This is a genomic window from Bradyrhizobium sp. USDA 336, from assembly GCF_044908355.1.
GTDB classification, from domain to species: domain Bacteria; phylum Pseudomonadota; class Alphaproteobacteria; order Rhizobiales; family Xanthobacteraceae; genus Bradyrhizobium; species Bradyrhizobium yuanmingense.
Genome location: NZ_JBIYDC010000002.1, coordinates 7,307,525 through 7,422,867, shown reverse-complemented (window position 1 = coordinate 7,422,867; position 115,343 = coordinate 7,307,525). Strand labels below are relative to the sequence as shown.

Here is a 115,343-nt window from a genome sequence, read left to right as displayed (position 1 = left end):
GACCTCCGAAGTTGCGGAGAGCGAGAATGCGCTCACCCGTCTCGGGATGACTCCTAACCACCGGATGGTCGACCTCAGGGTTCGTTTGAACGAACCCTTCATGAGGAGACTTCGTGTTTGCCTCGGCAGCTCCTGAGCCCGCCGCTTCCGCGGCCTCCTCACCATGAACAGCCCATAGGTCGTCTACGAGCTTACGCAGCGGCAGCGGAAGGTCGAGATATGCAGCTCGCATGTTCGACCAGACCGTCTCGCGGCGACCGGGCGCGATCGCCGCGGACCGTAAAACAGATAGTCCTGGATCGACATGGTGGGTGATGTTCGCGGGCCAATTGTCATCTGGATAGATGGCCCGCGAGCCCACATTGCGGAACATTTTTATCAGGCGCTCGTGCTCGGCGTGGTCAAGGTGCTGCTGCTAGCGGAAGAAGATCACTTTATGCTCACGCACCAGCTGGCGGATGGCGCAGAGAACGTCCTGCGACATTTCGGCCGTAAGCCTGACATTCGCAATCTCGGCACCCAGCCGAGGGGCGCGCTTAAGAATGTTTGCCCGCGGAATGAACGCGTCACCGATTTTAGCATTATGCATCGTTCTATCCTCATCCTGGTGATCCAGTCGACAAAACCTCCATCGCCGGTCGCTTGAGCGATCGTCGAGTTGGCGTTTCCTGGTCCAATCGATAAGTTTCTTTTCGAGCAGCGCCGCCGAACTATACTGCGGCATAACGACTTCGCTCTGACGTTGAAAATGTAAGTGTGATCTTCCTTCAGTCAATGAAATGTACTCGTTTTTCTTTCTGCTAAAGCGCAATCTTTCCTTCGCAAACATAGTCGTTGATGCAATTTCTTTTTGGATGCGTAACGCCGATTGACGCGATATCAGGGGAACGGCCCACGATGCTCACGTCTTATGGTTCTAACCGCCTGAAGCACGATCTTCGCCTCCGAGCTGAGCTAACGATTGACTGATACAAATTCATGACGAAAGCTTAGGCTGCCTGTCGATGATCAATGCGATCGCGACGTCCGCTTCTAGCAAGAGATGTCGCCGTCGCGCCTTGAATCGGTCGCTGTGAGTTGAAATGCGCAGGATTTCTGCGGGACCCGACTTTTGATTGCGCACCGTGACTCACACTAAAGTCATCGCCTAACTCGTGGGCGGCACCGCAAAGCCTGGCTGTCGGAGGCAGCAAGCAATCGCGCTTTCATTGCGCCTTACTGGCGAGCATCACCTAAGGAAGAACCTGCCAACGGCATGGCCGGCATCGCCGATCAAAACTGGGCCGCGCCCGCGCGGGCAAGATCCCACCGCTAAATGGTTCGCTTCCATTCCCACAGATAAGATGGCTTTATCGTGTTGTGCGGAGAGCCCAATGATTGAGAACGGACGGGCGGCAGCATACGCAGAATGCCTCACACCTTCAAAGCGCCAGAGCAGCGACCGCTTGGAACATACCTTGCTGAGGCGAGATGATGTTGTCCTGGTGCGCACGGCTAGGCCGCTCAAATCCCGCTGAGGACGTGATCGAGCTGAGTTAGCCGAGAGCTATCGTCAGACAATTGCTCAGCTGATTTGAGCACCTGCACCGACGCTGCTCCCGTTTCGCTTGCCAGGTTCGGCCCGCGCTTGAGGCCACCTGGACAGTCGCGGCAGCTTCCTGCAAGTTGAGCGCGACACTCTGCCCGGTCGCCTTCCGATTCTCAATTGAGGCGACGGCAGCCATGGCGATCTCGCAGCTGCGAGAGATGATGACGCTGACCTACTATTCTCCCGGCTTCGCTCGTTGCTGCCTGGAAGGCGCCAATCTTATCGCCAATCTCGACAGTTGCTTGGGCGGTTTGCGAGGCAAGGCACTTGACTTCCTGGGCTACAATGGCGAAGTTCGCCCAAATCACCCGCGCGCGCTGCTTCAATTGTCGCGTTCAACGCTAGCAGATTGGTCTGCCGCGCGATTATGGCAATCAATTGGACCACACTCCTAATCCGCTCCTCCGCGGCTGCGAGCCTAGCCATCCGCCGTTCACTGAGTTCCGCGTTTCGGACGGCTTGGTGTGCCATGCTGGATGCCCTTCCAATCCGCGAGCCGACTTCCGCAATCGTCGCCGTCATTTTGCCTGTCGCGAACCGCGACACGTTGAACATTCGCGGAGGCCTCTTCCAAAGCGGCGGCCACCTCGACGAAGAGCTTCTGGCTTTGATCTGCCGAACAGGTGAGAGTTCGCGCGGACGCTTCGAGCTGCGGGGCGGCGGAAAAGATCGTTTCAATCACCGGCCCAACGGCCTCCTTGAATTCGGCTATAAGGCGAAAACTGTCGGCCCGGCGCTGATCGGCAGCCGCTCGATCCTGTTCGGTTATTGCAGGAGATCGGCCCGCGCCTCCTCACTCGCTCGCAGCTTGAACTTCTCGATCGCTTCAGCCATGTCCCCAAGCTGCGCATCTCGACGATGCCGAAGCTGATCACATTCGGCGGAAGTCCATCTGGCAACCATCATCATGGGGCTGCTCGCCTTACTATCTGGTCAGCGCATTGCCAAGACCGTCGCGTCCGCCAGGAACTCCGCTTTGTAGGCGCGGATGAGCATCAAGATTGACGAGGTTACCTCGGGAGGAAGGTTGGCTTGCCCGACGTCCGTCTCAAGTTCCGCCTCACAGTCCACGAGCTGGTCGCCATCTTTGTCCTCGCCGCGCGCGGGTCTGCTCGTGTAAATCAGTCACGAACTCCTCGACAGGACTTAGTCCGCGGAGCTGGCGTTCATTGTTCTCCGCATGCGCTTTTACAAACGCTTCACTGGGCTCGCGCTCGAATTCGCGGGCAATTTGTCCGGACTCCAGGAACGTTTGTGACAGCGCTGTGACGTGACGCTAGTTACTCCCATTCAACTCTCGTTGCGCCCCGCTAGCGTAGAGCATGGCAACAGCGCAGATTGCGCCTGTGACAAATAACCCCTGAAACGCCCAGCAGCTCCAGCTGCTCGATACGGCAGCTGCGAAGCGGTGAAGGTATCCAACGATCCGATCGAGACTTTGCGCATTTTGCCCTCAAGTCAGTTTGTTTTGCTACGCACCTGCCAAAACGCGCACAGCGATCCTGCTGAATCGAGAGCCGTATGTTTCCCTGCCGCTCGTGACGAGGCGCTGACTAATTGGATTGACTTCCAAAACCTGAAGCCAGCTCGATCAAACGGACGCGCGAATACACAGATCATGTTCAGGGTACCGCCGATGAGCAGCCCGCGAACTCGAATATTCTTGTGAAGACGGCTTCAAGATCGAAGTTGCTGCAAGCTGACCGCCATTTGCGCACAAAAACTGCAAGTTATCCGAGCCAACGCCGCCAATCCTCTCAACCAAACGAGTATGCGATGTCTCCTTGCACGATTTGACGACGTTTCGTGCAAGGTGGGGGTTGCCAGCGAGTTCATCCACTCACTGCGCTTCTTTCAGTGCCCTTCGGGGCGTTTCCTCCCTGACTCGGCCGCGCGGTATCTCGCGCGGCCCTTTTTCGCTATCGATAGTAGTACCGGATCGCTCGGATCCGACAGCCCAAGGAGTAACGCGATGACCTCGACCGCCGCCGCAAGAGCCGAGCCAGCCTCGTCGAGTCTTCGCGAGCGTCTCAAGGACCCGGCGCTTCTGCGGGAGGCCTGCTACATCGATGGCGCATGGGTCGGCACGCCGTCACGAGCGGTGACAAATCCCGTGAATGGCATCGAGCTGGCAAAAGTCCCCGTCATGAGCACGGCTGAGACGACGCAGGCGGCCGAAGCCGCCAGACGGGCGTTTCCGGCTTGGGCCAAGCTGACGGCCAAGCAGCGCTCCAACATCTTGCGCAAATGGTTTGAGCTGATCGCCGCCAGCCGAGAGGACCTGGCGCTGATCCTCACCTCCGAGCAGGGCAAGCCCCTCACCGAGGCGCTCGGCGAGGTCGATATCGGCGGTGCCTATGTCGAGTTTTTCGCTGAGGAAGCTCGCCGCGTCTATGGCGAGACGATCCCGACCCAGCGGCCCGACGCGCGCCTGCTCGCGATCAAGCAGCCGATCGGCGTCTGCGGCGCCATCACGCCATGGAATTTCCCGTGCTCCATGATCACCCGCAAAGTGTCGCCCGCGCTCGCCGCGGGTTGCACCGTGGTGCTCAAGCCCGCAAATGAAACGCCGCTCTCGGCCTTGGCGCTAGCGGCACTGGCTGAAAAGGCCGGCGTGCCGAAAGGCGTCTTCAACATCCTCACCGGCAACTCGTCAGCGATCGGCAAGGTGCTGTGCGAGCATCCGGCGGTGCGCTTCGTCGGCTTCACCGGATCGACCGAGGTGGGCAAGATCCTGTATCAGCAGGCCGCCGTCGGCGTGAAGAAGCTCGGGCTCGAACTCGGCGGCAACGCACCTTTCGTGGTGTTCGACGACGCCGATGTCGATGCGGCAGTCGAGGGCGCGATCATCTCGAAATATCGCAATATGGGTCAGACCTGCGTCTGCACCAACCGCCTCTATGCGCAAGATAAGATCTACGACGAATTCGTCGAGAAACTGGCGAAGAAGGTGGCGGCGATGAAGATCGGTGACGGCACCGAAGCTGGGGTCGTGCAGGGGCCGCTGATCAACATGGAAGCGATCGAGAAGGTCGAGAAGCATATCACGAACGCGGTCGAGGGCGGCGCGACGATCGTCACCGGCGGCAAGCGTCACGCGCTCGGCGGCAGCTTCTTCGAGCCGACCGTGCTCGCCAATGTCAGGTCCGATGCGCTCGTCGCGTACGAAGAGACCTTTGGCCCGCTTGCGCCGGTCTTCCGCTTCAAGGACGAGGCGGATGTGATCGCCATGTGCAACGACTCGTCGTTCGGCCTCGCCTTCCTATTTCTATTCCCGCGACATCGGTCGCGTGTGGCGTGTGGCAGAGGCCCTGGAATCCGGCATGGTTGGCGTCAACACCGGTCTGATCACGACCGAGGTCGCGCCGTTCGGCGGTATCAAGGAAAGCGGGCTGGGCCGCGAAGGCTCCCGTCACGGCATGGAAGAATATGTCGAGATCAAATACGTGATGATGGCGGGGCTTTGACGCCAGGTATTTAGCCGCGCTCGAGCCCGATCTCGCGATGTCCACGTTTGGGTTTCCGCCACACCATCGTGTCATGGCTCATATCGGCCTCCTACGGATCTAATACCCGGAAGCTAAGGCTACGTCGTTTTGGTAGGCGCCGCTTTGTCGACCATGCCATGCCAGCCATGGTCCGGGCGTGCCTTCTCAGGACATTTCTCTCCCTCTCTTGGTGGCATAAACTTCGTTGGACTAAATCATCTTGAACGAGTGCGGATGTCATGCCGGCAGCAGCAATATTGTATTTGCATCAGCCGAGTTGACATAGGCTGCCACGCAAAAGATCGCCCTACTCCTCAAAGGTCTTTCAGGAGGCTTGAAGTCGGCCCAATCGAGCAGGTCGAGGTACGCTAGCTGATCCACGGCAGCCAAATGTTGTTTTGCGATCGCTAGCAGCCGAGCTAAGTCTTGCCGGCGCGCGCGCCAATCCTGCTTGAAACTGGTCCGCCGCAGCGAACAGACCGCGGCTGATGGCGAGCGCCCGCTGACGTTCTTGCTGCCCGAGATGGCGATCGCGGGGACTCAGTGCTAGGCGATCGGCCCGCCCCCCACGGTTACGGTGATGATCTCTATCGAAAGATCAAGATCAGCCGTCATACGACGCAGGACCACGCATTGCTGGAAGTCCTTGTTCCGAAAGAATGCGACATCAAGGCTGCATTATATTTGAATAGTTTGCATCCAACGGTTGCAACAGCTCGAAAGTATCTCGGGCTGAAAGCCTCCGCAGAGCGACTTTGCGAGTTTGCCAGGCTCAACAAAGGTTTCAAATCCAGCCGGATAGATGTCCTTAAGATCGGCGTAAAGGGGATCGCTATCCCGGCACCTCGGCATAACTTTTGGTCGCGCAGGAAGCCGCCGGGAAGTGCCGAGATCGTCGTTTGTAGCGACTTGAGTGGGGGTGTACGAAAATGCTCACGAGGCCGACATCACACTGCGCCCTGCCCGCTTCGGTCAGAGCCGGGCCCGTACAGACGGCCTATTGTGTGAACGAAAGCGGCCCGCTTGTCCGGCTTACGAATGTGACGGATTGCCTGCCGAAGTTCGGCGACTGTCCTGATGGTGATCCTCTGAAGCGCTCACTTCGCTCTCGAGGGTATCCACTGCGCGGTAGCCTCGTCGCAGTCATGAGAACAACCGGTAGGGTTCGTCTGCGTCTGGGATGGTGAGCGCGCGCTCCGAAGAGGGGAGAGACATGGCCCTCGCCCATCGTGAGCATCCAACCTGCGGCATGCAGTTTTGTCCCGGTCCGTACTGCCCCAGAACACCAGCTGCTACTGGCGAACTTTCTGCGACTCGGCCACATCTAGAATCAGGATCTGTCGCCGGCAACTTGGGGAGTTTGTCCCTCCAGCGCTTCGCACTCAAGCCGCCCAATCCGAGCGTTGAGGACAAATATCGTGTTCCTCGGGAGCATCTTCAGTTTCTTCCAGCTGCGACTAACTTGCGCCATGTACCTACGCATGTTGGCCAGCCGAAGACCACGGCCAGCGCCTCGGTTGATGCACTCCGGCTAGTCCGACGCGAAGCCGGTTCTAACGGCCTTCACCGACGCGACAATGAACCGATGAACTTCCTGCACCCGACGCGTTTCGTGAGTATCAGGATGAGAAGTGAGCCAGTAGCTTCGTACGAAGCGCACGTCAGGAAGCAAACGCTTCAGCTCTGGATAACGACAGGCGGCATAGTCGTGCAAAATGCCAACACCGTGGCCGCTTCGCACGGCTTCCATTTGGGCGACTACGCTGCCGCACTCATATCGGCGCGACATCAGTCTCCCAAGTGCCGAGGCGTAATCGAGGGCCTGGCTGTATGCGAAGTCCTCAACATGGGTGACGAACAGCCGACCTGTCAAGTCAGACTGCTTCTCGATCCGGCCTTCGCGCACCAGATAGCTTTCGGCCGCATAAACGCTGAGCGTGTAATCGGTCAGCTTCGACAAGATTAATCGTCCCTGCTTTGGCCTGTCGAGAGTAATCGCGATGTCGGCCTCTCGCCGCGACAAGGAAAAGGTGCGTGGAAGGGGCACGAGTTGGATAACTAACCCCCGATGTTTGGCGGCGAGTGCACCCAGTCGATCCGCCAGAAAATAATTACCCAAACCGTCGGGTGCACCGACACGCACAGTACCAGTGATTGCTTCATCGGCAGCGGCGATGCTGCCGCCCACCTTTAGAAATTCGCTTTCGGCGCGTTCGGCTGCTGCCACAAGGGATTCGCCTGCCGCCGTCAATGCGCAGCCTGAAGTATGGCGCTCAAGGAGCTTGACGTTGAGACTCTTCTCCAAGGCCGTGACTTGACGCGCAACGGTCGCATGGTTCAGCCGCAGATGCTTTGCTGCTTTTAACAATTGACCAGCACGTGCGACTTCCAGGAAGATCCGTACCCTCTCCCAATCCATGGACGACACTTTCTGCACAACGGAGCCGCGAATTCAGCCGTTGATGCGCAAACTCATGCACTTAATAACAGGTGTGATCAAGCGTTTTGCAGAGGAGCATCGGCGTGTCCGCAACCATTTTGAACTTTATCAATGGTGAACTGGTGCAAAGCGGGAGCGGCAGGACATCTCCGGTGTTCAATCCCGCAACTGGTCAACAATCCGGTACGCTGGGTCTTGCTTCAGCGGACGAGGTGAGAGCTGCGGTTGCTGCAGCGCGGGGCGCCTTTCCTGGTTGGGCCAACACGCCTCCATTGCGGCGAGCGCGCATTCTCAACCGCTTTTTGCGCATTCTTGAAGAGAGGCTCGACGAACTTGCAAGTGCCATCACAGACGAGCACGGCAAGGTGCTCTCGGATGCCAAGGGTGAGGTCCAGCGCGGAATGGAAGTGGTGGAGTTCGCCACCGGCGCACCGCAGCTCTTGAAGGGGGAGATCACGGAGAACGTCGGCACGCGGGTTGATAGCCATTCATTGCGGCAGCCGCTGGGTGTTGTCGCCGGTATCACGCCATTCAACTTTCCGGCGATGGTCCCGATGTGGATGTTCCCCGTTGCGCTCGCCTGCGGCAACACCTTCATTCTCAAGCCATCCGAGCGCGATCCCTCCGCTTCCCTTATTCTGGCGAAATGGCTGGAGGAAGCAGGTCTGCCCCGAGGGGTCTTCAACGTCGTGCAGGGCGATAAGGAAGCAGTTGACGCGCTCCTCACCCACCCCGATGTTGCGGCCGTGAGCTTCGTCGGCTCGACCCCAATTGCACGCTACATCTACGAAAGCGCTACCGGGCATGGCAAGCGTTGCCAGGCACTCGGCGGCGCCAAAAACCATATGATCGTCATGCCGGATGCCGACATGGATCAGGCCGTGGATGCCCTCATGGGCGCGGCTTACGGCTCAGCCGGCGAGCGCTGCATGGCGATTTCGGTTGCTGTGCCGATCGGCGAGACCACTGCCGAACGCCTGATCCAAAAGCTGGCGCCCAAGGTGCGCGCGCTGAATATCGGTCCTGGCACCGATCCTGAAGCCGAGATGGGGCCCTTAGTGACCAAGCAGCATCTGGACAAAGTGCGCGCCTATATCGATGCAGGTGTGGCGGAAGGGGCTGAGCTCGTGGTCGATGGGCGCGACTTCAAGCGTCAAGGTTATGAAAAAGGTTATTTCATCGGGGGCACACTGTTCGACGGTGTTACAACGGACATGAAGATTTATCGGGAAGAGATCTTTGGCCCGGTTCTAGCGGTCGCTCGCGCGAAGTCCTACGATGACGCAGCCGAAATGATCAACCGACACGAATTTGGCAACGGCACAGCGATATTTACCAGGGATGGCGACGCGGCCAGGGAGTTCGCGCATCAAATCCAAGTTGGCATGGTCGGCATCAATGTACCAATTCCGGTGCCGATGGCATTCCACTCATTCGGTGGCTGGAAGTCATCTCTGTTCGGCGACCACCACATGCATGGTCCGGAAGGCATTCGCTTCTATACCAAATTGAAGACAATCACGACCAGGTGGCCGACCGGTATTCGGGCCGGAGCCGAATTTGTAATGCCGACGATGGGATGACTTTTCGGGCGACCAACCGTTTGCTCCGGACGCGCCCGAGCGCGCTCGATACGACCCGCTCGGTGCTGTGATGTTCGTCACACGCTGTTCAATCGTGTCGGAGAGTGGCTCGAACGGAGCCGTCAGTTTGCGTCGACTGTCGAAAGCGACTTTCGCTTGTTATTCTTGTCTTCTGCTGGCTGGTTCAGCCTGATAACGGCCTTCTCGAGGTATGTGCTGGCCCAGAGTATGTCGTTAGCGAGAGCAAGGCGGGCGCCCGCACCATCTTTTGCCGCCAGGCTCGCAAGGATGGATCGGTGTGGATGATCCTTCGCCGTTGTGGATGCACTGAAATCATTAAGCGTAAGAAGCGGACCGATCTGAACCCACAGGTTTTCAATCAGTCCGCAGACCACAGGCAAGTCTGACGATCGATAGATCCTGAAGTGAAATTCTTCGTTGATCGCGAGGACGGCCTGCACGTCCCGCTGCCGTCTTGCGAACATCAGTTGGTCCTGCATCTTTTCGAGCACAACGATGTCGCTCGGTGAGATATTGTTCGCAGCAGCTTCCGTGGCACGACCTTCCAACTCAATTCGAATGTCACGAATTTCCCTGAAGCGGGCCACGTTCAGGACTGGAACCATCATCGTGCGGGATTGATGGGGAACAAGGCCGCGCTCGGAAGCCAGCCGCAAAAGTGCCTCTCTCACAGGAGTGACACTGACGCCAAGCTCCTCGGCCAAGGGTTTCAGAAGAAGCCGCTGGCCAGGCCGAAACCGGCCAGCCATAAGAGCTTTGCGAAGCATCAGATATGCTCGCGCATGTAAGTTGTCGCGTCCAACGGGGAGCCAATCAAGTCCGCTGGGCATGGGAAGCGTGGGTGAGGAAACAGAGGACTCTGCGTCTCGAGATCCTGTTTTTCTCATTTTTTGTTCGTTCCCGTCTCAACTGCCGCGACGGCCTGCTCCTAATATGGCCAAGTCCGTGTATCACAGCGGTGGCCCGCGTGGGCCCCTTTTAAGATATGTCTGGGCGAGGGGAGTACCCTGCTAGCTTCCGGAGGGCGGGCTCCACGGCAAGGGAGCGAGCGCCTCAAAGTCCGTCACCACATCGATCACTGCAGGCTTACCGGACCGGCGCGCAACATCGAATGCCTTCGGCAAGTCACCGGGCTTATCGACCCGCACTCCGAAGCAGTCGAAATCGCGCGCGATCTGCGCGAAATCCGTGTCACGATAAGCGAAGATCTCCTCTTTATTGCCCTTCCTTCCTTCGTAGGCAATGTCGATGTTTCTCCGGCCCTGTCCCAGGCAATGATTGTTGTTCACGATCGTGATCACGTTCAGGCCATACCGCCTCGCCGTCTCCAGCTCGGGAAGATGATACATAAATCCTCCATCGCCGGTTAGGCAGACGACCGGACGATCTGGCATCGCACACTGAACGCCGAGTGAAGCAGGAAAGGCCCAGCCCAAGGAACCCGCGGCACGCAGGTAGCCCTGAGCCGGATCAGTGAGATAGACGAGCGTCCCGCTCCAGTGCGAAGCGTAGCCGGTGTCGGCCACTAGCATCGCATTTTTCGGAAGCCAGTCCGAGATCTCCCGGCACAGACGTTCAGGCCTGATCGGCGTCGCCTCAGAGGACCGCGCGATCTCCGCTTTCAGCCGCCATTCGGCGACGTAATCTGCGACCTTTTGCAGCCACCCTGCCCGCGCACGAGACGGTAGTTCCGAGCCGAGGCGCTCAAGAGCCGCCTTCGGATCAGCGTGGACGCCAATTGCCTCTGGGAAGTTGCGACCAAGCTCCGCCGGATCGATGTCGATCTGTACAATCTGGGCCTCGGGTCGGGGCAGCTTCCAGTGGTTGGTGATCATGTCGCCCGTATCGCTGCCGACATACATGACAAGGTCCGCCTCGTGCAGAATCCTATTTGCACAGGATCGCGAGTAGGTCCCAGCCACGCCGCCATTCTGAGGATGAAACTCCGGAAGAGCGTGTTTCGCATCAAGCGACATCACGACGGGAATTCCCTGCTGCTCGACAAACGCCTTCAAGGCCCCTTCGCCGCCCGACATCATCAAGCCGGCGCCCGCGAGGATCACGGGGCGCTCCGAGGCTGCGATCGCGGCCGCAGCACGGCTCATCGATTCAGCATCCGGAGAGGGACGGAAAGCCGGCACCTTCGCGAAAGTCTCTTCAGGAAAGATGCTGGCTGTGAATTCGGCGGCGCCAACGATGTCCCCTGTATAGCCGGTGATATCGAGATGGACCGGGCGGGAAGCACCCGTGGTTGCCTCTCTGAATGCTTGACGCAAGAGATGAGGCAACTGTGCGACCTCATCCACGCGACCTCTGAACTTCGTAACGGAGGCGTAAAGCGGCTCGTGTGGAAGCTCCTGATAGGCGTTGCGGTACTGGTAGTTGGCCGCGTGGCGACCCGTCAGCGCGACGACAGGCGCGTAGGCAAACCATGACTCTTGGAGAGCCGCGGCAAGATTGGCTGCTCCGACCGACTGCGCCATGCAGACGGCCGGGCGACGCAATGCGCGCGCATAGCCGTCCGCCATGTATGCGATTCCCTTCTCGGAGTGCCCGAGAATTCGCTTGATGCCAAGGTCTTCCATCTCGGTGAGCGCGCGTCGCAGAACGGCGTCCATGAAGAAGACGTGCGAGATACCCTTCGCCTTGATGGTCTCGGCAATGAAGCGACCTCCGGTCATGCGGCGGGCCGGCTCAGCCTTCGACAACTTAAACTTGCTCATCTTATCCTGTCTCTCTATCGGTTTAGCGCTGAAACATAGGCTCAGGCCGGCATTTAGCCTTTCCTGAAAACCAGCCGTCGCGCATCATCTCGCGTTGCGCGAGCTTTTTATATGATATAAAAAGTCTGTCAATTCGCGGTCGGCGCCCGTGCGGGCGCTGAGCTGCGCCCGTGCGGCTCGCTTATGAGAGAAACCAAAGGAGAGACCATGATCCGCTACGACCTGTCGGGAAAAAGAGCGCTCGTCACCGGTGCCGCCTCAGGCATCGGCTTGGCGACTTTGAAGCGGCTGGCAGTGTCGGGGTGCAGTGTTGCGCTGAACCACCTTCCCGATGATCCAAGGGGGCCTGAAGAAGTAAAAAAGCTTCGGGCGGACGGTTACGATGTCTTCGGCGTACCGGGCGCGATCGGTAATGGAAAGGAAGCAGAGCTGGTAAACGCCGCCGTCAACAAAATGGGCGGGCTCGACCTCCTCGTTAACAATGCTGGCACGCCGGGAGCACGAAAATCCATTTCGTCTTCTGATCTCGACCTCATTACTGACGAGCTGTGGTCGACGGTGTTGGACACAAACCTCATCGGGCTTTTCCGATGCACGCGCGCGGCTGCACCATCGTTGCGACATTCCAGAGGTGCTATCGTAAGCTTGGCGTCAGTGTCAGCATTGACCTCGAGAGGATCCAGTTTGGCCTATGCGGCAAGCAAGGCCGGTATCATTGCGATCACGCGTCATCTTGCGCAGGGTCTCGCTCCAGAGATCCGGATCAACGCGGTGGCGCCGGGCGCGGTTGACAGCACCTGGCAGATCGAATGGACCGAAGCGCAACGGCAAAGTTCTATTGAGCGAACTCCCCTGCGGCGCAGATGCATTCCCGAGGATATTGCCGAAACCATCGTCTATTTGGGCTTTGCAGCGCCCATGATCACAGGACAGACCATCGTCATAGATGGCGGTCTAACACTGTAGCTACGGCCCGATTCAAGTCTGAAGCTTACGACATCATTGAACATCATTCTGCTTTGGATTGGATCGAATGGCAATAGCCGACCCTGAAATAGCTGCACGAAGTCGGATCACCGCACCCAACATCCGACCCAGCCGCGCAAGATAGCTGGTCACTGACAGCAAAGTCGCGTGAACCGGGCTTTGCCGTCGGGAGACTTGGTGTACGGAGAAACCCTGTCTAACGCGTTTCCGCCACGCAGCTACCGATGTTCGGCAGATGAATTGAGCGGCCGAGGGCCTGCTCGACGAGGTCAAACGTGTCGATGAGCGCACGCATATTGATGAGCCCGGGCGGCCTCGAACTGGCCGAACTGGGCAAGGTGCAACGCAATTGGCTTTTTGGAAGCACGCGTTAGTAGCGAACATCGCAAAATGGAGGCCGCAGAATCCAACCCGAGTATAGTCGTCTCGCGGGCGAAACGCCGCAACTGGATATTCCCGGCGACATGACGGATGACTTCCAGCACGGCATGCTTGCCGTGCCGGCTGCCCAGAAACGGAAACATATCAACGGGCCCGTAGAGCGCCCAGTCGACGTTTTCGTGAAGCAGACCCTCTATTTCCGCGAAAGATTGATCGTTGATCGCGCGATGCAGGGCGCGCGAGAAACGCCAATAACAATGTTCTGTCATGCGGGTTCTTCCTGCAGATCCGACTTGAGAAGAGAAGCGGCTGCGTTGGCGTTATCGGAGGAACTCAAATGTCAACTGATTTCATTTATTCGGGGCGCGTGAATTGTGCATGTAGCAAAGCGGGCTCGGATAAGCCGATCGAGAATTGAATTTTCCGCGCGTTATGATGGATCGGTTATCGGAATCGAGCTCAGACGTGAAACACTTACCAGCGGATCCCCGCACGCGGTAATCCGGAAAAACGCCGTGGTGGGTGGCCGGCGTGAGTTCTGCGTTTCGCTCGATGCCCCCCGCGCGGAACTCTTCGGCCGAGATGTAGGCAGTCTGGCCGCTGACCATTTCCGTCTGGACCTAGCCGGGATTTAGCAAAGAGGCCAAGATGCCGTCTAGGGTCCGCCGCGCGACAGCGCATGCAGCCGCTCCTCACAACTTATTTTGTCTGCTCGCGCGCGGAGAATATAGACAGGCGTGAGGCCGAATAGCTGCGAAAAATAAAACCAAGGTGCGGAAATTATGCGGGTGGTACGCCGGAATTTCCGAGAGACGGTCCGGGGCACACGGTCCACGGTAGCCAGCAGCGGTTGAGCGACATTCGGGGCTACAATGGCTCGCAAGAGCAGCGAATTTCTTTCTGCTCGCGCCAAGGCTTGCCGCATCGAATCGTGTACGCACGCTCTGTCGGTTTACGGGTAAACCGGATGGTCCATCATCCTCAGACCGAGTGGACCGCTCTTCATAGCTGTAACCAAACAAAAGTTCGACGGCCTGCTTCTGACGAGAAAGGCCTCCGGCGGGCATGCCGGAGGCCTTCTTGGAGGTTAACTCAAGAGCCTGTTGTTTGCTCCTTTCCTATACAGCGACGATTTAGAAATTACGTTGAGCGCGGAGCAGCAGCACAAGGCTGTTCTGATCCTTCAGCTCATAAACAGTAGCCGGCTTTGCGATACCCGACTGCAACGGAAGGGTCACGGTGCTTCCTCCCGCGTATTTCTGGTCGAGCATGAGGTACGCGAGTTCGCCGGTGAAGGCCAGATTTTTGATCGGAGTCCAGGACGTCTTCGTACCAACGACCGCATAGTTAAAGTCGGGGTTGCAGCCGGCAGCACCGGTCGACAATGCAAGGCTTGTGACGAACGCACCGCAGATGTACCCCTTGGCCGTGTTGTTGTACCTGACAGCAGCCCACGCGCCGAAGATAGAGGTGTTCCAGTATGGATCCCAATTGTGGGTGTAGCCACCGTTGAAGCCATAGGTCGTGGTCAACTCTTGGCCCGCTCCGGTGACGAACACGGAGTCAGCCACGCCCGCAAGTCCTAGACTCTGGTAAGCGCCCGCCGCGCCCGTGCCGCCATACATCGCGAAACTGGTCGACAAATAGTCCTGGAAGACGTAACGGCTGGCACCGTTTGCATACACGCCGGTCAAGTTGATCGTGTCACCTGCGCCAGTCGGGATATTCTTAATCGACAATGCCAGCTGACCAGCCCAGCCCCATTTGTCGCCTGGATGGCCGGTCGGTTCAGCAGCACCGTAGTAGGCAGCATGATTGTCGTGCGCAGCGACCGAGGCCTGGAAAAGACCCCAGGCCTGATCGACGCGAACCATCGCGACGAGGTCTGGAGCTCGCGAGCCTCCAATGTCGTTCGCACCGTACACACCGGCAGCCAGGCCCGCGGCTGTCGCCCCACTCACGTTCCAGATATTGGTTGTGTAATTTTGGACCTGATCCTGGGCCGAGAATGAGGCTGTAATTCCTTGACCGAAATCAGCGGTATAGGTGAACTGGTTAACCGGATCCCAACCACTTCCCGGCAGCTCTAGGTTGTTCGCGGGGTATTGGGCCCAAGGAGTCCTGAACTGAGACTCAGCCTTACCGACCGTGAAGCCAGCGAACTGAATAAAAGCGTAGTAGACGCCAAGCGAACCACCAGCGATCTGGGCAGCAGGTGACGTGGTATAGGTTGTTGCGCCATTCACACCAGTCGTGCCTGCACCAGAATAGCTGCCGGTTCTCCAGGTGAACACACCCTCATAGTAGGTCCGGACCACGCCCCACTCGGTCGCAGTGCGCGTATCGATTCTCAGACCCTGGCGCGCCAACGTCGAGTAGTAGTTACTCAGGCGGTTCCGAGCGCCCGGCACGCCGCTACTGGGAAAGTCGAAGTGAGAGCTGCCTCCCAAGACCGCATCGGCACGCAGATAACCACCGAGCTTGATGCACGTGTCGGTACCCGGGATGTAGAAGAATCCCGCGCCATACAGCGAGCAGATCTTCACGTACTCGACTGCCTTAGCCTTGACCGGCAGATCGGCCGCCTGCGCGCTCGCGCTCGCGAGCATGGCCGCAGAACCGAGCATGAGACTCTTCGTCAGTTTCATTGATGAACCTCCAAGTTGGAAACCGCGTTTCCGTCCTTCAAAGATCCGCTAACAGCTCCACTCCAGGCGGACCGCTTGACGGAACGACTTCGAGGACCCCCTCGCTGTCCTGACGAGAGATACTTTCCATCATCAATTGCAGCAATCAATTAATTTTGCCAATCACGTCTTTGCGTCGTACCGTTGCCGATCGGCAACACGCACGCCATTACGCCCGGGATTAACCCAAAAACAAAGCCCTCGGGGGGCATCCCGAGGGCTTGTTGGAGATTTCTCATTGAAGCAGATCGATTTAAGGCCTTACGATCGTAACATTGATACCACTAGTCAATTGCATTAGTCAATTGATAAATTTGATGGCGGGCATGCTCTGAGTGGGCTATTTCAGACTTCGCGAGATTGGATAGGATGCAGCGGACTCCGCTCACGCTCGCCGCCGCGGACAATCAGAACTGGCACAAAGAATGAAGATGGCCACGCAACAGCAATTTGACAGGGCTGTAAAGGACCTGATCTGGAACATCGTCGAGATCCGCGCTCAACTGGAAGAGATCGATAAGAGTTGGGCGGAATTAATCGGTATAAGCGAACCTCAATGGCTGATGCTGATGGCGATCGATGAACTCGACCATGGCAGCGGTGTTTCCGGCATTGCAGTCGCCAATAAACTGGGATTTCACCCCGCATTCATCACGACTCAGACGAAGAAACTTGAACAGCTGGAATTTCTTATCCGCGCAACCTCGCCTGATGATGCGAGATTCTTACAGATCTCGTTGACCCCGAAGGTGCGGACGGAAATTGCTAAGCTGTCGGACAAGAGACGAGCCGTCAATTCGACGATTCTAAATGGCTTGGATGAGGAGTCGCTTGCGTATCTCAATAAGCGGCTAAACGCGATTGCCAAGAACAGCCGATTGGCATCTCAGAAATTAAGTCTCGGGCTGCTATGAAGCTGGCGCGCGATCGAGCTTGCGCTCGAGCCATTCGAAGACGGCCTCATCGCATGCTATGAAGTTCTCGAATGCCCCCTCTGGGGTCCGTGGCATTAACAATTCCAGGTCAATGCTTGCCCAAGCGCAATCAGCCTCTAATTTTATTGCCTCAGACGCGTTGAAAACACAGCGCTCGCCAGCAACGACGAGAATGGGGCATCTTAACTTCCTCGCCAAACGTGATCGTTGCGTCGTGGACAGCCCCGCGTCCGGAGTCTCAGCAGTCCTAGTCATCCACTCAATAGATGACCGAGTCCGGGTCCAGCTCCAAAGCCCCCCGTCGCAAATCGCCGCAGACACGCGGCAGTCAGTCGCAGCAAAATTGGTCGCGAGCGCGGCTGAAAGGCCTTCTCCGTAGATTGCCATTCGAGACGCATCAATCTCCGGCAGGGTCGACAAATGATCCAAGCAACAAGAAAGCAATATTTCTGAAGGTCCAAGCCAATGACTTGCGACATCATCGTAAGAGACGACGAGAACCGCCATGTTTCGACCAGTTACAAGGGGCAAGAGTCTACCAAGCAGGACCCCTGCGGTTTCTTCTTCCCGACTGATACAAACAATTGCGGGGACGCACGAACTGGAAGTACCGGCGGGCACGTAGTAGGCAGACAACTCGCCGTGATCATAGAGTGTGACTTGGACACGCTCCACCCTTTGATCTAAGGATCCGAAGCCTTCGACGCTGGCCTCCAGCTTGGCCACAACGTCCACCCTTTGCGGGTCGTCTTCATCGGATAGTCGCCTGGCAACTTCAAATGCGGTCAGCGCGCAAAGCCAGGCATGGGCAGCTTCATCATGAGTACCTCTTTGGACGCTAAGATTGGCGAAGAGGCAATGAGCGTCTCCGATGCTTGTCCATTTTGCAGCACAGTTTCTCCGGCTTGCAATGTCGCTTTCCTGATCAACACCATCAAGGAACACGACAGCACTTTGCCGCGTGGACACAAGATTGCCTGTCAGTTCAGGCCAAGCAGCGCGCAACATCCGTTTCATCCCTTCAGCGCGAGTCCTCAAAACCGCTCAGGATTGCTCTAGACAACCCCAACGGGAGCTTCGTATAAGGCCAATCAATCCACGGTGACTGACCGGCCGGTGGGTTCTGCTATGCTCATTTTTCGATGATACGATTCCTCCGAGCTGAGGATCGCCGATGTGCGGCCATTTGCCGCCGAAATTCCGCTTCATTTTCGCGAAACGCGCATTTTTTCGAGTTCGAATCGGTTGCACGCTCGATCGATCGACAACACGTCAAGTGCCGATGCGCGTCCTGCGTTTTCGCAAAGCCCGCGTCCTATGTCTTGCGGCTTTGAGCCTTCCCGAATGGAGGCGTCTGATGGCGCAAGAGCGCGTAGGAAAGTCTTGTGTCCGCCACTGCCAACCGGATCGTTCTGGCCGGTATCGTGCAAGATGCGCCGGTCAGATTGAGCTATCGGCCGTCGAGGGTTCTCAAATGAACCTGCCCGTTGCCACATTCGTTGCCCGATGAAATCGCCCCCCTCGGCCTGCGAAAGAGGCTTGATCTCAAAAACTGCAAGTCTTCGTAGGGGTATGCAGATTTTCGGCTACACCAGTAAGAATATTCGGGGAATCCCGCCTGAAGCCGCCTTAAGCTGTGACGACGCAACGATCGCGACGGCCCCGCGCGTAGGCACACGAGGCCGGTCGCGGCGATGCGGCACGTGGCCCACGTAGCTGTCGATGCGCTGACGAGTAGGCGAAGGAGGAGCGGTTGCGGATCAGTTCGGCGTGTGGGTTCTCAAGCCGAGGTCAGTGGCGATTGCGGCATCAGTAAACATGTCGATGTCACCAGTGCCGCTCCGCCTATGGCTAGCCCTTCGCAAACTCGGGGCGTCAGAAGCGAACGATGGTGATCGGCGACATCGAAGGGGGCTAGGTCTTCAACGATGGCTGAAACGTGCTGCGCCACTTCTGTATCGGTCCGAACAACGCGGAAATTGCCACGTGCACACGGCTCCACCCATTCTGAGCTCACAGTCGTTTGTTCGAGCGCGCGGCGCTTTGCTCGCGGCTCCGGCGTCTTCCTTGCCCCTAGGCGCATAGCAGTCGGAGTTTCCAGCTGAGGTCCCTTGTCAAAGGCAGAACAGGCAAGTTGCGTGGTCTGAGTCGGAGGCCGCATTCTGCCAGGAAACACGCCTTGTAGAGTGGCAGGCTTATTTCAAAAGGAGATGAATATGCCCAATTTCACGCCCCAGGAATGGCAGATCCGCTGTGATCTGGCTGCGGCCTATCGACTGATTTCTTTTTTCGGCATGGACGATTTGATTTCGACTCATCTGTCGGCGCGCTTGCCGGGCGCAGAACCTCGCTTTTTGCTTAATCCTTACGGCCTAATGTTTGATGAGATTACGGCTTCGAGCCTGGTCGCTGTCGATCCGGAAGGGCATGCGATCCAGAGGGAGGACGAGTCCAAGATTAACAACGCCGGTTTCACGATTCATTCGGCGGTGCATATGAATCGTGATAACGCTCACTGTGTCATTCACACACACACGCTCGCCGGCATGGCCGTGGCCGCACAGGGACAAGGGCTGCTACCATTGAATCAGAAATCAATGTGCTTTTTCGGCGGGGTCGCCTATCACGAATATGAGGGCGTTGCGCTGGATCTTAGCGAGCGCGATCGCCTTGTACGCGATCTCGGAAAGAAGGATGTAATGATCCTCAAGCACCACGGTTTGCTCACGATCGGGCGAACGGTCTCCGAGGCCTTCCTAAACATGTATCTCTTGGAACAATCTTGCCGCATTCAGATCGCGGCTACACAGGGCGGTCAACAAATCGTCCTACCTTCCGAAGGTGTCGCCGCTCACACGGCATCGCAGTTCCACGAACACGGATACAACAGAAGCGCGCGCCCTTGGGCGGCACTCAAGCGCCGGCTCAATCGGATCAGCCCGGACTACGCAAGCTGACTATTCCCATCATGGACAATCCTCCGGCCCGACTGGTCGTTCCGCGCTATTTCCAGGTGACGGCGGCCAAACAGCTGGGAGCTTCTCTGCAATCTGGCAGTCGTCTCGTTCGTCGTGGCACCAGTGGAGTTCGGTGAGCGATGCATACAATCGTACTTCCAAGGTGGTTTGCTGGCGCGCCACCCAGGCACTGGAGGGCATCCAACGTAAGTGCTCGGATCAGGCTCGAGGACTCGAACTTGGAGAGCGGAGCTGGTTTGCTATTCCGCCGAACGTCCTTCTCCCTCGCGAGGTTGCATCATTCGCGCCGCTGCTGGTCGTTTTGCACGCTCGCTCCGCGAAGCCCGTCGGAGTCGGCGCGTTCGTTTCTGGAACTCTACAAGTAACAGGCTAACAGCCGTCTCGCTTTCTTTAGGCTCTACCGCGATAGGGTTCGACTCGGATTGTACGATGAAACGGACGCCGGCGATCCTGCAAGCGAAAAAGAGCATGGGGCGATGCGGGTGAGAGCTTCTTTGATCGTAGAGCTCAGCGCATACACGAAAGAGCGCGCGCGAATGGATCTCCGCCGGTGGCTTTCACGGAACTGCTATTTGATCCAACCTTACTTCCTTGGAGCGCCTGATTTGTCCTCCTCGATCGCTGAGAGCTCCTTAGATTCGATGCCGCGCGCTTGAATGAAATACTGCACGTCCCCTGCTTTGGTGCAGAATTTTCTTGTTAGCATCATCGATTTGAACAGCTTGGTGCCGCGGTAACCGATAACGTGCTTTGAGCAGAGCATGTCTGCATGGGAAGTGGTTTGTTCGCAGCGGGCTTGCGATGAACGAGCTCCTGTTGAGATGGACATTCTGCCAGATCATCTGACGCTTCCCAAGTTGATGCAGAACAGGAGGTTCTCAATGCGGCCGGTCAATTTCGATCATCTCGCCGATAAGCTGCGCAATTGGGGGCGGTGGGGCGAAGCGGACCAGCGGGGTGCACTTAATCACATCGGACCCGAAACGTTGAGGAACGCAGCCGCCGAGGTGCGCCACGGCAAGCTCTTCAATCTCGGCCTGCGGTTCGACCGCAATGGGCCCCAATTGGGACGCAAGCGGTTCAACCCGATGGTCTACGCAACAGACCTTTTTACGCAGATGGGCCCCGGAGCAGCGCCAGGTGTCTGTTTTTCCGATGACGTCATCCACATGCCTCTGCAGTGTTCCACACAATGGGACGCTCTCGGTCACGTCCACTATGACGGCCAGCTCTACAATGGGTGCAACGCGCGCGAATGTATCACGGAAAATGGTGCGCTAAAGATGGGCATCAACCATTTGGCAGCACCTGGCATTGTTTCGCGAGGCGTACTCGTTGACGTCGCGCGGCTAAAGCGCCTTGAGCGGTTGCCGCTTGACTACGCGATCACAGCTGATGATTTGAACGCCGCATGCGAGAAACAAGGCATAAGCGTGGGCACGGGCGACATTCTTTTGGTACATACCGGCCACATGCTTCGGTTCACCGCGGACGGGGACCGGGATAGCTTTATGGGCATGCAGCCGGGCCTCAGCTATACTTGCGCCGAATGGGCTTATGAGAAGTCGCTAGCAGCCATAGCTGCCGATAACATGGCGGTGGAGATATTAGACGCCGAGAGCACGGGTTCGGAAATGCCCCTTCCTTTCCACATGCTCGCGCTAAGAGACATGGGCTTGCCGTTGGGCGAGATGTTCAATCTTGAGGCGCTGGCTGCCGACTGCGCTGCCGACGGCCGCTACAGCTTTCTGCTCGCAGCTCCACCTCTGGAGGTGACTGGTGGCTTTGGTTCGCCCGTCAACCCGCAGGCGTTGAAATAGGATGCACGTAAGATCGACGGGCTGGCGGGCCTTTCGAAGTCGACGCTCAGAAGGTTCACGTTCGACCCGGCGCTTAGTCGTGCCCCTTTCCGCAGGCCCACGTGGTTCCAGAATTAGCAGGGACCCTCTCGCAGCTCGCGCAAGGCCTTGCGGTGGAGACGCCAACCGGATGTCTTGCCGAAATTTGCAGCGAGAACCTCGGCCTCGCCGGCGCGGGTCGGAATCCCTCGTAGGAGACACCCGCAACGAGATGGCCCTCAAAAGATTGGCCGATTGCATTTCGCTGATGAGAGAGATCGCTATCTTACGAGTTTTGCCGGAACCTAGCCGTGATCAGGGAAGTGGCATAGACACGGACGTAAGCTGAGCTAGGCGGGCGAGGCGGCGTATCGAGGCGGGTGTCGAGTCTGCCAGAACCTCTCACGGAAAGCGAAACGCCATGGGAAGACTTCCAACGAATAAGACTGCCAACTTCCTCGCTTTCCGTTAGCCGGCGATTGACGATCCACTGACAGAAATTCTGCGGAGCGGAGCCGGTGAGCTGCTCGCTGGGGCGATTGAGATCGAGCTACAGGCATTTCTGTGGAAGCGGCAGAGCTGAACCCGCGGATGGCCGTGCCAGGTTTGTGCGGCACGGATTTAGCCCTGCGCGTGTTGCCACGGGCATCGGCGCGACCGCGGTCGGCCAGACCAAGGTCAGAGACCGTGGTGCGACCGGCGCTGATCGGATCCGCTTTACTTCGGCGGTCCACCTGCTGCCGATCCTCTATGGCATTCAGAGCTCCCGACCCCACAAGCGCTTGCGGAGCGGCAGAACATCGGCCGACCCGAAGTGTCCTCGAACAGATTGATGACCTCATGGCCTGCCAGAGAATGGCAAATCCATCACTGTCTTTCGCTCTGTGTTGGGCGGCAGGACACCGTTGTTCGGTCCCATGCGGCAGGCAGTCGGCCCCGCTCAGTTCGCCGACTTGGCTGCAGCTGACGAGGGAGCCTCCGTGCTCCACCACTTCCGAGCAGAGCGCATTATGATGGATTCTTCTGAACGGAAGCCCGGACATCAGCATGCCCATGTTAGTGGGTCCGTCCAGGTGGACAGTTTGTCCATGCCTAAGCGCAGCTCAGTGGATTTCGACGCTCACGACGACCATCCGGTCGCAATCGACCTCGTCGGCCGTGAGTCGCAGCCGCGGCCGTCGGCTTGCCGCCACGCTAAAACCTTGGATTGCCCAGTCGATTAGATCGCAGTCATATCTAAGCGACAATTTCGATTTGGGACCTGCCAGAGTTGAGACGGCGGTTGCGCAAGCTCGCCCGCCCCTCTCGGACGAGAGCATTAAGGTTGCCGCAACCACTGGTTAACTCGCCTTCCGACAGCTTCCGACCCAGGCCGTCGACGAGAAGAGGACTAGTCATGAGCTTTCGTGAACCGCGCGTCAGTGGCCACATCCAAGTTTCCCAACATGACGCCCCTGGCCAACGGTATGGGGCCTAACGCGCCAACGTATCAGTTGTTTGGGTAACACGTAAAACGCCTCAGGCGACGGACGCCATCGTCATCCGGCAGAGAGTTATGATGTCGTAAATGGGTAGCTTTGTGATATGGCGGGTTGTCGCCGTTACTAACGGAAACGCTGTACATTCAAAAAGGAGAACTGCGATCTCGGGATGCGCAGCACGAAGTCGCGCAATGCAGGCAGCGACATCCGCCTGAATATCGGCGACATCGGTCGGCGATGGCGGACGTTTCATCTCGTTCTGCCACAACTTGCCACCTTCGACGCCTCCGACAACTACCCTCATCCGCTCGCCCGGGTCACTGATCCCCAGCAGATCTTCGCCGCAATGCCTCGAGTCAGCGCTCAGCACCGCGAGCTTTGCGGCGGGCGGCAGTTGCCGGAGCAATGCCGGCGCAAGCAGCAGGCTCGACATCACCACGGGGACATTCACCGACGCGGCAACTGCCCCTTGATGCCGGATAGAGAAACCGCAGTTTGAGCTGATTGCGACAGCGCCTCGTCCGATCAGGCGCTGGGCAGCTGCGATGTAGGCCGGCTCGAGCGATGGATCGCCGTGGATGACAGCATCTGCCCAAGCTCCCGCGACAGTTTCCACGATGACTGGGAAGTCGAAGGTGGTCGGATGCAGCAGCGAACCCGGCCGCGGGACCGGTGGGGCGGCACCGCGCGGCAGTCCGATTTCGAGTTTTAAGACTCCGAGAGAGCGTTGGGTCTGCACCACTAAAGTCTCCGAACGTCGTGGAGTCTATGATGACAGTGTTCCACCGAGCTCAGTCACATACCAGAGCTTTAGAGAGCACGACAAACATTGGCCCGAAAGCGCACTGGCACAGCTCAATGCAACAATCATAGTGAAGCTTGCGAGCGCTTCCACGCGTCGGTCTCAATCCGCAGACCGGATCAACCAGGTGCCAAAAAGAGCATCGACAAATGCTGATGTATTTTGCGCATCTGCGTGATAGATGGCCCGTGCCTTCCTCTGGTGAGATGTGCCGCCAGATCGTCCAGAAACGTCATCTTTGGGCTTCTTGAGACCGGCATCACGAACAGCGCATTGATCTTCTAAGCTCTCGATACTGAAACCTTGGCCTGAGGCGCAGGCTGGTGACCACACGTTTTACGACTGAGATGATCTCAGCAGTGCTTAACGAGCCGGTTCGCTCCCTGACCGCAAGAGGCGACATGGCTTGCGCTCTAGATACTTGAACGGCCACGACTGGCTTGCTCCAGTTGTGCATTGTTTAAGGTTCTGGTGGCACGATCGAGTTCGTCATTCCCCCAACGCCACGAACGTTAGACATAAGACGCGAATGCATCGTATTCATTCTAGAACTCCTCTCATGGCACTCTCCTTCGTAGGTAACATCAGCGGAGTGCTAGTTCGGCAGGGGGTCATTTCGGAAGACTTTATGCTGTGACACGCGTCTTCCGGATTGGCTCCGCCTACTTACCTGAGAAAACAGAACAATGAAGCTACTAAGGCTGGTAGTCTTCAGGGATCCAGCAGCACCTCCGCAACCCGCCATGCAGGCCAAGATTTCGGAACATCTGGAGGCCCTCTCGGTGTTTCGATGAGTGGTGCGTTTCGGTGAACGGCTCTCAAAGCCCGAGCTTCAACACTGAATGTGCAGCTAATGTAAGCTGCCTGCGAGTTATCGATGTTGGGAGCCGTCACAGGCTCTCACGCTTTGGCCGAGCCCGTAGCTCTTGAGCCGATCATTGGGGACAGCCCCGCTTGTGAGCCGAGCATTCGGGACAGTACTGCATGTGAGAAAGCCGCGGAACACTTCAAGGCATCCGAGCTCCCCCAATTTGGCCCAGTGTTGTTGCCGCTCAGCAGCAGGAGACGCGAACAGGTCAACCGCCTTGAACTTTCTTTCGTGCTGGAAAAGAGCTCGCACGCAATAGCGATCGACCAGTGATCTTGAACCCTGGCGCCATGTATTTTTGTCGGAAACCTGACAATGATCAGCGGCTTTTTGCGCCGGAGGTCTGCGATCGCACCGATCCGCACTCCTGCCGCGCGAATTCTTCCATGCACGGCCTTCATGCCTCTCTTAAAGATCTGACCAGCCGCGCATTCGATTCGCGCTGTCGGATGCGCAGATCATGAGAGGGAAAACTCTGTCACCCTCCCCAAGCTGGGCGTCGGAAACCGCGGATGTGCACGATATATTCTTATCTCCTGAGGCTTGTTGTCGTTGTTCGTCTGGAAACGCAAGTGCAGCATTTAGACCCCGGTCTTCTGCGGGCCTTCGTGATGGTCGCAGAGACCAGCAGCTTCACGAAAGCAAGCGAACACCTATTCCGGACCCAGGCGGCGATCAGCATGCAAATCAAGCGACTAGAAGAGCGCATCGGAAAGCCGCTCTTTGTGCGAGGTCCATGCGGCGCTCAGCTCACCACCGCGGGCGAGCTGCTGATTCATTACGCCCGCCGGATACTGCTTCTAAATGACGAAGCGCTTGCCAAGCTCTCGGCTTCTCCGTCGGACGACGTAGTGCGCATCGGCGCATCGGACGACTGCGCTCGCATTCTTTTGCCCCACGTATTGCTGTTGTTCAACAAGTTTTGTCCAAATGTACAACTGGATATCGTTGTCGAAAATCGGCTCGATTTGGTTCGGGAAGTTCGGGAGGGAAGAGTGGACCTCGCCCTAGTGGTCCGGCATTCGGAGGCCAGTGATGGAGAGCTGCTCCGACGAGAGAAACTCCATTGGATTACATCGAAGCAAAACTCGCCGCACGGGTACGATTTATTGCCTCTAGCGCTCTTTTCTAGTGGTTGCCTTCGTCGTGAGATCGCTCTGCGGGCACTCAAGGAAGCCGACCGAAGGTTTAAAATCGTCTTGTCGAGCGGCACAATGGCTCCCATTGTCACTGCAGTGTCGGTCGGCGTGGCTGTCTCCGTAGCGCAAGAGTCTATCATACCAGCCGGTGTGCGCCAGCTTATTGAGGCGGAGGGGCTTCCATCACTCCCTACTGTTGACCTTGTTCTGTATCGCGCTCCAGGCCATCAACCCCGTCCCGCAGCAATGCTCGCGGAGCACATTCGCCTATCGTTAAGGAGGTCGACACCGTCGTCGGAAACCTTGCAGGCGGCGCGGTCGGCGGCCGAATAGCGTGGCCATTAGCGAGACGTATGTTCCCATAAGTGCTTTTGATTTTTGTCGATGAGCGAGATTAGCTACCTTCGGCTGAAGGTTGCGGTTCAATCTGATCATGTGAGGCGCATAGAAAGTGGTGGACATGAAAGAAGCATCAACTCAAGCGTCGCGGCATCGATCATCGTCGGCGCAAGGAGCCTCGGGCTCATCATCGATTGCTATTTTGGCGCAGCTTACTGAGTCGGACTTTGCGACGAATTACCGAGATGCAATGCGGCCAGTTCTCCTACGTGGCGGTTGCGCGACTTGGAAGGCGTGCCGGCGCTGGTCTCCTCAGTATTTTGACCAGGTCGCCGGATCGCTTACTGTGCCAGTCAAGACGCTGAACAGTGGTGACATCAAAGTCTCGTCTTGGCGCCTCGCAGAATACGTTCGGTTGATAATGGAGCAGCCGCCGCGCGAAGATGAAGTCCCATCAAATGCGGGGGCAATTCCGTATTGCCACGACATTCCATTACTGGGGTTAGTGGAAACGCTGGCGCAAGATTGTCAGCCCTTTCCCGCGGAGCTTCTTAGTCCCTGGTATCGTCAGCATTGGTGGCGGTATTCGCAGTTCTTCATGGGCCCAGCAGGCACGATTACGCCGCTTCACTTCGACAGCCTACTTAGTCACAACCTCTTCTTCCAGATCTACGGCACGAAGACGTTCACAATCATACCTTCGACCCAAGCCGATCTTTGTGGACGCCGCGGTTGGAGATGGTTTGATGTGGACCCGGAACAACCGGACTATGTGCGCTTTCCGCAGTACCGGGATGCAACGCCCGCCGTAATCACCGTAAGTGCAGGCGATATGCTCTATATGCCACCTGGTACCCTCCACCACGTCCGTAGCTTATCGGCCTCGATTTCCTTCAACATCGATTGGCACAATGAGCGGAGCGTATTGGACGCGTTAGCGCAGCCTCCCGATGAAATCCCGACAGAAGTCAAATATTACAATGCGATCACAGCATTGGCGGTCATCGCCAAGATACCTGAAGCCATCACGTTTCCATTGTACCGGCCCTATTTGAGCTATGTAAGTTGACGAGGCGAGTTGCAGGCGAGAGCGTCACCTCGGCCTTGAAGAACGCGGGTTTCAGCTCGGACGAGCTGAGGCCAAGCGATGGGTGACGCGCGTATTTCGGGTAACAACACTTCGGCCCCAGATTGCATCCCGCCGACGTAAGATGCTGTGGCGTGCTTGGCTAAGGCATGAAAACGTTCAGGCGGTGTGAGCGTAGTCCCCCGGCAGCATACGGCATATGCCTGGCGCGATTTGTGTAGGGGAAGTGGCGTATTCGGCGCGAAGTTCTCCGCTCGTTCATGGAGCAGAGGTCATTGCGCCCAGCGGCCTATGACGAGGTCTGACTGAAACCCGGCTGCAATGCTCGTATGGAGGGGATAGGTCGATTAGTCATCGTGCCTCTGCTGCCTTCGCCGCTTCGCAGACGACATTCGCCCGGCTGGGTTCGTCGATCGGAATCTCGAGCTTGATCGCCGGAACGTGACGCTTCTCCGACGGCCCTTCCATCATCGTACGCACAGACGTGCGGCACAATAGGTGGTGACCAGCGGGTCTCGAGCCGGCCTCGCTCGGCACGCCCGCCTGCTCGCAAGCTATCCCCTTGATGATTCTCCTAACCATTATCGTCAACCTTGCGCGGACTTTCCTCATCGAAAGGTGTGGCTATCCGGTTGAGCATCAAGACGGCCTTAGCTTAACGACCGGCGGTCACGCGCACTCACCTTCCAAGATTTGATCATCGCCTCAAGTCGTTGTTGCAGTGACATTTCGGAGCGTACAATCGTTTTACTCCGTTCAGACGATGGAGACGTGGCAGTGCCAGCGAAGTCGAACGTTCAGGGGGCCAGCACTGTCTCGACCAGGTTCACCCAATAGCCGATGCCATATGGCAAGGTGTCGTCATTAAAATCATATGCCGGGTGGTGCAAGCCAACTGTCGATCCGTTACCAAGAAAGATGATCGCACCTGGCCGTGCCTCAAGCATGTAAGCGAAATCCTCTGATCCCATCCGCGGCAAGATCTTGTCATCTACTGAAGTCGGTCCGACAAGATTGCGTGCTGCCTTGATCGCCAGATTGGTTTCCTCCACGTGATTGATGGTGACCGGGCCGGATCGGCAGTACCTGAATTCGACATCTGCACCAAATCCGCGCGCAATGCCTCGAGCGGAAGACAGAATCTGCCGTTCCGCGAACTCGCGCAGGTCGGGCACAAGAGTCCTGACACTGCCCGCCATTTCTACTTGGTCGGGAATGACATTGTAAGCCCGAGCTGCACTGAGTTTGGTGACGGAGATCACCAGCGCCTCGATTGGATTCGTGTAGCGAGAAACTAAGGTTTGCAGGCCCACGATGATCTGTGCTGCAATGACGACTGGATCAATGGCCTCGTGTGGTTTCGCGGCATGGCCGCCTCTCCCCTTTACGATGAGGTCGAACTCGTCCAGAGCGGCCATGATCGGCCCATGGCAGATGCCGAACTTGCCAACTTCAATTCCTGGCACATTGTGCAGTCCGAACACCTTGGTTATTGAAAAACGATCCATGATGCCTGCCTGGACCATCCTTTTGCCGCCCACTCCATCCTCTTCAGCGGGCTGGAAGATCAGGGCGACGCCCCCCCTGAAGCGCCGAGTAGCCGCAAGGTATTTCGCGGCGCCCAACAGCATGGCCATGTGACCATCATGCCCACATGCATGCATCTTGCCCGATACTTTCGATGACCAGAGCTTCTCTGACTGTTCAAGTATCGGTAGCGCGTCCATATCCGCGCGCAGTGCAATCGTTGGCCCGGCTCCGCATCTGCCGCTCATCAAGGCGACGATACCAGTTTCGGCTATCCCCGTTTCGATATGATCAACGCCGAAAGAACCTAGCTTCTCCGCTAAGAATCTGGCCGTATTGTAAAGCCGGTAGTCCAGCTCGGGATTTTCATGAAGATAGTGACGCCAAGCAGTTGCCTCGGCTTGCAGATTTCGGAACGCTTCAACGCCATTCATGTGGACCCCACCTTATTGAGTGAGTACGGCGCTACCGACCGGCCCCGTAGCCGTGCCTCACGCCACCAATTCGATCATCCTGGGTTCAACCTCTTGGATAGCATGAAGCGTCGGAACGCCGTGCGGCATCTTCGTTCGACCACGAACAAGAGAGGCGAATTGCCAGTGCAGGATTCCAGCAGCCAAGTTCGAGACCTACTCTCCGATCTCGCGTCCGATCCTGGAAGAACATCTGCGCAAGTTTGATAACATCGCGCTCGTGCGTACAACAAGCGATCTTGTCGATGCATCCTTCGCCTTCTCATCGTACTCTCTTACAACAGACAGTGGCGCAAGCCCCGGTGCTAGAATAACTCGAACGGTCGTCGTCCCCACCAAATCCAGGATAGCCGGTAAGATACTTCGGGTGATGGGAGCGGTGATCAAGCTTGCATTAGGTTTGGCGTGCGCTATTGCATCCAGCACCTTTTTCTGCCGGCAACAGTACTCCCACTTGGAAGTGGAAGCCCCGCCCGAGGGATCTCCGAACCCGCCGTTGTGAGCATATATTGAAATCTCCATCTTCGGGCCGATGTCGCGCCTGCGCTTTCCTGTGGCGAGCACGCGTTCTGGTCAAAGGCTCGGCGATCTGACAGAGCCAGTCTGATCTGTGTCCCGGCGGCTCCAGCTCATGTAGCGAACACTGAAGCGTTCCGCGGCGGACATATCAACTGCTGGGTTCAGTAGTAGAATTGACCCGCATAGCTGGGCCGCTTGAACGGTTTCTAGTTGGAAGCTGACCTCTCTCCCACTATCAATGCTGCAAAGGCTATCGTCTGCTGTAGTTGCCGCTGTGGGCATGTGGGCAATCCGGCGGCCTTGCCCATCATGTCCAGACGGGGCGTCCCTATTGCTGCGCGCCATACGCGATCGGCCTGCGATAGCCGAGCGCGTGTGGAAGGCGATGCTCGTTGTAGAAGGCAATCAAGCTGCGATTCCGTCCTTGCGATCGCAGCCCTCGGGGTAATCCTTCAGGTAGATGTCCTCGTGCTTGAGCGATCGCCAGACACGTTCGATGAAGACCTTGTCTATTCAGCGGCCGCATCCGTGCATGGAGATCCGGATTCGGGCGGCCGAGAGTCCGCCAGTGCACGCGACGCTCGTGAACCGGATGCCGCTGTCGGAGTTGTCGGACGAGCTTCGCATCGTGCTGAGATCACCGGCCGCCGTGTTTGCCCAGACCGTCGCCGAGCGCCGTCACGCAGAACGAGACATCCATCGTTTCGACGATCCCCAAGCCAGCATTGCGCCCGCTCGCCAGGTCAATAATTACCACCAGATTGATGAAACCCTGTCGGACGGAGATGTAGGTGATGTCGGCCGCCCAGACGTGATTGACGCGCTCATTGTGAGGTTGCGCCGCAGAAATAGATAGAGAGCTTGTGGCCGGCGGCAGGCCTCGTTGTGCGAGGTCGTGGCCCGAGCGCCGCGATTCGCCATCGTGCTCATAGCCGTTCTACACCCTTGCGGTTGATCCGCGGGCCTTGGGTACGCAGCATCGGCCTCATGGGACGCGCGCTGAGAAACGGCGACGTCGTGAACCGCTCATCGAGCGGGCGCATCGGTGCGGCGTCATCGTCCTTGCCGGGGTCGCGGCCGGTAGATGCCGGAACGCGCGACGCCGACCAGGGCGCATCTTCTTTCTAATCGACAGCGCCCGAGCGCCGCCGTCGCGCATCGCTCCGGCGGTACAGCGCCGCTCATCCTCCGGACCTCCTGGCTTAAAACCTCCCGCTCCACCGTGAGCTGGCCAAACTTGGCATGCAGCTTTTCGACCTTTCGCTCGCGAAGGCCTCGCCATCTCGGCCGATGCCCGCGTCGAAGGCTCGCCCCTGCGTTCTCCAGCGGCTGGTTCTTCCAGGCATAAATCTGCTGGCGTAAACCTTATAGCACTGGGCCAGATCGGCAACCGTCGCCTATTCGCGCACCACATCCACGGCAATCTTCGCGTGCAAGGCGACCTCAATCTTGCGTCTCTTCTTCATGGTTCGCTCGTTTATGAAACGGAGCGGGTCGATCTCCACCCCTGGTCCCCAAAACCGGGTCCATTTCAATCCGAAGCACCTCAATCGGACCATTGCGCGATTCAAGTTGAGCGAGGACGACGCTGCGGTTTCAACCGCGACGGCTTCCGTATGATGCGGGAACGCTTAGACGTAGGTCGGGAACTAGCTGCTGAGAGTGGGGTGACGACGGGCGGTTAATAGAAAGAGCTGGAGTACTAGCACCGCGGCATGCAAGGCAAGCTAGACGGCTGTTTGCCCTTGGCTCAACCAAGCCACAATTTACCCGTGCTGCGCAAGCTCAGCGTCGCTCGCGCACCGAGCCCTCTTGGGCGACCGAAGCTACAAGCGTGCCGTCGCGCCTGAAGATCAGCCCACGGGTAAAGCCACGTCCGCTCTGCGCGCTCGGCGATTCCTTGGCATAGAGTAGCCAATCATCGGCGCGGAACGGGCGATGGAACCACATTGCATGGTCAAGGCTACCGGACAAGATGCGTCCATCGAACAGCGTGCGCCCATAGCGTGCCATCACGGCATCCAGCAGCGACAAATCCGAGGCATAGGCCAGTGCGCATATGTGCAGCGCCGGATCGTCGGGCAGCCTTTGCGCGGCCTTCATCCACATATGCAGCCTTCCGTTCTCGATTTTTTGGCCAACATACCTACCGATCTCAACGGGACGAAGCTCGACTGGACGATCCGGTTCATAGTAGCGCCGCACAATTTTGGGGAGATCGGCATATAATGGCAGCTTCGAGATTTTTTCGGCCGCGAAATGTTCGGGCGCCGGCACCTCAGGCATTTTATCCTGGTGTTCGAACACCCCTACTTCGCCCTTGTGGAAGGAGACCATGATCGAAAAAATTGCGCTGCCGTGCTGCGTCGCCGTGACGCGCCGTGTCGAATAGCTTTTGCCATCGCGTAGGCGCTCGACTCTGTAGATCAAGGGTATCTGAGGATCCCCGGTGTGGAGGAAGTAGCAATGCAGCGAATTCGGCAGCCTGGCTTCGACTGTGCGACATGCTGCAAACATCGCCTGACCAATGATTAGGCCGCCGAATACCCGGTGCTCGCTGACGTTTGGGCTCTTGCCGAGAAATAGATCGACCCCAATCGAGTCAAGGTCGAGAATGGCTGCAAGGTCGATCCGACTTTTGTACATTCAAGAACTCTTAGCGTGTTCAGCGTCATCACTGGAGCGGTACGATCATGGGCACCAATGTCGTGGGCCTTAGATGAAGTATCGTTGCAACCGGGGTTTCGGAGCCGCTAGCCGGACTGCTTCCTCCCGTTACTGCACACCGTACGACCGACAATTCACATGACGGAACTTTCGACAGCCCCACCCCTTATGATAATCATTGAGGCTTGTGCAATCGGCGTGCCGCTCCGCGCATCACATGACGAGATGCACAATGAGGAAGTTCTTGTCGCGTCAACATTGGCAGCGCTGTGAACGTTTGGTTTCGGACACGTCGTGAAGCAAACAGCTAATGCGATTGGCCTACCTAAAATACGATGCGAACCCGATTTGAGCTGCTTCCTAGGACCGCACTTGTTGCCGCATCGGCTCAAGAGCGTCCCGATCCTCGAAAAAAAGCGGTTCAAGCCGACTTTAGCTCCATCTCGACCGGGCTGATATAGCAGATGGCTGAGTGTCTGCTGTGATTAGGCCCTCGATGTACGCGACGAATGTCGTGCTCTGCATTATTGCGGATTGCATACTGGCGTCCGGTTTTTCGCCTGTGGAAGAAGCTTTCCAGCGGGGCATTGTCGTAGCATTCGGCTCCGCGGCTCGTCTAAGGCCGGCAGCCCGCGGCCAGCAGTGCTCGGCGGTACCGGTTGAAGTCTCTTGGATGCCGCGATCGGAGTGACGGACCGGGTCGGCAGCGGACTTTTGCCCCTTGATCCCCATCCTCAATGCGGCGAGCGGCAATTCGGCCTGCATATGCTGCGGATCTGCAAGCCTGCCCTTTAGAGAGTTTAAACCGCGCTTCGGCGTCGCCCCAGGGGTCTGCCTCGCTTCGAGAACGGCGAAACGCCCCACCGCGCTCTCTGTTGAAGCCCTAGGGCGCGATCAGCCGGGATGGTCCACGCATGAAGGCCGCAATTGGAATGCTTCCCACATCTCAGGTTAGTAAGATTTGCGCTGGGCGGCGCATGCATGCGGACGTTGCCTCGGACCTTTGCATATCGGCAAGAACCGCTAAAGCGCGGCAAACTGGCAGCCGATTACGTGCGAGGAACGGTCCGCCCCTGCTCAGTGCAGCACCGTGTGCCCATTCTTGACGACCGTAACCCGACGCTCTCGCACGCAAGCTTCGAATGAGATCGAATTACTGTCCTTCCAAAGATTGACGGTAACAACTTCTCCCGGGAACACCGGCGCCGAAAAGCGGGCCCGGTGACGATGAAAGGCAGACGGATCGTAGTCGGCGTAGGTCTGCAGGACCGCTCTGCAGGTCAGCCCATACGTGCACATTCCGTGCAGAATGGGCCTTGGAAACCCGGCCCGACAGGCGAACTCCGGATCACTATGCAAGGGGTTCCGGTCACCGGAAAGTCGATAGATAAGGGCCTGGTCAGTTCGGGTAGGGATATCGAGGGATCTATCTGGTGGTCGGCGGGGCACTTGATGTGGCTCGGGCATCCCCTCCGATGGCCCGCCAAAGCCGCCGTCCCCCCTCGCGAAGGTCGATGAAACGATTGTGACGATCTTGTCGCCGCCACTCTCTCTGACAACCACCTCGTTCTGAATGATCGCTCCTTTCTCCTTACCTTTGTCATAGATTCCCTTCACACGCGCATCCGCTGTCACGTTCGCGGCGATCGGCATTGACTTGTGAAACGTGATGTCCCGCTCGCCGTCAACAACCATGACGCGATTGAGATCAATGACTCCGGGGCGTGCGCCCCAAACGCAGACGGAAGCAAACGTCGGCATGACCTTTAATGGCTTGGAAGTTGCAAATGCTTCATTGACAAATTGCAGCTCCTGTTCATTCAAAGGATCTGAGCCCATGCCCACTCCAAGTGCATAGAGCAGTACCTCCTTGTCAGTCCAGGAATAAGGAGCCCCACATGTCTTTAAGTTCAGTGCAGCGGGATAGTTGATCGGCATCCGAGCCTTTCTACCGTTGACGACCCAAGGCCGCGGCCGGGGGCTCAACTTGAATGTCTTTCGTGGGGCGGCGCGCGTACCGCAGGCGCTCCATGTTCGTCGCGCTGGAGGGCGTGCGGCAGATCTCATTGTTCGGGCAGATCATCCAGCCAGCAGGCTGTCGCGACGTGCGGTCGGGAAAAGATCTTACCCATCTTCTCGGGAACTTTATTCTGGTGGTACCGCATATACACGCGACCATCTCTAGTCCGCGCCCCAGTGCGACTTGGAAGTGCGAGCCGCCCTTCACCGGCCTCGCTTGAAATAAGTAGTAGGGCCGCACTCCGATTTCGTGGCATTTGGCAAACGTCGCAGCTAATATCTCGGGGATCATCGTTGACTTTAGCGAGGACCGAGCACAGGGCGTGCAATTCCTTAACCGCAAAGCGCGCACTTTGCGCTCCGCGCCGGATGAGATCTCGCCTACGTGATCGAAATGCGCGATGATGATTGGAGATTTACCGGCCCTGTGGATACGCTGGACTAGTGCCGATAGAGCTGACTCATCAAACCGCTCTGGCGCATAGGCGAGCATTTTTGTGCCTAATCTGATCGACTTCAAATGCTCTATTGGCAGCAGATGGTCGACGGTCTTGTTCAGATTGGACGTGCTGAGCACGAACGGGTCACCTCCCGAAAGGAGTACGTTCGTCGTCTCAGGATGGCGAGCAATATATTGCGCGACCCGACCGAAGTCGGGTGCGATTTCATCCGAAACTTTCCCGACAATGCGCTTTCGAAGGCAGTAACGGCAATATGAACCGCAGCGTTCCGTGACCAGTAATATGCCGTTTTGGGCGTACTTGTGCTGGAGTCCCGGCACGACCGTGTTGTCGTGCTCGCCGCTCCTATGCAAGGTGCCTGGGCCGTCGAACTCTCGGATTGAGGGCTCGACAATGTACTTCAGCTGATCGTAGTATCCGCTCTTCACGATCTGTTCGCAATGAGACTTTGTGACATGATAGGGCGTGATGTTGTTGACTTGCAGTTCACTCTCGCTCACGGCGCGAGTTTCTTCGATGAGCTTCAACACGTGTGCTCTGCAATCCAGCTGACTAGCTGTGGTTTCCATTGCGCACCTCGCCCGCGTTTATCAGCGCGTTTTAAATTCAGTGCGATCTTCCTCGTCTACAATACAGCACCATCAGCGGATCGATACCTACCTAGTGTGGTGAGGCCTATCGGGATCGACATTGAGAAAAGTGCGCTGATACTCGCGCTAGATGGTCGAAGGACCGCAGCGACCTAAGTTGCAGCCAAAGAGCGTGTTGAGATCGAACTGAATTGCAAGGGATAAGCCAAATCGGGCGAACCATGACTATACCTTGGCGAGCATGGCCAATAGGAAGGCTCTTCGATTAGGTGATCAGGGCGGTTTGAGGAAAGGCACCGCAAAGCAGCTTTGCCGATCGGGCGCTGGCCGACGCTCTCCCGAAACCGAGATTAGCTCCTGCAACTGCGGCCTAGGGGGACGATTTGACGCTCGACGCGGATCGCCAAACGCCTGCTTCGCCCGCACAATGCGTAAGCCTACAAGTCGATGGTATCGCCGTTCCTCGCGGCCGAGAAGATCCCCTTCGAGTAAAACCGTGCGGGCCAGCGATTGGCATCGTCCTGAACTCGCTGAGCGCCGGAAAGCGTGGCGCAGTGCGGAGACTTTTGGTCTCCGGTTGAGTTTCTTCGATGGGACCCGACGACAACCGTGACAGCCGTCGTTACGCCCCGGGCCGATGTCGGCGCATCCGCTATGGCAATGCGCTGAACGGCCATAAGAAGACGAGCACGGTCATTGGGACCTTATCTGCGAAGGGCTTGACTGCGCCTCGTGCTCCACGCGCGGTCAACGCCGAGTGGTTCTCCGCCCACGGCTAGCAAACCTTTTCTCCGTGGTGCGTCAGAGCGACGCGGTGAGTCCTCACAGTTTGCCGTGCCAGGCGTCGAAGAGGCTACATGCCTATAGCCAGGCGCCGGCGTGCCCCGACTATTCTGCCGTCCCACAGCTCGGATCTCAATCCGGGCTAGATGACATTCGCCAACCCAAGGACCTTTGGGCGGCAAGCGAGCCCACGCTGTGGTCCTACAAACGCGCGGATGCATCCTCATAAGTCAATTGAGCGCCATCTTAAACTGCGCGAACATGCGCTCCAGCTTTTCAACGTCCCAGCACCGCTGGGCAAGGGCCGGCTCGCATTGTACTCGGCTCCCACACGAGAATAGCACCGACTGCTAGCGCCTTCTCAGCAATTCTGCGGACCAAAAAGAAGCAGCTTGCCCGCGCCGGTTAGCGGTCCTGAGAACAAGAAGGCCCGGCTCCGTTTGATTTGCCGGGAAGCAACTCAGTCGCTGGCCGGCGTCGTACGAATTTCGCACGTGCTGATTGCGCTAGGCAGCTTTAGCGGCCCGTGATTTCGGCCGTGCGGTACGCCGGCGCCGATTACACGCTGGTCCATAGCCCAATAAGGATTGCCGATCTTGTTGAGGGGGTACGGCTCAGTCGCGCGATTGTCCCAGATTACGACGTCGCCGGATTCCCATTTCCAGCGCAGAGTGTTCCGCGGCGCGACAAGGTAGGATTGCAGCAGTTCGAACAGCTTTTGACTGGGATAGCGCTGCAGGCCGACAAAGCTCTGCACGGAACGACCAAGCGAGAGCATACGTTCGCCGGTTTCGGGATGAACACGAACCATCGGATATGTCGTTTCCTGAATCGTTCCGGTAGATACGCCGCCCCATCCGCTCTAGTTGGCCTCGGTGGCCCTCTCTGTCGCAGTGAGATCGAATGCGGCGTAGTTCACAGCCCAAAGGTTATCGGCCAACATCCGCAGGGGATTGGGAAGGTCTAGATAGGCGGCCGCCTTGCTCGACCAAGCGATGTCCGCGCCACAAGATGGGATCCCTGCGCCCCACAGCATTGAAATTGCTGGGCGGCCGGCACAGAAGACGACCTCATTCTCCATTTGATCGATATGACTGCCGGCGCGGTCAGGCAGCGTCTTCCCGGCTGTGAAGCCTCCCCTTGTATCCACCATTGTGGGATTCGGTATCAGCGAATCGAGCCGAAACAAAAAGCGCTTTTGCAGGGCACCATCGAAATGTCCCTGATCACGGAAAAAGATAACCTTATGCTCCAGCACCAGCCGGTTGAAGGCTATGAATACCTCGTCGCGCAAATCATCCGACAATTTAAGGTTCTTGATTTCGGCACCAAGCTGGTCCGCGTGCTTGACGATGTCTGCTCGCGAAATGACGTTATCAACGTTCATTGTGCCACTCATGACGGCGCCTTTCTCTGTGGATTGCTAACAAACGCCCCGTGGTGGTCGTGTCAGGTCGACGAACACGGCAAGGGCGTTCTGCTGACATGGATCCGAATTGTCTGACCGTGGGGGTCGCCGCGCCTACAATTACGCGGCTGAAGTCCAATCCACACGACCAGCATCTTAGGATCTCACTCCCTCTGAGTGCGGACTCGGCAATGCCGTCCCATCGAGGAGACTCGCATATACGGCCACCAGATCGATCTGCCGCCTGATCAACAGCGCAGATCATAGACGCAACACATGTCCAGTCCATGAAACGAAACCAGCTTTCTTTTCGAGCTTTCGTGACGTTCGCTTCGTCTAAGAGCTCGTGCGTGGAAACTCATCCAACAGCGACTGGATCGCACCTCATACAAACCCGCACGGCCTCATCGGAGCGATGAAGATTGAAACTGGTTAAAGTAACTGGTGTTGCGACGACCGCCTGAATCCGCCCAGTACGCCTGCGGCGACACGGACCTGCTTCAGCGGCACGACATTGCCCCGAGCATGAGCCGGGTCGGGAATCCCTATGACAATGCCAAGGCGGAGATGAAGACCCTCAAACAGGAGGCGGTCAACGGCCAGACTTACCGCGATGCGCAGCATGCCAGAAATGCAATCGGCGCCTCCGTCGAGGACGTGTACAATCGCCAACGGCTACACTCGGCTCTGGCCTGCCGGCCGCCTGCCGAGTTCGAAGCAAATTTACCGCGATGCGGAGCTGCTGCGCAGCAGCCCCGCATCGCGGCCGTAACCCATCAACCCGCCCAGCCGCCCCAGGCGCTCGGCTCCTGTCCCTGACTACCGTGTCTCACATCAGGGGTGCAGTTCAAGCCGCCGCTCCTCATTTCCTCGACACTGGCTGGCCGACGCCCTGATCGTCGGGCTACAGGATGGCAACTTCCACAGCAAATAGAGAAGCCCTGCAATGGCTCCCCAGAAAAGTATGCCGCGGACAATGAAAGCGAGCGCCATGTTAATCGCCGTCTGCTCAAGCCGTGCGCCGCGCCGGACGGACAGCAGAACGTTGCGTGGGCCGACATGTGCTGGCGATCCAGGGCACGACTGTGCTGCGCTCGGAACGCGGCAGGGGTGAGTATCTGCATGCCGTATTGGCTCTGGATTAAGGCTTCGACATCGAAGCCTTGCAAATCGAGGAAGCGCCCCGTAACCGACTGATAACTGCGACGTTGATCGCGGCTGTGTGTATCCAGCAACTGGTGCACGCCCGTGATGGTGGTCCGGGACCTCTGCAGCCTCCGAGCAATGCGTACGAACCTGAGGACATTCCGCTGCTCGAAGCCTGCTGTGCTCAGCTCGAAGGCAAGACGGAGCGGCAGAAGAACCCTCATCCGAATGGGGTCGTTCGCTCATGCAGCCTGGTTCTGCGCGCGTCTCGGTGGATGGACCGGCTATTACGGCAAGCCGGGTCCGATCGTCACTGCTTCAGGGATGGCTCGAGTTCGAAGCCATGAAGCGCGGCACCAACCTCATGATGCATCGCTGAAAGACCGAAGCGATGTGTGAATCGAGTAGCCCAGAGCGCAGCGTGCCGTGTGTTAGCGAGGAGCGCTATCGCTACTATGGCAGTTCAGTTCGACTTCGGCGCCGTGGCCGCGGGTTGCGCGGCGGCCTGCGGGGTGCGGCCGACGACGACCGTCAGCAGCCCCTGGCCCCAGAGCCGCTTGGCGGCGGCCTTGGCATCGTCCAGCGTCACCGCATCGACGATGGCACTGCGCCGTTCGATATAGTCGATCGGCAGCTTGTCCTGCTGGTACTGCAGCAGCGCCTGCGCCAGCTTGGATGAGGTGTCGAGCGCCAGCATCTGGGAGCCCTTGAGGTAGGACTTGGCCTCGTCGAGCTCCTTCTGCGTCGGGCCCTCCTCGGCGATACGACGCACCTCCTTCTCGATGGCAGCGATGGTGTCGCCGGCGCGGTCGGCGCGGGTGCCGGTATTGCCGATAAAGACCGCCGAATGCTCCATCCAGAGCAGGGATTCGAACACCGAATAGGCAAGGCCCCGCTTCTCGCGGACCTCGCGATAGAACCGCGACGAAAATCCGCCGCCACCGAGGATGTGGTTGACGACATCGGCCGCCATGAAGTTGGGGTCGCTGCGCTTCACGCCGGGGCCACCGAAGGTGATGACGGTCTGCGGCACGTCCAGTGGAACGAAGGCGCGCTGCGGCGGCTTGGCCACCTCGACATCGGCCACCGGCCTCAGCCTGGCGTTCGCCGGCAGGCTGCCAAAGGTCTGGTCGAGCAGCTTGCCGAGGGTCGCCGGATCGACGTCGCCGACGACCGCGACCTTCAGGGTGTCCTTGGCGAGCACGCGGCCGACATAGTCCTTGAGGTCGGCGACCGTGATGTTCGGCACGCTGTCCAGCGTGCCGTTGCTCTGCCGACTGTACGGATGATCGCCGAAGGCGACCTCGAGGAATTTGCGGCTCGCCAGAGATGACGGATTGGTGGTCTCGCGGCGCAGACCGGAGAGAACCTGCGAGCGGATGCGTTCGACGTCGGCCGTGTCGAAATGCGGCGAGGTCAACGCCATCCTGAGCAGGTCGAAGGCTTCGTCCTTGTTGTCGCGCAGCATGCGCAGGCTGCCGCGGAAGCTGTCGCGGCTGGCGCTGAAGGAGAGCTCGATGGCGCGGCGGTCGAGCCGCTCGTGGAAGGTCTTAGAGTCGAGATCGCCGGAGCCTTCGTTGAGCAGGTTGCCGACCAGATTGGCGACGCCCGACTTGTCCTTGGGATCCTGGGACGAGCCGCCGGCAAAGGAATATTCCATAGCGATCAGCGGCACGGTTGCGTCCTGCACGAACCAGGCCTCGATGCCACCGGGCGAGACCAGGCGCTGGATCTTTGCGGCGGCCTGCGATGGCGAGGCCGCGGAGAGCGCGATGACCGCGCCGGCGGCGACGGAGAATGCAACGCGTCGAAGGAAGGAATAAGTCACGAACGCTTCTCCTCGCGCTTGGTGGCACTGGTGTCCTTGATCAGGTAGCCCGTCACCGAGCGCTTCTTCTCGAGCCATTTCTGCGCGACGGCGCGCACCTGCTCGGCGGTGACCGCGCGAATGCGGTCGGGCCAGCTCCTGATGTCCTCGATCGACAGGCCCGTGGTCAGCGCGCCGCCATACCAGCGCGCCAGCACGGCCTGATCGTCCTGAGCGTAGACCGCCTCGGCAACGAGCTGGGTCTTCACGCGCTCCAGATCCTCGGCGCGGATCGGGTTCTGCGCGATGTCGGCGATGACGCCGTCGATCACCTGCTCGACCTCGGCGAAGCTGACGCCGGGTTTGGGCGCCGCCGAGATCGCGAACTGGGTCGGGTCGAGCGAGATGCTCGAATAGCTGGCGCTGGCGGAGACTGCGAGCGGCTTGTCGACGACGAGCGCGCGGTAGAGATAGGAATTGCTGCCGCTGCCCATCAGCTGTGCCAGCACGTCGAGGGCCGCACTCTCGCCGGCTGCGGCCGTCGTTGCGGAAGGCGCCAGATAGTAGCGGCGCAGGCTCGGCTGCTCCACGAGCGGGTCGGCCAGCGTGACGGTGCGCGTCGCGGCCGGCTCGGGCTCCTGCGGGCGAACGCGGCGCGCGGGGATCGCGGGCTGGGCGGGAATCGAGCCGAAATTGCGCTCGACCAGCGGACGGATGTCGGCGGCCTCGACATCGCCGGCGATCACCAGGATCGCGTTGTTCGGCGCGTAGAAGCGGCGGTAGAAGGCCAGCGCGTCCTCGCGATCGAGCTTCTCGATCTCTTGCCGCCAACCGATGATCGGCCGTCCATAGGGGTGATTGAGGTAGAGCGCTCTCTCGATCTGTTCGTGCAACCGCGCTCCGGGGTTGTTGGCGACCCGCATGTTGTACTCTTCGAGCACCACGTCGCGTTCCGGCAGCACGTCCTCGTTCTTGAGGATCAGGCCGGTCATGCGATCGGCCTCGAACTCCATCATGGTCGGCAACTGCTCCTTCGGCACGCGCTGGTAGTAGTTGGTGTCGTCAACCGAGGTCTCGGCATTCTCATCGCCGCCGACGCGAACCACGCTCTGGGAGAATTCGTCGCCCGGGTGCTTCTCCGTGCCCTTGAACATCAGGTGTTCGAGAAAATGGGCGAGCCCGGATTTGCCCGGCTCCTCATCTGCGGAGCCCACTTTGTACCAGATCATCTGCGTCACCACCGGTGTTCGATGATCAGGGATTACGACCACCTGCAGGCCGTTGCCAAGCGTAAAGCTGGTGAGGGGCATCGACTTTGCAAGAGTCTCGGCTGAGGCGCCATCTATTAAGAAGGCGCGCATCAGCACCAGTGCTAAAACGCAAACGACCGTTCGAGGTGAGGACTTCGGCAGCATTGACAGCAGTCGCTGTCGAATTTTCAAAACGAAAGACCGATCGTGCGGCCGATTGGACGCGGCATCATTATCAATATCATTCGTCAGCTGCGGGATCGCGACGGCTTTTTGCAAACTACATTGCATTTGGGTCTGGATGAGGAATGAGGTCATCATCGAAGTCATCTATAGGATGCTCCATGCTTTTGGCTATCAATCGACAGATCGCGCTTGCTCTAGGGGAATACCCTCGGCCGGCGCGTCGCCGCGCTAACCCAAAAGCATCAGTCGTGCCAAAGAAGAAACTGTTTAAATTACAGCGTGGTCACCCGAAGCACTCTGTCCGTATCTTTACACATCGTCGTACATCAGACACGGTGTGGCTATCTAGAGACCCTCTCTTTTGCGGACCGCTTAGCGCGTTACTGGTGCCGACGACCATGCGTATCAGGAGACTCTCGAATGGCATGATCGAGTGCATGGGTGGCCGCGATCAGCGCCAGTCCGAGAACTTGTGGAGGTCCCGTGCAGTGCCGCTGTTCAGTTTGCGGTGATCTCGGCGATTAAGGCTGCAGAAAGTGCGTTGCCGGTCTTGCTGATGGTTCTACGTCATCCGTTTCTCGCCATCGCCTCCTGCCGCTCATCTGATGTCCTCCGCCACCGTAACGGGCGATGATCGCGATGGTGGGATGAGCAGCGAAACAAGCCTGGGCGGTCGCAGCTCCGCCTCCCACAACGGCGTGACGGCTCATTTGGCGCATACTGGCCGAGAAAGCCGCTGGCATTTCAGCGGGTCGACGGCGCCCAGCTGATCCTTGTTCAACGGCTGATGTCGTCTCCGTAACCATCACGGCTGCCGTCGCATCGCGCAGCCGGTGGCGGTCGGACGCCAGCGCGAGGTGAAAGCAGCAAGCCAAGTCTGCCAGACAATATTTGCGACACGGAGGCGAGCCACGCCGGCATTAAGGCAGCTACGATCAGCGGCGGAAAGCCAGTCGCCTCGAAACCCCATTGTAGCGCCGCCACCTCCTTTTCGGGAGAGAGCCGCTCGCGCCTTACAGGACGCAACCGGACCGACCCGAGCGCCCCGTGGGATAGCGCTATAGCCGCTCGCGCTCATAGCGAAGCCCGCCCATCGCATTCGCATAGGGTGCTCGATCTTGCGACGCATCAAACGAATCTAATGAGACCGGACAGGACTGGCGGAGAGGCAAAAAAGGCGTGTCACGCGGAGCGCAGCGTGCCGATGAGGTTCTGCGCGAGGATCAATCCACGCGCAAGGCGCTCGGCCGAACCTTCCTTGACGAGCTGGTTCGAAGCATTCCCAAGCGGTCCGATTTTAGCGCTCGCTGCTGTCAGCTAGCCCGGCCCGTCGTTTCAATGCTGATGGGGGATCCACGAGCAGCATCATCCGCCCCATTAATTTTAACCTGCTGATGATGTGAAGTGCGAGCACTAGTTCGAGTTTTGCGGTCTGCAGGTCATATTTGCCAGCGCAGTTGGTGCCGCCCCCGGGCAGTTCGTCGGTGCTAGATGTGATTGCGGCGTTTTTCGGCTGGGGGAGACTTGAGGCGATTGGCGTTGGCCTCAAACTTTTGCTCGACAGCCAAACGCGCAACCTGTGGCAGGTTCGTTAGGGCTGCGCCGGGCCCGTATGGAAGGCGCTCGATGTCACGACTCCTAAATGGCGCAGCGGGATCTCTCCTGGGCGACCGTGACCGCGGTAAGGCCCAACATCACATTGCCGGTGATTCCGAAATGGAGGCGATAGAGCCACCAGATTGCGCAGCACCGGTCGAGATCGGAAATGGCGCGCGCGCTTTATTGCTGCACCCATCCGCGCCATCGGCATTATTCCACGTCTCATCTGGAAACCTCAATGTCTCGGGACCAGTGCTCTCCATTAGTGAGTTTTCGGTCGGTGATGGCTCGCTGTCGGGCGCGTGCATCTGCCCAACAAATTGGGAGCTGAGATTGATGTTCGCCATGCATTCTTTTCCGCGTTTCGAAGCTGGTTGGGCACACGCCGATGTGCATCCAACCTTGCCGTAACTTTAGGATGGAAGTACTGCTTACAAAACGCCCGCATCTGGTAGTGACAATTGACAGGACTCCTATCTGATAAGCACGCGCTCGCGATCCCACAGCTGCGCAAAGCACCTGCGCCACTTGCCAGTGGCTGGGGCTACCCGAACTTTGCTGCCACCCTCCTTCAGAAATACCTCCGCGCCCGCCGAGACTATCTGGGCTCGCACCGGTAGGCCTACGCCGTTTTCCGAGGGGCAGCCTACGCCATCGGCTTCGGCCGTTTCAAATCGCTCAGCATCGGGGCGTGCCAGCTGTCGCGCGTCGAGTGCTCCATCGCGACTGTCCCGAAAGATCTCGCACAGCGATGCCGCTCTAGCTTTGCATGTCCACTCAGCCCCCGCTCTTTCTTTGCCGAATGTTGAGGCCACGAGCTCAATGTTGAAGATTGTAGCAGTCGGGGTTTTCCTAGGAGCAGCCCTTCGTTAATCGCGAAGTTGATCGCCTCAAAGACGCTTAGATACTCCGGCGCGCATCGACAACACTTCTGATGATGTTCGTGCCGATAACGGTCGGCTGCGTCGTACTCGTCTCAGCCACAAGCGCGCGAGTTTTCATGCGCTAAACTAAGCATGCGATAGCAATTCCTCGTGACGTCGAGGGGACAGTTTTCCACGGCGCGCGACATCAAGCATTCACGTGTCGAAAATAGTCGCGAGCGTATTTCGTCTGTTAAAAGCGGCGGCATTTGTGAATGCGGTCGGTCAGGCGCCCATGCCCTCGCGTAATTCTGGATTTAATCCGCTGAGACAATCGATTGGCGCCGGCGCTTCGAGATTCTTGGTGTGCGATCGTTCTTAGGTCCGCCTGCCGAAGAGGATGCAGCTGTCCCCACCAGATGTTCGACATGGATATGAAAACTCACTCGAATGAGCAAAGCGCGCAAGGTTTTCCTCCGGCCGCGGCGGTCCTCTGCCATACGCAAAGCCCGCCGACATTCGACTTCTCGCGCCCCCTTACCTGTTCTGACCACGTTGGGCGGAAGTCGTTAATGTCCCCTGCGCCTGGGCAGAAATCAGATGCGAACTTGACTGAAGAACTCCTGGTGCCGGTGAGGCATGCTCATGCGCGAGCAGCTCGGGCAGGCGGGCATGTGTGATGTGCAGGCTTGCCTCGACCGGTCAAGATCGAGCCGCAGCGGCATGGTGTTGAACAGGCCCATCGCGCGGCGGCACCGGCGCCGCCATGCATGCGGCCGAACAGCACCATGCCGAACACCACCTGCTCACGGCCGCTGCTGCGCGCCACCACCTCCCCCACACGAGGTGGCAGAGGCTCGCCAGCCTCACACCAAGCCGCCGCGCCTGGCCGAGCACCCGCGCATCCTGCGGCAGCATCCGCCGTGCCTCCGTGATCCCGCTGCCGTCGCCGCGGACCTCGCTTAAGCCGAACGGCCGGCCCGGCTCAACCATATCTGCGAGCCACGTCCGGAAGAACTCTTCATGCGCCTTTGCATCAACGCTCACGCACGCTTCCCTCACCAGATTGTAAACGGGATGTGGGACTATCAGGCCGTGCTTCATGTCCCTCCAGTACGGCCAAATAGCACTAGGGCTACGGAGACGTGGCCAGCCATGTTTTAGGCTGGCCTTCCGCCGGGACCGGACCGAACTCGACGGCCTGCCGCTCGAACAAACTGCGATAGATGCCGCCGGGTTGCACGATCAGTGCCGGATGCGTGCCCTGCTCGACGATCTCGCCGCGATCGAACACCAGGATGCGGTCGAGGCCGCGCACCGTCGACAGGCGGCGCGCGATTACGATCGAGGTGCGGTCCTTCATCAGCCGTTCCATCGCCTCTTGGATCAGCGCTTCCGATTCCGAATCCAGGCTCGACGTCGCCTCGTCCAGGATCAACACTGGCGCATCGGCAAGGAACGCGCGCGCCAGCGCAACGCGCTGCCGCTCGCCGGCCGACAGATTTACGCCGCGCTCACCCACCAGCGTGCCGTAGCCCTTCGGCGATCGTATGATGAAGTCATGCGCATTGGCGAGCCTCGCCGCTTGCTTGATCGCCGCCATGGAGGCGCCGGGTCGGCCATAGGCGATGTTTTCAGCCAACGAGCGGTGAAACAGGATCGGCTCCTGCTCCACGATCGCGACCTGGCTGCGCAACGATTGCTACGCGGCCAGCGCGATGTCCTGCCCCTCGATCAGGATCCGGCCGCCGGAGACGTCGTAGAGCCGCTGAAGCAGCTTGACGCATGTGGTCTTGCCGGAGCCGGAGCGCCCGACCAGACCGACCCGCTCGCCGGCGCGGATGTTGATCGACAATCCGTCGTAGAGCGGCACGCGATCGCCGTCATAGAGGAAGGTGACGTCCTCGAACGTGATCCTCCCACCGTGAATGTCGATCGGCTTGGCGTCGGGGGCATCGACAACGCCGATCGGCTCGCCATAGATGGTAACCAGTTCCTCCATGTCGTTCACGAGCGCTGCAGATTGTTGATGTGCATCCCGACGTCACGCAAATAGGCGTGGATGATGTAATAGCTTGTCAACACATAGGCGACGTCGCCCGGAGAGGTGCGCCCCGGCGCCGCCGATCACCGAACCACGAAAGCACAAGAGCATCACGAGCTGCACAGTACTCGTGCCATTGGACCGCAGCCAGGTGCGCTGCACCCGCGCCCGCCAGCGTCTGACGACACCGTCAAGCCGCGCATCCTCACGCGCCTCAGCACCGAAAGATTTCACCACAGTATTGCAAGTGAGCGCGTCCGCTAGCGTGCCGGTGACTTTGCTGTCCCAGGCGTTTGGAGACGCGCGCCGCCGGCGCGATGTAGCCGATCGTCAATGCCGTCGTGATGGCAACATAGATCACGGCGCCGAGGCCGATCACGGCGCCGAGCTCGGGCCAATGCAGGCCGAGCAGGATCGTCGAGCCCACGAGCACCGTGAGCGACGGCAACAATGCCATCAAGATCGTATGATTGAGCAGGTCGAACGCCCACATGCCGCGGGTGATCTTGCGCACGGTCGAGCCGGCGAACGAGTTAGCGTGCCAGTCGGTTGAGAAGCGCTGCACGCGCATGAAGGCCCCACGGGCCACATCCGACATGGTCTGCAGCGTGAACGGCACGATCGCCCGCAAGCCCGTAAACCGCAACATAATCGAGAGCAGACCAAGCGCGAGGATACCAGCGAACGCAATCAGTGCCGCATGTCGCGCCGCTTCGTCGGAGGGGACCGACGTCAATGCATCCACCAGACGGCCGGAATAGACCGGCATGAACAGGTCGGCGACCGCCGCCCCTAAAAAGCCGACGAGGATAATCGTGGCACGGACTGGCTGCTTCAGCCAGTGCTCCAACGCAAACGGGAGGACCAAGCCGATTGCGGCGGGTCGTTTGTCATCTTGACTGGTCATGGCGCTATGGGTTTGTGGCACACGCGGCGTAAAAACCGTTCGATCCAGACCCGATGTGCCCAATCCTTGGCGCGCCGTGCGAGGATGCGATAAATGCCCGGAGTCTGGGGGCTGCGGCCGAACTCTTCTACCCATTTCACCCACTCTTCGCGTAAGCGCTTAGCTGAAGCGCCTCACGCTTTGCGAGCTCCTCGGGCTGAGAGCACCGATCTCAGACATCGGCCAGCCTTGCGCGATCCGAGCTTGTGTGAGCCAGGTAGGCGGGATCGGCGTCACTCATCTTTGCCCGTCTGCAGAAGCGCGGGGATGTCCAGCTAGCTCCGGCCTCGGCCATGGCTGGCAAAGTGCATTTTGATGAAGGAAGTTTTCAGCATATGACCGCGGAGACTTTGCGTGATCGGATCGCGGCGCGACTTCGACTTCACCTGGAAGATCACCTCCGCGTCAATCCGGATGGAGGTCATGGCAATCCGAACTTCCAACGTGCCACAAACGATCCACCGCCGTGCTCGCGGATCGTTAATTTCCGATGGCCCACCGGATAAATGGACAAATCAACCAGTGAGCAGCTCAGATCGTTACCCTTTTTCATCTCCTCTCCTCCGGCGCTTGCGCTTTGGTACTTTGCCGAACTCCGGGTTGCGGAGTCGCACAAACAGACCCATAGCAAGCCTTCTCATCCTTGTAGTTGGCGAGCGTTTGGACCAATACCGAAATAACGTGCTGTTTCAGGTCGTCCGGGGCAGGTGCTGGGCCGTCCAGCGACTTCAGCGTCACCTCGATCAACTCGATCGCGCGATCCTTGTCACCCCTCTCGTAATAGTACTGAGCGACCGCCGGATAGGACATGAACTTAGGGGCCTCGTCCCGTTGCGGAGGATTTACGGCCAGAATGTGTTCGGATAATTCATCGCCCATCGCAAAGCGCTCGGCCTGCGGCAAATGAGAGTTGTCATTCGCCGGATCAAAGAGTTGGCGCAGCGCCGCGGCCATCCACATCGCGGATTTTTTGTTGTGATCGCGTCACGAACCAATTGCCGCATCACCGGCAGGCCGGCCTGCAAGTCGCGCATTTTGCGAAGCAACAGATCCGCATGAAGCACGCGGAAGTTCACGTCATCCGGCAGAACAGCGACGGCCTCTTCGACCACCGAAAGCGCCTTCGCCCAATCCTGCGCCTTCATCGCCGGCGTCAGTTTGGCGAAGATCCATTGTGCGTTCGCCCTTGGCGATCCGCTCTGCATCGGCGGCTTTCGCTTCATCGCTGATGCGCCAGCTGCCGGTCAGAATCTTCGGCAAAACGTCATCGAGTTGCGTCGGGGAACCGACAAAGGCGATGTGGCCGTCACGGTCGACGACGAACGAGGTGGGAATCCCAACAGAAAAGCTGGAATCCATCCAAAGCTTGTCCATTTCGCGTGTGTAGTCGAGCCCGACCCGATAGTTGAGATTCGGCAACTTTTCGGTCAACCATGCGTCCAACTTGCTTCGCGCCTCTTCCGCTGTTTGAGCGCGCTCACCAGCTGCTATTCCGACGACCTCAACTCCGCTATCTCTGTATTTCTCTTGCAGCTGTACCAGATCGGACAGTGCCGCCACACACGGCGCGCACCAAGTTGCCCAAAATTCGACGATGTACACGTTCCCGGGCTGGAAGCTCGTGAGGGGCTGACCACGCAGCCAGTTCTCCACCTTGATCGGGGGAGCTGGGGATTCTAAGCCCAGCGCCATGTTACGCTCCAAAGTTATTGTCAGAGACTGCGCGACGTTTTGTGCTAGCTGATCTCCGTTCGCGACCGCGACCGAGAGGTGTGGCGCCTTGGTGTAGACGGGCTGCCGAGCGAGAGCCGTGGCGAATGTCGGTGTCGCAGCGCTAAGCGCGACGACACACAAAGTTACAAGGGACAAGCTCGTCCTCTCACAAGCAGGCCACATCGGTTCAAGGAAGGAAAGCATCGCTCGACTCGCATCTGGGTGTGCTCAGCACTTTCAGTACTGCTGCACCTAGTAGCAACGTCCGTGCCAGCATCGTCTGCGCGCATTAAGGCCTAATTGCGCATGAATAGCTCAACGGCAGTTCACGGCGACCAGTGTTTGAACCCGACGGGCTTTGTGCCACTGTCGGAGTTTGAACACGAATTGCGCACTTCGCGCCGCCAGAAAACTGATTTGATGTTGTGAGCCGCCGAACGGAAACTTGGTAATGCCTCCCCTAGCAAACAGGATTAGAGGCGAGCGAGGATTGGACTCGAACGAGTCACCGAGACACGTGTTCTGGTCGATGACGACGGAGCCATTCGCGGGGAACGGATCAGGGAGGCTTTGAAACTGTCAGTGCTCGCCATCGCCCCAAGCGGTTCCTGCACCAAGAGCAGGTACTTCGACTAGTTTGCTGTCCAGCCGAGTGCACCAGGAGTCCCTGACGCCCCCATCCACTTCGAAAACCGTTTCCCTCGTATCGAAACAGATGCCGCCGATCGCTCGATGGAGCTAAGGCTTATACAGGCGTTCACCTCCAGGTTTCTGACCAGGAGGCCGGCTGGACCCACCCGCTGGCGGCGCGCATCACTTCCTTGCCGGCATGAAACCCTTTGGCAAGCTGCGGACCCTCGAGACCCATCGTGTTACAGCTGGATGACAGGTATCGAAATAAGTAGATGGAAAACCCTGCAATATGCGATGTGGCCGACATCGACATAGGCTATGCAATGCGATCAATGTCATCCATGCGATTGGCGCGTATGAAAGGGCCGGCGCCAGCGCCGTTGTCATCGAGGACAAGACATTTCCCAAGGTTACGAGCCTTGCTGCGGGACGTCCAGATGATGATTTATGGCAATTCGGGATCCGGGCCTCAAGCACAGCCCTGAAGGACAGCTTCCGCCGTACATCGCTGATGGCGGCGTCCAGAACGTCCACAAGCATATTGTAGCGGTAGAGGAAATCTTCAACTGCAGAGAATGGACGAGATTGAGGTAGCTGAGACGCGCTTTCTGCGCTGATGCAGTGAAGGCCAACTCTAATCTTGCCTGAACGGCGGTCGCTGCAATCTCAATGCGTTAGGGCGGCACGTTCGTCGGGGCTACGACTCCATTTCGTTGAATGGAAGACTGTCGGGCCCTCTCAGTCAGCATCTTTTGCGTTTGGCTCGAGGCTGTTAGCGCAAATGGGGCAGCGGAATCGAACGGCTGCCGAGCCAGCGGAACGACGGAGCTCGGGTCAGCGCCGTCGCGCCGTCACAAATTGATAGACGGATCGACATGCCAGCGCTGGTGCGGCCCGCCCCAATAGCGTCGGGGAACAACGATTCGGTGGCACGCATCGAATAGTTTAATCGAAAACCACCAGTTTTTTGTGGTGTTTTTATGTAGGTTATAGCCAGTGGTTTGATGGCCATCGAAATGGCTGCCTTCGCGCATGAGAGCTCGTGCGCTTGTGGCATACAATGTGCGCCGGATCCGCGTCGAGCGCGGTATTCCGCAAGAGCAATTGGCCTACGATGCAGGTGTTGATCGCTCCTATATGAGCGGACTTGAGCGCCAACAGGCAAACCCGACAATCGATCTTCTCGATCGCCTTGCCGGAACGCTCGGCGTTGCTGTCTCCGAGCTGTTTGTTCGGCCATCCAAGGGTGCGCCGCCACCCGCTACCTTACGTAAAGGTCGCAAGCCGAAGCCGGCACGCCGCAAAAGGACCTAGCCCCCTGACGGGCACCGAGCCATTGACTCCGATCTTGTGCGGTGACCAAGTATCAATGCGCTCCTAGGCGGATTTTGTGCGCAGCCGCCCCCTGATTCGCGGCAATCCCGCGATGGACATCGAATAATATGATGGATGTTCAATCTGGCGCCGGAGCAGACAGTGGCGGCTCAAGACGACGAAGTTCCTTTAAACGCCATCCGCGCTTTTGTGACCGTCGCCCGCGAAGGCAGCGTCACGCGCGCCGCCACCACTTTGGGAACAACACAGAGCTCAGTCAGCCGCTATTTGTCCGTCCTGCGGGACTATCTGGGTGCGGATCTGATCGCGCGGCGCGGCCGACGCAGTGATTTGACCGAGTTCGGAAGACTATTTGCTAACGCAGTCTCTGAACCGCTCGAGACAGTCGGCTTCACCGCCAAGAGAATGCGTCGGCGGGCAGCCGCGGGCACCAACCGGATTGTCGTCCGCACATCACTATCGACTTTTGCTTCATCGCTTCTGATTCCAAATCTGCAAGCTTTCTCTGCTGAATCGCGGCGGTGTTATCGTGGACGTCGTCAGCTCACTATCGCCGCCGAGATCTTCGGATGACTACGACATATTGATTACACGCGACCTTTCCGTCATCGAACCCGCCGATAGTTGGGAGATCTACAATGAGGAGCTGGTATGCGTGGGGCCGCCAAATCTGGTCGCGGGCAGAGAGCTCTCGATCGTTCGATCAACGCCGATACTGAACATCACATCTCGTCCCGACATCCTGCCGACGTGGCTGAGGGCGATGAACCTGTCCTCAAACGACATCCGAGCGGGCGCGCGGTACGATCACAATTATCTTGCTCTGCCGGCAGTCATGACAGGGAAATGCCTTCTTGTCGCACCGGAAATCATCGTCAGTGATCTAGTGCGAGGGGGCGCCTTGCAAATCATCCCCGGCTCACGCGCTCCAAGTGGCATGCAATATCGCGCCTATGCGGTGGATCGCAGCGAGCATCCCGAAATCGCTCGTTCTTTTTGCCGATGGGTGGCTCGTCTTTGCAAGAAGGCAGCACTTGCGCAAGCTGCCTGACGCCTAGCAGGCCCCCCTCATACGGTACAGCGGGAGATCGATGCACTGCCCGCTATTCAAGTCGAGAGCACTCAACTTGAGAAAACCATCGGAGCAGAGTCGTCAAACCCTTACGAAGATTGCGCCTCTCTGTCGCAGCAATCCAGACGCCAAAGAGAGAGACCGGAACGCAAAGATCTCATCCTATCCGCGATCGTGCCATGCCAAAAGAATTGCAGCACGGAACGGAGGTATGATCGCCCAAGAGCTCATGGACTGTCATTCCTGCGTCTGCCCTTGTCGAGCAATACGCGGCAGCGAAGGCGCATGAGGCGCCGCCCCAGCTTAACAAGTCGAATGGTTCGGCTGCGCAAATCGTCTGTTTTCCAGCCCCGCTCGCCAATACGATGGCTTCCAAACAGACCTTGCGCGATTTGGCGATAGCTATTTCCTTCCTGCCATCCATCCAGTGCGCGCAGCGCGAGGATAAGCCGACGCCGCTTCAAAGCTGGCAAAGCAAGAGGAGGCGTTCCGAGCGGCCGATCCTCAAGGGCGAGCCAAAATCGACGTGCGGCCCGCAAGCGAAGCTCGAAATTCGCGTCGAGCGTCAGATCGAGCACGACAGCAGACCCACTCGCCGGAAGTCTCTTCAGCCAAAGGCGATGCTTCGCGCCTCCGAGCGGCACGATGGCATGCCATCCATCCGGCGCGCGGCGAACCTCGCTGCCCGGCAGATTGCCGAAATCGAGCTGGTAGCTTTTGGGCGCCACGCAGTTGACCGCCCGCATAGGCAATACGGTCGACAGCACTTCGGGTGCCCAGAAGACTGCTTGCTTGTCGAATGTCTTTTGCGGATCAGCTGGAAAACGAGAGCCCCCACTTCCGTCGCAACTGGTCCGTGGTTGCGCTGGATCGTTGCCGGCGAGATAACCGCCTATAATCCTCTTGGTAGTCGGGATGCCGGCGCAGCCACTCCCAGGCCACGTCGGCAGCTTCTGCCTTCTTGAGGTCGCTGTATGCTTCCTCAGATCTCCAGTCAGTACCCGGCATCGCACCATTTCCCCGCAAGATTTCACACGCTACGAAATGCAGCCGATGATTGTGGCCCTTTCCGGTTGCGTGCGTACCGCCTGCGAGCCTTGCACGCACTTAATCGATGGAATAATCATCTTTTGCGATTGCTGGGAATTCCGCGGATCCTGACATCCGCCGTGTTCATTGCTTTGGCCAACCGCCACGCAGCAGATCACGATAGCCGCGGCCGGCTAGCCACTTGGCCCGCGTCAGATGACTTTCGAACGTGCGTCGCGCACGATCGGGTTCAACGGCCGGCTCAAGCCCAAGCACAATGCGCGCGATTTCGCGCCAATCTGCCTCGTCAGCGTCGGCATCGAGAAGTCGCATGTAGGTGATGGCGTGCTCCTTGTCATATGACGTGAGCTCGTGCGCGCTGGGCGCCAATTCTGCGATCTTCGGGTCGGCCGGCACTGCCTGACTCCTATCAAACTGAAAAACCTATCGAATTCCGCGCAACGATAACCAAATTGGGGGCGTTGTGGTACCGCCGGAATCGTCGCAGCGCCAAACTCATTTTCGCACCAAGACCGCGATCGCATATCGGCTCACAATGACCTGGTGGCTCCATCCTGCGCATTTCCTCTTTCATCGCAGTACATACCGGAACTGATCGGTTGCCATGTAACTAGGCTGTTCTTGCTCTTTCATGCCGGGGTGCCCGTGGTGACCGGCCCGCGCGCACTGGTGAAAGGCCGTGGCCAGACCTAGCCCTTGGAGAAAATTCGTTTCCCTTTTCGAGCTCCAGTTGAACGGTTGTCCTATCTGGTCGCGGTGCCCGGAAAACGCCGCAGTACCTCTGAGCGGCCATTACTGCTCTCCGGCCAGTGGCGGGCTATCGCACCGCGAGAACGCTTGTGATGATCGACGACCTTCGAAGACGACAAACGTTACGGCGTCTGCATCTCACCGTGACCTGCTTCCTTGAAGCAAATTGGAACTAGGACAACTAACTGCATAGTGTGAGCTTATCGTAATACTCTGGCTATAACCAGTGGTTTCATAATCGTCGGAATGGCTGCCTTTGCGCATGAACGCTCGTGCGCTTGTGGCCTGGAATGTGCGCCGGATCCGCGTAGAGAGCGGCATTCCTCAAGAGCAATCGGCCTATGATGCCGGGATCGACCGCTCGTATATGGGGCGCATTGAGCAGAAGAAGTGAGAACCCGACCATTGATCTCCTGGATCGTATCGCCGTCCGCGACCTTGGGTATTCACTTGTCCGAATTGTTCGCGGAGCCGGCCAAGGGTGCGGTGCCACCTAAGCCGATGTCCAGAGGACGCAAGCCGGCACGCCCGTGTCGGAACAGGACGTAATTGTGGAGAGAGCCATGTTTGCAGCTAACCACGGGAGCGAAACGAGCCGGAGCGGATCACGTGCTCCGTTCGAATCTGTGGCGGCCGAATCCGATCTCCTGCTCCAGCCGATGTTGCGCCAGCACGGTTCGGCTTAAAGGCCGCCCAGAGCGGCCCGTTATAAAGCCGAGATCTTCGGTGATCCTCACAATCTATCGAGCCAGAGGAACGAAGAGGCCGCCTGCCTCATCGCAGGCGCCGGCGCGCACCTACTATTCCTGCCGCCCTACAGCCCCGATCTCAAGCCGATCGAGATGGAATTCGCCAAAACCAAAGAACTGCTGCGCCGAGCCCCCGAACAGTCGACGCCTCCGGGATCTCATGGGACGCACACTGAACATGTTCACTCCTGAACAATGTGCCAACTACGTCCGTCATTGCGGATAGAAACCGCTTTGATCGCGACCGGCTCCAGCGAACCGCCCAGCATGCCTAACGTATGCTACAGGCGCGTCCACGCCTTTCTGTCCGAACAAACACGCGACCCGCCTCATAAGCGTGAGCGCGATCCCCAATTGCGAAGGACACTCTTGAAAGGCCTTCATCGATGATCAGGACCCTGGTGTGCCTGGGCCCACATTCGTGAGCTATTTCCGGAGTGCGCGAGGCCGCTTTTAAGTTGGATAGCGCCTCGACCATCGCCCGAGCTCGATCCGCTCCAGCTTTTCAATGCCCAGCCCGATAGCCAAGAGCCGGCTCGCATTGTACCCGGCTCTCACACGAGAATGGCACCGCCTGCTCGCGCTTCTCAGCAATTCTTATGGACAAGAAAAGAAGCAGGTTGCCCGCGCCGGTTAGCCGATCCTGGCGGGATAAGCTCGAACCGCCAGCTCCCCTCGACATTGCAGGGCCACAACTTAGTCTTGGACCGCCAGCGTCTTACGAAAACCCGACCACTGCTAGGCAGCCTCAGCGGCCCGTGATTTCAGCCTACTCATGTGCGGTACGCCGGCGTCAATCGCAAGCTGGTCCATGGCCAAATGAGGACTGCCAATTTTGTTGACGGGGTACGGCTCAGCCGCGCGATTGTCCCAGATTGCGACGTCACCTGATTTCCAGTTCCAGCACAGGGTGTTCTGCGGCGCGGTGAGATAGGATTGCAGCAGTTCGAACAGTCTTTGGCTGGGATAGCGCTGCAGGCCGACAAAGTTCTGCACAGAACGGCCGAGCGAGAGCATGCGTTCGCCGGTCTCGGGATGAACACGAACGATCGGATGTGTCGTTTCGTAGATCGTTCCGGTGGATACGTCGTCCAATGCTCTCTTGTCGGCTTCGGTGGCCCCCTCCATCGCAATGTGATCGAATGCGGCGCAGCGCACAGCCCAGAGGTTATCGGCGAGCATCCGCAGGGGATCGGGAAGATCAAGATAAGCGGCCGCCGTGTTCGACCAAGCGATGTCCGCGCCAAAACGCGGGACCGCTGCCTCCCGCAGCACTGACATTGTTGGGCGGCGGGTACTGAAGACGTCATCATCGTTCATCTGGTCGACATGACTGCAGGCGCGATCAGGGAGCATCTTCCGGATTGTTAGGTCTCCCCCTGTGTCCAGCATTGTGGGATTCGGTATCAGCGAGCCGAGCCGGAGCACCAAACGCTGTTGCTGGGCATGATCGAGATGTCCCTGATCACGGAAGAGGATGACCTTACGCTCTAGCAGCAGCCGGTTAATGGCTATGATGACCTCGTCAGACAAATCGTCCGACAGCGTAATGTTCTTGATTTCGGCACCAAGCCGGTCCGCATGTTCGACGATGTCTGCTCGCGGGATAACGTTATCAATTATCATTGTGCCACTCATGACGGTGTCTCTCTCTGTGAATGTCTAAACAAAGCTCCGCGATTGGTGGTGACGCGTGGCAACGAACGCGACAAGGCCGTCTTGATGACACGCATCCGAATTGTCTGAGGGGTGACCCACACCGCGCAATTCGCCGGCTCATTTTGATACAGACCACCATCATCTTAGGATCTGACTCCCTCTGCGGTGCGGACACAGCCAGTGCGGTTCGAATCGACTCGCGTATAACGCGAGCAGATCGATTTGCAGCCTGATCAACAGTACAAATTATAGAGGCCGTCTATGTCCAGTCCATGAAACGAAACCAGCTTTCTTTTCGATCTCGAGTAACGTTCGCCTCGTCTGCGAACTCGTTCTTGGAAAATCCTCGAACAACGATTGCATCGTCACCTCATGCGACTGACATGGCCTCATCCGCACGACAAGAATCGAACTCGTTAGAAGCCTGCGCTCGCGAAGCGGATATGACGCCTCGCTTCGGTAAGTTACTCTATCTTAAGCTGTACACTTTCTCTACAGCTACCTACACGATCCGCAATCACTTCCTCGCGACTTGGAGTTGTCCAATGCGGGGTGTCTTTCGTCGGCTTGTTTATTGTGTTGTTCTTCTTGCCGAGCAGGAAAGCCGCGCAAAATTCGGACGCTGCAACTCCCATTGCAGCTAAACCACGGACTCAATCCCTCGATTTGCGAAATCTGCGCTCGTCACCGAATGCAGGTCTTCGGGGCTGTGACCTACGTTCTCGGCTCTGTCCGGAGGCGTAGATTTTCCTTGCGGAGCGCGGCTTGTTTAGCTTCCTGGCAGTTGACCGCACAAAATAGAGACAGAGCGCGGCCCCGCAGGAATACCGTGCGACCCCGAGACAATGCAGCGACTTCGCGCTCTCTCTAGTACCTTAAGGCGCGTGAGCATGATCACACACGCACCAAAAATGCAGGATTTCAGAGAAGACAATGAAAGAATGCACCAGCAGGGTAACAACGCATCCACGCGGCCGAGCCATCGTGCAAGATGCGCATCGCCGCAACAAAGCCCCTTTCAAACCTAAGGCTCGTCACAAGCCGCAGTAAACTCCGTTAAGCTTACTTGCATGTGCAGCCAAAGCTGCTTGTAAGCAGCTCGCGCCGCGCGAAATTGTGCTTTGAGTTCTTCGATGCCTTTGGTGCCGATCTATCTGGTGTATTTTGATTTTGATCATCGACAATTACGACTCATTCGTGTTCAATATTGCGCGCTATTTCCTCGGTGAACAGACGCAGGTCGTCCGGAATGACGCGATCAGCGTCGATCTCATCGCGCTTCAGGCGCGTGCAATCGTGATCTCTCCCGGCCCGCACGCCAGCGGAGGCCGCCATATCCACTGGCATTGTCCGCGAACTCTCGGGTCGCGTTCCAATTCTTAGCATCTGTCTTGGGCACCAGTGTATTGGAAACGTTTTCGGCGGTCGCGTGGCGCGCGCGGTGCCCCATGCACGGCCGAGCCTCACACATAACGCATGACGGCCGAGGGTTGTTCAAGCAAGTCCCCTCTCCACTTTCTGTTGGACGCTATCATTCTCTGGCGGCCGAACTCGAGCAGTCAGACGCGCAGCATCTCGTGGTGACAGCCCGTTCAATTGAGGGTGAGATTATGGCTTGGTCACATCGGCATCCCCCAACCTACGGCGTGCAATTCCACCCCGAGTCAGTACTTACTCACCAAGGGCACGTGGTGCTTATGAACTTCTTGCGATTGGCGGTCAGTTTCCAAGCGTGAGATCGGAGACTTCGTCGAATGGCGAGCTGCGTATTCGGAATCGCCCCGCAGAGGTCGGACAAGATGTAACCAGAAAGCGGAAATAGCTCAGTTGGTACGATACGTACGCAACTTTCTCTTTTGGTGCAGCCTCAATTGAATTACTTGGAGCCGAGTCGGCCTCTTCGCATCACCTCCACTCGGTAAGTCGGGGTCATCTTCTGGCGTCCTAGCGAAAACGTTTGTTCGAGATCGCCAAGAGATTGGCGGTGTCTAGACGGTACTGCGGGTACCGCTGCCCTACTCCTAGGTTGTAAATTTCAAGGGAGAATAATCATGCAATTGCGCTATGGTGTAATCTTAGCACTTTTCCTGCCATCAGTTCCCTCCTTTGCAGCTTGTACTGTCGATGACGGTGCCCTTACCGAACGCATCAACCAAATTCAGGCATCATACGATAAAAAATTTGAAGAGCGTCGCGCCGGCGTTGAGCGCGAGTCTGAGGACATTAAAAAGGACGCTCCGGATCCGAATGCTGTAGAAGGCGCGATAGGGTTTGAATTGGAGACGAAGTGGAAGGTGCAGGAAGTGAAGCTTCACGTTCCGGAGTTTCGCAACGAAGACAAGAAAATCGCGTTGAACCTGCCCCGAGTTGAGATGCGCCAGCAGACGTGGATCTATCACACACCATCAGTACGGATGGAAGCACGATGCATCAACAAACCCCCGGAAACAGTTTGCTCCATGAGAACTAAGTGCATCGGTGGAGGTTGGAGCAAGGTCTGCACGGACATACCAGAATGTTATACGCGAGCGGGTGGACAGATGTGCACCGACATTCCTATCCCTTTTATGCAAGAACAGAAAACGATATTGGGCGTACCCGAGGTGCGCGGCTCGGATCGCCAGGAGGTAGTCCTTTCTATACCAGTTGTAGAAATGAAGCTGCAAACTTGGAAAGTTAACGTTCCTGAGTTCACGCTCAAGAACGTGAAAATTGAGATAAAGAAAACACAGGATCGAGCAAACGCGCTCCAACAGCGCGAGCAAAATGCAGCCCAAGTGCTGACGGAAGGCATGCAAGGCGAGATCAAGAAAGCGAGCGTGGATCACACGGAGACACTCTTTCAGTGCCAAGAGCGGGATCTTCGCGATACAATGACCACAGCCTTGAACGAAATGGATGCGAATATCAACGCCGTCAGAGAGTCGATCAAAAGCGCCCAGTCGTTTGGCGCGAAGGAACTTGAGAGTTCTATGCGTAAGGCCCTAGATGATCTCTTGGCAGCGCGTCAGCAAGCTGCCACTTCGATGGCGGATAGTGTGATGAAGTTAGCAGAGCAGAAAAAGAGCGCGATCGACAAAATCCTTATGGGTGCTCCGCCAGCCAGGTAATAGTGGCACAATCGGGCGGCGATCCGTGAGACGCTGCCCGGTCCTTTGCTTCGGTGTTAAGGCTCGCCGCCGGACAGGCATCGCCTAACACAAGTGTTGAGCCTGAAGCTGTTCGGTTACGTCGATCTGGAGGCGCGGGTGCGGCGTGACCATCCGCGGCGAGCGATTCGCCAGTTCGATTGTCGCCGCCGCGCACGCATCATCTCCGAATCTCGTCGGAGCCAATGAACAGGTAAAAGGCCGACGATATCGCGGACCTAGTCGACGAAACGGGAGATCGCTCGACAGCTTGAATGTCTGGCAATTCCAAACGCTCCTTATATGTTCAGTTGACCTCAGGCCGGAGAGAGAGGATTTGACAGTGAGTTTGGAACTTCTGACAGCTCTGAAGAAGGTCGCGAAACGTCGGGCGCGGCTAAAGCTGTCTCGCAACGATGCGCTGCAGGTATTGATCAAAGAGGGTATCAACAACTCTCGCGGCGGCTTGACGAAGGAATATGGTGGTCCGACCTTGAAGAAGGTTCGCACCCTCCGTCGTAAATGAGTCGTTCTGCGACATCGCTGGCGGTGGGTTGCGCCGTACGCCTTGGAAAGGGACGTTCCGCCCTTGAAAACGAGGTGCTCTCCCAGTGGAGAGGAAAAGAGTGCGTTCAAGCACCAAACAACCCAGACATCTTGCTCAAGGAGATGTGCCGGACGTCCTGAATTGGAAGCAGCAACGCCGAGCGCCTCTCGGCGCTCGGCGTCAGACAGATTTAGGAACCTGTCAGACATGCAGCTCGCTTACCGGCCTGGCAAGCCAAGTCGGCAATGAAGACGCCGCGGACTTAAGTTCCCTCACTTCGGTTGGGGTCAGTTTCTGACTGAGCGACCGCAATGCTCGTTCTGCCGTCTTGGGACCAACCCAGGCAAGCGCACGCACCACCTCACCAGCAGGACGGTTCGCCAGCGTAAGCTGCCAAAGCGGCGCATGCTTGAGCTGGACAACTTGCTTGCCAAGGTGGAGCTCGCGAGAAGGACCAGAGGTCAGATAAACCTGACGGACGGGTACCTGCGTTGTCAAACCAAGATGGTTGGCCGCCGCCGCGCCGCTGGAAACAATGGTCTCACCGCTGCGAGCCTTGATTTCCTCAACGACTTTTTCGACCGACGGAGCTCTAACCCCGAAACGGCTTTCGACCGGACGTAGATACACCCCTCGCTTCGCACGCAGGAGCTTTCCTCGCTCGGCAAGACGCGAAAGGGCCTGATCGACAGCAGCACGCTTTCCAAGGTGCAAAAGCGCCTTGGCAGCAATCGGTGCGCCTTCGGGCAGTTCTTTGGTGACTTCCAAAATCCGGGTGCTAAGGGCGGTCATGGCTCTCACTCCAGTGTCAGAAACATAGGAGAACTTCTGACAACAAGAGCTAGATTTCAAAAAGGTTTCGATGTCAAATCAAGGATTTACCCAATTGTGGCCGATTCGGACCTTTTTTTGGGCCAAAAGGGCGGTTCCTGCCCCTCCCCGTCCAACGTGCTGGGCCCGATCGGTATTCAGACGGCCTGGCTATCGGCCGGAGCAACCGCAATCGCTTCCCTATGATAGGAACTACCGACCTTCAACGAGGGTTGCCCGCCTCCCACCCACGAAGATCTCCAGATCCCGGGAAAACAGGCAGACGAGATCGACACCGCGGCTCAGCGACAACGAAATTGCGCTGTTGTAAGCCGCGCCCCTGTTTGCCTCTGCCGCACCAGATGCTGTTGTCGCGACAATGCGGTAAGACCAGCCCGCGCACTTATAGGAGCTGGACTTCCTCGATCGGCCGAACGCAACCGCTCCATCGTGGGCGCTCTCGTTATCCGCCATCGCTTGCCGAACCCGGCTGCTAAAGTCCTCGCCAAAGACAAAGCCTCCACTCAGCATCGGAACGCGAAGCATCGAAACACAATCCGGCGGCTGTTCGCTTCCGGTGAAGAACACGACCAGCAAAGGGTAGCGAGGAAGGCCTTCAGAATGTACTTTCCGAAGCAGCGCTTCGATATCCATTTCCTCAGACATTTGCTTCGGACATGCCTTCAGGCTTTTCGATCTCGGTTATCATCATCGTGGCGGCCGGGGTCTGGGCAATTTCACTCCTGTACTTCGGAGTAGACCTATCCTGGGATTACGCCAAGCCATTTTCGGTCACGGTCGCGGTCGTCACCGGCCTCTTGACGGCCTTCGACCGGGTATTGTGGCGGCACTGGCCGTTCCGGCTTTTTCACAAGACACCCGAGCTCTCCGGCGAGTGGGGAGCTGAATTATTGTCCTCCTACGCCGAACAGGGTGGCCGAGAGAATAAGACGATCACCGGCACCGCCACGATTACGCAAACCTACACATCGTTATCGGTTCGATTGGTGACAGGCGAAGAGCCCAACACAAATAGATCCTTTCAGCTTGCTGGACGGCTGATCCGTCACAATGACCGTGTCTATGAAGTGATTGGCGTTTACCAGAGCGACCCCGACATTCTCGCTCGCGGCACGCAGACCGAAATCCACTATGGCGCATTCCGCTACCGCGTCATCGGTACGCCGCCGAAGAAGATGAGCGGTCATTACTGGACCGATCGCAATACCAAGGGATCGATCCAACTCAAGAAACGCCTATGAGAACTTGGTCTTCCAGGTACCGACTTTAGAGCGCTCGCCGTTTAATCTAAGCCGAGGTCACGCCGGGAAAGTCGGGCGGATCGGGCTTGTGAGTCAGAAATTTTTGAAGTGCAGGATCAGCAGAAACCTTCTGGAAGCTACCTTCCGCCAAGTCAAGCAACGTACCTTGAGCGTTCGCATCAGCAACATCCAGGGCCAAATCGGCCTTCTGCTCTTCCGAGAGGGTGGCATCGATTCGTAGATAGCGTTCGCCCAGTTGGTGGCGCAGCATGTAACCGACGAGCTGCTGCTGTGAGGAAACGATTGTTCTCAATACGGCCTCGCATCATCCATTTCGCGCTGCCGAGATCGCGACCGAGGGATCGCTTGAGGGAAAATCCGGTCGAAGTGGTGCCGATGCTGAGGATCGAGATCTGACACACATCTTGCTTCAGAAAGTGCGTTGCCTCGTGCAGGGCACATTGGTCAGGGGCATTGGCGACGAGACCGCCGTCGGCATAGTGCGCAGCGCCAACCTCCGCCAGTGGGAAGTAGGTCGGCGCGGCGCTGGTCGCCATGACCACGTCGACCAATCGCCGCTTGGGATGCAGTGTGAAATCCGGGTGATGACCCGTCTTGAACATCTGGACACTCCCCTTCGTCATGTTGACCGCGGGGATGATCAAGCGGTGCTTGCAGGCAGCCAGCATCGTTTGGTCGCCAATAATTTCGGAAACAACGCTCCGCAAGGCTTGGCCATCGTATTTCGGACCAAGCACTGACCGCCCCGCGTCGATCCAGCCGAACTTGGGCCGCGGCCAGCCCGAAAAGATGTCCCGCCCCGATCGTGCCTTCGAACGCGCTGACACAATCCTGGCGTCACTTCTTCGAAAGGCCCGCTTCTGGGAGAAGCATGCCGATCAAAGCTTCAACGACCGCCAGCGCGCAATGATCGAACGCCTGTTCGAAGGCTTCGAAGGCAAGCTCACCTCATCGAAGTGGGCACTGTTAACGAAGTCATCGCAGGACACAGCTTTGCGTGACATTGACGATCTTGTCGCAAAAGGCGTGCTGACCAAGGACGCGGCCGGCGGCCGCAGCACGAGCTATTCGCTAATTGACGCGGATTCTGCTAATCGCTAATCAAGCGATCGCGTCGAGCTTCGCAGTTGCTGCGCCAAGTTCCGCAGATAACGTGTCATAGATCTTGTCGAGGATCTTCCCATGCCCCGGCGCTTCTTCCCCCGGTTGAATGCCGAAACGCCTTAGTTGTTCTGAAGAGCTTGGTTAGGCCCCGCTTGCCGATTCAGCAGATAGCATCACTGCATCGGCTCCATCATAGATGGCGGTAGCGACATCTGAGGTTTCCGCCCGCGGCGGAATCGGCCCAGCCACCATGGAATCCAACATTTGCGTTGCGACGATGACGGATTTTCCGGCACGCCGAAGGCGCGCATGAGCTCCTTTTGCCGGCCAGGCACCTCCTCGGGCGGGATTTCGGCGTCAAGATCACCGCGCGCCACCATAACGCCGTCCGACAAGCCAATGATGTCGTCGATTCGATCGAGCGCCATCGGCGTCTCGATTTTCGCCATCAAACTTGCGGCCTCGCCGATCAGGGAGCGTGCCTCAATCAGGTCGAACGGTTTCTGAACAAAGGACAAGGCCACCCATTGGGCCCAAGGTCAATGCCGAACGCGAAGTCGGCGCGATCTTTGTTGGTGAGCGGAGATAAGGCGAGCATGGCCCCCGGTACGTTGACCCCCTTGTGGTCCGACACCAGGCCTCCGACCTCCACTTGCGCAACGATTTCTCCGTTTCGCGGCTCGGTGACCCTCAAGCGCACCCGGCCATCGTCAATGAGAAGTTCTTGCCCGGGATGGACGGCTGCAAAGATCTCCGGATGAGGCAAGGGTATCGATTGCTTTGCTTCGTTGGCTCCATCATCACAAAGCGGACCGTTTCTCCAGCACGCTATCCCAGCCTGCCTTCTTCAAGGAATCCGATGCGGAGCTTTGGACCTTGGAGATCCTGCAGGATGCCTATCTGCCGGCCGAATTCCCGCTCAAGTTCACGGATACACACATAACTCTTGGCGTGGTCTTCGTGGGTTCCGTGACTGAAGTTTAGCCGAAAGATATCTACCCCGGAAAGGTAGAGAGCACGTATCTTCTCAGGCTCGGCACTTGCCGGACCGGCTGTTGCCACGATCTTGGCGTGACGCGAGCGACGCAACGTATCCCCCATCTGAAGATTGTGATCGATCTAGCCATAAAGACCAAAGCCGACCCTACGGACTGCGGTCGGCGGTAGTTGAGCAAGCCAATGTCCTCTTCGTCAGTCGCTTAACACCATGCGATGGAGGCTATTGGCAAAGTAAATCCTGCTTTGAACCGATCCATGACCACCATTGTTTCAATGCGCTTTATGTCTGAACTTTCCTCTGTAAGGCGCCGAGCAAACCGCTCGTAATCTTCCATGTCGTTTACGGTAACTAGCAAGACGAGGTCAGCCAGACCTGTAACGTAGAATGCGCTCATCACTTCAGGCATCTTGCTAATTTGCCTCTTTAGACGATCAACGGTATCGGCACGCGCGCGCTCCAAGGAAATGAGAACCACTGCGGTCACATTACGCCCAATTGCTTTTGGAGAAATGATGGAAACGTCGGCCTCTATGACACCCGTCGATCGAAGGCGCTTCAGCCGACGTTGAACTCCGGATGCGGATAGGCCGACCTTCCCTCCAAGTTGTTCACTACAGAGGCGATTGTCTCGTTGGACGAGATCAAGAAGACGAAAATCGATCTTGTCGAGTTGCATCACTGCCTCGCGGCCAGCGGATTGCGATCGCGTCGGGGAAGCAGACGCCTGCGCCGCTTGTCCTGACATTTTCGACTCCTCACTACGCCGCCTAGCTGTTGAACGATCGATTTCGCCCGCTGTCATATGTCTTGGAACACCTACTGGGAGCCGAGCTCTTTGCGATACATCGAAGACAGTTCGTGCGCCGATCTCCCCCTCCGCCGGGGCTCACCAAACTCGAACCCGGCCGCCCTCTCAGGATGTCGCGGGTCGGGCCGACGTTTCTATCGATGCGCGCCCCGGACCCGAGCACATATTCCCCGCCACAAACGAGTGTGGTAGACGCTCAAGCTCCGGAGGCGACGGCTTTTTGCTCCTTATTAGCGGAAAGCACTATTGCGTTGACGGTGCGATATGCGAATAGGATGGCGGGACCGATTGTTATGCCTGCCCCAGGATAAATTCCGCGCATCGGCGACGTCATGTCGTTGCCGCAAGCATAAAGACCCTGGATTGCGTTGCCTTGTGCATCCAGGACGTTTCCGTAACTGTCCGTCGCCAATCCGGTCGCCGTGCCGAGCGTTGCCGGAACGATCGGCAGCGCGACAAATGGTCCGTCTTTGATTGGTCCAAGATTTGGATTTTTCCCGACGATCGGATCGCCGAGCGTGCGATTGAAAGCCGATTCCCCACGCTTAAAGAGGGATCCCGTCCTTGGGCAGCGTGCCCGTTGTGTTCCTCGGTCGTCTTTTGAAGCACAGCGGGATCTAGTCCCAGCTGCTTTGCGAGCTCAGAAATCGTTTCACCTGCCTTGACGTAGCCAAGGCGCACATATTCACCGATGCTCAACGTCCAGGGCCATGGCAGTAGGTGTCCCATACCCCTCAATCGAACGAACTGGTGATCGCAGATGAAGTAGAATCGCTTATCTGCTGGATAGCCGTTTTCAAACACTGCCAGGCAAATATCGTGGTACGAATTCGATTCGTTGACGAAGCGTCTGGCATTTGGACCGACAGCAATGACCCCAGGACGGCCGCGGTCCAGCCAGCCGTATGGCACAACCTGCGAGCCGCTGCCGCGTTTCAGGATTGAAACCGGGGACCAGAAGCCGGCCGATGCGACATCTTTGTCGATGGCGGCCCCGAGCGTAGTTGCAAGCCCAATGCGGTCACCGTTAACATCGGCGTGGGCCAACGTAACATCATGCTGGTGTGCACCACTGAGGTCCGTTCTCAGCTGCGCGTTCCGGGCAAAGCCGCCAGTTGCGAGAACAACACCACGTGAGGCGCGCACGCGGATGCCAACGTTGATCCGCTTGATAATGGCACCCGTGACGCGCCAGCCTTCCTTCGTGAGTTCGACCGCTGGAGAATATGGCCAAATTTCTACGCCGTACTCGCGCAGGCTCACCAGCAGCCGCGCGATCAAGGCATTTCCCCCGCTGAGCTCAGTACCACGGCTGAAGCTGAGCCGATCCCGCGCATAGCGGCTCAGGCAAGTTAAGACGTGTTTGAGCGACGCAACAGATTGGAGTGGGTTGAGAAAGCTTTTCACCTCACTCGATGAGATCATCATGCCCCCGAGCACAACCCGAATGGGATGACCAATCAAATCGAAGTCCTTGCCTAGAAGCCGCCCATCATAGGGGGCGGGGCTCAGTGCCCGTCCCTTATCAGCGCCGCCAAGTTGGCTCGAGTGATAATCGGGCGTAATGGCTAGGGTAAACTTGACACTCGTGCCGTTCTCGAGCGCGGTTAGCGCCGACGGGCTGTCTTCAAGATAAGCATCAATGAATTGCGCACGATAATAAACGCCGAGTTCGTGCTGCAGGTATGTCCTCGCATCGGCGATGGTGTCATCGATGTTAGCCGCGCGCGCCTGAGCAGAACAGGGAACCCAGACCATGCCATTCGAAAAGGCCGTCGTTCCGCCAAGACGCGGAGATTTCTCGCACGTAAAATGGAGCAGCTGATCGGCCGTGATCGCGACGATCTTCTTGTTTCGCCCAAGCTTGGCGGGAGCATAGTGCGTGGCCGCAATGGCCCGCTCCACGTTCTCGAGCAACCTTGTAGTAAAGACATTGAGGCCGAACAGATCGACCAGCGCCGGATAGAGGATGATGTCGCTGTGAGTGGCCAATTTAGCGAGTAGCGCAGGCCTTGCGCTGCTCACCAGAAGTTTTGGAAAGCCATAAGGCAGCTCAGACACAACTTCGCCGAAAACTGCGCTTCCCCTGCCACCCTCAACCCCGACAATCGCGCTGATCGTTCCTGCCCCCAGGAGGTCACCAACCTTACTGCGCGTCCTTTCAGCAATCTGCTGCAAGAGTTCCGTGGGGGTCTTCGCATCGGCTGGTTTGTCGCGGTCGTCCCTCTTAGTGCCGATGTCGATCAGGATGGTCTTGCGGCCGCACGCCTCGATAATGTCGGCAAGGTAAGACGCCTCGCGGCCATTGGTATCCAGCGTGGCCACGATCGCGACCGCATCCGTAGTCGCGGATCCAGTCGCCAGTTCGGACAGGTTACCATCCCAGGCCGACCTCAGGTCGTCCGTGCAATGGTGAGACACGATCTTCCTCCCAGAACCATTCCTAACAACAGGTGGTCTAGACCCGGCTCTACCCGGGTGTAAGATCCGTGAGGCGTCCAAATGGGTAACATTGGGTAGAAACGTTGAGAGCGAAAGTTCCGGCAAACTTGCCGCACAGATGTCGGACAATAGCTAAAGACGCAGAATTGCAAGTCTGCGCGTCCTCTTTGCGCAGCCTTCCAGAAGGCTCCCTGCTGGTCATGGCGACCCTTGCTAATCCGCGATTGGAACGACTGTCTTTTGCGAGACTTGCTAACCCTCGACAAGACAACGTCAGCTCCTCATGTCTATGCGGCGATAATCATGATCGACCCGTTCGCTTGCTGGGAGGATATGGCCGAATCGTCGAGGGATGCCCGCATCACCGGCGTCGCCAATTTCCGCCCGCATCTATGATCGAGCGGTCGGCGGCGGGCGCACCTGTTGATTCCGGACAGGAGCTCGAACTTCGGCGGATGGAATGGTTCATAAGTCTTGGCTTCAAGGCGTTGTTTGCCGTCGCGGGCGATTCTGAAATTGCTGCAGCGGAGAAGCGATTTGGCTCCCATCTGGACGAACTCATCCATCTACCAGCAGAGGCTCTTACACCGAGGACGAGCGAGGAGACGGAGCTGGTAAGCCTTGGCCAGCACGGATCGTGATTACCAATGGTCGCGCTTTTGGATGGGACGACTTCGAAGCGGCCAACTTGAGCAAAGTGACGAGCGGGACTGCTCTGTAAGATCCGCAGCTTCCTGAGCAGGGGTTTGTCTTGACGACCCCAGAAGGCTGCCGGTCGGTTTTGCCATCCTCAAGGGCGGCGTCGATCCGACGACGGGCGCCCCATATGAAGGTCAGATCGGGCTAACCTGCGCCGCCTGTCATACGGGGCATCTCGAATACAAGAATGTCAGCATACGGTTCGACGGTGGGCCGGCGATGGTCAATCTCGGCGACGTTGAAAGAGTGATCGGGCTATCGATCGGCTACACGCTGATGTTGCCATGGCGATTTGAGCGTTTCGCCAGCAAGCTGGAGCGGATCAAAGGGCAAAGCGTCGATCGAAAGCAGATTCGAGGCGATCTGGAGCTCGCACTTCAAAAGATCAAGAACCAAAAGGCAGCGGCCGACAGACTTATGACGGGACAGGGAGTGGCGGATCTCGACGAAGGGTTCGGTCGACTTGATGCGCTGAACCGGATGGGGAACCAGGTTTTCTATACGAGCCTACTCGATCCCGCGACTGGCGAACTCCGGGACCCGCTCCTCAAGGGCAATTTCGCGCGGCACGATGCGCCCGTGAGCTTTCCGCCAATCTGGGACACGCCGTACTTCCTTTGGGCACAGTATGACGCTTCTGTTCTCAACGAACTCGTTCGCAATTCCGGCGAGGCGCTCGGTGTCAGCGCGACAATCAATATGACAGCGGCCGCGCCCGGACGGCCGCTTTTTGCGTCGTCGATACATCTATCCGAAATCGCGCGGTTCGAAGAGCTTCTTCGCGGCGCCGATCCCTTTTCGGCGGGCGATGCAAGCCGCGGAAAATTTACCGGGCTCGTGGCCCCCAATGGAAGGACGCGCAGGAGAAATTCCGCGGTGACCCGGCCTGGGCGATTGATGAAAAGCTCGTCGAACAAGGTCGCGATCTTATCGCGCTCACTGCTTTGAATGTCACCCGGGCCCGGTCAACGACACTGCCTTCGACAAAAAGTGGCCGGAAGATTCGTTCTGGAGCCCAGAGAACCCCGATCGCTCAACCAAGAATGAGAAGAATTGGCTGCAGATCGGCGGACGGCATTATTTCAACGTGGTCCAGATGCCGGTCGCAGCAATCGGCACCGACCCCCAACAATCCAGCGTCCTCACGACGCGGCGCGTTCACCTACCGGCGTCACTCGGATTAAATCCTGCAGATGACCTCAACAAAGCCGGAGGCTGTGGCCTTCTGCAGATAAAGGGGGAGATCCGCTGTTTGTACTCGCGCTCATGGACGTGGTCGGCAAGACGATTGACCAATGGATGATTGCGAACGGCACTTCTGAAGAAACCAAGCGTCAAATGTAGGGGCCGAGAAAGAACTGCCAAAACCAGCGGGTCTATGTCGGGGCGCGTGCAAGCCGCAACGGCAAGGACGAAGTTGTTCTCGCCCTTGAACCTCAGTACCGGGCGCGCCCGTTGGACGGTGTCTGGGCGGCAGCTCCTTATCTGCACAACGGCTCCGTTCCGACGCTGAGAGACATGTTGGTACCGCAGGGCCAGCGCCCGACGTCGTTTTGCGTCGGCAGCCGTGCGTTCGACCCGGTCAATGTCGGACTTCTTACGAAAAGCACAGTCGGCCGACAGCTGTGCGGCCGGCCTGACGAACTTCGATGTGTCGCTGCTTGGGACCAGCAATCGCGGACATTCCTTCGAGGGCAAGGAAACCGACTTAAAGAAGCTGCCGCCTGGCGTGATCGGACCAGAATTGACCGACGCCGAACGGCGAGCGCTTGTCGAGTATCTCAAGACTCTATGAGCAAGGCGTTGCCCGCCGACCTGTACGTCGGCGCGGCTACGGTGGGATCTTTTCCGCCGAGCCGATTCATCCCTCTGTCGGCGGCGTGCACCATCGCCGCGAGAGCGAGGACGTCGACGTCGATTTCGCTTGGATCGACCTCGAGCCTTTCGAGGCTTCCGATGACGCTGCCCCTCACCTTTCCCAGAGCCCGATTGCCGCTCAGGACGTCGACGCGGAATTCGGCTTCCCAACGACCTGCGAGATCCGGTGCCTGGTCGGCTGGCCCATGCGACCGTCAAAGCATAGAAGGCGTCAAGTGCCTGGCCGATTGCGGCGCAGACCGCATCAACAATGGATCACACGAATGTCGGCGCCACTCTAGAAGATGGGTCGCAAAACTGTGTCGCACTGTGTGCACCGTCAGGCGTTTGTTCAGATTCGCTGCGATGTGGGCCGAGCGGCACGCAGCATACAGAACGGTCGCATCAAGCGGCCGCTAACTGTCCCGGCCGGCAAATAGTCTGCGTGTCGGTCGGGTTAGCCGCCAATAGGCCCTTAGATTGTTAAGAAGTCGTGGCGAGAGCATGACGTCCCTGCCGCCTTTGCCCGCTCACCCGGATTACCATCCGCTGTCTGTCGATATCCGGAATAGCGAGGAAAGCCACTTCCGGCACGCTTAATCCTGCGGCATAGACGTCGTCAGCGCTATGCGGCTCCTTAGGCCCAAGGATTGCGTTCAGAAAGCGCACCACCTCCTCGGCAATCAGCACGACCCGCAGCTTGAGAGGCTCTCGCGCGTAGGCGATGCGCTCGGGAATCTCACTGTGGCCGAGCGTCACGCCGTCGAAAAAGTGCAACGCACATACCATCTGGTTGACATGCTGCCAAGAGATCCCTGTTACCACCAGGTGAACCTGGAACGTATGAACATCCTCCAAGCGGAAGATCGGCTAAAAGCAATCGGCTAGGCTTCGATACCGCGTTGAGATTTGATCGGCTGCGTTGCCGGCGACAAATTGCCCACCGTCATGTCCTTGATCATGCGGCGGCTCACCTGAGCCATCAGAAAACCTCCTGTCTGAAGGGGTCAGCTCTGAGAACACTCGGATCCTGTCAGACGGCAGTCGGCGCGAGCGGCTTCGTTCAACCGCCAATCAACAAATGTCGCGCCAAAGACCCACTTTCAGGCAAATCCAAAGCGTAGCTTGTGGAGTCCAAATCGACGGCTGGGAGTTTCTTCCGGGAGGCCAGTTCCTGCCGATGCTTGACTGTTGATCGTTGACCACTCCTTGTCGCGGCGGCGTTGCACCGAAGAGGGTATGCGCATGGCTTCGCGGTACTTCGCGACCGTGCGGCGGGCAATATCGATGCCCAAGGCGCGCAAGCGTTCCACGATGGTGTCGTCCGACAGGATCGCGGAGGGCTCCTCCGAATCGATCAGCTGCTTGATGTGGTGACGCACCGCTTCCGCCGAATGCGCTTCGCCCCCGTCGGCCGAGGCGATCGAGGCCGTGAAGAAATATTTCAGCTCGAACGTGCCGCGGTTGGTCGCCATGTATTTGTTGGCGGTGACACGCGACACCGTGGATTCGTGCATCTGGATGGCGTCGGCGACGGCCTTCAGGTTGAGCGGGCGCAAATGGGCGACGCCATGGGTGAAGAACCCGTCCTGCTGGCGCACGATCTCGGTCGCCACTTTCAGGATGGTGCGGGCGCGCTGGTCGAGCGCGCGCACGAGCCAAGTCGCGTTCTGCAACGCATCGGTGAAATAGGACTTGTCGCCGTCCTTGCCGATCTTCTTCGACAGCTCGGAATAATAGGTCTGGTTGACCAGCACGCGCGGCAAGGTGTCGCTGTTGAGCTCGACATGCCAGCCGCCGTCGGGACCCGGGCGGACATAGACGTCGGGCACCATGGTCTGCAGGCGCGCCGAGCCGAACTTCATGCCGGGCTTGGGATTGAGGCGGCGGATCTCGCCGATCATGTCGGCGATGTCCTCGTCGTCGACGCCGCAGATCTTGCGAAGAGCCGCGATGTCGCGCTTGGCGAGCAGATCGAGATGCTCGACCAGCGCCTGCATCGCGGGGTCGTAGCGGTCGAGCTCGCGCAGCTGGATCGCCAGGCATTCGCTTAAGGAACGCGCGCAGACCCCGGGCGGATCGAATTTTTGCAGCACGGCGAGGACGCTTTCGACCTCGGCTTGCGACGCGCCGAGACGCTCGGCGGCCTGGCCGAGGTCGGCCGGCAGATAGCCAGCCTCGTCGACGAGGTCGATCAGGTACTGGCCGATCATGCGTTGCGCGGGCGCGGTGGAGGCGACCGAGAGCTGCTCGGCGAGATGGTCCGACAACGTTGTCTCGGCCGCGACAAAAGCTTCGAGATTGTAGTCTTCGTCACCGGAGGCGCCGCCGCCCCATTCGGTATAGGTGGTCGGCGCCGCATCCTGGGCGTTCCGCGAAGCTGCCTCGGCCAGCTGTTCGCCGCTGACCTGATCGACTTCAGTCGGGGCTTCCGTGCCAGCTACATCGTCATTGGCTCGCTCGAGCAGCGGGTTTCGCTCGAGCTCCTCCTCCACGAAGGTGGTGAGATCGAGATTGGACAATTGCAGCAGCTTGATCGCCTGCATCAGCTGCGGCGTCATGACCAGCGACTGCGACTGCCGGAACTCTAATCTCTGCGTGAGCGCCATGAAGCAAGAACCTTTACTGAAGTTGGCCCGCGTTTTGCTCATCTAGTCAGGAGCTGATCCACGCGTATTTGATGTCGCGCAAAAGTAGATGCGAGGTGAGATATTTTAATGAAGGCAGCCAACAGCTGGACACCGAAACACTTGCGAAACTCCTTCGTTAAGTCCGTGAGACTAGAGAACTAGAGATTGGGAGGTGGCACTTTGACCCGAGGACATGAACCACAGGACAGTTTCACTGTGGCGACACTCCGATGAAGGACTTGGCAATCCGCGGCAGTTTTGGTGACTTCTGAGAGTAGCGGCGATCCTACACCATCCCGTAGGACCACCGGCAATAGGTGCGCTGGGATTAGGATCGGTGCCTGCCCGCCACTCTGATAGCCCATTAACAAAGAGCCTTGCTGCACGCTCGGAGTTGGCGCGAACTTTGAAGCCAATCATGGAAGAACGATTGCCCAAACGGACTGGCACTAGGGCTGGCAGTCAAAACAGTTGAGGTGGCGGGTTGAACCGGCCTCGAGATCGGCCCTGCGCCAAAAGAGATTGCGAGGTTATCGTCGCGTTCGGCTGCCTAAAGCCTGCTGCCTGTTAGCGCAGCGCCTGCCCCATGTGCGTCGAAAACAAGTCCCTTGTCGAAGTTGCTGAGGCCTCGGCGGAAGATCGAACAGCGGACACTATTGTGCCTGCGCTTCGGCTTATCCTGGCGAAGGTCCCAACGTATTCGCGATGTCGCTTCTGGCCTCTGACGCATCCGAATCTGGGAAGGATACCTTCCTCCTCCAAATTGGCCGGCGTGACCGGGACGATCTTCTCGGTTTGTCGAGCGCCTGCGCGAGTTGCTTGGCCTGCAGCGGACTGCCGACAATCACACGGGGCGAAAGGCGTCCGCACCGCCATGCTGTTGCGATGACCTCGAGCACCACCTCATCGCTGGCCAGCAGAGTCTCGCCAGCGCTTTGCCGCACTCCGCGTCATATCAGTGCTGCCGGCGGAGCCTGCCGCCACCCCAAACATCCCTCCGAAGCTTCGCTAGATGCCGAGTCCAATCACTCGTCTCATCGGCATCTGAGCTGCGGCGAGACGACAAGTGGGAGTTAGGGCTCTTGCTACAACGCAGTGAGTCGCAGAGGTGGCCAGCTCCCAACTCGAACTCCCGGCGCATTGCCTGTATCGCCGGACCCGCAATTCGTGCTCCCGCTGCCTCCGAGCCGATGGTAGTACCATACACCACGCTGTAGAACACCGCAGCGGAACGTTGGCACCGGCAGATCTCATACCGGTTACAAACACCATTGAGCGGCCGCACGAGAAGTTCAAGCGACGGATCAAGATCATGATCGTTTGCCATCAGCGGTCGCCACGGCAATATTGTCTTGGCCTGCTCACTCCTGCCAGATCAACATGCGGCAAGGTCGATGGCTGGAGAACCCTTACCACAATGCCTAGATAGGCGATTGACCTCGCTGCACGAGCAGGTGGCTTCATGTTGATGGAAATCGTGCCACAATTGTAAGGCGGCGCTGCCCCCGCGGTGAAGCGCACGGCTTCAGCGATCATGGCTTTGTGTACCGGCAAGCCGCTGCAATAGTGCGAACCACCTTGCCTCCGCGGATCGCATCAGGCAGCGGCACCTCGATTGCCGGATCGATAAGACCGGGACGCTGGCGCGGCCTCGATCGCCTCGGGACGGTTGCTGGAGAGAATGAAGATGATGTCGGCGTCTTCCGCCGTCTCGTTGAGCAGCGTGTTTAGCAACACTAGATCGCTTGAGAGGCGGATTGCGTCTGGCGCAACGGGAGTTGCATGCAACGACGACGCCCCAAGTCCACACCGGGCGCTGTTGAGGGACACCGCATACGCGCGCCTGATGCGCTTGCGTGCCCAGCTATCTGATTTGAGCCGCTTCCGTTGAAATACATCGTCGAAGCCACTAGAGATCGGCTGTCCCGATCCGCGGCAATAACAGAAGAGCCCGCCCGAAGACAAGGCCTTTGATCGTGCCTTTAAACGGGCGCGGAGTTAAATGAGGCGGCGTCGGGTTGCTTTGTGTACAGCATTTGTCCGGTTCGCCGCCCCTAGCTTTCTGACGACGTTCTTCATGTGAAAGTTGACGGTATTCTCGCTGACGTCCACAAGTCGCCCGATTACCCAGGCTGACTTTCCTTCTGCAACCCAGTATAGGCACTCTGTTTCTCGCTCGGTTAGCGGAATGTCTGTCTCGCAATCTTCATCAAGGGGCGGTGTAATCTGCGCGACAGCGTTGTGAAACGCCGACGCCAATATCGTGAGATGAGCCATGCGCTTCTGTGGATCGGCATCATCGAAGGGAGATGCAAACGATACGAAAGCCAATCGGCCTTGCGATCCAAACAATGGCACGCTTATGCCATGCTTAAGACCTGCTTCTCTGGCCTCGTGCAAGACGCGCAGCTCACGGGGCTGCAGTTTATATTTATGGGTTAGGTCATCCCAAAGAAAGGGCCTTGGCAGCATTGCTGTCCGCCGGACTACCGGGTCGATCGCTCGATACTCTTGCTCAGCATAGCGTTGGCACCAATCAGACGGGAAGTTTATGGTTGGCGGGGGCGGCAGATAGTCCAGCAGACGACGCTCATTCGAGCAGGTGAGTGCTCCGTACGCGACTTTATTAAAGCCTTCATTGCTCGCGCAACTGACAAGAAGATCGAACAGCGCTTTGATTGATTTTGTCTGTGTAGCGCATTCGACGAAGCTAAATAGGTCTGGCCCGCGGCTTTCCCGTCCGCTTGAAGAGAGTGGCATTTGGCCGTGCGATTGGTCATCCATTTCTATTTCCCATTTTACTTGTACAGATGTTGGCTCTGCTTGTTGCAGCTGGACGCCCGCGCGAAGGAAAGCGCCGGGCGCGAAATGTTTGCCCGGGTCCCAGAGCGTACCGATTAGATAGGTGGAGCAAACCGGCACGCGCCCCCTGCAGGTTGAGCCAACGCGGAGCTGACTTGGTTCGTTGCCGACCGGGTCGGGTTGCTATCCGAGCTGCCGAATCGTCACGTGCGTAGCCAGACTCTCGAAAGAATGGCTGGCAAATGATGCAACGGTTGCGGCGGACAAGGTCAGCACTTCTCGTAAGAACATACCAACGTCTCAAGCGGCGACGTAAAGAAGTGCGCTCGGCACGGAACTCTTCGCGCAGCTCGACACGCCTGAGGTCACGGACCGGTGCAGCCCCTCTCCGGCGCTTGCGCATGTTGGGCCGCCACTCGCGGACATTGACAACCAGCTGCTTTATAAGGACGACAGCGTGCATGCGATCCTCAGGACTTCCAAGAACCAGCATGGTGGGCACAGCAATTCTCGTACCACTTTCCGATTTGGCAGAATGGCCCCTTAAGAGAGAGGCACTCAGAGAAAGACGGTCTCATCTGAGTTGTTTCGAGCGGATGCGACATACGTCAAACATGCGACAACGTCTCAGGCGCGACATCGAATTGATATAGATCAGAGCATGATTGCGGTTGCCTCACCTGCATTGACGCGGAACGAGGTGGGCGCTGCCCGTGCGGGCCTAACGCGCAAGCCAAATCGAGTAAGGGCCTTTCCATCCTTGAAATCGAGCAGCGGAGCAGCAGTTTAGTCTTGCGGGTTCTTTGAGCAGCCGAGGACCGGCGCTTTCAGCGTTTCGCTGTGGCGCGCCTTTGCGAACCGCCCCCTTCGGCGCCGTGAGGACTTGCCCCCTCCTTGCAACGCCGAGGAGCGAGCAAATGAAAGAGGAAAGAATCACGGAAGGCTCGTCGTGGATGTATCCCTGCGCCAAAGGCCGCCTTGTTTGACGAACGCGATGGCTGCAGGTCCTAGGGATAATCCTAGGAGAAGCGCTATGACGATTTCGCGGGCGGAGGTGATCACATCGGTCGAGCGGCGGCGCCGGTGGTCGCAGGATGAGAAAGAACGGCTTGTTGCAGCATCGCTCGAGCCCGGCGCCAGTGTTTCCGAGGTGGCTCGCAGGGCCGGGCTTCATGTGAGCCAGCTGTTCAGGTGGCGCAAGGAGCTTTGCAAGCACGCTGAAGCGAGTATAGCGCCGTTCGTGCCGGTCGAGATTGGATCGTCTGTGCCGCCGCACAATCTGACCGAAGCGCCATTGACGGCGGCGCCGGCGCGTCGACGGAGGAGCCAGGGCATCATCGAGATCGACCTTGGTAGCGGACACCGCATCCGGGTCGATGGCGAGGTTGATGGAGACGCGCTACGTCGTGTTCTCGATGCTTTGGTACGCCGATGATCCCGGTTCCGACGGGCGCGCGAGTGTGGCTCGCGACAGGCTACACGGACATGCGCCGAGGCTTTCCGTCGTTGGCGCTCCAAGTGCAGGAGGTGCTGCGCAAGGATCCGCTCAGCGGTCATCTGTTCGTCTTCCGCGGTCGCCGAAGCGATCTTGTGAAGGTGATCTGGCACGATGGCCAAGGAGCATGCCTGTTCACCAAAAGACTCGAGAGAGGAAGGTTCATCTGGCCATCGGTTGCGGGCGAAGCAGTGACGATCTCACCGGCGCAGATGAGCTACCTGTTGTCCGGAATCGATTGGCGCAACCCGCAAGAAGCCCAGCGTCCGACGCGGATCGGATAGCCGTTTTTGGTTGAATCTGCTGCTTGATCTGATTCAATGGCTTCATGATATCGAAGCCGGACGATCTTCCGTCGGACCTTGTCAGTGCCCTGGCAGCGCTGCAAGCCGAGCGTGAGGCCCGGCTGCGAGCCGAGGCGATGGCTGCCAGGGCGCGGGCGGAGCTGTCGGATAACGCGGCGCTGATCGCGCATCTTGAGCTGCGGATCGAGAAGCTCAAACGCGAACTGTACGGGCAGCGCTCGGAGCGCACGGCGCGGCTGATCGAGCAATTGGAATTGGAGCTCGAAGAACTCATTACCACGGCGAGTGAGGACGAGCTTGCCGCTCAGGCCGCAGCGACGAAAACCCACGCCGTGCGTTCCTTCACGCGCAGGCGGCCGGTGCGCAAGCCGTGGCCTGACGACATCGAGCGTGAGCGCGTCGTCATCGAGGCCCCGACGAGCTGTGCCTGCTGCGGCGGATCGCGCCTGGCGAAGCTGGGCGAGGATGTAACCGAGACGCTGGAGGAGATCCCGCGCCGGTTCAAGCTGATCGAGACGGTGCGGGAAAAGTTCACCTGCCGCGATTGCGAGAAGATCAGCCAGCCGCCGGCACCGTTCCATGCCACGCCGCGCGGCTTCATCGGTCCGCAATTGCTGGCGACGATCCTGTTCGACAAGTTCGGCATGCATATCCCGCTTAACCGCCAGAGTGTGCGCTTTAAGGCCGAGAGGATCGACCTGCCGCTGTCGACCCTGGCCGACCAGGTCGGCCACGGAACCTTCGCCGTCGTGCCGCTCTTCCAGCTGATCGAGCGCCATGTGCTGTCGGCCGAGCGCCTGCATGGCGACGACACCACCATCCGCATCCTGGCGAAGGGCAAGTGTACGACCGGCCGGATCTGGACCTATGTGCGCGACGATCGGCCCTACGGTGGGCCTGCGCCGCCGGCGGCGATCTATTACGCCTCGAGCGACCGACGAGGCGAACATCCCCAGAAGCATCTGGCCGCCTTCGCCGGCATTCTGCAGGCGGATTGCTATAGCGGCTTCGAGCCGTTGTTCGACCCGCAAAAGAAAGCCATGCCGATCACGCCGGCATTCTGCTTCGCCCATGCGCGGCGGCGCTTCTTCGAATTGGCCGACGTCGAGAAGAATGCCAGGGAAGGCCGCAAGGGCAAACCGGTCTCCCCGATCGCACTGGAAGCTGTCAGACGCCTCGATGCGCTGTTCGAGATCGAGCGCGCCATCAACGGCCGCAGCGCCGACGAGCGGCGTGCCGTGCGCCAGGAGCAGAGCAAGCCGCTGCTCGACGATATGCACGACTGGCTGCTCTGCGAGCGAGAAACCCTCTCGCGCTCCTCCGAGGTCCTGAAACCCATGAACTACATGCTCAGGCGCTGGGACGACTTCGCCCGCTTCCTCGACGATGGCAGGATTTGCCTCAGCAATAACGCCGCTGAAAGAGCGTTGCGCGGCATCGCGTTGGGGAGGCGCAACTGGACCTTCGCCGGCAGCCTGCGCGGCGCCGACCGCGCCGCTATCATCCTGACGATGATCACGACCTGTCGCCTCAACGAGGTCGATCCTAAGGCCTGGCTCGCCGACGTCCTCGCCCGTATCGCCGACCTTCCCGCATCGCGTCTGCACGAACTGCTGCCCTGGGAATGGAAGCTCCTGGGTCAAGCCGGCAAGCCCGCCGGTCAGCAGGCCGCCTGACCTTCACGCAACCCCATCATAGAGCTCGCCACGCCCGCGCGCATGTATCGATCAGGCGGCCTTCGTCGTATGGGTACTCGTGGATTGATCCGGAGCGCGCTGTTGATAAAGACTCCTGCTAACGTGGCGGAGATGCTGCTCCTCTCGGCCTAGGCGTGGGGGTCTGAAGCGGATTACACGCCAGCTCGGATGCAGCTTTCACACGATGAAGGACTAGTAGCGGCCGGTGGGGTGAAGCCGTTCAAGTCGTGTCCGCCCTAGCTCTCGCGCACCACGGTCTTCAGGTAATGGTAGGCCTTGATGATCTCGACCAGGCGATCCTCCGTAGATCGGTCGCCGCTATTGGCATCGGGATGGAGCTGCTTGACCATCGCCTTGTACTTCGCCTTGATATCGCCGAGCGTCGCATTGGCATTCAGGCCCATCACCTGCAACGCTTTCCGCTCGGCATTTAAAATCTTGCGCGCCTCAGGCTTGGCCTCCGCGCGGGGGCGGGCACCGGCGCGTCCGTTCAGCTCGAGGTGCGTGCAGAAGGCATGCCAGTCGTCCTCGAAATCGGCCGCGCTGCCGACCATTTTGCGGGCGCTGATGTTCTCGCCCATCTTCCAGGTCGGACGATGGCCGGTCAGCGCGTCGTTCTGGTAGCGCGCGACCGCTTCCGCGTCCATCCCCGAGAAGAAATTGTAGGACTCATTGTATTCGCGAACATGGTCGATGCAGAAGTGCCAATATTCGCGCGCATTGTCACGGCCCTTTGGCGCGGGATGGGTAGCCTTGTTTTGGCAACCAGGCCATTCACATAGCGCCGCGGTCTGGTGCTCCCGCGCTTCCTTCTTGTTGATGCGAATGGAGTCGAAGATTTTGGAGGTGTCGATCAGCATGACTGGCTCCGTTAGCGGAGCGGCAGTTAACAGCGCCGCTTGTATGCTAGAGAATTCGTTTGGACAGCAAGTTGGATCTGTCTCAGCCTTTGCGTCTAGTTAGTGGCATGATGTATCAGGCACTTCCTAGCAATCGACATGCCAGGACCCGCGAGCTTGGTTCAGGCAAGCATCCTTCTGCGATTCAGATCGACTCAATTGCAATTTGCTGTCGGGTTCTGCACATAGAGGTCTTGAACGGGACCGGGTGAATACGAAGAAAGCGGGAGCTGCGCAGGAATCTGGGTGATAACGCTCAGAGAGCCGGCGTATCCAGGCGGATGGCGAACCTGCGAGAACTTCTTCAAGGAGCCGATGCGGCCCGAAGGAGACGATCAACATCCTACCCTTCGGTCAGCCGTCTGCGGTTGATCATGCACTGCTACAAATTCTCCGCAACATAGCGCGCGATCTGTTCGTCCGGGCCGTCCAGACGGAATTGCCGCGTTCCGCAGACGCCGGCGAGCTGAAGCCGCCGCGGATGGTCGCGCCGGCCGTGCGGAACGGCCATGGCCCGGCGCGCAACATCGCAACGGATATCGGCGAGATCGAGATTGCCAGGCCCAAGGTGAGGACCGGCGCGCGAGCGGCTCGCCAGTTGGATCGGCTTCACCTCGGTGATTTTGCCAGTCCGAGCGCGGCGAACTAGGAGCCTCGATCGCCTGCTGCCCGCCCCTTAGCTGCGCGCTATGTCGACCGGCGATCCAGGAGGCGCTCTCGGCCCTGCTGGAAAGGATACAACGAACCTTTCACCTTCGATGATTTTGAGCCTGAATGACCAATCGCAGCGCGAATACGAGCGCTGGCAGCAAAAAGCCGTCAACGTGCTCAAAGACATCCCGAGCCGGTTCAGAGCGGCAAGAAGGCCATACAGGATCTCAATGGCGCCAAGCCGAGCGGTTGGAGCATGCACTCGATACCTTGGTCGAGAATCGCGCTAAATATGGCATGACGTTATTGCCGGACAAGGATTGCGAATCTTGAGCCTATTGGCTGTCTATGACTTTCCTGCCGAGCACCAGAGCCAGCTGAGAACTACAATCCGATCGAGAGCATCCGCCGCGGTGCGGCAACCGAGCGTGCGAGCCAAGAAAGCGTTATCGCCACAAACCGTAAAATTGATGGTGCAAGCTGATCGAGGTGGCCTCGAAACGTGCGGGTTGACTGAAGAGACCCAATCAGTTGCCGAGATGGTCGCGGCGTCAGAGTGCCGACGCCATTGTGCTCGTCCCGAACGGGCAAAGCCAGGCCGCCTGCTCGGTCCCATCACGAGTCGCGGTCCAAAGCGGCGAAATGACTGATTTGAGATCGCAATCCGTAAGTCTCTAAGCGCGTCAGCTTTTCGACAGCTGATCCCAATAGAACGAGAGAGAGCGCCACTATCGTCTCCGCATTGCGAATCGACTCAAACCCCGGGGAGTTGACATGGACCCATTTAACAGCATCAACCCATTCGACCGTGACCACGCCGCGGTGTCACAACCGCAACAGCAGCAAGCGGAGTTTGAGCCGTACTTGGATGAAGTGCCGCAGCTTGATCCCCCTGCCGTTGCAGAGATCCCCGCTTCTTCAGATCCCTACTATTTTCCTCTGACTGAGGAAGAGCGTAGCCTCATCGAGGCCTTGGAACTTGGGCACCAGGGGGCTCACGGTCCTCATCCCGAAGACGCCGTCACCAGACACCTCGGGGACACCGCTGCCCAGCACAGCGCGCCGCGGGAAGCTTGGACTTGGCCGGTAGAGCTGCCTGTGGAAGGTCACGATCAGGACCCGCTGCGAGGGATGATCGGCGAACCCACCCTAACATCGTCTCTCCCAACCGCGCGCGATCACCAGGGACCGGACCGCGGAAAAGCCGTTCAGCTCAACTGGAGCGACGGCTACCAACCGGCTCGGAACGAGCTGACCGGGAGCGCTCCCTCTTCAAGTCACGAGGTCCTCTTGGGTGAGGACTACACCGGGGAGTTGAGGCCTGCGAAGAGGCAAAGAACACTAAGCCATACGGAAGGGGATGCCATCGGACGCGAGGTGAGCGAGCCCGGCAGTTCAGTCGTTCGCGAGCTGATGGAAGACGCCGGCGCACCGTTTCAGGCCAGCGATCGGCTCGTCCTTCCCGAAGGCTACGATCAGGACCTGCTGTGGGCGATGGTGGGAAACGCTGGCGCATCGTCGTCCGTCGAGCCAACCGAGGGTCATCACCAAGGGCTGGATTCAGAACCGGCCGTTATTCCCTTCAATTTCCGGCAGGGCAACCAGCACGCGTCCGCTGCGCTTGACCGTAGCAACGTCGCGCCGAGCCAGGACAGCCGACCCAACAGTTTTATCGTTCACAATGACCGCTACACGGCGCTGTTCGTGCCCGCGGCAACGATGAGGCGAAGCACCCCTCTTCCGCAAGGCGCTGCCATTCCTCTGGGAATTCGACTGGAAAACGCTCCGCAGCCCAGCGCGCAACCAGCGAACCGAGCCTCATCATCGCGGCTTGGACGGTCGATGGAGCAAGCCGCTCCGGCGTCCTCCTCCAGGGCTGAGGGGACGTCCCCCGCGCCCCGCGAGATTTATGCTGCATCATTCGCCGTTCCCAAGAATTTTTCGCACGGCGACCAACCAGCCCCGGACACGATGCTCTCGATGCTTCGCCGCTGGGGCCAGTTGCCGAACGATGCGCAGCCGGCAATGAACTACGATATTCTCGGCGAGCGTTACACCGCCCTCTTGGGGCCGGGAGGCCCAAATGACGTGCGGCTCATCCATCACCCAAGCAATGGAGATGCCGAGAGACAATCCCCACGCTAAGAATTAGGAACCCGACCACATAGCTCCGGTATTGGACTTATCAATGTAGCATAGCTTGCGCCAGCGAGCTTGGCGCGGTTCCGGGGGGTCCGGGTGAGCGCTACCCCGCCCGATTAACTTGCGCGCATCATCGCTGTGCGGCTCCTCGTTGAGCCGCACAGCGATCTTCTTTGATCTTCCGAACGCCAAAGCTGCGAAGAACACCTACGGTGTTATCGCCGTTGCGTTTTACAGCATTGCCATTGATTGGGGCCTCGGCCCCGAGACAGGGAAGCATCCTCGGAGTAAAGAGGCTGGTTCCTGCCCGCATCGAACACGCGTCGGCTGAGCTTAGCTGGCTGCAGATGGTCGTCCATCAGTCCCAGATGCACATCCTGGCCGTGGCGTTCCGCAGAAAGCTCGTCTGGCCGACGAGGCGCTGCCCAGCACCTCGTCGATCCGCCTCGAGCCTTTCAGTACATATCTCAGGGGTCAGCAATGGTCCGGAATACCGTGCGCGATCTTCATCGCTTAGCCCAGCCGACGTGTTCCGCAGCTCACACAGTGCTACCCCGAAGCTACTGCCAACGCCCTTGTCGTGGTTATACTCCTGAGATGTGCATTCAACGTCCCCGCGGAAAGCCGGTCAGCAATGCCCTTCCCATTTTTCGGCGTAGACAGTCGCTGAAACCTTAAGAGCAGTGCATAGACCGTGAATTATCTGTCGCTACTCCGGTTTTGGACGCTTTGATGAGAACCGCGTCCTCCGGGATAAGGTTTCGGTTCAGCGCGGACTGCCGTCGGCACTGCTCTGCCCGTCGAAGACGACGACCTGAGATGACCTCTCCTCAAGGAGCTTCAGCGCAGGATGAAGCTGAGCAAGCCGCAGCGACCTCTGTCCGGCTGATCAAATCGGCCAGATGAGTGTGGAGGACCCTCAAAATAGCGAACGAGCCGCAAAGACGATCGCCACGGCAACATGGTTGCCGAGCACCAAAGCTGTATCTGTCCGCGACCAGCTTTCGCTGCTGAATGTCAACACCAGGAACTCCGACCCCGACGCTGCTGCCCCATCTAAGCCATATCGCGACCATTATGTGTGAACGACCGCACATCTCGCTTTTACTTTGATGCCGGCAAATCATAGGGCAAGGCTCGCCGGCGCGAACGTTGAGGCGTTTCGCACTTCCTGCCGGCTTCAACTGACGATCGCCGCGACAATGTTCTACCTGAGCTGATCGTGCAAGCCTGCCGGGCCGGAAGTAGCACCAGGCGGGCACACCGCGGCTCCCGCAAGCATCGGGCCGACGCGACTCGCGCGAGGCGATCAAGTTCACGAGGCGTCTGCATGCCCCTAGCGGCGGATCGACGAACGCCACATTGAAAGATGCCTGGACCAATTGTGCGCAGGCTGTGCCGTGCGTTTGTCGCGTGTTTCAGTGTCCGGGCTGAGGAATAGCGCGGGGGGAGTACTTTCTGGCACGAGTGTCGTCTCTCTTTGGAGACCTGGCGCGATCACGGCTTGGCCGAGAAGCCCTCAGAGGAACGGGCCGAGCGAGTAAGCCAGCTCTGGTTATGGCTCGATTACCTCGTGACCATGAGCGCTTGAAATGGGCCCTTCCATTTAGGGAAAAGATCTACTCTCGCTTCAGGTCCGCTCTGGGGTCTCGATGCGGAGAACATTGCAATTCGTTCATGCGCCGCCTTCAGCTGGCCTGGCGAGTTTGCCGATGAGCTTGAGACAATCGGCCTACGACGGGCTGCGGCTTCGGACAAAGCGCATAAGCCTCTCCTTGCTCACCTGCAGGATCAGCCGATTTGCGGAGCCCCCTGTCCGTTACCGCTAAGCACCAAACCGGGATGCTGCACCCTAGACTCCAGCCTCGCCGCGCGTCGCGCCGATCGCGTCAAATCCCTTACGGCCAAACGCTTAGTGCAGATCTGGCGTCCTCACAGGACGGCCTCGCAGCGGAAGCGGCACGGGCGATGACCAGGAGTCTACGAGCGCACCACCAGCTCTAGGTCGCTCACAGGTGACCGATACGGTGCATACGCCCGCGAAATTATCCTGCACCTGACCTGCCATCGAACTTTCATCGAGCGGCAGTCACATGTCGCGATTTCAGCGAGACCGCGCTTTAGACCACCCCAAGACTAGAGCTTTGTCGCGTGATTACAATGGGGGGCTGGTTACGCCGACGTGGTTGTGCGGCAAAATCAGCCGTTCGACTCGCCCACGGGGTGGCCCTCCGCTACCGATGTGTCCATGTCTAACGATGTGTCCATGTCTCCAGTTCTGTCCTGGGCATCTGCAAGGAGAGGAACCAGTGGCCATTGAGCAGTCGGCGCGAAAGCGGCTCTTGAGGGCCTCGATGAAGCCGTTGCCGGCGGCTTGCCGGACCGTGAGAAAGTAAGCGTATCGCCGCGCTGATAGGCTTACGGGTCACGATCGCGCGACATGAACTCGCCGCCTTGATCGACGCGGATCTTTGCTCGCAATCCCACTGACTTGCAGCCCCCTTCCAGCACCGCAAGATGGCGGTACCGCGAAAGGCGATCGCCAGCCGCTGCCGCAACGAATGCGAAAAAAATCCAATTTGGGACGAAGGCGCGATTAGAAGACCCTACCGATTTGTGCAGGAGATTTCGCGGCTCAGGTCAGTTAGCTTGCGGGGTGTTAGGGGAGACGTCTTCAATGTTGATTGTCGAAACTGTTTTAAAGCCAGACCAGTTTGGCGGTATTGGACTTTTCTCCGCCGCCCTTTTGCCCAAAGATTCGCTGATTTGGATTCACAACCCAATCGTTGACATCGCAGTGACGCCTGAGCAGTACGAAGCTCTAGCTCCAACATTTCGAGCTCTACTTGATAAGCATGCCTATCCAAGAGACTACAAGGCTAATGATGGCGTTATAGAGTACAATGCTGACAATGCCCGCTTCATGAACCACAGCAGTCAGCCAAACACATATCAAGACGATCATTGCCGAATTTTAACCGCGCGTGACGTACAAGCTGGTGAAGAACTGACTTGCAATTACTTGTTTTTCGATCCGACGTGTGACTTATCGTGGAATAACGAACCATCGGTGAATGTTGATGCCCCGACGGGCTAGGCGGCAGTGGATTGAATTCGCGGTCTGACGACTTGATTCGTCGGCGAATTTACGGGAAGAGTTTCGGCAACTATTTGTGGCCATCGACCGACCCAGCTTTTTGCGGCAGCCTCCTGGAGCTTGAAGATTATTGCGAGCGCAGCCTTGTTCGATATCCCTGGCGCGCTAAGTGCGGTGGGCCAAGGCCCGGAGCGTGCTTTCGATGACGTATAGCCGCAACGTGGAGTTCACAGGATACCCTAGGCAAGATCTCCGCAGATGCCCCTGATTTCGCACTTACTTCAGAATCTGACGACGCTCGATCAATTCCCAATCGCTGCTGAGATGGCGCAGGAACTGAGCCTGAAAGTATCTTAGCATGCGCTCATTGGGCTGCTTAACGTCAGAGTGGCAATGTGCTGTTCACAAACGCACTTGATGACGACCGCTTGCGAGATCGAGCGCACCAGCAACGGCCGGGACGCCGACGAGCGGCGCGCCCTGCGCCAGGGAAAGGAGCAAGCCGCTTCTCAAGGATATGCACGCCTGATTGTTGCGAGAGCGCGAAACCCTCTCGCGCTCCTCCGAGGTCCTGAAGCTTATGAATTACATGCTCAGGCGGTGGGACGACTTCGCCCGCTTCCTCGACGATGACAAGATCTGCTTGACGGATGCGCTGAGCGCGCATTCAGAGGCATTGCCTTGGGGAAGGCGCAACTAGACCTTCGCTGGTAGCCAGCGTGGCGCCGACCGTGCCGCCATCATGCTGACGATGATCACGACCTATCGCCTCAACGACTTTGATCCCAAGGCCTGGCTCGCCGAGGTCCTGGTCTGGATCGCCGATCTTCCCGCGTCGCGCCTGCACGAACTGCTGCCCTGGGAATGGAAGCTCCTGCGCCAGGCCGATAAGCCCGCCGGGTCAGCAGGCCGCTGACCTTCACCCGACCGATCGTAGAGCTCGCTGTGCCCGCGCGCATGCGTCAATCAGGCGGTCTTCGTCGTATGCGTACTCAGCTCCTCACGTGAGACACTATGATGCTCTGCGAGCACACCGATTGCGGATCTTCGATCGGCGAGAACAGCATTTCACTCGGTCGTGCGCCTATTCAGTTGAAGCTGACACCAGCGCCTAGTCGGTCCCGCAGTGCCTGCCGACTGATGACAAGATTGTTGAGGTTCAAGTCCGGCCGTCTTGCTGCCAATCGCCTAACCAGTTCCCTGGTGCCGTCCAGGACAAAGACGCCGCAGTCATAACTGTTCTGCTGCTGTCTTATCGGGGCCTGTTGCAGGTTAGCGTCGAGCCGTCCTGCGAGTTCCGCTGCGGGCCTGTCATTGTATCCCTGGGTAGAGTCATAGTGATAGGCGACCGGCCGGCCACGATCGCGGCGATCAACCAGCAACAGCGACCAGTGACTGCCGCGCTGATGTCTATCCGTATTGCTGGCATCGCTTACCGGCAGGAACAGGAAGTCGGCTGTATCGTGGCGAACCCACCCTAATGCTCGTTCGCCGACCTCCTTGGAGGGAGATCGCAACATTTGGGCTATCAGGGGATCCACGAACCGCGTCCGGGCGGCGAGATCCGGATTGTTCTGCTGGAGCTCCTCCGCCAGGAGCTCATAGTCCCGCTGGATATGTTGGTCACCCAGCCACTGCGTCGGGCCCAGCACGGGTCCGCTACGGTGGCCGGAAGAGGCAACAGTAGCCGAGGGGTCGATCTGAGCACCCGGCATAGAGGTCGGGCGAGGATGATGGATGAATTGCGCACCGCGGCGTCCTCGCGGCCCCAATGTGATCGAGTTGGTCTCACCGTTGATGGAGACCTGGGTTGGGCCGCTGAACGGGGTCGGCAGGACCCCGATGTTATCCAGGACATCGAGTAAGAAATCCGGTACCGGCTGGGAGCCATCCTGGCAATCCTCATCGACTCGGGATCCGATGTCCTCAAGCTCCTCAAGTACGCCCGACCGCCCGACGAAGAAGGCGGGTTTACCGGCAGGGCTGAGCACCGGCGCTGACTGAGCATCGTCTTGCATCTGCTGCGGTGTGTACGGCAGATCAACGAAAGAGTTGAGACCCCGGTAGATGTCTGACGAGTGAGCTGGCGCGTCCGACGGTCCGGCGAAGACCGGCGGTCTAGCGGCAGCCCCACTCACCGGCGTCGACTGAGCATCGTCTCGCATCTGCTGCGGCGTGTACGGCAGATCAACAAAAGACTGAAGACCGCGGAAAATGTCTGGCGACTGAGCTGGCGCGTCCGATGGTCCGTTGAAGAGCGGCGGTCTGGCGGCAGCCGCGCCCACCGGCGCTGACTGAGCATCGTCTCGCATCTGCTGCGGTGTGTACGGCAGATCAACGAAAGAGTTGAGACCGCGGTAGATGTCTGACGACTGAGCTGGCGCGTCCGGCGGTCCGGTGAAGAGCGGCGGTTTGGCGGCAGCCCCACTCACCGGCGCCGACTGAGCATCGTCCCGCATCTGCTGCGGCGTGTACGGCAGATCAACGAAAGAGTTGAGACCGCGGTAGATGTCTGACGACTGAGCTGGCGCGTCCGGCGGTCCGGTGAAGAGCAGCGGTTTGGCGGCAGCCCCACTCACCGGCGCCGACTGAGCATCGTCCCGCATCTGCTGCGGCGTGTACGGCAGATCAACGAAAGAGTTGAGACCGCGGTAGATGTCTGACGACTGAGCTGGCGCGTCCGGCGGTCCGGTGAAGAGCGGCGGTTTGGCGGCAGCCCCACTCACCGGCGCCGACTGAGCATCGTCCCGCATCTGCTGCGGCGTGTACGGCAGATCAACGAAAGAGTTGAGACCGCGGTAGATGTCTGACGACTGAGCTGGCGCGTCCGGCGGTCCGGTGAAGAGCGGCGGTTTGGCGGCAGCCCCACTCACCGGCGCCGACTGAGCATCGTCCCGCACCTCCTGCGGTGTGTACGGCAGATCAACGAAGGAGTCGAGGCCTCGGTAGATCGCGGATGACCCATCTGTTACCGCTTCCGGCGTCGGCCACTCAAAATCGTACGGCAGGTGCGGCGACCACGTTGAGTTCGACTCGCCACGCCGCGGCTCCCCACCCGCCTGTTCAGGGCAGACGCCCAGCGCAGCGTTCGCCTCGACGAGCAATAGGTAGTTCCTAAGCCGATCGAAGCCCATGTCCGCATTTCGACTGGATTTTTTAAAGTCGGTGTGATCGTCGTTCAACGACTTTTGCTGCTCACTGGTGCCGGTGAGTCGGCTCACTATGCTCCCCCGCCCCTCCCTTTGGAGCCAAGCACCCAATCTTCGTTGGTTGCGGGCCAGATTTTGAACAACTTTTTTCCGGCTCTTCTCCTCGGGTTTGAGCATGCTCAGCTCTGCCTTTTCCAGGCCATCAATGATGCGGGCGTCATCGGGATAAAGATGCAATGTGGGCGACGGGACAGCATGACCGCGGGGCTTCCGAGATGCACGCGGGCCGGAAACGTTCTCGGCATCGCGAACCTTGCCTAATGCGAACAATAGAAGCTCGTCGTTCGGGAACAACTTCTGAGCGAATTCAATGCGCGCAGCGTGGTCTAAGCCGGATATCGAGTAGCCCGCAAGATTAAGCGCGTTAGAAAATCTGCGAAGACTACGATCATGACGAGCAGCACTGCCCGACGTCATGCCACTGGCATTAAGCCGCTCTGAGAGGGGCGCGTCTTCCGCTGAAGGGATCGTGCGCGGCCGCCCGCCAGAAGTTACATAGCTCGGATCATGATACGCACGAAGGACACCCAACCCTTTCTTCATGTCTTCGTCGTTCGGGAAGTAAGTCTTGACGTAACGGACCAGGGACTCGTGGTCCCCCAGATCAATCGTTTTGCGATGAGCGCCAAGATCATTTCCAAGTCGGCGAAGCGCCTGAGTATAGCGCTTAACCGTCGTCCGTTGTGGGTTTTTCTGAGCCGCATACTGGGCAATCGCCTTGTCGATAATGTCCCGATGGTCTGCAGAGAGATGGGGATGGTGGTTGCGGCTGCTGCGGGCGCCACTGGAGACAGGACCCGGATCGGGCGGGCGCGCCTCGGCCAAGTGCTGCTCAAAGCCCTCTTGCCCGGCATGGCCCCCCTGGTCCTCTTCCAAGACGGCGTGCTGCACGTGGGACCAAGCTGTTGGATTGGATGGATCGAAATTGTACGGGTCCACGCTAGCCTCACGTCCAAGAAATCAATTGAGCTGACCTTATTATGGATAGGCTTTCCAGAAGCTGACGAGGCCGTCGCTCGTGAAGCAATGCATCGCCACATCTGCAAAGCGAAACTGCCCCGCGGCTCTCAATCGTCGCGGGCTTCATGGGTTTAAGGACCCGCCGTCCTCGCCGCCGATGAACCCTTCCGGCGGCATGTGAGCCGACGACTCGTCATTGCTCTGGTTGCAAAACGGCATACCGCGCCGCAGGTGCACGCATGGGTGCCAAGCCGCAGTTGATCCAGATCGGTCTCGCAACTCCACGACGAGCCTTCCGCGATTCGTTCCTCGTTCATTCGCTCTCTCATCGGCTATCCAAGGAGACGGTAATCCTCGTGTCGCCGAGGGGCGCATTGCCTCGTAAAAATGTTACCGGACAACTTCCCAGTCGTGCCTGGGGCGGAGCTGCCGAATCAGTTCGGTGGCGGCTACGGCAGGGACGATCAGCATGCGCGAAAAGCGCGAGATCACATCAGCCCTGGCCGTGCGTCATCGGGCGGGCGGTCGGCGTGAGAAGGGACGACTCCTGGACGAGCTTTGCGCCGTCACGGGATGACATCGTAAGCACGCGATCCGCCCACTGTCGGTGGACGGGGCATCGGGATCCGCCGTGCCGCGGCGCCCGAGCCGGACCTATGGGGTTTCCATTCGCGCTGCACTGATTGTGGTATGGGACGCCTCTGACCGGCTCTGCAGTAAGCGGCTCGTCGCGAGCCGTTCTTGCTCCCGGCACTTGAACGGCACGGCAGATTGAAGCTTTTTGCCCATGAGCGGTCGGCCGGTTTTGAAGGTAAGCGCGGTGACGAGCGATCGCCTGCTGAGCGACGTAAAGATCGCAGCAGCCGGAGGACGCCGAGGGCGGGATCAACAAATGATTCAGCGTAGATGTCTTAGCGACTCTGGCAGAGTGCGCTGGCGCAAGTCAGCATCGTCGCGCAACTCCGACCGCGTTAGCGCATTCAGGTCAACCAAAGACTCAAGAGCAGCGTAGGTGTCTGAGCGAGCTCTGGCAGGATGCGCCGGCCAAAATGAGCATCGTCGCGCATTTCAGACGGCGCGGGCGTATTCAGATCAACAAAAGGCTCAAGCGCCGCAGGTGCGTGACAGGAGCCCGGCAGTTGATGGCGATGCTGGTTCTTGCATCTGCTGGCCAAGTAGCCCAAGCTCCCGCGCTCGGGGTAGCCAGGCGTCGGGGGAAGCTCCCGCGCCGAGCCGGACTGCCGAGCGGACTGCACGGCCGGCGAACCCGGCTGCTCACGAGCTTGCAGCCCAGCTCTCGGTTGGCGGCGATGAGCTTTGAGTAGCTTGCAAAGATGCGGCAAATCGGGACCGTATACTCTGCCTCCAGTGCGTGGGAACGAAGCCCCCTTATACAGCTCGAACATTTCTTCGAGCTTCGGACGAGTGATGGGCAGGTCGGTTAGAGCGCACCAAGGCGACCTTGCCGGCGGGCAACAAAGCAGGACAGCGATTTCGGTTGTGTCCGCGTAAGCTCGCTCTCTTCAGAAGTGTCGGCGCTGGTAGCTGGACCTGCGACCCCGCGTCAGATGGGAAAACTCTGCTGAAACATACCACACGCGTCCCCCCTAGCGAATTACCCAAGCGCACCAGCCCCCGTCGGCAATACTCAACGCGAGATCATGATTCTAGACCGGCAGCTTTGCGTTCGGCTCCCTCCAATTGATGGATGATCCGTATCCTAGATCCCCTTCAGAACGTGTTCGCAATCCTTGGCTCGCGTACTCAAAGCCGTTGCCAATCGCTCGATGACAGCGTTCTCCAATCCCTCCTTTTGCGCTCGCGTGCGAATGTCCGCCACCAGGTCAGGGATCTGCCCGGCCATGGAGTTCAGCGTAGCGATGAGTACGTCCGCATCAACACGCGTCTCGCGTGCAAATTTTTGCCACTGACGCAAGCCAATTTGATCGAGCTTGTATTCACCCCCGACTTTCATGGCGAGTTTGATCTTGCGCTGATCGACGTGGTCGTAAGGAAGAATGCTGGCGATGTCGTAAAGGGGAGCGAGACGCACGAGAGCGCCGCTGGCCAGAAGCAATGAATAGTTCTTGGCGTGAGCATCAGAGCCCCCAATGAGCCAGTTGAAGATCAAAGCGCTGACGAACGTCTCAAGGTCAGCCTCGCGGTCTGTCGAGTAGGTCCGCAAGAGCTCGACCACATCGGCAGGCGTTGGTCCGCCCTCGTTCTGGTATTTCTTGGTCGGCGGGATGCCCATGGCCTGACAGATATCTTCCTGATGAACGCGGATAATGTCGTTCCCGCTGACCTGCCGATCGTAGCGTTCAACCACGATCGCTATTTCCTGTTCGAAGCGCATCACCTTGGTTTCAGCGGCTGGCAGCCCGAGTTCGCGTGCGAGCTGCAGGCAGATATGCTCATTCTCGGCGTGACCATCGAAATGGCCCGTCGGTGGTTTCAAAATGTGGGTGGTTGGTATGCGCCCGGACGGAATGCCCCATTTGTTGTCTTTGAGGACAAGCGCAGTTTTCGGCTGGGCGCCTGCAAGACTGAATTGACCCGTGTCGCGGGGCAGACGCCAGGCAGCGTGATCCTCGCGCAAGACTCGAAGCCGATTTGCTATTTCCGGCTTATCCAGCCATTCGATCTTGTCATCTTCGCCTGTTTTCAGAGTCCCCAATCGATCAGGCGTGACGAACTGGATGGCCCCGGCGCAATCCTCACCGACGTTAGAGATGAGGGCAAACACGTTGCGCGCCGATACCTGAAATTTCTTGGCCCAGCGCTCGAGCACCTGCTCGTTGTCAGGAAGCAGCCCCCACAAGAACGACCGAACAGTGGCTGGACCGTGCTCCTCGGCGGCAAGCGGCATCGAAAGCGACAGGGGATAGGCCCCCTCCGCGTTGCGCCATGCATTGTCATAGACGAAGGTCAGCCGGCCGCGCGCCTCACTGCGGACGCGACGGACTTCGGTACCATCCAAGAGTGCAATGAGCTCGGCCATTATGCCTTGCCTTTCTTGGCTTTGGTGACGATGGCGTTGATATCAACTGCGGAGCTAGACCCGCGGCTGGTGGGCCCTCCAGTGTTGGCCTCGACCGGGATGCCGAGAACGTCGAGAGCACGGAGGACAAGAGCCAGCTCTGCGCGGGGATGACCATGCTCGACCTCAATCACCCATTGACGGCTGACGCCGATCCGCTTGGCCAGTGTCGCCTGGTCTAGCTTGAGGCGTTTGCGTCTGTCGCGAAGGACGGCGCCGAGGTCGGCAGGTGTACGGATAAGCATGGCCATCCCCAATGTCAGCGCTCGCTTACAATAGCATATGTCGTCGTTCGCTGACAATCGCAAATGTCGCCTTTCGCCGACATCCCCGAATTGTCATCGATCGTTGACATCCTTAGTGGAAGTATTAACATTTTCAAAGACATAAAGCAGACAACCTGGCACGCCCCAGCAATTCCCGCTCCGGTGCGCAAGTTCCTCGCCTGTTCGGTGTCTCGTTGACACCGAGTGGCGGCTCCCCGCGGGCCATGAGCCGCGCGCGCTCATGTGCGTGCGGATCAATCGGCATGAGCATTTCCTTCTCGCCGCTCGATACCTTGCGGGGCTTCTTCACCGCTTTTGCGGGTCTGAGAAGACGATGACGTTGCGAGCCATGCTGCCCCCTCGCCGTTCGATGCGTGGCTGCACCCAAGCAAAAGGCGCGCCTCGGATCCCAAATTGCTCGTGGGATGCAAGGCGCGGCTGCCCTTCGGCATACGGCACGCTTCCAAACGCATGGATTTCGACCATTGCGGACGGCCCTTAATCTGACCCCGGCTATTTTGTAGTATCTGGGTCATCGACGAGCAGCGTTACTCGCATCGCAAGTTTTGTCCGCTGATCCTCATGAGTGGACGAACCGTATCTCGCCCTCAATGGCGGCTTACTAATTGCTTTCACAGTCTCGCTTGTGTTGCCGTCCGGCAGTTCGTGATTGCTGCACGTGGTTGCGGTCTATGTCGGTTGGAATGGACTTGAAGTCATCGGGCTCGGCCTCCCTCGAGCCTTTCGCACACAAGCCGGACTCGCAACCCATGGTCGGGGGGGACGAGCGTCGCGCAGCATCTACGGACATCATGGTATGAAAGGCGTGAGCAGGGCCGTTGACCTCGCACGGTCGGTACGGTCGCCGCGATTGAGACCGGGCCTCGCGCTTCAAACCCATGCATCCTCAATCAAGATGCTTGCAGCCGCAGCGAACTATCTATGTGAAACCCGTGCGAAAATTCCGCCCCGCTGTAAGTGGGATGACGCCCAGTCAACGACTTCGTCCAGAGTCCATTGGAGACCCAAACTATTTGGAGCTAAAATGACGAGGTCCAGTTCGATGATTGCCGCCGCGGCTCAGGCCGCGACGGAATTTTCGGCCTGAAACCCATGCAGGAATTCCGCCATCCGTTGGGCATTGGACAAGGTCGTGAAGATCACGCGTCCGTTCTTCAGCACCTTGATTCAAGAGCCGATATAGGAGGCGTGATCCTCCCTCACCTCCGGTGTTAGGCCGAGATCGGCGGACAGGAAGGCCGCGCCAAGCTTCGCGACCAACTCTTCCATGGCACAGCCTTCAACGCCGAAGCGCTAGCGGCCGAACTCGCGGATCAGGCGGCTCTCATGGCGGCATGTAGTCTCCAACGCCACTCATTGCGCGCGCTGCGGCAGAAATGGAGGTACGTGGCCCCCACCTTTTCAGGTGGTGTACCCGACCTTCGCCGGAGTACCTGCGAAGCTTGTCGAGATAGTAGCGGGATTGGTCGGGGCAAGATGTAAAACAGTGCGGGCGCGGCTCGGTGCTAACCGACCCGGGGGCTGAAACCAGGCCAACTAGTCCCTACCACATCCGCACTGCCGTTGAGACTAGCGGAAAAGTGACTCGGCGCCGATCGATCTGGAGCGATAGCGCTGTCCCTGTCACATCCCGTTAACCCCAGGCACTCTGTATCTGTGATAGCTTACCGCAACCTGACAGGGTGCGCAGTCGGTCAATAATGTGTGGGCTATCAACACCCGCTCAATCCGCCACGGAAATTCCTGCAACCACTCAGACATGCTCTCTGTGCTGTCAGTCGTCACGACTTCAGGATCACCCGGACGGTTCAGGCTGCTGATCAGTGAGACATTGTCGGTTGCGGACCACACCATCGGAGATACTCCGCCCCGTTAGAGTGCAGGTCTCCTGTGTCCTCAAATTGCGAATTCGGTGCTTTGCGCCCCGCCCATCCCTCTGCCGTGCATATTGTACTGCCATCTTCGTCGCACTCCGCCTATCGGTCGATTGTCGGAGTGCATTTGTGGAATTCCGAGCCTTCAACCAGGGAATCCTGCGGATGACGAAAAGCGGGCCAGATGATGATTGCACACTTAAATTGTGGGCTCTGGGATGCGAGAGAAATAAAGCATCGCACGACTGAGCAATATAGGCCGGTCAGCAATGGATGGAACGCAGCGGGGATGCGACTTGGCGCCATCGAGGCGACTTGATGAGAAAGGCGCTTTCCCTATCCGCATCCGCACTGCCAATGAAGTTAGCCAGGAGATCGAGAGGCTAACGCACCGGCTTTGCCTTGAGGGCTGTTCACACGGAATGCCTCGTGGGTATTAACGAGAAATCGGCCCTGAGTGGCCTACCCGGACTGGTAGCTGATCGCTCGGATTCATCCGCAGGAAGATACCATCGTCCGCCGAGAATGAGCAAAGACGGGCTTGCGGACGCCGCTGCTGATAACTCGTCCGCCAAGCGTCATCCTTCCAGTAGATCTTAGTCCTCGACCTCACTCATCGACAAGCCGCCGGGATGCATAAGTATATTCTAAAGCAATCTGGCGTGCCTGTTCAATTAGGTTGGCGGCGGCGCTATGCCCCCCGTCGGTATTCTCATAGTAGAGGTACGGTTGGCTTAACGCAGCGAGCCTCGCCGCTGCCTTGCGGCCATGCGCTGGATGCACGCGGTCGTCCTTGGTGGACGTGAGAATGAAGGGAGCCGGGTAAGTCTTGCCTGGCACCAACCTCTGATAGGGCGAGTAGGCGTCGAGCCACTTGCGCTGTTCGGGAATGCTGGGATCGCCATACTCGCTGATCCAGGAGGCTCCGGCGCCCAGCTTGGTGAACCGAACCATGTCGAACAGCGGCACCTGTAAGATGGCCGCATTGAAGAGGTCGGGTCGTTGAGTGATTGCGGTGCCTACCAGGAGGCCTCCTTGGCTACCGCCGACCACGCCCAGCCGGCGGGGAGAAGTGATTTTGCGCCGGATCAAGTCCTCCGCGACGGCGATAAAATCATCCCATGTCCGCTGCTTCGTTGCTCCTTGGGCAGTCTGGTGCCATTGGGGCCCGAACTCACCGCCGCCGCGCAGGTTCGCGACAACATACGCGTTGCCCTGCTCGAGCCAGAGTCGTCCGGTGAGACCCGCGTAAGAGGGGATGAGCGGAATCTGAAACCCACCATAGCCATAGAGAAGCGTTGGAGTTGATCCGTCAAACCTTGCGCTCTTGGGTCGTACCAGAAAGTAAGGAATGCGGGTGCCATCGCACGAGATTGCCTCGAACTGTTCGACGACAAGTCTCGAGGCGTCGAACCTAGGAGGTGTCGTCTTCAGGGCCTCAAGGCGTTCGGTTGCGGCATCGAAGTACCAGAGCATCGTCGGGCTAAGAAAGCTGGAGACGGTGAACATCGCCTCGTCCGTTTCATGCGATGCGGCAGCCAGGCCGACATTCGCATTCTCGGGAAGCGGGATCGGCGTGGCCTGCCAGGCGCCCTGATTGTACTTGTAGACGAACGCCCTACTCTGAACATTGTCCAGAATCGTTAAGATTAACAAGTTTCTTGTAGCGGTGAATCCGCTGAGCGCTTGTCGAGGCCCAGGCTTGAAAACGAGCGTGGGTCCGGCGCGCAGCGGATCCTGCTTCCATTCGGCCAGGTCATACGAGATGATCGAGCCCGCTGAGAAGGGGGTGTCTCCGGACGGTGGCATCCAGTCTTCGTTTAGCCTCACCAGCAGGCGACCACTCGCGATGCCCCCAATGGTCGCCTTCTTCGGCAGATTGAGCTTAATCGGCTTGGACCCAAAGAGAACATACTCATGCTCGAACGAACTGATGCTGCGGATGGCGCCGGTCGCATGGATCCTGCCTTCACTGTCGCGCAGCACGAATGGTGTGGCCTCGACATCGGTCGGCTCGCCACGGAAGACCTCGTGCGCTGCCGCGAGCGACTGACCGCGCTTGAGCTCCTTCACAACGAAAGGGTAACCGGCTTGCGTCATGGTCCCTTCGCCCCAATCTCGTGCAATCAGGACCGTGTCGCTATTTACCCAAGTGACCTGCTGTTTTCCCTCGGGAAGTGCGAAGCCGTTCGTGACGAAGGTTTTGGCGACTGCGTCGAACTCCCGGACGAACACAGCGTCCTTGCCGCCCTCGGACAGGTTGAGCAAGCATAGGCGCTCCTCGGGCGGGAGGCAGCTCACCCCTTTAAGAACCCAGTTCTTCTTGTCCGCGTCAGCGAGAGCATCCACGTCGAGGATGGTCTCCCATCGAGGGCTCTGGGTGCGATAGCTTTCAAGCGTCGTACGCCGCAAGACGCCGCGCACCTGGTTCTCGTCCTGCCAGAAATTTTCGAGACCGCGCCGTCCCAATGAGACGTACGGAATCCGGTCCTTGGCCTGAAGAACGTGGAGCGCTTCCCCGTAGAAGCGCTGGTAACGTGGATCAGATTGGAGCGCACTGAGTGTCTTGTCGTTCTCGGTGTGAGCCCAAGCCAATGCGCGCGGCCCTTCGATCTCCTCAAGCCAAAGAAAAGGATCCTCAGCCCCGCTCGCAGGCGCTGGCGCCGGGGAAAGTCCCGCGGCCATCAAACAGCTCATGGATAGCGACGCTGCGAGAAAAAGCGAATTATTCATGGGAATTGTCCTGAAGTTGGCCAGCCGGACTTGGACGTCTTGCTAGGTGAGTGGAAGCATTCGGAAGATGCATGCTCGGCTCCAAAGCGCAGGCACACGGGAATTTCGTCCGCTGGCTTTTTTGATGGAGCAAGCAGCGTGCCGCTTGAAAAGGGAGGTTCTCCAGGCGTTTCCAACCCATTTAAGTGTGGACCTTTGGACGTCCGTCTCAAAGCCGACAGTCGGTTCTTAGTAAGGGCGACGACATGTTGCGCAGCGGCCACCTTGCTCATCGTCGCAGTACGTAAATCTTCGACGATCGCTTGCGCCTTCCGTTCGGCCATTCACAACTCTGCTGGGCATGAATTGCCTTGAGCATGTGGACCTCGCAAACCTTGCGCGAAGGGATATCGCGCCGGTCAACTATCCCTAAGCGTTCGAGGACGCCGCGAAGGCGACGAAAGCCGCAAGACAACGGGCGCGCTAAAGTGGTCCGGACACGAGCTCGCTTTCTCGCGCACTCACGCTCCCAAAAACTAACACGAACTAAACTTGCAACGACCGGCCGCTGGCCATCACGGCAGCTCGCGCTGGAAAAGAACACTGCACTTTGAATGACGCTGTTCAGTCAGAGCGGAACAGGTCCGCGCACATTGCAATCAAAAAAGATGAAAGTCGCACATGCGCGCCTTCCACCCTCGCCGCGGAATGCAGTGCTACCGACGCTCAATTGTCCGCCTTCAAACCAACGTAAGAGAGTTGACGCGGCACACTCTTAGGAAACTCCTGCAAAATATACGAATTAGTCCGGCACGCGGCTTGCTTCGTTCAGGACATCATCACCAATCGTAGTGCGGTGATCTTCGGAGCGGCCCCGGCGCGTCATTACGTGTCTGGTCGCTACGACGATTTGCCGTGCGGCGATACTTAGCGAGCGGGACCGCGTCTCGGCAAAGTGCAGGGCAATCATTATGCGATCAAGGTTTCTCTTTTTGGGTGCTATGACGATGGCGCTCGTCACAACGGGTAGAGCTATGGCGAACCTCGAGCGACAAGTACTGCCACCGGCGGTGTGGAACTGGTCTGGAGGCTACATTGGCGGTCACGCCGGCGGCGGGTACGGCCGAACCTCCTTTAGCAATCCCTTTGGCCCGTCGATCTATGGCGGCAGCCTCGATATTCCATCGTTCGTCGCAGGTGGCCAGATCGGCTACAATTGGCAGAACAACAGTTGGGTGTTCGGCCTCGAACTGGATGCCAGCGCAGCTGCCGCCAACGGCTCAAACACCTGCCTAGCCGCCTCCCACTTGACTGTAAGCGCAAACTGCAACGCAGGTCCCAACCTCTTTGCGACCGGGACCGGCCGCATCGGCTACGCCTTCGGTCCGCTCGGGCAAACGCTTGCCTATCTCAAGGCAGGCGTAGCCTGGCAAAACAATCGAGGCGACGTCGTCAACAACGTGGAACCGGAGAACCAGCCACAGGAGAAAACCCATTTCGATTATGGCCGAGTTGGCGGCGTCATCGGGCTCGGTCTCGAGCAAGCCCTTACGCCGGCATGGTCGGTGAATGTCGAGTATGACTATCTGCATTTCGGCGGACCAAGTGTCGCCACCGCTTCGACAGTGCAGTTATCTCCGCCTGCGATTCTGCCGGCGAACACAACCAGCCTGTCCAGCAATTATCACGTCGGAAGAGTTGGTCTGAACTACCACTTTGGCGTGGACCCAGAGGCCGCACCCAGGTCCGATGCGCCGTATGCGAAATCAGCGGGCAGCGTACCACCCATTCCCTACGCGCCTGGTTGGTCGTTCGAAGGCGGCTCGCGGCTCTGGCTGAGCCGGGGACGATTCCAGTGGGATCGCAGCGCACTTGAAAATAACGATCGCCCTAGACTCCAGCATACTCATATCGCGGCTCACTTATCACGGACTGGACGGGCTTTCGGGGGAGGTATTCGGCCGTGTCGACAGTCCCTGGGGAGTGTTCCTGAAGAGCAGCCTTGGCATCGGTGGCTTCAACAAAGGGAAGATGAACGATGAAGATTGGCTGCCCCACGAAGGATACCCGTACGTAAATACTCTTTCTGGTCAATCAAACGGACGATTCGCATATTACACGGCGGACGCAGGTTACGATTTCCTGCGCAGTACGAACTACAAGATCGGCGGATTTATAGGCTGGGGCTATTACAGCCAGAGCTCTGACTCCATTGGTTGCGTTCAGATCGCCAATCCGCAGTATCGATGTCTGAAGCCGGGTGACACCACAACATCGGCACGTAGGATACTCAATGGAATGCGCCTCGAATCGGCCTGAGCGCCGAAACTATGCTGGCCGAGGGCTGGCGCCTGAATGCCGACATCGCCTACTTGCCCTGGACCGATTTCAAAGGCCGCGACTATCATCTCTTGCGTCCCAAGACCATGTTTGACGAACAACGCGGCAATGGTGGTGGCGGCGTCCAGATTGAGGGCGTGTTGTCCTACTTCCTCACCCAGAACATCAGCGTCGGGGTCGGTGGCCGCTATTGGGCCATGTGGACCAAAAAGGACAGCGACGCTTTGTGCAGCAGCAGCGGCTGCGTCGGTGAGCCGCGCATTCTTGCGAAGTACAGCATGGAACGGTGGGGTACGTTCTTTCAGGCCTCTTACAAGCTCGATTAAGGACCTCACTAACGAGGCTCCAGACTTCAGATTCTTAGATGCCGTTCTGAAGTTTGCTGATGACCAGTCCTCGGCGCGCAATTGCCGCCGAGGATTGGCATGTCGCGATCACGCTGTTCGCCGGGTTGCTACGATTGCATATCACCCGCCTTGGACGAGGCGGGCGCAACTCTGCCCCCGAACCAAAGCTCGTCCACTAATAACAGCTCGATCTCTGAGTCCGGACGAATTCGCTTCAAAGCCGATTGCGCGCGCCATTGCGACCGGGCTGGGATGCGCGCGATGCACGATTTCTAAATTCCGCAGCGGGATCTCTCGTGGGCAACCGAGACCGCAGCGAGCCCCAACATCACGTCGCCGGTGAATCCGAAATGGAGACTATAGAGCCACCAGATTGCGCAGCACCGGTCGAGATCGTACATGGCGAGCGCGCGCCTTGTTGCTGCGACCATCCGCGCCATCGGCTTCATTCCGCGTGTCATCTGGAAACCTCGGCGTCTTGGGGCCAGCGCTCTCCATACAATGACTTTTAGGGCGGTGATGGCCCGCTGTCGGGCGCGTGCACCTGCAAGAGATTTGGAATTGAGATTGATGTTCGCCATGGCGTTCTTTTCCGCGTTTCGAAGCAGATTGCGCACACCTATGTGCATGCGCTCTTTGCCGTGATCCTACGGCGAAGGTACTGCTTGCAAAACGACCAGATCTGGTAGTGCCCAATTGGCCGGACTCCCGACCGACAAATACGCTTACGCGATCCCACCGCTACGCGAAGCCACTTGCGACAGTGGTTGCGGCTATGCGACCTTTGCTGGCAGCTCCTTGAGAATACCTCGCGCGTCCGCCGAGGCTATCTAGGCTCGCATCGGCAGGGCCTACGCTGTTTCCGAGTAACCCCTCCAGGTCAGCGGTTTCGCTACCCAACTTGCGCGGCCCCAGCCGACATCGAGCGCTGGCTTGCGGCCGAGCTCCGTCTGACCGCGCATGCAATTCTCGGTCGCCTCGCGAAGCAACGCCCCGAACAGTTCGGCCTGCACCACACCATCCTGACACCATCCTGCAGAGCTTGTTGGGATTGCTCAGAGGCAAAGCAGCCGAGACGATCATCCCGCACGGCTAAAGCTGCGGCGCTGGCCGCGCGTAATGGGCATTCCGCGCGTCTCCAGAAACTTCCGATCCCGCGCGGCATGGTGCAATCCCGGACTGGCCGATAGCCAGAGCTACATCGATCAAGCGAAACTAACATCCTCAGATGAGGCAATACCCAGGCAATATGGCAGGGGGGACTGAGGCCGGCGCCACGCGGACGAAACGTCCAGGATGACTGTTCATCTCGTGGGCTGCCAGTGGGCCCGAGGATGCGTACCCACTGGCTGCGCGAATAATCCACTATTGGACGAATGTCTCTCCAGCTAAGGACAACCGAAGTGATCGCAGGCCTCCAGCCACGCGCGATCGGTTCACAGCGGGGTTGTCTCCCGTGTAAGCCTAACGAACCCTCCTTCGGCTAATTCGGCTTTGTAGGCCCGTCCGTTAAGTAGGATCGTGGTGGAGTTATCTGCGGTCGGCATAAAACCGTCGTGGCGCAGCTTCTCCATTAGGGCAGGTGTGGCCCATTGCTGTGCGAGCGGCATTCCGTAGTGCCATTTCTCCGCGAAGAAGGCTCCGAAGTCCGGTACCCCCGCCCGGCCGACCCCAACCACTTGGTCCTCCGCAGGGTTATGAACAAGACGAACGCGATTGGACTCATCCAAACCGGCCGTGTAGCGGTGACCTTGGATTTCATAGGTCATCGTCGGCTGGTCCGAGTCCGGCAAGAGACCGTGGTGGAACAGCCTCTCAACCATCGCGTCAGGGGCGATTTGCGAACCGTGTAAAAATCTCTGTGGAGCGGCGAATGTGACATCTACCGCTTCCTCAGGTGCGGCAGGTGATGACGGACCAGCTTCATTCATGATCTGACTGAACAAATCATGATCTTCCTGTGTCCAGACGTGCGCTGTTGGCGATTCCGGGGAACGGGCATTGTCGATCGGGTTCGGATCCATAAAGCTCTCCTTTCTGTTGTGAGAACAACGGCCTCTTGAAGATCTCCCCCAGGGAATGAGCTGAGTTCGTCACGAATTCAGAGATGGGTGGCTTCGTCATCGAGAGGCCAAGTTCGAATGTTAAAGAGGCTGGCTTTCGAGAAGCTGACAAGGTCGAAGAAGGAGACAAACCCGCAGCCGCATCTGCCACGTCTGATGCGATCATCTCCGAGCCAAGTCTCATTCCGCCTGGCCTCGCAGTCGGCGCGTGGGTCTGCGTCGTGCATTGCGTTCACCTGGGCGTAAAGCTGGTTAGGAGGTCCAGGTGATGCGGACCGCGGCCAGACCCAGTCTTGCACCGAACATGTGCATTTCGACCTCTGCCCGCGACCCGTCGTTCTGGCGGACGCTTCGAGCCTATGCTCGGGGCCGCTAACCAGAATGACCGCGATAGCCGCGCCAGCGCGAGAACAGACGAAAGCGAGACCTACGTGAGAGTCCGGCAAGCGCGGAGAGAAGTGTTTACCTGAGAGAACGAAATCGCTGAGACGCAAAAGCAGCCGAGACGATCCTCCCGCGCACGGCTAAGGGTGCGGCGGTGCCGGTGATCCGGGGACTGCGGCTGCCGCTGCGTGTGGTGGGTTCCGCGAAGTCCCCAGTGCCTCGAACCCTGCGCGCCATGATACAACCTCGGACTGACAGCCGGAGCTACATCGGGCAAGCGGAACGTTACATCCCCAGGTGAGGCAATAGAAACCGCCAACTTTGTCCCGGCTGCTATGGACGCTCTGCGTCATGCAGATGGCACTCGTGTCAGGGCGTTGGAAAGAGAATTCACTGGTGTCCTGAATAAGGAAAATCGTCGTAATTCGTGCGCGCGGTGGCGAGGTCGCCGCTGAAATGTCCGCTTCCTCCAAGCGTCCGTTGGCGAAGAACCGTAGGGCACATTCGTGCTCGCCCGTTGCGGGCGCACGAACGGTAACTCCTGGGTATGCGTCGCTGGTTTGCCTTAACAGCTCTCCAAGTGGTTGACCAAGATGTACGTCCCCTGAACCTTTGGCAGCGCTCACCGAACGACTTGAGATCGGCCTCGTCGCCGTTGGGCCAAATAGCCGGGCCTTCTCCCAGTCCCGGGTGAGGCCCTCGCGCAGGAGATAGCCAACATGCGCGGGCGGGCAGCGCCGAACGCACCTTATGACGGACGACCTGGGTCTTGGCGGTCGCCAGACGCGAGCGACCCGTGAGCAGCCGGTTCGCCCGCTAGAGGGGACCCGGCCGCGACACAAAGGTGGAGCACCGATGACTGGTGGATCTTGCCCGGCGCGCGAGAGACCGCCGCAGGCGCTGAGCGGCGGCAATCGGCTTGGCCACGAAGGGCGTAGCCCGCTGACGCCTCACGGAGCGGACGCAACCTGGCCGAGGCTGAAAGGGCGCGAGACATCGCCGATCGTGTTCGGCGCCCGCCAATTTGTCCCAAACTCGCCAAAGCAGCGCAATGTCTGGGTGCCCGATAACTATAGCAGGTTCTCATATTTGTCTTGCGGGCAGGGCCAGCCATCAGATCAAGGGTATAATGGGCCACGAAAGGCGGGCATTTTTATTGCAGAGGTTACCGTGAGGTCCCTCGTGACACGCTTCAGCCTACATGTGAACAGGCCATGGCCGTGAGGACGTGCTCGGGCAAGTGGAATGCAACTTTGCGCGACCTGTCTGGTCGAAATGTTCGGGCCATGGATCGCGCTTCAGATCAGGTCGAGGATGGCGAGGCAATTTACTCCAGAGAGGATGGAGCCGGTCCTCGGTCCGGCAGACGAACGCTTGACACGCCGCGCGGTGTTGGGCGCAACCATCGGCAACATTATCGAATTCTACGACTTCGGGACCTATAGCTTTTTCGCAATACAGATCGGTCAGGCGTTCTTCCCGGCAACTGACCAGTTCGTCAGCCTCATGCTGTCACTCGGAACCTTCGGCGCAGGTTTTGTGACTAGGCCGATCGGAGCCATCGTGCTCGGCTCGTATTCGGATCGGGCCGGCCGCCGACCCGCGATGACCGCCAGCTTTGCCATGATGAGCGCCGCGGTCCTGTTATTGGCGATCACGCCATCGTACGAGGCAATAGGACTTGCCGCTCCGTTGCTAGCCATTTTCGCACGCTTGCTGCAGGGCTTTGCTCTCGGAGGTGAAGTCGGTCCAACGACAGCCTACTTGATGGAAGCGGCCCCCACCAAAGCCCGCGGTCTTGCGGTCTCCTTTCAGCCCGCGAGCCAACAGGTAGCTGCGACGGCCGGAGCGTTGGTTGGAGAAATACTCTCGCTCACCATGACAAGCGAAGCGCTCAATGCGTACGGATGGCGGGTCGCGCTGTTGCTCGGCGCGGCCACGTTGCCGTTTGGATTTTGGTTGCGGAGCGTCCTGCCCGAAACGCTGCACCGCCCCGAGGCGCCGGTTCCTGTCACCCAGCCTGAGGGGCGACGGCCTACCGATCGCCGCATCATGAGCTTGGGATTTGTCATCTTGGCCAGCTGCACGATCACGACTTATGTTACGGGATATATGACGACCTACGCGTTGAACACCCTCCGTGTTTCCACGCCTCTCGCCTTTGCTACTACGCTCATCAGCAACACGGTCGGAATTTCTGCAGCACTGTTGGGCGGCCTGCTCGCCGACCGCGTAGGCCGTCGGCGTATCATGATATGGCCGCAGGTCACTGCATTGCTGATGACCTATCCGGTATTCTTGTGGATTGCAGAGAGCCGCAGTGCCTTCGCACTTCTAGGAGGTCTCGGCGTCCTCACCCTGATCGGAACGATTCCGTATAGCGCCTTCTACGTGAGCATGGCCGAAGGTTTGCCCAAGTACATTCGTGGTCGCGCGTTCGCAACGATCTACGCTTTTGCGATAGCCATTTTTGGAGGCACAGCTCAACCGATCGTCACCTGGCTCATCCACCTTACCGGGAGTGCACTCGTGCCCGCCTGGTACATGCTTTTCGCGGGCGCGGCCGCACTTTGTGCCATGCTTATGATGCCGGAGACGGCGCCACTCAATTATGTGCCCGACCATAGACGAACGGCCGTAACGCCACGACCGCTGCCCTAGGCATACCCGAACAGGTGAGGATGACATCTATGATGTCCGAAATGCGAAAAAGCCGGAGGACGGCTATGGGGCCAGCACGTAAAAGCAATCTATCTTGAAAAATTGGAGCAGCTTTACATCGAGCAGGAGCTCCTGTCGGTGCGCAGCGTCTCCGTCTGAAATGACTTGTTCCCGTTTACCCGATCTTCGCCGATGCGGCAGTTGCGCGATTGGCGGACGTCACCGACGGGGTGTAAGTGAGCCGTCACTATGATCATCCTTTAGAGAACGAGAACGTGCGGCTTGCGCCATCTGCCAGCGCAACCATACAGCATAAGGATGCGGCCGCTGTCGGAGCAGCGGCCGCACGAGGGTCGCCCCTCATTCGCTGCTTGATATGTTTCCCGTTGTCAGTGCCGGACGCACGAGGGATCCGTCAAGCAAAAAAACAGATCGCAGATGCCATTCAACGGGTCATCCACGCACTCAGGATATGATGTATCGGCTACCGGCGCACTCGCCGCAACCGGCTGCGCGGCAACGTTTGCAGCAAAAGGAGGCACCACCGCCGTTGCAAGCGCGAGGGCGCTCGCGGTCACTAACACAGACTTTTTCATTCGAGACATCGCTTCCCTAGGTTAGCCCCAGCCGCTCTCGACGGTCTATCTGACGACGCTGCAAGCGGTAAAATTGATTTTCTTGATCAGATCTATCGACCGAATGGATAAGTACGCAGCAATGGACGATCGGCTCATCGATGCGATGGGCGAGGAGTTTCAATTCGGCTGAACCAACGGGGCCGAAGCGGGTCTGACGGGCGATGCCGAGGCCCAGCGGTCGCTCGGACCTCAACGTCAACGAGATCGCCTGCGCGATCAAAAGCGAAGTGATGCACCGGGTGCTTAGGGCCGCACGGAATCGAGCTGTAAAAGATCGATCAAACTAGTCATACGGATTGCTGTCGTGAGCTCGCGCCATGACTCAATGAACAGTCCACCAAGCTGATCTTGCGGCGGAGCATGCTCTTCCGGCGATGCCACCGTTGCTCGCTCGTGGCGACGACTGAAAAAAGCGGGGAAATGACTAACCATACGCCGGTGTATTGAAATCGTCTCCGCGGCGCCCGGCGCCATTGCAGTTGAAACGAAGAAGCTCCGACTTACTCGGATTGAGACGCTCAACGAAGAACGACAAGCCCCAGCATCTTTTGGGGGCCAAGGAGGCGTGATGCTGGGGCCGTCGTAGCCTGATGCTAGAGTAGCAAACAGGCGGCGTTGTTGTGCACCGCCCGGTTTGATTCGTCAAAGCGGCCGGGACGCTCAGCTCCCGTACGGACCATCCGCGATCCGTTGAAGCTCGCCCGAAGAGTTTGCGCGCCAGTTCGCCGCGGGCAGGCAGGTGAAAGCACTGTGACCGGGCTTATCGCCGCCAGCATCTGGTATATCTCCCGCCTGCAATAGTCAGCGGCCCAGCTTCTCGCCCGAGCGCCGATGTTCGCCAGGGCAGGGAATGGCAGCTTGCTTGTACGACGACCGACAATCCTCCGGATCGCCAGCCGATACCCCTCCCGTAAGAAGTGTTCTCTCCCCGGCTCCATCCTTGTGTAAGCTGGAGTTCGACGAGGCTCGGCGCAGCTCAGGCAATCCGCCGAGCCGGTCCGAAAGGCATGAACTCTGACGCCGAACGGCTCACCGGCGCAAGACAACCAGCTCACTAGATCCCCAGTCGAGCCATCTGAGCCGAAGCGTGCTCCGGGTCGGGAAGGGGCTGCCATGGCTGGCCAGCGGCGGTGCTCAACAAGGACCTACAGAACGCGGGAGTGAGCTTGCCTCGGTGGATCACGACGTTCTCGTGCCCCTCGGCGGCTCGAGCGTTCTGCCAGTGCTGATTGTAGCCGCGCTGTTCGTCAGACTTGACGTGGCAAGCGGCGAATTCGCGATCGCCCAGCGTTGCCAATTGCCAGGCATGTACCGGCCGCTTGGTGTGGATGTGTACCCACATCGGCCTTGGCGTCGCGCCATTGCTCAGCGCCATGGGCTGTAGCTTGATTTCAAACAGCGTCCCTGGCTCTCCCTTCAAGGCGCGAGGTGGATCCACTGACGCCAGTTCCCCCGCTGCCCGTAACTGTGCAAGGTATTTCTGCGATGGAAACGCATAGGTCTTCATGCAATCGCTCGTGATTGCTGCCTTTCGCGCGCTCAATGACTTTGCCTGCCCCTGAACCTCGGACCCCATCCTTTGAAGCCGGACTATCTTTTCGTGCACTTCGGGCACCTGCGCAGCGGTGAGCAGGCCCCGTCGGCGAGGCTCCTCCAGCGCGGCTACACAGGCCTCAATCTCGGAGGACTGCGTCTGCAAGCGCTTGACCACGCGATTCAGGACATGTTCGGCGTCGTCGGGCTTCATCTGGCGCGCTTGCGAGACGGCGCTTTGCTGAGCCCGCAGATCGAACTGCAGCAGCTCGTCCAATCGCTCAAGTAATCCCGGCAGTGCCTTCCTGGAGGGCGGAGCCTGCCACATCTGGAGGTGATCGGTCGCAGAGGATGACGCAGCTGCCTCCTCCGGCGTGGCGAGTTTTTTTGTACCGAGATCCGAGAGCACGATGACCTTGCCCGTCGCGGCCGCGGCGGCATCGGACCTTCCCAGTTGCGGCGCGGGCGGGCTGGCCGTCGAACTCCCCTCGCCCGCGGCTGCTCCGCGCTTTGCTTTGCCCTTTCTGCGCGCTGGAGTGCCTTCACCCACCAGGCCACTGTTTTCAGGAAGCGCAGCCCAAGCCGGCGGTTCAATCGTCACTTCCGTCTTTGGCTGCAATGCCAGCAGCCGCATGACGTCGTTCGCCGTCACCCACGCTCCGTCCACGATCTCGCCAAGCAACTGCAAAGGAAGGTCAGCTTCCGTTCCAGCCTCCCTCAGGGGCTCAAGCATGGCCCTCAGTTGGGATGCAAATTCCGAAAGCCGTTCCATCACTCCTTCCAGAACGGCGCGGTGCTCGGCGTCGAGCACCGTTCCTCCGCGAACGGCCTCGCCCGTCGAAATAAATGCCGGAAAAACATCTTCAACAAAGGTCCCGAGCAGACGCACCCGCCCGCTCTCGTCCATGAGGGCGGCTCGCACGTCCGGTGCTAACGTGCTCGCTCGCGACTCAATCAAGAGCTGCGCGAGAGCGATGCGCGATTGCAGATACATGCACCTGGTATTGAGCACCCAGCCCGTATTGAGCCTGAGTTGGCCCTCTTCGGTCTTGCGCATCTCGGGCGTGCTGCTTGGCAAGTGGGCAGTAGCCGCACAGACTGACTGCATCCGCTCGAAGCGCAACGCCTTCTTTCCCCACAAGTCCATGCAGGCAGCATACTGGTTCGCGACGCCCGCAACGACGCGGCTCAGCTGGTCGGGCGGAGCGGTGTCTTTGACCTCGTCGAGCAGGGCTTTTGCTTTCTTTCTCCTGTTCTCAAGTGGGTACAGAATCTCGGTGGTTACTTCGTTACATTGTTTGCCCGCATCCAGCGTGTTGTCGCGGAGCCGGCGAGCCTGATCGTCGGGCAGGATACGACGCGCCAAATTGGAAGGCAGATTCGCGTAATACTCCAGAACTGTTGAGCCTGCTTCGACCACTCGATCGATCAGCTCTTGCGCCTTTTCCGAGTTGCAGCGTTGCATGGCCGCTCGACGGCAAGTTTCAAACTTCTCAAGCAGGCTGTCCAAATTTCGCTTTGCGGCCTTGATCTCGTTGCGCGTTGGCGCCGCCATATCTGAAGCCGCAGTTCTGTCTTGAGGCCCGGAGCGCATCCGCTCCAGGACGGCATCGAAGGATTGACCGCGTTCCCCAGGGAAGAGACCAGGCTCCAGGCTCGAACGGCTCAATTCCCCGGCGCTGTCGGCTCCCGCCGCCTCACCCTGTGATGAATCAGCTCGGCCAATACCTTTCATACTTCATCTCCGAATCGAGAGTGCGCAGCCTGTCTGGATAGGCCGCCTAGCTGACGACTAGCTGACCAAGAGCCATTCATCGGGATGCACAAGAAATAAGACCTCGCCTTGAGTTCCACTTCAATCGCAGCTTGGTCGTGTTGCTGACTAGCCGCATCAGTGCCGGTGTGATCAGCTGAGACGTGACCGGCGTCCGACCTGCCCTACCCACGGAATAGTCCCTACCCGAACGCCTTGTCTCTATGCACGCGAGCTGGGCCAAGTCAAACGCTAGAGAGCAGCCAGAAACGCGTTCGCCTCCTGAACGGCGATTTTTGGCCAAGCAGAACTGGCCAGCGTATGTCGATCGGCAGACCTTCGCTCGCAACGCACGCGTCCCGCTATCCACTAAACAGACTTCGACCGAAGAGTTTTCCAAGTCACCAGCCATCGACGGGTGTGCCGAGACGTCGGAGGCCATCAGCAACGACATTTTGTCCGTCGGAACTGAGCAGAATCGAGGTTGCGCAACTCCCTCAAACTATATCTCGCAAAAGCCGGGCCGCCGCCCAGGCCGGTTAAATCACACTCATAGAAATGTGCCAGCAAGCGTACCGAGCACACCGAGCGTCACCCCGACCAGCGAATTGGGTGTCCGCACGTCTCTAAAGAGCAGAAAGGTGAGTATCGGCTCCACTACCAGAATAGCTCCCAATATTTCGCGGCAATGATCCAGATATTCTTCATATGCATGTGGCGAGCGCTTATCTGAAAATGAGGTAGATGCCACCGAAGGATATCAGGAGAAACATCGGCCACAGGCATTGCCAAATTACTGCCGGTCTTCCCCAGGGAGCTTGAGGTAATCAACTCGGGGAATATCCAAATCGCTTCTCCAAGGAATCGCTGCAACCCGCTACAATCTTCAGCATCAATTCATCGGCCTCCACGTTTCGGCTATACAAGGCAACCCGAAGAGGCGGCATCGGAGTTGCCGTTGAGGCCCTTTCGGCATCTCAGGCGTTTGCAAGTCGAGACGCGCGCCTGACATGTCGCTTCTCACGGGGACTTCAAACGTCTGCCCGGTCGATCAGTAGTTGCCCACTACAAATGCTTCGCGTCAATCGAGCCATCTGCGCAGATTGAACAAGATAGTTCAGATCAATCCAACCTGACCGCGCACCGGCGGCCGGGGACTGGCGCGACCAGGCCTACGCTTCAATCCGCACGGGGAGAGCCGAATAGCCGTGCACGAAGTTAGATGCAATTCGCTCGGGTTCGCCGACGACCTCGATCTCCAGTCTCGCATCCAAGATCTCTTCCCAGAGGACTCTCAACTGCAGTTCGGCAAGATGTCGACCAAGACAGCGATGGATTCCGAATCCGAACGAGAGGTGCTGCCGCACATTCTTCCGGTCGATCACGAAACTGTTGGCGTTCTCAATGATCTCTTCATCTCTGTTGCCGGAGATGTACCACATGACGACCTTGTCGCCTTTCCGGATCTGTTTCCCGCCTACGATGCTGTCGACCGCGGCAGTGCGGCGCATATGCGCGATCGGTGTCTGGTATCGGATAATCTCGGACACGGCGCTCGAGACCAGCTTGGGATTGTCGGCTAGTTTTCGCAGTTCGGAGGGGTACTGGCTCATGAACAGGAGGCCGCCGGTAATCGAGTTGCGCGTCGTATCATTTCCCCCCACGATCAGCAGAATCAGATTCCCGAGAAACTCACTCGGCTTCATATGGCGTGTGGCGGGCGAATGCGCCATCAAGGAAATCAGGTCGAGGCGCGGCTCCGCATTAATGCGCTCATTCCAAAGCTTTGTGAAATAGTCCAGACATTCTGACAAGATTGTGCTTCGCTTGTCCCAGCTGTCGATCGCATGGCCTGCTTTCGGAGTTGTAACAGCTACGTCTGACCAATAGGTCAGTAGTCGCCGATCCTCAAATGGAAAGTCGAAGAGCGTGGCGAGCATTTGCGTCGTCAACTCTATCGAGACCATGTCTACCCAATTGAAGGCTTCATTGCGCGGCAAGCCATCGAGAATCGCCCTGACCCGAGAGCGGATCAAGGTTTCGAGCTTCGTCAGGCTTTCCGGTCCGACGATCGGGCTCACGGTATTGCGCTGCTCGGCGTGCTTGGGAGGCCCCATCTTGATGAAACTCTGGGTCCAGTGCTTATCAGGCACGTCAACAATAGTGACACCTTGCTTTGATGAGAATGCTTTGTGGTTTGTGTCTACCGCTACGATGTCCCGATACTTCGTCACAGACCAATATGGACCATGAGGGCTGTCTTTGCAGTAGTGAACGGGATCTTCTCTTCGCAGCCGGTCAAAGAAACCCCATATGCTGTCGTCTTGAAAGCGCCTGCCTTCGCTTACATCCAGCTCGCTCAGCGGAATAATGTCATCTGCTTTATAATCTTCTGATCGCCTGCTCATGATCGTCTCCGCAGATTTTGCTCCCGAGAGGCTACAGATCTAAGGTCACGATTCACCGTTTCGAGCTGCCGTGAGCGTTTGGCTGCGACGGGCCGCCCGACCAGACTATCTCAAAGCTCGGCTGGCCTAGCCCTACCACGTCGGGCAGTAAGGATCGCATTGACTTTCCGACCTGATCTACTCAATCACTGAGAGCTGTCACCACGAGTTGGACGAGGGCTGTGCGAAAGGACAACATCCAATCGAATACACACTCCCAAGGTAGCCAGCCATTTTGCCTCTCACTGTCGTTTCGGTCCAGGGAGACCAATTGAGGCGGCTCGGCAGTCTGCCGCCCATCTGGTGATTTTGGCCGAGGCACCCCAAAGCGGCGAAGCTGAAGGTGGCAATCTTTCCATCGCTTGGATAGTAGTTCCCGGATTGGGGTGTCCTGTGGGGTAACCTGAGAAAGAGGGGGTGCGAGGAGGCTCTGAAATGCGGACGCGAGCAGGTGCAGGTAAGGTCCGCAGGTCTGCAAGGTGAGCGCCGGAGAGGCTTCAAACCTGATGCGGTGTCCGGCCTGGAAGGCTCGGACACTGTAAAATGGAGGCTGAAGCCTTGCACCGAAACGCTGCAGGAACCGTTTCGGTCGAGAAACGTGGGAGGCGGGGCAAATCGGAGCGACCGCGCATGACGGAGCGCCGTCCCGACTAGTCGCCGAAGCCGAACGCCTTCGCGTCAGGTCGAGCAGCAAAACCTGGGGCAGCCCGCCCGAGGCAAATGTGCGAACAGCACGTCAGAGTGAGACCGGCGCTCAAATGCGCCGATTCGCTGAGATCTCCCGCCGCATGATCAAGTCCAGAGCTTTTCCCGCCTAGATAGCTGTGTTAAGATATCCTCTCTTTAGTAGTGGAGGAAGTGATGAGCCATGACCGGATCGTTACGGCGGCCATCATCGCCGTTGGCGCTCTCAACACGGTGCTCGCAGCGATAGCGCTCTTGTCGTTCTGAGCAGCGCAATTTTCTCATGCGACAAGAGGCCATCTCGATTGGCGCCTCTTTCATTCACGCAGCGTATCCGCCTATGGCCCGATCGCGTATACGGAACGCGGTCTCCGCTTGGTCCGCTTCGTGGCGCCAAGGATCATGCAGCCTATCTTCTTTTCAGCCCGCCGGTTCGAAATCGTGAGTGGGTCATCCGGTACCGGGTCTAGCGGCTTCGGGGTACCCGTCCACCGCGCCCGTTAAGAGAGTAGTTACCACTCACTGTCAGCATTTCCATATTAGGTCGCCATAGGCGGCAGCCAATCTGAGAACGTCAGATTTTCCGACACGCCCGGTTGGCGGTCTCTTTCAGGAGAGGCCCAATGTTCAAGGGCTTCACGGTGGCAGTTGCGGCGCTGATTTTCACAGCGCAACTGGATCAATACCTCACGCACGGTCGGTACACCGACGCGGCGATCGCTATGCTCCGGCACATCAGGCATGGGTTTGGCTCTTGAGAAACCGGAACGCATCTGGAAAGCAATTCACGGGTTGATCTCGATGCGGAGGAGCAACGCGCCATAGCCATATTGGGAGCTGGGCTTTGTGTCGAGCTGTGTGACTTGCTTGCTCTCGTGAGCTTGAGGCAGATCGGTCTGATCGGAGTCTGCGATTTGAAAGCTGCCGCGCACGAGTTACGGAGGCGCGTTGTCTTGAGCGAACTCGGGTAACGATCAGGTGATGATCAGATGATAAAAGTGCGGATCTAACATGACGGTGCGCGACAAGACGTTCTCACCGCGCCGATTATTGGGTCCTCAGGGGGCTAAGGGCTGGATGGGATCGACAACGGAAGGGGCCGGCTCTGGTTGGGATTAATTGGGCGGTCAATTTGACCAAAGAGCAAGCCGATCGCCTCGCGGAGATTGAGTTGACGAGCACGAGCGGGACTAGCGTAAGCCCGGTCAGAGCCTAGACAGCGAGACGGATGAGTGGACATCCTCTTCATCTTGCCGATCAACGCCGAAAAGACATACCGACACCGCCCGCCTAGCATGCTTCCTTCTTTGGACAGACTGATCTCGCGAACCGCCATCTCGCCCACAGCAACAGCGTCAGTCACTCCAGGACTATGAACCTCAATCACTCTTTTGCGATCAGTCGCAGTTTGGATCGCCATGATCGACTCGACCAAGCCAAGCTTCCTAAGAGCGCAGTTCAAGCCAGACTCGAAAAGGTGTTGTTGGTCACGAGCGAAATTGATGCCGGAAATCAGGCGCGAGATCGGCATAGCTGCGCTCCCGTGCTTGATCTGGCGGAAGCACAAAGAGTCTCTCAGACGCTGAAATAAGTCACGGACCCGCGATGATGTTTGTAGGCTGCACCTCCAGGAAATAGCAGTCATGGGACTCATAGTGCCGATCTCCATAGTAACACTTCGTCTCTAGGCGCAAGGTATTGACCATCCAGTCAGCACCGCTTCGGAGCCGAGTTTATGCTTAGGCGTTGCCGACAGATGCGCCTTCCTTCCGACGTGTCCGCTTTGGGCTGAAACCGGCAACCTCAACCCGAGCAGATGTCTTCCGCTTGGCCCTCGTCAGCCGACATTGCGTTATTGGCTCAAGCCCTAGATCATTTCCCTTTTGCCAACTCGAAAGCTACGAACGTAATACCCTTGTCGCTGAACGGCCGACTTTATCTCGTCGCTGACTTTGAGAACTCTAGTTCTGCTCTTGCGCCATTTATTGGAAGAGTAAAGTGCGGGCATCTCAGAAGCGTTGCTTATGACGAGGAAGTCCCGCTTGTTATTACGAATAGACATCAAACATGTCACCCTCGCAGAAATGTCGAGTAGAGCAAATATGTTTGGTAACGACCGTGTCAGCTGTAGTGCGCTGGGCCCCGAGCGGGTGGTAGTCTGGGATGCCTGCTGGTTAGACTTCGCACCCAGTGAATGTCGGGGAAATGTTAGCGCGCCAACCGATCAGCTCAGATTTCTTTTTGCATGCTGTTTCCATGCCAGGCCAGTGTACTAGTTCCGTGAAGGCCATGCGGTGAATATTGGTCTAGCTATGAGTTCTTAGGCAGATCGATCCAGAGATCCGGAGCACCATTTAGGAGGGTATCCTGATCTGGAACATAGATACTATCGAAAACCCTC

At 58.4% G+C, this 115,343-nt stretch carries 75 protein-coding genes and 15 pseudogenes (2 of these 90 running past the window's edge); 33 read left to right on the top strand and 57 right to left on the bottom strand.

The window, feature by feature from the left end; all coding sequences use genetic code 11:
• The 3 genes from ABIA45_RS35665 to ABIA45_RS35655 form a co-directional block, all read right to left on the bottom strand.
• A protein-coding gene (locus tag ABIA45_RS35665) for a TauD/TfdA dioxygenase family protein (RefSeq protein ID WP_404655112.1) crosses the window boundary here: on the bottom strand, positions 1-373 show its 5' portion. It extends 275 nt beyond the left edge of the window; only the first 373 of its 648 coding nucleotides appear in the window; the start codon lies at positions 371-373; its stop codon lies beyond the left edge, outside the window.
• A gap of 42 nt (positions 374-415) precedes the next feature.
• Entirely contained in the window at positions 416-829 is a 414-nt protein-coding gene (locus ABIA45_RS35660) for a hypothetical protein (protein ID WP_404655110.1), read from the bottom strand.
• 978 nt (positions 830-1,807) lie between these two features.
• Positions 1,808-2,014 carry a methyl-accepting chemotaxis protein gene (locus ABIA45_RS35655; RefSeq protein WP_404655818.1) on the bottom strand — a complete coding sequence of 69 codons (207 nt, stop codon included), beginning with the start codon at positions 2,012-2,014 and terminating at the stop codon, positions 1,808-1,810.
• Between the two features lie 43 nt (positions 2,015-2,057).
• Here ABIA45_RS35655 and ABIA45_RS35650 point away from each other — a divergent pair, with 43 nt between their 5' ends.
• A complete protein-coding gene (locus ABIA45_RS35650; protein ID WP_404655108.1) occupies positions 2,058-2,459 on the top strand; it encodes a hypothetical protein in 402 nt (133 codons plus the stop codon).
• A gap of 1,101 nt (positions 2,460-3,560) precedes the next feature.
• Positions 3,561-5,055: pseudogene (locus ABIA45_RS35645) on the top strand (NAD-dependent succinate-semialdehyde dehydrogenase).
• A 346-nt stretch (positions 5,056-5,401) separates the two neighbouring features.
• Here the strand turns inward: ABIA45_RS35645 and ABIA45_RS35640 are convergent.
• The 3 genes from ABIA45_RS35640 to ABIA45_RS35630 all read right to left on the bottom strand — a co-directional run bounded on the left by ABIA45_RS35640 (position 5,402) and on the right by ABIA45_RS35630 (position 7,495).
• A complete protein-coding gene (locus ABIA45_RS35640; protein ID WP_404655817.1) occupies positions 5,402-5,620 on the bottom strand; it encodes a hypothetical protein in 219 nt (72 codons plus the stop codon).
• A 2-nt stretch (positions 5,621-5,622) separates the two neighbouring features.
• Positions 5,623-5,706 (bottom strand): hypothetical protein, encoded by an 84-nt coding sequence (locus ABIA45_RS35635; RefSeq protein ID WP_404655815.1) that lies wholly within the window; start codon positions 5,704-5,706, stop codon positions 5,623-5,625.
• A 901-nt stretch (positions 5,707-6,607) separates the two neighbouring features.
• On the bottom strand, positions 6,608-7,495 hold the full coding sequence (locus tag ABIA45_RS35630; protein WP_404655107.1) for a LysR family transcriptional regulator: 888 nt from the start codon (positions 7,493-7,495) through the stop codon (positions 6,608-6,610).
• Positions 7,496-7,599: 104 nt separating this feature from the next.
• On the opposite strand from ABIA45_RS35630, the gene ABIA45_RS35625 reads away from it, so the two are divergent.
• Positions 7,600-9,099, top strand: coding sequence for a CoA-acylating methylmalonate-semialdehyde dehydrogenase (locus ABIA45_RS35625; RefSeq protein ID WP_404655106.1), 1,500 nt, complete (start codon positions 7,600-7,602; stop codon positions 9,097-9,099).
• Between the two features lie 122 nt (positions 9,100-9,221).
• On the opposite strand, the gene ABIA45_RS35620 is transcribed toward ABIA45_RS35625, so the two are convergent.
• Positions 9,222-9,950 carry a GntR family transcriptional regulator gene (locus ABIA45_RS35620; protein ID WP_404655814.1) on the bottom strand — a complete coding sequence of 243 codons (729 nt, stop codon included), beginning with the start codon at positions 9,948-9,950 and terminating at the stop codon, positions 9,222-9,224.
• Positions 9,951-10,130: 180 nt separating this feature from the next.
• Positions 10,131-11,843 carry a thiamine pyrophosphate-binding protein gene (locus ABIA45_RS35615; RefSeq protein ID WP_404655104.1) on the bottom strand — a complete coding sequence of 571 codons (1,713 nt, stop codon included), beginning with the start codon at positions 11,841-11,843 and terminating at the stop codon, positions 10,131-10,133.
• 207 nt (positions 11,844-12,050) lie between these two features.
• On the opposite strand from ABIA45_RS35615, the gene ABIA45_RS35610 reads away from it, so the two are divergent.
• Positions 12,051-12,809 (top strand): SDR family NAD(P)-dependent oxidoreductase, encoded by a 759-nt coding sequence (locus ABIA45_RS35610; protein ID WP_404655102.1) that lies wholly within the window; start codon positions 12,051-12,053, stop codon positions 12,807-12,809.
• A 217-nt stretch (positions 12,810-13,026) separates the two neighbouring features.
• Here ABIA45_RS35610 and ABIA45_RS35605 read toward each other — a convergent pair.
• Together ABIA45_RS35605 and ABIA45_RS35600 are read right to left on the bottom strand one after the other, a co-directional pair.
• Positions 13,027-13,480 (bottom strand): annotated as a pseudogene (locus ABIA45_RS35605) (nuclear transport factor 2 family protein).
• Positions 13,481-14,344: 864 nt separating this feature from the next.
• Entirely contained in the window at positions 14,345-15,859 is a 1,515-nt protein-coding gene (locus ABIA45_RS35600; RefSeq protein ID WP_404655101.1) for a porin, read from the bottom strand.
• 464 nt (positions 15,860-16,323) lie between these two features.
• On the opposite strand from ABIA45_RS35600, the gene ABIA45_RS35595 reads away from it, so the two are divergent.
• A complete protein-coding gene (locus ABIA45_RS35595; protein WP_404655100.1) occupies positions 16,324-16,812 on the top strand; it encodes a MarR family winged helix-turn-helix transcriptional regulator in 489 nt (162 codons plus the stop codon).
• On the opposite strand, the gene ABIA45_RS35590 is transcribed toward ABIA45_RS35595, so the two are convergent.
• Positions 16,807-17,841: an alpha/beta hydrolase family protein gene (locus ABIA45_RS35590; RefSeq protein WP_404655099.1), complete on the bottom strand. Its 1,035-nt coding sequence runs from the start codon at positions 17,839-17,841 to the stop codon at positions 16,807-16,809. The two genes, ABIA45_RS35595 and ABIA45_RS35590, sit on opposite strands and share 6 nt — an antisense overlap.
• Positions 17,842-19,049: 1,208 nt before the next feature.
• On the opposite strand from ABIA45_RS35590, the gene ABIA45_RS35585 reads away from it, so the two are divergent.
• Complete coding sequence (locus ABIA45_RS35585) at positions 19,050-19,790, top strand: class II aldolase/adducin family protein (RefSeq protein ID WP_404655098.1); 741 nt, start codon at positions 19,050-19,052, stop codon at positions 19,788-19,790.
• 604 nt (positions 19,791-20,394) lie between these two features.
• Here ABIA45_RS35585 and ABIA45_RS35580 read toward each other — a convergent pair.
• The gene (locus tag ABIA45_RS35580) at positions 20,395-20,640 is read right to left on the bottom strand and encodes a hypothetical protein (RefSeq protein ID WP_404655096.1); all 246 of its coding nucleotides are present in this window, start codon (positions 20,638-20,640) and stop codon (positions 20,395-20,397) included.
• Here ABIA45_RS35580 and ABIA45_RS35575 point away from each other — a divergent pair.
• The gene (locus ABIA45_RS35575) at positions 20,633-21,631 is read left to right on the top strand and encodes a cyclase family protein (RefSeq protein WP_404655094.1); all 999 of its coding nucleotides are present in this window, start codon (positions 20,633-20,635) and stop codon (positions 21,629-21,631) included. The genes ABIA45_RS35580 and ABIA45_RS35575 overlap by 8 nt on opposite strands.
• Positions 21,632-23,167: 1,536 nt before the next feature.
• Here the strand turns inward: ABIA45_RS35575 and ABIA45_RS35570 are convergent.
• Positions 23,168-23,872, bottom strand: coding sequence for a hypothetical protein (locus tag ABIA45_RS35570; RefSeq protein ID WP_404655093.1), 705 nt, complete (start codon positions 23,870-23,872; stop codon positions 23,168-23,170).
• A 1,500-nt stretch (positions 23,873-25,372) separates the two neighbouring features.
• Between ABIA45_RS35570 and ABIA45_RS35565 the strand changes: the two genes are divergently transcribed.
• Together ABIA45_RS35565 and ABIA45_RS35560 are read left to right on the top strand one after the other, a co-directional pair.
• Positions 25,373-26,272 (top strand): LysR substrate-binding domain-containing protein, encoded by a 900-nt coding sequence (locus ABIA45_RS35565; protein WP_404655092.1) that lies wholly within the window; start codon positions 25,373-25,375, stop codon positions 26,270-26,272.
• Between the two features lie 127 nt (positions 26,273-26,399).
• Complete coding sequence (locus ABIA45_RS35560) at positions 26,400-27,347, top strand: cupin-like domain-containing protein (protein ID WP_404655091.1); 948 nt, start codon at positions 26,400-26,402, stop codon at positions 27,345-27,347.
• Between the two features lie 815 nt (positions 27,348-28,162).
• On the opposite strand, the gene ABIA45_RS35555 is transcribed toward ABIA45_RS35560, so the two are convergent.
• From ABIA45_RS35555 to ABIA45_RS35535, 5 genes and pseudogenes are all read right to left on the bottom strand, one after another.
• Complete coding sequence (locus ABIA45_RS35555; protein ID WP_404655090.1) at positions 28,163-29,326, bottom strand: M20 aminoacylase family protein; 1,164 nt, start codon at positions 29,324-29,326, stop codon at positions 28,163-28,165.
• Positions 29,327-31,669: 2,343 nt separating this feature from the next.
• Positions 31,670-32,530 carry an acyl-CoA thioesterase gene (locus ABIA45_RS35550; RefSeq protein ID WP_404655089.1) on the bottom strand — a complete coding sequence of 287 codons (861 nt, stop codon included), beginning with the start codon at positions 32,528-32,530 and terminating at the stop codon, positions 31,670-31,672.
• A gap of 1,098 nt (positions 32,531-33,628) precedes the next feature.
• A complete protein-coding gene (locus tag ABIA45_RS35545) occupies positions 33,629-34,489 on the bottom strand; it encodes a MaoC/PaaZ C-terminal domain-containing protein (RefSeq protein WP_404655088.1) in 861 nt (286 codons plus the stop codon).
• 10 nt (positions 34,490-34,499) lie between these two features.
• Positions 34,500-35,561: a lysine 2,3-aminomutase gene (locus ABIA45_RS35540; RefSeq protein WP_404655086.1), complete on the bottom strand. Its 1,062-nt coding sequence runs from the start codon at positions 35,559-35,561 to the stop codon at positions 34,500-34,502.
• Between the two features lie 1,303 nt (positions 35,562-36,864).
• Positions 36,865-37,791 (bottom strand): annotated as a pseudogene (locus ABIA45_RS35535) (TauD/TfdA dioxygenase family protein).
• A gap of 465 nt (positions 37,792-38,256) precedes the next feature.
• Here ABIA45_RS35535 and ABIA45_RS35530 point away from each other — a divergent pair.
• A complete protein-coding gene (locus ABIA45_RS35530) occupies positions 38,257-38,631 on the top strand; it encodes an integrase core domain-containing protein (protein WP_404655084.1) in 375 nt (124 codons plus the stop codon).
• Positions 38,632-39,421: 790 nt separating this feature from the next.
• Here ABIA45_RS35530 and ABIA45_RS35525 read toward each other — a convergent pair.
• From ABIA45_RS35525 to ABIA45_RS35495, 7 genes and pseudogenes are all read right to left on the bottom strand, one after another.
• Entirely contained in the window at positions 39,422-40,786 is a 1,365-nt protein-coding gene (locus tag ABIA45_RS35525) for a M16 family metallopeptidase (RefSeq protein ID WP_404655082.1), read from the bottom strand.
• Complete coding sequence (locus ABIA45_RS35520; RefSeq protein ID WP_404655813.1) at positions 40,783-42,126, bottom strand: M16 family metallopeptidase; 1,344 nt, start codon at positions 42,124-42,126, stop codon at positions 40,783-40,785. The genes ABIA45_RS35525 and ABIA45_RS35520 overlap by 4 nt, the downstream gene beginning before the upstream one ends.
• A gap of 1,769 nt (positions 42,127-43,895) precedes the next feature.
• Entirely contained in the window at positions 43,896-44,147 is a 252-nt protein-coding gene (locus ABIA45_RS35515) for a hypothetical protein (protein WP_157785199.1), read from the bottom strand.
• Between the two features lie 1,651 nt (positions 44,148-45,798).
• Positions 45,799-47,614 (bottom strand): annotated as a pseudogene (locus ABIA45_RS35510) (ABC transporter ATP-binding protein).
• Positions 47,615-48,074: 460 nt separating this feature from the next.
• Positions 48,075-48,206, bottom strand: a complete 132-nt coding sequence (locus ABIA45_RS35505; protein WP_276326006.1) for a hypothetical protein — start codon at positions 48,204-48,206, stop codon at positions 48,075-48,077.
• Positions 48,203-49,345, bottom strand: a pseudogene (locus ABIA45_RS35500) (TlpA disulfide reductase family protein). Before ABIA45_RS35500 ends, ABIA45_RS35505 begins: the two are co-directional and overlap by 4 nt.
• A gap of 1,426 nt (positions 49,346-50,771) precedes the next feature.
• Complete coding sequence (locus tag ABIA45_RS35495) at positions 50,772-51,011, bottom strand: hypothetical protein (RefSeq protein WP_157785197.1); 240 nt, start codon at positions 51,009-51,011, stop codon at positions 50,772-50,774.
• A 20-nt stretch (positions 51,012-51,031) separates the two neighbouring features.
• Between ABIA45_RS35495 and ABIA45_RS35490 the strand changes: the two genes are divergently transcribed.
• Positions 51,032-51,313, top strand: a complete 282-nt coding sequence (locus ABIA45_RS35490; protein ID WP_081493846.1) for a helix-turn-helix domain-containing protein — start codon at positions 51,032-51,034, stop codon at positions 51,311-51,313.
• 135 nt (positions 51,314-51,448) lie between these two features.
• Positions 51,449-52,385, top strand: a pseudogene (locus tag ABIA45_RS35485) (LysR family transcriptional regulator).
• Between the two features lie 248 nt (positions 52,386-52,633).
• On the opposite strand, the gene ABIA45_RS35480 reads toward ABIA45_RS35485, so the two are convergent.
• The 3 genes from ABIA45_RS35480 to ABIA45_RS35470 form a co-directional block, all read right to left on the bottom strand.
• The gene (locus ABIA45_RS35480) at positions 52,634-53,173 is read right to left on the bottom strand and encodes a DUF2285 domain-containing protein (RefSeq protein WP_081493845.1); all 540 of its coding nucleotides are present in this window, start codon (positions 53,171-53,173) and stop codon (positions 52,634-52,636) included.
• A 46-nt stretch (positions 53,174-53,219) separates the two neighbouring features.
• Positions 53,220-53,414 carry a transcriptional regulator domain-containing protein gene (locus tag ABIA45_RS35475; protein ID WP_081493844.1) on the bottom strand — a complete coding sequence of 65 codons (195 nt, stop codon included), beginning with the start codon at positions 53,412-53,414 and terminating at the stop codon, positions 53,220-53,222.
• Between the two features lie 165 nt (positions 53,415-53,579).
• Positions 53,580-53,852, bottom strand: coding sequence for a DNA -binding domain-containing protein (locus tag ABIA45_RS35470; protein WP_036043009.1), 273 nt, complete (start codon positions 53,850-53,852; stop codon positions 53,580-53,582).
• 616 nt (positions 53,853-54,468) lie between these two features.
• On the opposite strand from ABIA45_RS35470, the pseudogene ABIA45_RS35465 reads away from it, so the two are divergent.
• Both ABIA45_RS35465 and ABIA45_RS35460 read left to right on the top strand, forming a co-directional pair.
• Positions 54,469-54,755 (top strand): annotated as a pseudogene (locus ABIA45_RS35465) (helix-turn-helix domain-containing protein).
• Positions 54,756-54,982: 227 nt separating this feature from the next.
• Positions 54,983-55,094: pseudogene (locus ABIA45_RS35460) on the top strand (transposase); the annotation flags it as partial.
• Between the two features lie 599 nt (positions 55,095-55,693).
• On the opposite strand, the gene ABIA45_RS35455 reads toward ABIA45_RS35460, so the two are convergent.
• Positions 55,694-56,593 carry a TauD/TfdA family dioxygenase gene (locus tag ABIA45_RS35455; protein ID WP_036043008.1) on the bottom strand — a complete coding sequence of 300 codons (900 nt, stop codon included), beginning with the start codon at positions 56,591-56,593 and terminating at the stop codon, positions 55,694-55,696.
• A gap of 1,185 nt (positions 56,594-57,778) precedes the next feature.
• On the opposite strand from ABIA45_RS35455, the pseudogene ABIA45_RS35450 reads away from it, so the two are divergent.
• The 3 genes and pseudogenes from ABIA45_RS35450 (at position 57,779) to ABIA45_RS35440 (ending at position 60,268) form a co-directional block, all read left to right on the top strand.
• Positions 57,779-58,350 (top strand): annotated as a pseudogene (locus ABIA45_RS35450) (anthranilate synthase component II).
• Positions 58,351-58,665: 315 nt separating this feature from the next.
• Positions 58,666-59,724, top strand: coding sequence for a hypothetical protein (locus ABIA45_RS35445; protein WP_036043007.1), 1,059 nt, complete (start codon positions 58,666-58,668; stop codon positions 59,722-59,724).
• Positions 59,725-60,085: 361 nt separating this feature from the next.
• A complete protein-coding gene (locus ABIA45_RS35440; RefSeq protein ID WP_157785196.1) occupies positions 60,086-60,268 on the top strand; it encodes a hypothetical protein in 183 nt (60 codons plus the stop codon).
• Between the two features lie 20 nt (positions 60,269-60,288).
• Here ABIA45_RS35440 and ABIA45_RS35435 read toward each other — a convergent pair.
• The 3 genes and pseudogenes from ABIA45_RS35435 to ABIA45_RS35425 form a co-directional block, all read right to left on the bottom strand.
• Positions 60,289-60,498 (bottom strand): annotated as a pseudogene (locus ABIA45_RS35435) (nucleotidyl transferase AbiEii/AbiGii toxin family protein); the annotation flags it as partial.
• Complete coding sequence (locus tag ABIA45_RS35430) at positions 60,491-61,081, bottom strand: DUF6088 family protein (RefSeq protein WP_081493842.1); 591 nt, start codon at positions 61,079-61,081, stop codon at positions 60,491-60,493. The pseudogene ABIA45_RS35435 and the gene ABIA45_RS35430, both read right to left, overlap by 8 nt.
• A gap of 231 nt (positions 61,082-61,312) precedes the next feature.
• Complete coding sequence (locus ABIA45_RS35425) at positions 61,313-61,753, bottom strand: hypothetical protein (protein ID WP_157785195.1); 441 nt, start codon at positions 61,751-61,753, stop codon at positions 61,313-61,315.
• A 23-nt stretch (positions 61,754-61,776) separates the two neighbouring features.
• Here ABIA45_RS35425 and ABIA45_RS35420 point away from each other — a divergent pair, with 23 nt between their 5' ends.
• Entirely contained in the window at positions 61,777-62,361 is a 585-nt protein-coding gene (locus ABIA45_RS35420; protein ID WP_036043003.1) for a hypothetical protein, read from the top strand.
• Between the two features lie 46 nt (positions 62,362-62,407).
• On the opposite strand, the gene ABIA45_RS35415 is transcribed toward ABIA45_RS35420, so the two are convergent.
• Together ABIA45_RS35415 and ABIA45_RS35410 are read right to left on the bottom strand one after the other, a co-directional pair.
• On the bottom strand, positions 62,408-62,674 hold the full coding sequence (locus tag ABIA45_RS35415; protein WP_036043002.1) for a hypothetical protein: 267 nt from the start codon (positions 62,672-62,674) through the stop codon (positions 62,408-62,410).
• 214 nt (positions 62,675-62,888) lie between these two features.
• Positions 62,889-63,119: pseudogene (locus tag ABIA45_RS35410) on the bottom strand (patatin); the annotation flags it as partial.
• A 52-nt stretch (positions 63,120-63,171) separates the two neighbouring features.
• On the opposite strand from ABIA45_RS35410, the gene ABIA45_RS35405 reads away from it, so the two are divergent.
• On the top strand, positions 63,172-63,483 hold the full coding sequence (locus ABIA45_RS35405) for a hypothetical protein (protein WP_370058185.1): 312 nt from the start codon (positions 63,172-63,174) through the stop codon (positions 63,481-63,483).
• 150 nt (positions 63,484-63,633) lie between these two features.
• Here ABIA45_RS35405 and pyk read toward each other — a convergent pair.
• The 4 genes and pseudogenes from pyk to ABIA45_RS35385 all read right to left on the bottom strand — a co-directional run.
• Positions 63,634-64,575, bottom strand: a pseudogene (gene pyk, locus ABIA45_RS35400) (pyruvate kinase); the annotation flags it as partial.
• A gap of 110 nt (positions 64,576-64,685) precedes the next feature.
• A complete protein-coding gene (locus tag ABIA45_RS35395) occupies positions 64,686-65,162 on the bottom strand; it encodes an Lrp/AsnC family transcriptional regulator (protein ID WP_036042999.1) in 477 nt (158 codons plus the stop codon).
• A 328-nt stretch (positions 65,163-65,490) separates the two neighbouring features.
• Entirely contained in the window at positions 65,491-65,739 is a 249-nt protein-coding gene (locus tag ABIA45_RS35390; protein ID WP_338107441.1) for an FAD-binding protein, read from the bottom strand.
• Entirely contained in the window at positions 65,625-67,619 is a 1,995-nt protein-coding gene (locus ABIA45_RS35385) for an FAD-binding protein (RefSeq protein ID WP_338107433.1), read from the bottom strand. The genes ABIA45_RS35390 and ABIA45_RS35385 overlap by 115 nt, the downstream gene beginning before the upstream one ends.
• A 509-nt stretch (positions 67,620-68,128) precedes the next feature.
• Between ABIA45_RS35385 and ABIA45_RS35380 the strand changes: the two genes are divergently transcribed.
• The 4 genes and pseudogenes from ABIA45_RS35380 to ABIA45_RS35365 all read left to right on the top strand — a co-directional run bounded on the left by ABIA45_RS35380 (position 68,129) and on the right by ABIA45_RS35365 (position 70,230).
• Positions 68,129-68,377, top strand: coding sequence for a hypothetical protein (locus tag ABIA45_RS35380; RefSeq protein WP_244431428.1), 249 nt, complete (start codon positions 68,129-68,131; stop codon positions 68,375-68,377).
• A gap of 127 nt (positions 68,378-68,504) precedes the next feature.
• Positions 68,505-69,383: a di-heme-cytochrome C peroxidase gene (locus tag ABIA45_RS35375; RefSeq protein ID WP_338107440.1), complete on the top strand. Its 879-nt coding sequence runs from the start codon at positions 68,505-68,507 to the stop codon at positions 69,381-69,383.
• 507 nt (positions 69,384-69,890) lie between these two features.
• Positions 69,891-69,938 (top strand): annotated as a pseudogene (locus ABIA45_RS35370) (hypothetical protein); the annotation flags it as partial.
• Positions 69,939-70,020: 82 nt separating this feature from the next.
• Positions 70,021-70,230 carry a hypothetical protein gene (locus ABIA45_RS35365; protein WP_244431427.1) on the top strand — a complete coding sequence of 70 codons (210 nt, stop codon included), beginning with the start codon at positions 70,021-70,023 and terminating at the stop codon, positions 70,228-70,230.
• A 277-nt stretch (positions 70,231-70,507) separates the two neighbouring features.
• Here the strand turns inward: ABIA45_RS35365 and ABIA45_RS35360 are convergent, their stop codons facing one another.
• The 4 genes from ABIA45_RS35360 to ABIA45_RS35345 form a co-directional block, all read right to left on the bottom strand.
• Positions 70,508-70,660 (bottom strand): hypothetical protein, encoded by a 153-nt coding sequence (locus ABIA45_RS35360; protein WP_338107439.1) that lies wholly within the window; start codon positions 70,658-70,660, stop codon positions 70,508-70,510.
• Between the two features lie 115 nt (positions 70,661-70,775).
• Entirely contained in the window at positions 70,776-71,150 is a 375-nt protein-coding gene (locus tag ABIA45_RS35355; protein WP_050991930.1) for a hypothetical protein, read from the bottom strand.
• A 245-nt stretch (positions 71,151-71,395) separates the two neighbouring features.
• Positions 71,396-72,901, bottom strand: coding sequence for an RNA polymerase factor sigma-54 (gene rpoN / locus ABIA45_RS35350; protein ID WP_370058183.1), 1,506 nt, complete (start codon positions 72,899-72,901; stop codon positions 71,396-71,398).
• Between the two features lie 2,019 nt (positions 72,902-74,920).
• Positions 74,921-75,706 carry a LuxR family transcriptional regulator gene (locus tag ABIA45_RS35345; RefSeq protein WP_338107460.1) on the bottom strand — a complete coding sequence of 262 codons (786 nt, stop codon included), beginning with the start codon at positions 75,704-75,706 and terminating at the stop codon, positions 74,921-74,923.
• A gap of 1,051 nt (positions 75,707-76,757) precedes the next feature.
• Here ABIA45_RS35345 and tnpA point away from each other — a divergent pair.
• From tnpA to tnpC, 3 genes are read left to right on the top strand one after another with little or no spacing between them, the layout of a single operon-like run.
• Positions 76,758-77,159, top strand: coding sequence for an IS66-like element accessory protein TnpA (tnpA, locus tag ABIA45_RS35340; protein WP_036046964.1), 402 nt, complete (start codon positions 76,758-76,760; stop codon positions 77,157-77,159).
• On the top strand, positions 77,156-77,503 hold the full coding sequence (tnpB, locus tag ABIA45_RS35335; RefSeq protein ID WP_370058181.1) for an IS66 family insertion sequence element accessory protein TnpB: 348 nt from the start codon (positions 77,156-77,158) through the stop codon (positions 77,501-77,503). Before tnpA ends, tnpB begins: the two co-directional genes overlap by 4 nt.
• 44 nt (positions 77,504-77,547) lie before the next feature.
• A complete protein-coding gene (gene tnpC / locus ABIA45_RS35330) occupies positions 77,548-79,200 on the top strand; it encodes an IS66 family transposase (protein ID WP_036046900.1) in 1,653 nt (550 codons plus the stop codon).
• Between the two features lie 257 nt (positions 79,201-79,457).
• On the opposite strand, the gene ABIA45_RS35325 is transcribed toward tnpC, so the two are convergent.
• Together ABIA45_RS35325 and ABIA45_RS35320 are read right to left on the bottom strand one after the other, a co-directional pair.
• A complete protein-coding gene (locus ABIA45_RS35325) occupies positions 79,458-80,081 on the bottom strand; it encodes a J domain-containing protein (protein ID WP_036043200.1) in 624 nt (207 codons plus the stop codon).
• Positions 80,082-80,502: 421 nt separating this feature from the next.
• Entirely contained in the window at positions 80,503-80,733 is a 231-nt protein-coding gene (locus ABIA45_RS35320; RefSeq protein ID WP_157784138.1) for a hypothetical protein, read from the bottom strand.
• A gap of 812 nt (positions 80,734-81,545) precedes the next feature.
• Here ABIA45_RS35320 and ABIA45_RS35315 point away from each other — a divergent pair.
• The 3 genes and pseudogenes from ABIA45_RS35315 to ABIA45_RS35305 all read left to right on the top strand — a co-directional run.
• Positions 81,546-82,916 (top strand): hypothetical protein, encoded by a 1,371-nt coding sequence (locus ABIA45_RS35315; protein WP_404655074.1) that lies wholly within the window; start codon positions 81,546-81,548, stop codon positions 82,914-82,916.
• 2,674 nt (positions 82,917-85,590) lie between these two features.
• Positions 85,591-86,010, top strand: coding sequence for an SET domain-containing protein (locus ABIA45_RS35310; protein WP_036043202.1), 420 nt, complete (start codon positions 85,591-85,593; stop codon positions 86,008-86,010).
• A gap of 432 nt (positions 86,011-86,442) precedes the next feature.
• Positions 86,443-86,926: pseudogene (locus ABIA45_RS35305) on the top strand (transposase); the annotation flags it as partial.
• A 172-nt stretch (positions 86,927-87,098) separates the two neighbouring features.
• Here the strand turns inward: ABIA45_RS35305 and ABIA45_RS35300 are convergent.
• The 6 genes from ABIA45_RS35300 to ABIA45_RS35275 all read right to left on the bottom strand — a co-directional run bounded on the left by ABIA45_RS35300 (position 87,099) and on the right by ABIA45_RS35275 (position 98,436).
• Entirely contained in the window at positions 87,099-90,158 is a 3,060-nt protein-coding gene (locus tag ABIA45_RS35300) for a Ulp1 family isopeptidase (protein WP_370058179.1), read from the bottom strand.
• Between the two features lie 1,741 nt (positions 90,159-91,899).
• The gene (locus ABIA45_RS35295; RefSeq protein ID WP_036043209.1) at positions 91,900-93,180 is read right to left on the bottom strand and encodes a type II toxin-antitoxin system HipA family toxin; all 1,281 of its coding nucleotides are present in this window, start codon (positions 93,178-93,180) and stop codon (positions 91,900-91,902) included.
• Entirely contained in the window at positions 93,180-93,470 is a 291-nt protein-coding gene (locus ABIA45_RS35290; RefSeq protein WP_225157461.1) for a helix-turn-helix domain-containing protein, read from the bottom strand. Before ABIA45_RS35290 ends, ABIA45_RS35295 begins: the two co-directional genes overlap by 1 nt.
• 1,203 nt (positions 93,471-94,673) lie before the next feature.
• On the bottom strand, positions 94,674-94,775 hold the full coding sequence (locus ABIA45_RS35285) for a zincin-like metallopeptidase domain-containing protein (RefSeq protein ID WP_370058178.1): 102 nt from the start codon (positions 94,773-94,775) through the stop codon (positions 94,674-94,676).
• A 1,214-nt stretch (positions 94,776-95,989) separates the two neighbouring features.
• The gene (locus tag ABIA45_RS35280; protein WP_036043212.1) at positions 95,990-98,113 is read right to left on the bottom strand and encodes a prolyl oligopeptidase family protein; all 2,124 of its coding nucleotides are present in this window, start codon (positions 98,111-98,113) and stop codon (positions 95,990-95,992) included.
• Complete coding sequence (locus ABIA45_RS35275; protein WP_157784101.1) at positions 98,110-98,436, bottom strand: hypothetical protein; 327 nt, start codon at positions 98,434-98,436, stop codon at positions 98,110-98,112. The genes ABIA45_RS35280 and ABIA45_RS35275 overlap by 4 nt, the downstream gene beginning before the upstream one ends.
• Before the next feature lie 690 nt (positions 98,437-99,126).
• On the opposite strand from ABIA45_RS35275, the gene ABIA45_RS35270 reads away from it, so the two are divergent.
• From ABIA45_RS35270 to ABIA45_RS35260, 3 genes are read left to right on the top strand one after another with little or no spacing between them, the layout of a single operon-like run.
• Positions 99,127-100,134, top strand: a complete 1,008-nt coding sequence (locus ABIA45_RS35270; protein ID WP_244431445.1) for an outer membrane protein — start codon at positions 99,127-99,129, stop codon at positions 100,132-100,134.
• Positions 100,124-100,411 carry a hypothetical protein gene (locus ABIA45_RS35265; protein ID WP_244431446.1) on the top strand — a complete coding sequence of 96 codons (288 nt, stop codon included), beginning with the start codon at positions 100,124-100,126 and terminating at the stop codon, positions 100,409-100,411. Before ABIA45_RS35270 ends, ABIA45_RS35265 begins: the two co-directional genes overlap by 11 nt.
• An 11-nt stretch (positions 100,412-100,422) precedes the next feature.
• Complete coding sequence (locus tag ABIA45_RS35260; protein WP_244431447.1) at positions 100,423-100,758, top strand: hypothetical protein; 336 nt, start codon at positions 100,423-100,425, stop codon at positions 100,756-100,758.
• A 293-nt stretch (positions 100,759-101,051) separates the two neighbouring features.
• Here ABIA45_RS35260 and ABIA45_RS35255 read toward each other — a convergent pair whose 3' ends face one another.
• Positions 101,052-101,360, bottom strand: a complete 309-nt coding sequence (locus ABIA45_RS35255; RefSeq protein WP_404655073.1) for a hypothetical protein — start codon at positions 101,358-101,360, stop codon at positions 101,052-101,054.
• An 855-nt stretch (positions 101,361-102,215) separates the two neighbouring features.
• Positions 102,216-102,803 (bottom strand): hypothetical protein, encoded by a 588-nt coding sequence (locus ABIA45_RS35250; RefSeq protein WP_036043214.1) that lies wholly within the window; start codon positions 102,801-102,803, stop codon positions 102,216-102,218.
• A 1,737-nt stretch (positions 102,804-104,540) separates the two neighbouring features.
• On the opposite strand from ABIA45_RS35250, the gene ABIA45_RS35245 reads away from it, so the two are divergent.
• Entirely contained in the window at positions 104,541-105,887 is a 1,347-nt protein-coding gene (locus tag ABIA45_RS35245) for an MFS transporter (protein WP_050991951.1), read from the top strand.
• 1,692 nt (positions 105,888-107,579) lie between these two features.
• Here the strand turns inward: ABIA45_RS35245 and ABIA45_RS35240 are convergent.
• The 5 genes and pseudogenes from ABIA45_RS35240 to ABIA45_RS35220 all read right to left on the bottom strand — a co-directional run.
• The gene (locus ABIA45_RS35240; RefSeq protein ID WP_036043218.1) at positions 107,580-109,793 is read right to left on the bottom strand and encodes a hypothetical protein; all 2,214 of its coding nucleotides are present in this window, start codon (positions 109,791-109,793) and stop codon (positions 107,580-107,582) included.
• A 1,190-nt stretch (positions 109,794-110,983) separates the two neighbouring features.
• A complete protein-coding gene (locus ABIA45_RS35235; protein ID WP_036043219.1) occupies positions 110,984-112,219 on the bottom strand; it encodes a cytochrome P450 in 1,236 nt (411 codons plus the stop codon).
• Between the two features lie 1,262 nt (positions 112,220-113,481).
• A complete protein-coding gene (locus ABIA45_RS35230; protein WP_157785210.1) occupies positions 113,482-113,685 on the bottom strand; it encodes a hypothetical protein in 204 nt (67 codons plus the stop codon).
• A gap of 1,124 nt (positions 113,686-114,809) precedes the next feature.
• Positions 114,810-115,011: pseudogene (locus ABIA45_RS35225) on the bottom strand (hypothetical protein).
• 241 nt (positions 115,012-115,252) lie between these two features.
• Positions 115,253-115,343, bottom strand: the 3' portion of a protein-coding gene (locus ABIA45_RS35220; RefSeq protein ID WP_036043221.1) for a pantoate--beta-alanine ligase. It continues 791 nt past the right edge of the window; the window shows 91 of its 882 coding nt (coding positions 792-882); the start codon falls outside the window, past its right edge — the gene reads right to left on this strand; its stop codon occupies positions 115,253-115,255.

Bases quoted from the DNA above. Each gene is read 5' to 3' on its own strand.
- ABIA45_RS35660 (WP_404655110.1), bottom strand. From the start codon at position 829: ATGTTTGCGAAGGAAAGATTGCGCTTTAGCAGAAAGAAAAACGAGTAC.
- ABIA45_RS35655 (WP_404655818.1), bottom strand. From the start codon at position 2,014: ATGGCTAGGCTCGCAGCCGCGGAGGAGCGGATTAGGAGTGTGGTCCAA.
- ABIA45_RS35650 (WP_404655108.1), top strand. From the start codon at position 2,058: ATGCTGGATGCCCTTCCAATCCGCGAGCCGACTTCCGCAATCGTCGCC.
- ABIA45_RS35630 (WP_404655107.1), bottom strand. From the start codon at position 7,495: ATGGATTGGGAGAGGGTACGGATCTTCCTGGAAGTCGCACGTGCTGGT.
- ABIA45_RS35620 (WP_404655814.1), bottom strand. From the start codon at position 9,950: ATGCCCAGCGGACTTGATTGGCTCCCCGTTGGACGCGACAACTTACAT.
- ABIA45_RS35615 (WP_404655104.1), bottom strand. From the start codon at position 11,843: ATGAGCAAGTTTAAGTTGTCGAAGGCTGAGCCGGCCCGCCGCATGACC.
- ABIA45_RS35610 (WP_404655102.1), top strand. From the start codon at position 12,051: ATGATCCGCTACGACCTGTCGGGAAAAAGAGCGCTCGTCACCGGTGCC.
- ABIA45_RS35600 (WP_404655101.1), bottom strand. From the start codon at position 15,859: ATGAAACTGACGAAGAGTCTCATGCTCGGTTCTGCGGCCATGCTCGCG.
- ABIA45_RS35595 (WP_404655100.1), top strand. From the start codon at position 16,324: ATGAAGATGGCCACGCAACAGCAATTTGACAGGGCTGTAAAGGACCTG.
- ABIA45_RS35590 (WP_404655099.1), bottom strand. From the start codon at position 17,841: ATGTTGCGCGCTGCTTGGCCTGAACTGACAGGCAATCTTGTGTCCACG.
- ABIA45_RS35585 (WP_404655098.1), top strand. From the start codon at position 19,050: ATGCCCAATTTCACGCCCCAGGAATGGCAGATCCGCTGTGATCTGGCT.
- ABIA45_RS35575 (WP_404655094.1), top strand. From the start codon at position 20,633: ATGGACATTCTGCCAGATCATCTGACGCTTCCCAAGTTGATGCAGAAC.
- ABIA45_RS35580 (WP_404655096.1), bottom strand. From the start codon at position 20,640: ATGTCCATCTCAACAGGAGCTCGTTCATCGCAAGCCCGCTGCGAACAA.
- ABIA45_RS35560 (WP_404655091.1), top strand. From the start codon at position 26,400: ATGAAAGAAGCATCAACTCAAGCGTCGCGGCATCGATCATCGTCGGCG.
- ABIA45_RS35555 (WP_404655090.1), bottom strand. From the start codon at position 29,326: ATGAATGGCGTTGAAGCGTTCCGAAATCTGCAAGCCGAGGCAACTGCT.
- ABIA45_RS35550 (WP_404655089.1), bottom strand. From the start codon at position 32,530: ATGTACAAAAGTCGGATCGACCTTGCAGCCATTCTCGACCTTGACTCG.
- ABIA45_RS35545 (WP_404655088.1), bottom strand. From the start codon at position 34,489: ATGCCGATCAACTATCCCGCTGCACTGAACTTAAAGACATGTGGGGCT.
- ABIA45_RS35520 (WP_404655813.1), bottom strand. From the start codon at position 42,126: ATGCGCGCCTTCTTAATAGATGGCGCCTCAGCCGAGACTCTTGCAAAG.
- ABIA45_RS35515 (WP_157785199.1), bottom strand. From the start codon at position 44,147: ATGGCGAACATCAATCTCAGCTCCCAATTTGTTGGGCAGATGCACGCG.
- ABIA45_RS35505 (WP_276326006.1), bottom strand. From the start codon at position 48,206: ATGAAAAAGGGTAACGATCTGAGCTGCTCACTGGTTGATTTGTCCATT.
- ABIA45_RS35495 (WP_157785197.1), bottom strand. From the start codon at position 51,011: ATGGCCATCAAACCACTGGCTATAACCTACATAAAAACACCACAAAAA.
- ABIA45_RS35490 (WP_081493846.1), top strand. From the start codon at position 51,032: ATGAGAGCTCGTGCGCTTGTGGCATACAATGTGCGCCGGATCCGCGTC.
- ABIA45_RS35475 (WP_081493844.1), bottom strand. From the start codon at position 53,414: ATGCCGGGTACTGACTGGAGATCTGAGGAAGCATACAGCGACCTCAAG.
- ABIA45_RS35455 (WP_036043008.1), bottom strand. From the start codon at position 56,593: ATGAGTGGCACAATGATAATTGATAACGTTATCCCGCGAGCAGACATC.
- ABIA45_RS35445 (WP_036043007.1), top strand. From the start codon at position 58,666: ATGCAATTGCGCTATGGTGTAATCTTAGCACTTTTCCTGCCATCAGTT.
- ABIA45_RS35430 (WP_081493842.1), bottom strand. From the start codon at position 61,081: ATGACCGCCCTTAGCACCCGGATTTTGGAAGTCACCAAAGAACTGCCC.
- ABIA45_RS35425 (WP_157785195.1), bottom strand. From the start codon at position 61,753: ATGGATATCGAAGCGCTGCTTCGGAAAGTACATTCTGAAGGCCTTCCT.
- ABIA45_RS35420 (WP_036043003.1), top strand. From the start codon at position 61,777: ATGCCTTCAGGCTTTTCGATCTCGGTTATCATCATCGTGGCGGCCGGG.
- ABIA45_RS35405 (WP_370058185.1), top strand. From the start codon at position 63,172: ATGTCCCGCCCCGATCGTGCCTTCGAACGCGCTGACACAATCCTGGCG.
- ABIA45_RS35395 (WP_036042999.1), bottom strand. From the start codon at position 65,162: ATGCAACTCGACAAGATCGATTTTCGTCTTCTTGATCTCGTCCAACGA.
- ABIA45_RS35380 (WP_244431428.1), top strand. From the start codon at position 68,129: ATGATCGAGCGGTCGGCGGCGGGCGCACCTGTTGATTCCGGACAGGAG.
- ABIA45_RS35365 (WP_244431427.1), top strand. From the start codon at position 70,021: ATGTCGGACTTCTTACGAAAAGCACAGTCGGCCGACAGCTGTGCGGCC.
- rpoN (WP_370058183.1), bottom strand. From the start codon at position 72,901: ATGGCGCTCACGCAGAGATTAGAGTTCCGGCAGTCGCAGTCGCTGGTC.
- ABIA45_RS35345 (WP_338107460.1), bottom strand. From the start codon at position 75,706: ATGGATGACCAATCGCACGGCCAAATGCCACTCTCTTCAAGCGGACGG.
- tnpA (WP_036046964.1), top strand. From the start codon at position 76,758: ATGACGATTTCGCGGGCGGAGGTGATCACATCGGTCGAGCGGCGGCGC.
- tnpB (WP_370058181.1), top strand. From the start codon at position 77,156: ATGATCCCGGTTCCGACGGGCGCGCGAGTGTGGCTCGCGACAGGCTAC.
- tnpC (WP_036046900.1), top strand. From the start codon at position 77,548: ATGATATCGAAGCCGGACGATCTTCCGTCGGACCTTGTCAGTGCCCTG.
- ABIA45_RS35325 (WP_036043200.1), bottom strand. From the start codon at position 80,081: ATGCTGATCGACACCTCCAAAATCTTCGACTCCATTCGCATCAACAAG.
- ABIA45_RS35315 (WP_404655074.1), top strand. From the start codon at position 81,546: ATGGACCCATTTAACAGCATCAACCCATTCGACCGTGACCACGCCGCG.
- ABIA45_RS35310 (WP_036043202.1), top strand. From the start codon at position 85,591: ATGTTGATTGTCGAAACTGTTTTAAAGCCAGACCAGTTTGGCGGTATT.
- ABIA45_RS35295 (WP_036043209.1), bottom strand. From the start codon at position 93,180: ATGGCCGAGCTCATTGCACTCTTGGATGGTACCGAAGTCCGTCGCGTC.
- ABIA45_RS35290 (WP_225157461.1), bottom strand. From the start codon at position 93,470: ATGGCCATGCTTATCCGTACACCTGCCGACCTCGGCGCCGTCCTTCGC.
- ABIA45_RS35285 (WP_370058178.1), bottom strand. From the start codon at position 94,775: ATGGAAGAGTTGGTCGCGAAGCTTGGCGCGGCCTTCCTGTCCGCCGAT.
- ABIA45_RS35280 (WP_036043212.1), bottom strand. From the start codon at position 98,113: ATGAATAATTCGCTTTTTCTCGCAGCGTCGCTATCCATGAGCTGTTTG.
- ABIA45_RS35275 (WP_157784101.1), bottom strand. From the start codon at position 98,436: ATGGCCGAACGGAAGGCGCAAGCGATCGTCGAAGATTTACGTACTGCG.
- ABIA45_RS35270 (WP_244431445.1), top strand. From the start codon at position 99,127: ATGGCGAACCTCGAGCGACAAGTACTGCCACCGGCGGTGTGGAACTGG.
- ABIA45_RS35265 (WP_244431446.1), top strand. From the start codon at position 100,124: ATGAACGATGAAGATTGGCTGCCCCACGAAGGATACCCGTACGTAAAT.
- ABIA45_RS35260 (WP_244431447.1), top strand. From the start codon at position 100,423: ATGCTGGCCGAGGGCTGGCGCCTGAATGCCGACATCGCCTACTTGCCC.
- ABIA45_RS35255 (WP_404655073.1), bottom strand. From the start codon at position 101,360: ATGGCGAACATCAATCTCAATTCCAAATCTCTTGCAGGTGCACGCGCC.
- ABIA45_RS35250 (WP_036043214.1), bottom strand. From the start codon at position 102,803: ATGGATCCGAACCCGATCGACAATGCCCGTTCCCCGGAATCGCCAACA.
- ABIA45_RS35245 (WP_050991951.1), top strand. From the start codon at position 104,541: ATGGCGAGGCAATTTACTCCAGAGAGGATGGAGCCGGTCCTCGGTCCG.
- ABIA45_RS35240 (WP_036043218.1), bottom strand. From the start codon at position 109,793: ATGAAAGGTATTGGCCGAGCTGATTCATCACAGGGTGAGGCGGCGGGA.
- ABIA45_RS35235 (WP_036043219.1), bottom strand. From the start codon at position 112,219: ATGAGCAGGCGATCAGAAGATTATAAAGCAGATGACATTATTCCGCTG.
- ABIA45_RS35230 (WP_157785210.1), bottom strand. From the start codon at position 113,685: ATGCCTGATGTGCCGGAGCATAGCGATCGCCGCGTCGGTGTACCGACC.